Raw genomic sequence first — 115343 nt, 5'->3', positions numbered from 1 at the left:
TAATGGCAATTGATTCTCTGTCTAGAATTTTATCAAAATGGTGTGGTTGGGCAAGGATAGCAAGCGCAAACCCTATATTAAAGGAAGCTGCTTATCCATTTCCAGAATTTACCTTGAAATTTTTAGGAACCATAGTTCAAAACTATAGAATTATTAGGGGTAAAGAAACAGCAGCATTTCAAACGTGGATAGAAAAAATAGAGAATACAGTTACTGATAAACTAGTACCAGTTCTAGAGCAAAATAATCTGTTAGTATCCAAGCAAGTCTATACCGAGCAAGGTATAAATGGTAGTCTTACACTGACAAAAATTTCTAATTTTAACAGTTTAATTGCTATATCACAAGAACACTGTACACCAGTTTATGCCCTAACAGCGGAGCAATTAGGACAGACTGGTATAGTACGCGAAAGAAATCAAAAAAAGCAAAAAGACTTTGAAAAAACTTTTTCTGATTTAGCAGATAAAATTATTTCACTCTCATCCAGTTATGCAATCAGCGCTTGACCAATTTCGCATTAGTATTCAGCGTGTTCGGGATCTGATTGCTGTTCATACTTCCGTTAAGGCTCAAGCTACTGCTGCTCTGGATATTTCAGACATTTTACGAGCTGCACTAGTTCTAACTGTTAGTGCCTTGGATTATTATATCCATGAGGTTGTCACATTGGGTATGCTAGAAATTCATCGAGGACAACGTGCTGAACCAGTATCTTCAGCTAATACCACTCAATCAGCCTTTTCCCGTTTTCAAGTTTCCTTGGGAAGCGCTCGTGAGGATAGAAAAATAGCCATAGATATCGCCTCTTGGATAGAGAGTGACATACAGCAGGTTTATGGAGCTAACTTTTTACAGCAGTCTCATACTATTTCTGGTTTAATTCCAGCTATATCAAATAGTATTTTGAACAGATTAAATAATACTTCATGGTTAGAAGACGAGATTCGAGAACGTCTAAGTTATCAAAGCTTTCAGCAGCCCGATAAAATAGCTGATGCAATTAGACAAATTTCTGATAAAAAATTGTGGGATGAGGTTGCTACCAAAATGAGTAAACCTTCTAAAGATATTAAGCAACAACTTACTTTAATTGTAGATCGCAGAAACAAAATTGCTCACGAAGCAGATATAGATCCCACCCTTAACATAGGTAATCGCTGGTATATCAATGAATCAATGGTTGGTGATACAGTAAATTTTATTGAGCAGCTTGTAGAGAGTATTCATCAAATTTTGTAGCTTTGGGTGGATAAAGGGTACATATTGTTGACTAATTAAGCAAAATAGACAGGCAATCGTTGTAGAGAGATGAGGACTATGATCGCACCATCCCCCAATAACTTCGATAAAATCACTATGGTGCTAGTTAACCTTCCCTAAATCTGATGAAAAGCGATATCTCCGATGGGCTACGCCTACGCTCCCCTTCCCAACCCTCCCTTCAATGTCCTAAACTACTCGCGCCAGCAGGTAATTGGGACTGTGCTAAAGCTGCTGTGGAAAATGGGGCAGATGCGATTTACTTCGGTTTGGATCGGTTTAACGCCAGAATGCGGGCACAAAATTTTACTGAGGCGGACTTACCCCGATTGATGACATTTCTGCACCATCGAGGTGTGAAGGGCTATGTCACCGTAAATACACTAATATTTCCCAAAGAACTAGCAGAGGCGCAGCAATATCTCCGCACAATTATTGCAGCGGGTGTGGATGCGGTGATTGTCCAAGATGTCGGAATTTGTCGTCTCATCCGTCACCTCTCGCCTGATTTTCCCATCCATGCTTCCACCCAAATGACGATCACCAGTGCAGCTGGGGTAGAATTTGCCAAGTCCCTCGGTTGTCAATTAGTGGTGCTGGCGCGTGAATGTTCTCTTCAGGAAATCAATAAAATTCAGCAGCAAATTGCCCAACAGGAAACTTCGCTGCCCTTGGAAGTTTTTGTTCACGGTGCTTTGTGCGTGGCGTATTCCGGTCAGTGTTTGACTAGTGAGGCTTTAGGCGGACGTTCTGCTAACCGAGGTGAATGTGCCCAAGCTTGCCGGATGCCCTACGAGTTAATCGCTGATGGGGAAGTTGTGAATTTAGATAATCGCAAATATTTACTCAGTCCTCAAGACCTAGCAGGGTTAGATGTTCTGCCAGATTTGGTGAAATCAGGAGTAACTTGTCTGAAGATTGAAGGTCGCCTGAAAGCTCCAGAATATGTTGCTAATGTCACCCGTGTTTATCGGCAAGCCCTGGATGGGGTGATGACAGAATTGGAAAGACCTAACCCCCTAACCTCCTTCCCTGGTAGGGAAGGGGGAATAAAGGCTCCCCTCTCCGTTTCGGAGAGGGGCTGGGGAAGAGGTCAGTCAGATCAAGAACACTACAACTTAGAAATGGCATTTTCTCGCGGACTCTACACGGGTTGGTTTGGCGGGATTAATAATCAGGAACTAGTTCACGCCCGTTTTGGCAAAAAACGCGGGGTTTATTTAGGTGAAGTCACCCGCATCCACAACGAACAGGTAACACTCAAACTGGAAGCGCCTGTAAAACCAGGGGATGGAATTGTGTTTGACTGCGGTCATCCAGAGGCGAAGGAAGAAGGCGGTCGGGTTTATGCTGTGATGCCCAAAGGTAAAAAAGCTATACTGACCTTTGGTCGAAATGACTTGAACCTGCGCCGAGTGCATGTAGGCGATCGCATTTGGAAAACCAGTGATCCAGAATTAGATAAGCAACTACGTCAGAGTTTTGCTGGCGAGAATCCCCAATTTCAGCGTCCCATTTCTTTAGAAGTTTATGGAGAAGTTAGTCAGCCACTGATTGCGATCGCTCGTGATCAACTCGCTAATATTGTCCAAGTGGAGTCTACAATTTCACTGGTAGAGGCGCACACCAAACCCTTAGATACAGACCGTCTACAAGAACAATTCGGTCGTTTGGGTAACACACCTTTCTGTTTGGAAAAACTAACTAACCACCTCAGCACTTCCCTTATGCTGCCCGTAAGTGAATTGAACCGGATGCGGCGGGAAATTGTGGTGCAGTTGGAAGAATTGCGAAGTCAACCCAAACGCTGGCAATTACGTTCTGATGTCTCTTTCCAAAACTTACTCCCCTCCTCATCCGCCTCATTCCCTACCCTGCGGGAAGCTAAAGTTACATCTCCTTCACTCATAGTTTTGGTACGAAACCTCAAGCAACTCCAAGCCGCCCTCAAAGCTGGTATTGAAACACTGTACTGTGAATTTGAAGATCCTCGCGCCTACCGAGAAGCGGTGCAGCTGATACATAAACAAAGGCAACAATCCCCACTCCCCACAATTTGGGTTGCACCACCCCGAATTACCAAACCAGGGGAAAACTGGATTTTGCAGCAAGTACGTGCCTGTGAGGCAGATGGCTATCTGGTGCGGAACTATGATCAATTGCAATTCTTTGCAGCAGACCGTTGTATCGGAGATTTTTCGCTCAACGTTGCTAATCCCTTAACAGCAGACTACTTTCAGCAAGGCTTTGGCTTAAAAAGGCTGACAGCATCCTATGACCTGAATATTACCCAACTGCAAGACCTGCTCACAAGTTGTCCACCCCAGTGGTTTGAGGTGACAATCCATCAGCATATGCCGATGTTCCACATGGAGCATTGTGTATTTTGTGCCTTTCTATCGACGGGTACAGACTACACCAATTGTGGACGACCTTGTGAAAAGCAGGAAGTGAAATTAAAAGACCGTGTAGGCAGCGAACACGTCCTCAAAGCAGATGTCGGTTGCCGCAATACTGTATTTAACGGCACTGCTCAAACTGGAGCCGAGTACGTACAGCGTCTTAGAGAATTGGGATTACGTCACTTTCGCATCGAGTTTGTGAGTGAAACCCCAGACCAAGTGACTAAAACAATACATTGCTATCGTCAACTATTGCAAGGTGAGATTACAGGTTCCCAACTGTGGCACGAGTTGAAACTGCAAAATCAGCTAGGTGTAACTCGTGGCCCATTGGGAGTGTCAACATTTAGGTGATAACTGTTATACCTACCATTGCTGGGCAGCTTGTCTAACTATTTCCAGAAACCTCTGCACTGTTCGAGATGTCTCGTTTTTTCGCCAAATCATCGCGTTTGCAACTTTTGGGCTATCTTCTTGAAGATTTTTATAAACTACCCCTGTTCGTTGTAGATTTTGCAAAGATGCTGGCACGATCGCAACGCCCATCTCGGCTGCTACTAAGCTGACAATAGTTTGCATCTGGATAGCTTCTTGGGCAACCTTGGAACTAAAGCCTGCTTGCTGGCAGAGACTGATGATTAAGTCGTAGAGTCCTGGTGCTAATATTCGGGGAAATAAAATAAACGCTTCATTGGCAAGGGATGTCAAACAAATATCAACAAACAAATATCAAATTGACTCGCTAGCAAATGTGCTTCAGGTAGTGCCACCATCAGCGACTCTTGAAAAATCGTTTCACAGCTAAATCTATTTTCTTCAACAGGTGGACGCAATAATCCTACATCCATTCGACCTTCTCGTAACCACTCTAACTGCTGATCTGTAGTCAGTTCATGCAACTCGATGCTCACACCAGGAACGCAACTACGAAAGGTTCGCAGAATAGTTGGCAAAATATTATACGCCGCAGAACTGACAAAGCCGACCACCAACTGTCCAATTTCGCCCCGACTCGTTTGCCGCCCGACTTGGATTGCCTGTTGTAATTGCCTCATAATTTGCTGAACTTCACCCAGAAACACTTGCCCCGCTTCTGTTAACTGCACATTTCGTTTCGTGCGGTGAAACAGTTCAAAACCCAATTCCCTCTCTAGCTGCCGAATTTGTTGACTTAGGGGAGGTTGGGCAATGTGCAATCGCTCCGCCGCTCGTCCAAAGTGCAGTTCCTCTGCCAACGTGACAAAGTAGCGCAAGTGTCGTAGTTCCATCTGTTACCTGAATTCATATCTTTAAAATATTAGTTAAGGTGAAAATATATATTGGACATAATTAAAAATCTTTTTTACTGTGATGATCAGGCAGTCATCAACCTGAAGCACATGGTTGATGACTGGCAAGCCAACAATCTGTACTTTTACAGTTATGCATAATATTTCCATAACCAATAATTGGAATACTGCCCTTTACGAAGATAAACACGCCTTTGTCTGGGAGTATGGTGAGGATTTACTAAAATTCCTCAACCCTCAGCCAGGAGAATCCATTTTGGATCTCGGCTGTGGGACTGGACAACTCACAGAAAAAATTGCCCAAGCTGGTGTCAAAGTCATGGGAGTTGATCATGCACCCGCGATGATCGAAAAGGCAAGACAAAACTATCCCCATATCCGTTTTGATGTTGCTGATGCTAGGAGCTTTCAAGTAGACAAGCCCTTTGATGCCGTGTTTTCCAATGCTGTATTGCATTGGGTGAAACAAGCAGATAGTGCGATCGCCTCTATACATCAATCCTTAAAACCCGGAGGCCGGTTTGTAGCCGAGTTTGGTGGGAAAGGGAATGTAAAGGCGATCGCCACAGCTTTGATAAGCACCTTAGAAGCATTTAATATCCCCGCACAAGCCCTAAATCCTTGGTATTTTCCTAGTATTGGTGAGTACGCCAGCCTATTAGAACAGCAAGGCTTTGATGTCATTCATGCCATGCTTTTTGCTCGTCCAACTCCTTTAGCAGAGGGAGAAGTAGGTATGGCAAACTGGATTCAGATGTTCGCCAGCAGTTTTTTAACAGGACTTTCTAATGACCAACAAATACAAATAATTCGCGCCGTGGAGGAATATCTTAAGCCAACACTGTATCAACAAGGAACTTGGGTAGCAGACTATCGAAGAATTCGCATCGTTGCAATTAAACTTTAGATTGTGCGAATTTTGACTTGTACCTTAATTACGAATTAGTATCAGTTATGCATATACCCAAATTGTGCGATCGCCCTACAGCCCTTCTCCTAAAGGAGACGCTACGCGTAGCTTGCTTCCCCGTAGGGGTACGGGCATCCTACGGCAGGCGTTGGCGCAGCCATCGCCAGACATCGTTTTCATTACTACTAACCATTAGCCTCACCACTTTACTAGTCCCGTCCTCACTAGCGCAAACCCCCCTAATACCGTTGCCTTCTAGTGCGCCTCTAGAACTAGACTTATTGACCAAGCCAAAAGACTATGTGATCACAGCTAACACCATAAACCCAGCGCGATTGACCGTTCCCAGTTTATGGTGGGCACAACAAAACTCTGAGAAAAAGCTATTGGATAATTGGATAGCATATCCAGCTTCTGAAAAAGAACCTGCACGAGTAGACTTGATCGTGAATCAGCAAATTTGGAGTTTACTAGAGGATGTAGAGCGCTACGACTTCGTAAATCGCTTGGGTAGCGCTGCACGGAACTTTGGTTACAATGTCCGCGTATTTAATTATCAAAAAGAACCTTTGGCAACCTACACTTGCAACTTTAGTATAAGTCCAGCTTTATGCAGTATCCAAACGAATGTTAAGAACAAGATAGGGTTACAGCGTTCTTTGTAGTAAATAGTTAGGAGTTAGGAGTTAGGAATTGGGGGAGATGAGGGAGATGCTCAATGCCCAATGCCCAATGCCCAATTCTCAATTAAGCTTTAATTTTGGCGAATAAAGACTCGTATTGTTTTATTGCTGATGGGGGTAAGGGAAGCAAAAATTCACTTTTATCGAAAACTTCGCGTAGGCGTAGCCCGTCGTAGACATCGCTCTGTAAGATGCTCCATAATGGTTCTTGGATATCGTCAGCGATAATATTTGTAGAAATTGGCGAATTACTTTTGGTCAGCACCGAAATTTGTTTAGCTGTGCTTGGTTGCCAACAAAAATCAATCCATTGATCTGATAAAGTACTCTTAATAATACCTGCCGGACGTACCCACAAATCTGCCCAGATTGCTGTTCCTGACTGGGGGATAACTGCGGCAAGTTGCGGATAACGTCCCAGAACTGGCAGTACATCGCTTGACCAACCAACCGCTAGCCAAGTGTCTCCCATAATTAGAGGTTCCAAGTAGTTATTGGAACTGTAGAACTTCACCTGTTGATTTAATCTCTGTAATTCCTTTTCCAAGTCTGGTACTTGGTCAATATTCTCTGTATTGTAAGATTTTCCTAGCTTCTTTAAGACCAGACCAATAACTTCTCGTGGTTGATTAAGTAGAGAAATGTGTTGCTGCATTCCATCTCGCCACAAATCACTCCAATCTTTGGGCGTCCATCCCAATTTTCGCAACTTGTCACGGTTATAAACAATCACCGTGCTACCCCACCTGTAAGGCGCACCCCAGACCTTTCCTTGAGTGTCCAAGTTACCTTGGTCGTTACGCATTACCAGTTTCTTCCACCTTTCATCCAAACCAGACCACTGCTTTAATTGGTTTCCCTGTACCTCTTGGAGTGGTTGAATCAATTTCTGCTCAATAGCTGCTTTTAGCCAGTAATCTCCCAATGTCACTAGGTCTACATCAGCCGTTTTTTGACCTTGCCTAAAGGGTATAAAGCGACTCCATCCCTGCTCATCGGTGGCTTTTGATTTCTGCTGCCAATTTTGTAATTGCTGAAATAAATCCTGTATTTGCTCGACTGGAGCAAACTTTAACTGCACCTGTTGCTGCAAACCTTTGTGGAATTGATTAACTACCTGACCAGGTATAGAACCTTTTAATAACTCTACTTTTAGTTGCATCTGGTTGTTTCCACCACAGCCAAAAAGCAGTTGTGAAAGTACCAATGTACTTGTACTTAGCAAAAAAGACCGTCGATCCATTGATTTTGGATTTGAGATTTTTGATTATACCTAATATTAAGCAGAAATTCACCAGAGACTGACTAGCTGAAAAAGTTGAGTTGGAAAATTATCGGTATTTTTTGTTGTTAATATCGGTAATTTTGAACATTTGACTTAAATTAGCGACTTTTTTGGCAAATAGCTACCTAAAGATTAATTTTTCTCCCTAAATTTCCTCATTAGTATTCATGGTCAAACTTTACTTATATTTAGAAGTAATGATTTAAATGTCACATTTCCACCAAAAATTATCAATACTTAAATAATCCATAAGTATTGTTAAGGTTGTGAGTAAATTGAATAACATAGAGAACATGTACGGATAAAGGTATTAAATGGAGCCATTACAGCAGCAGATCCTGACTTTAAGCGAAAAACTGGATGCCCTCTACCAAGTGATTGAGCAGCTTGACGGTAAAGTCGCTCAAGCTTTCTCAGAATGTTCTTTAGCGAATACACAAGCAAAGGATAATTATCAGGAAAATGGCGCGGCTGGGGGCTACCAGTTGAAAGGACGTATCAGTTTAAATCCAGAAATGGAACACAAGGATGTATTGACAGATGGTATTTATCTAGACATGCATCGTCTAAGGTGGAGACAACATAACACCAGAAATTCAAATACAACGACTGACAGCGCAATTAACAGCAGCATATAATCGCATTGCTGCTTTAGAAGAACAATTACTCAGAGAGAGAATTCATTAAATTTAACCAGAGTTCAACGAATAAAAAAATGGCTGGAGATAGGGAAGGCAAGCCTTTCGGTTCAATGTCGAGTGATGGCTTTTTAAGCAAATATCAAGTATAAGCAACTAATCCAGCTATCAAATTGATAAAAAACTTAAACACACTATTACATATATCTACGTAATAGTGTGATATATCTACTTATAGGCTTTTAGTGAATACCTCACTATGAAACAAAAAAAACAACCCTAAGACTGGTGTCGTTAGAATGTTGTATGGTTCAAAAACCAAGATTTTCTTATTAATCTGCGTTTTTATGATCAGTGTTTTTGGCATCTAGTGATCAAATTGGTTGATGACAAGCCAGACAGCTTTCGCAAAAATTGATTTGCAACTTGCTCCTACTCAACCGCTAGGCTATTACGAGGAAACCTTCGCTTATAACTTCGGTGAGGGCGCAGAGCCTTGCCTTTCATTAATTCGCTACGAATTAATGAAATGCTATATTTAGCCGTTCAAGTTGGGCTTCAATGGCTGCCAAAAGTTGGTGTTGCTGCCAATCTTGGCTAAGATGGGCGGCTATGCAAGCTGCTCCAGCACCCATACCTTCTTTGACAAAGCCTTGCTCATAAGCTCTCAGTTGGGGATAACGAGAATCAGCAAAGCTCAGATGAGTGGCTAATAGGGGAGGGGTTCCTCCACTGTGAGTTAAGCTGCCTTTTCCTAAGCTGAGGGCTAAGTCAACCGTAGCCCCAGTAGGGTCTTCTGCCACCCAGCGGGTTGTGCCTACAACAACTTCTTCTGGTTGCCATGATAAGGCGTAAGCTTGAGCGAACGCACTGATCAGCGCATAAACCGTCAGCATTTGCGTCCCACCAGCAAGCATTACACCACAACTACGACTAGCAGCGATCGCCATCCCAGCTACCACCACCTGCATCGGATCGCCCACAGCGGCGACGAGTTGTAGAGGATTTACAGAAGTTAGAAGTTGGGAGTTAGGAGTTAGGAGTTGGGATAGAAAATTCGTCTCCCCCTGCTCCTTGCTTTCCCTTATCTTCTCCAGCCCAGCTTGCACTAGTGCCCACTTTTGCACGTGGTTACAAACAGGGTGGCTACTATTAACTTTTCCGGCAGCATCTATACCCAAACCAGTTAAGATTGCCAGAGCAGTTGTAGTGCCTCCGACCACACACTCACCGACAATCAAATACCCCTGTTGAATATTGGCAGCAAGGCGTTCTCCCCAAAGTAGCCCTTGTTCAAACAAGTGGTGTACCGTTGTGATTTCCATAGCAGCACCTCCACTTAAACATTTAGCAGGAGCGCCACCCAAATCAATTACTGGCACAGCAGGAGGCTGGGGTAAACCAGCATTAAACAAATGAACTGGTATCTTTAGTGACCCAAAGACAGCGCGAGAAATCAGCACAGGCGAAGCCCCAGCCGCTAGTGGTGGTAGGGGATATTGGGCTTTATGTTCTGGGCCGTAATACAAAAACTCGGCATCGGCACAAGCAGTATATTTTCGATCCTCTGGAGTGCGACCAGCCGCTGAAATTCCTGGAATTAAACCAGTTTCAGTAAATCCTAAAACACAGGCAAATACGGGTAGACAACCACGATACCGTCGCAGCCATTCTTCACCCTGTTCTTTTTGAGTATAAATACTAATCATTTAAAAAGTTAGGAGTTAGCAGTTTAATTCATAACTCCTAACTCATAACTCCTCACTATTTTTCATAATCCATGAGAACTTGCACCCAGTGTGGTGGACGGGGAATGGGGTTGCCCAGGCGGTCAAAAAGCAACCATGCTGCCAGGTGTACCACAAAAAGGTAGATAAAGTTGTTGAGTACAATTAGAGTGATCGCTCCTACTTGAATCAAAAACACACTGGGACTCACTAACAAACTTAGGTTCAAAAATATCCACTCAATGACCTCTGTTACCTGGGTAATCACATAAATCCACAGGTCTTCACCCGACAAAACAGATAGCAACCACAGCCGAAAAAAAACTCCCAAAGTACCCAACAGCGTACCCAAGGTGATGGAAACAATCCAGGGAACACGACGACGATACCACGTCGCCCCCAAAAGCACGCCCATGAACCCGTAGGGCATGACAAACAGCAAACTGCGGGCTGGGCCCATCAGTACCGTCAGCAGTAACCCGGAGGTGAGTGCTGCCATCCATGCCGCGCGTTTGCCCCAACGCAGATAAACTAGAGCGATCGGCACCGGAAAAAATATCCGCAAAACTGGGCCCAAGGGAAAGTAAAAATTAATAAACCAAATCAAGCTAGCGGTACTGGCTAAAAACGCCGTTTCCACCATTCTCAAGGGCGCATCAGCCTTGAGTTGAGGAGGCATTAACTGTTGTTCTTTGTCTAACCAATGATTGTGGGGAGTTGGAGATTCAGGGGATGGATCTTCCTGCGGCTCATCTGGCAGAGAATCTAAAATACTCATATCTGACAAGTTCTTAAACTATCGTTCTTTCCAAGGCTGACAAATCGGGAATACAAATAGTATCTTGATCCCGTTTAATCAAGCCTTTTTTTTCTAGCCTTGTCAACACTCGTGTCACAGTTTCCCGCGCCAGTCCGCTCAAACTACTCAATTCCCGATGAGGTAAATTGGGAATTTCGGTTCCTGTTTGCCCTTTTTTTCCCTGTCCTTCTGCCAAAAATAGCAACGTATCTGCCACCCGTGACTGGCTATCAGATTCCCGCAACCGCAATCGGCGATTTACTTGCCGCAAACGTCGTGCCATTAGTTGTGCCAATCGAACTCCCGCCAAAGGTTCTATCTGAAGCAACTTGACAAAATCCTGAGCAGGCATACTGCCAATCACCGTAGCAGCTAAGGTAATCACATCTGTGGATCGAGGTACTTCATCTAGCGCCGCCATTTCACCAAACAATTCCCCTTTGCCAAGAATATTCAGCGTCACCTCTTTTCCTTCCAGATTGTAGGTGCGAATTTTTACCCATCCGTCCAGAATAAAATACACAGAACCGCCCCAGTCATTTTCTAGCAGAATCACTTGATTGGCTGGGTGAGTGCGGGTGACAAGATGGATGAGGGCTGATTTTACAGCAATTTCTGGCAACCCTTGAAAAAAGGGAGCCGAGGTGATCATCCAGGGATTAGCCTGTGCTTGCAAGCTATATCGGTCTTCCATTACGATATTTTTATTCAAGCTGCTATATACACAACAAACAAGAGCGCCATTTTCAGCCTAAGCCATCAAGGCACAGCTCCCTTTCAAAGAGAAAACTAAACTATGCTACATAAGAAAGCGACAAGAACGTTTTTCTAAACCATCTTTACCTATAAGTTTAAACGGGGTAAAAGTTTTGCAAAAAGTAGTTTATAGCCGGCGGTTGTATTGCTTAGGGGCTAGCTGCACTGCAAACTTGATTAGTTAAGAATATAGGCAAACAACATCAATGATACTAAAGGGAGTAAATTATTGCTCAGGTATTTTAGCGATTTTCAAAAATAGGCAACCAATGAGCTGCAAAACTAAGCCTTATTAACAAACGCTGACTGAAGATTGCCACGACTCCCAGTAATCCATAACATAATGACAGTCACAAGTCCAAGCAGCGGCTTTTGCCACTCAAAACTTCTCCGATGGTCGAGGCTCTTGCTAGCTTGCTTCCCCGCAGGGGTCCGGTGATTGTAAACTAATTGTCACATTACTTGACATAAGTTCTTAAATAAGGTAAAAAAAGTGACTTCCAGTGCAGATGAAATTCAAAAGCTGATCGCAGACATTGACAACTTACTTGTCAGCGGTGGCAAACGCCTGTCTAGATTTCTGTCTGGTCAGGTGCAAGATCCTAAAGAAGTTTTAGAACGAATTCGCGACTTCTTGGTGAGACTACAAGAAAAAGAAGCATTAGAGAGCGGTATCCCAAATCAGTCTTTTGAAGAACCGCGAACGCCTTTGTTAACAAAATTTATTGCTCATGATCATAACCAGTATCCACTACCGCAGCTCGAACCCAGTCAGGAACAGAGTACTGTTGGAGCAAGACAATTAAAAAATGAATTTTCGAGATTGATTCAGCCATTGCGATCGGAATTAGAAGGGCTATTACAAGAGCGAGCCACTCTCATACAGGAAATTCGGCAGCTAGAGCAAAGGCGATTGCAAAACTACTCCTTAGGGCAGCAGTTGACAAACCAGGAGCAGATGATTACCGAGTTTTTACAGGTACTCATGAGTCGTCTTGTGCCAACTTTAGCGCCACTGGTAGCACAGACGGGGGAAAATTCCGCCAGTTCTTCAGGAGTAACTAATCACGCAACATCTGCAACTCAACCTTTATTAGAATCCCCAGACAGTGTGCAGCGCTTAACCCAGCTGGCCAGGGAGTTAGATCAACGCCTATTATCACTAGATGGGACGGTGAATGTAGTCTTTGAGGCACTACAGCGCAACATTAATACCTATTACGAATCCCTGTCGCAAGCACTGGCAAGAATGCATAGCAAGGGGATGCAAGGCGAACAGCTGATGGCCAGCTTTCTCAACAATTTGACCCAGCATTTGCAGCAATCCCCTAGTTCCCAGTCATCTTTCCTGGGGGTAGAATCTGAAACACTACCTTCACCACTACCATTGGCTGACCCAGCCGAGATCACTGCTGGAGTTCCGCCCCAACCTTTGGAGCTTATACAGCCAGAAACTTCATCTTCACTTACAATTAATTCTGAGCAACAGGAGACTACCCTCACAGAGGATCTAGATGCAGCGCTGTTGCAGCTTGGCTTAGATTCGTCTCAATCTGCTGAAACCTCGACCGAATTACCGCAAGATATTTCTACGTTAATTGGTGATGAAGTAGACCAACTTTACGCCAGTTTGTTTGGTACTGGTGATGTTAATAATCCAAACCTCGATGTTGCCACAAATGATTTATCTGCTTCCACAGCCTCCCGATCACCGTTGAATATCGCTGAGGGCCCACCTGTCCCTCAAACCGTGGATTCTGCGGTTGTAACAACAAATATGGGTCTTTCAACCCAAGAGACTTTAGTAGAAACCACAGATTCATCATTAGAGCCACAGGAAGAACTATTTTTTGAAGAGGATACTGACCTAGACTCGCCTCTTAGTAACTCTGTGCTACAAACAGACAGTTTCCCCGTGGAACTCGGCACTCAGCCAGCTAGTGTTGATACAATTAATACCCTAACTGACCTATTGCCTGATATAGGTAGTGGGCAGCAACTACTGGAAGTTGCTCCAGGTAGTGAACAGCAACTGCTGGAAGTATCATCGTCTGTGGATAATGCCACAACTACAGCACCAGTTACTCCAAAAGTAGCAGAAATTGCGTTGGCACCTACCGTACCCCTACGGGAAAGCAAACTACACGTAGCGGACGTACCAGAAGGTATCGCTACATCGGAAGTATTAATTAACGATGATCAGCCAGAACCGTCTTTAGATAGCTACATTACTGCTTCGCCACAAGAAAACTTGCTTTCTATTGAGTCAAACCAGGCTCCAGTTGTACCTGATATTTTTTTAGATGAAGAACAATTGCAGCAATTAGATCGGGATTTGGCTAATTTTGATCAGCAGCTAAATTCTGAGTCGCAGCCAGCTATCAACTTAGATATTCTTCCAGAACTAATTGGTAAAACTCAAGACACAATTCCCACAACTTCCCCTGAGTTGCAAACAGAAAATCTCCAAATAACAGAAAACACCTCAACTGCTGCTTTATCCACTTTGGCAGTTCCCCAGGTAGAAACTGAACAAAAAAAGGAAGTCACAACTTCTGTTCAAGAAAGTTCTCTACCTTCAATTTCCAACTCCATCAACAATCCAGAAGTTGCGCTCAATGTTCTAGAGTCAGTCTGGTATTTAGGAATTGATTTAGGTACAACAGGAATTTCTGCCGCCTTATTAAATCGCTCGACTTTTGTTGTACATCCTATCTACTGGTCAGCAGAAAATCCGCCGGGAACAAGTTCCTTCCAGCAATCGTTTCGTTTACCAACAGAGGTTTATCTGCCTACAGCTTCTGTACCCCACGGTGAAAATGAAAGTATCGAAACACATGAGCAGACAGCACCTGCGGCTGTTGCCCAAGATAAAGTGCCCGATCGCGCGGCTACCACTCCTGTAACACCGAGATCAACAGCAGATCCGACGAGAAATAATCTCTACTCGGCGCAGTTGAAGCCTTATTTACAAGTAGCCATTCCCTACAAAAGTGAACGACAGAAATGGGAACCTGTTTTACAATTAAATGAATTTTCGGCAGGCCCTTTGATTTGGGTTGTGCGATCGCTCTCTAAGCTCCTATTAACCCTCAAATCAGAAAAAACTTGTACCACCCCTAGTTTAATGGCTGCTGCTGTTGGGATCAGCGAACAAAATTTTCCGAAGATTATCAATAATATTGCTGGTGTGATTTGTACTTGTCCATCTAGTTGGTCGGAACAATACCGCTTCAACGTGCGGGAAGCTTTGCTCACCAGCAAACTCATCCAACATCCGCAGCAAGTCTTTTTTGTGGAAGAAGCGATCGCTAGTCTACTCCCGGAACTCGATGCTGCTAACGGTGAGCAAGTAAAATTAAGCGAACCTCAGGGTTCTCATCCGGCAAAAACCAGCGAAGATCCCATTATTGGCAACACCCTGGTGATTAACATTGGGACAACTGCCACAGAAATGTTGCTGGTCGATATACCAGAAACATTGCTGCAATTGACATACAATGATTTCATGCTCCACAGTTTTGCCTATGCTGGCAAGGGAATTGAACAAGATATTATCTGCCAGCTGCTATTGCCACCTAAATCTCGGCAATCACGCACCGATACACAAAGCGATGCCTGCGGCGGGCTACGCCAACGCAAAACTATTACTAGTAATCCTTGGCAATGGCAACCCTCAATTCCCGGTTTAGACCAAATGCGTTGGCAGAGTTTAGGGTTGGAAGAATTAGAACTACCCAGAGTCGGAGAACCAGATATCACCGCTCGGATTCGCCTCCAGCAGCGTCTAGAAAGTTCTCTGCTGGGACAGGCGATATTAGATGCGGCACTAGCCCTAAAGCTGATTTTGCAACACCAAGAGTCTTTTACCCTGGAATTGGCGGATCAGCGGTGGATTTTGCAGCGACGAGACTTAGAAAGCCAGGTATTTATCCCGTTTGTGCGCCGCCTGAACCGAGAACTCAACAAGTTATTGGTAGCTCGTGGTATCCCCACAGAAGCAATTAATCAAGCTATCCTGACTGGTGGGGTGGCTTGTGTCGCAACGGTGAACCGCTGGTTACGGCAAAAACTCCCCAGCGCGAAGATTATTCAAGATTTATATCTCGGCGAAAACGGCGCTCCCAATTGCAGTCGGGTTGCTTATGGTTTGGCGATGCTGCCTTTGCATCCCCAGATATTAGATATACCCAGGCAACAATACACTGATTATTTCTTATTTACGGAATTGCTGCGGCTGCTACCAGACCGATCCTTATCTTTCGGTGAAGTTATCCAGTTATTTGAAGGTCGTGGGATCAATACTCGCACTTGTCAGCAACGCCTGCTAGCTTTTTTGGAAGGTGAACTGCCTTCGGGTTTGATACCTTCAGTTACAGACTCAACTTGGCTCACCCAGAGTTCGCAAGAAAATCCTGACTATCAGGCGATCACCACAGCACCACTTTTTGAAAAACAAGGGAGTCTCACTTATCGTCCCAATTCCCAACAACTGTTGTCTTTGCGTCACTATCTAGATGCGATCAAGGCTAGTAATCAGCAATCACTGGAGGAACCATATAAGGTGAATTTCGGCTTAGAGATTCATAGAAATTACGGAGAAACTGCATCCCCTTGTGGGTGAGGTTGTTGCCATTGAGACTAGTGAATCACGCAGAAAATAAGGATACTACTCAAAATTCCAAGTGCTTAGGTTATGAGCATTTGGAATTTTGCAAAGTACTACTAGTAGACTGTGGCGTCAGTTTGCCCCTACCTTTAACAAGGGGATTTTGCCCACTTACTTATTAATTGAGATGGTAGCTGGATTTACGCTCCACTGTACTAGTATTTCAGCACAGTAATTTTTTGGATGTGTACCATAGTATTATCTTTTTATTTGATGGATAAAATACTGTAGATTTACAAGCTATCACTTTAATTGAAAGATTCTGTAAATTTTGAGTTTTTAGTTTTTCTATTGGTTGAAATCTGTGTATATTAACACTAAGTAGTAGCGGCAAAAGCAGTAAAAATCGTGTCCATGTCTACACTACTGATACGAAAATTCCAGTTATAAAATAAGTTACTCCTTGTGAATAATCTTTATCTTTATTCAGTTAATTGTTTGCAACAGCCTTCACATCCGTCAACTTTAAGCGCCAGAAAACGATTAATTGACATTGTGGGGGCCATAGTGGGGCTGATAATTACATTTATCATAGCAATTCCTGTAGCAATTGCTACTTTTATTCATGAGCCAAGTCCAATATTTTATTCCCAAATTCGCTGTGGTTTGAACGGAAAAACTTTCCGCATCTGGAAATTCCGTTCTATGATCGTCAATGCCGATAAACTCAAGCATTTGGTTGAAAACCAAGCTAAAGGTCACATCTTTAAATCTGTTGACGATCCTCGCATTACTTCTGTGGGTAAATTTTTGCGGCGTACTAGCTTGGACGAATTACCCCAATTTTGGAATGTTTTGTTAGGGGACATGAGTTTAGTTGGTACTCGTCCACCTACTCTCGATGAAGTCAGCCATTACGATCCACACCACTGGAATAGATTGCGAGTCAAACCAGGCATTACCGGAGAATGGCAGGCTAATGGTCGTTCGAGCATTATAGACTTTGAAACCATTGTCAAAATGGATATAGATTATCAACGTAAGTGGTCTGTAACTTATGACCTGAGTCTGATTGTTAAAACTATCTGGGTGGTATTTAAAAAAACTGGTGCTTATTGAATTGGGGCATTGAACATTGGCAGAGAGATTTTTATCCCTTGACGCCGCTACCAGTTTCCGTGGGTACAATGTAACGTTGTAAAAACACAAATAGTAATAATACTGGAGCGATCGCAATCACTGAGCCAGCAGCTACCAACCGCCAGTCAAGGGAAAATGTACTTGCTAGCTTCGCAACTCCCAAAGGGAGAGTGTATAAATTTTCGTCTTGGATGACAATTAAAGGCCACAAAAAGTCACTCCAAGCACCAATGAATACGAAAATAGCTAAAGTTACGAGTGCTGGGCGAACTGCTGGTAACATCACATGCCACCACAAACCTAACTCCGAACTGCCATCCATCCGGGCAGCTTCTTCTATCTCTTTGGGGACACTCATGAAAGCTTGGCGCAACAGAAAAATGCCAAATGCAGAAGCTAAACTCGGAAAAATCATCCCTAAATAAGTATTTATCAAACCCAACTGGACTGTCAAAATATAAAGGGGAATCATTACGATTTGGAAGGGAATCATAATCGTGGAGACGATCGCTACAAAAATCCAGTCTCGCCCTACAAACGACAATCTTGCCAACGGATAGGCAGCTAAAGCGCAAAACAGCAGATTTAAGCCCACAGTCAGCACTGACACCAAAGTACTGTTATACAGGTATTGTCCAAAAGGTAAAGAGTTCCACACACTAATAAAGTTATTTAGTGTCGGTGACGCAGGCAACAACTGTGGCGGCGACTGAAAAATACTTTCCGTAGGGGATTTTAAGGCTGTACTAATTAGCCATAGTAAAGGAAAGAGCATCACCAGTGCGATCGCTCCCAATAGCGCATACATGAGCAGAATTTGCGATCGTGATTTTTTCCAGTTCAGCATTTGATTAATAAGCTAAATTCTCTTTTCTGAAAGATTTTTGCACAGTAAGCACAAAAATCAGCAAAATGATTGCGAATTTTATTTTATAATTCAACAGGATGTAAACACTCACACTACTTGCTGTTTATTTGGAAGAATATTTAATATATAGCAGTGGACAGTAAGCTTAGGACAAACAATCAATTCAGAATGTACGTTTGTTGAAGGCGTCTACCACCGACTTGTCCTAATGGCTTTCTCCACTGCTATATATCTAGCTCCAGTTTTTTGCCAGTCGTTTCAACATTAAACGAATCATCACTGTGTAAATCATAGATTCGCTCATCTCTGGTAAAAGTTCGTAATCCTTCCTCAAACGACGATATTGATTCCACCACCCGAATGTACGATCAACAATCCAGCGCTTAGGTAATACCTGAAATCCTGGCTCATGTCTACCAGACTCAATGCTCGCATAAATATAATCTGATATCTTATGTTACCTCTTACTGTTGGCGATCCGATTCCCTGGTTCATTCTTCCCTCAACTTCAAATCCAGCCTTTCACTTTAATTCGGTTGGCGGATATCGGAGCATTTTGTTTTTTTTCGGAAGTTCCAAAAACAACTATATTCGGAAGATTCTTGATGAGTTATGTAATCGACAGCAGCAGTTAGTTGCGTATCAAGTGCCATTTTTTGGTGTGAGTATAGACCCAGATGACACTTTCCTAGCAGAGTTAATACAGAATAAAACTTATTTCAAATTCCTTTGGGATTTTGAACTGAAAGTCAGTTTACAATACGGTATTTGTCAACCAAGTAATCAGGCAGGGAACGAACTACAATATAGACCAACAATTTTTGTTTTGGATGAAAATTTACGAATTATAAAGGTTTTGCCAATCTTAGCTACTACTCAACCTTGGGAACAAGTATTTGAGTTTATCAATGGCTTACCTGCAATCTCACAAAATATTCCAGCAGCCAGACAAGCACCTGTTTCATTTATACCAAATGTGCTGAGTCAAAGCTTTTGTCAACATTTAATTCATTTGTACGAAGCAGATGGTGGTCAAGATTCTGGCTTCATGCGAGAAATCGATGGCAAAACAATCGCAGTCTATGACTATGAATTTAAAAAACGCCGAGACTATTTAATTTCTGATCCTCAACTATTAAAGCAAATCAATGAAATGATCATACGACGGGTTAAGCCAGAAATTGAGAAGGTATTCCAGTTTAGCATCACTCGTTTTGAACGCCATCTGATATCCTGTTACGAAGCAACTGATAAAAGCTTCTTTAATCGTCATCGTGATAATACTACCAAAGGTACGGCGCACCGACGATTTGCTATGTCGCTGAATCTCAATACTGGAGCTTACCAAGGCGGAGAACTACGATTTCCAGAGTATGGACTCCAGCTTTATAGTCCCAATGTGGGAGAAGCGGTGATTTTTTCTTGCTCTCTACTGCATGAAGCTACTCCTGTCACAAGTGGACGGCGTTTTGTTCTCCTGTCGTTCTTTTACAATGATCAAGATGCCCAGTTACGGGAAGAAAATCGCAAGTACATTGTACTTGATAATACTGATGGTGATTAGAAGTAAAAAAAGTTTGGAAACAGATGCATCTTTTCCTTCAAAACTGTCAGAATTTAGCAGCGAGAATTTGGAGTCAAAATAGTGTAAGAATTGATGTATCTTGATCATCCTGAATCTTTGAATCTTTCCGAGTCAATCCGGTTTCCGTAGAAACAGCTTGTAATGGTTTATCCCAAAGTTCAATAGGTATTTGGGACAAATAGGCAAAATCAAAGACAATTCCGATAGTCGGCTTTGTCTGCCACTGCGGTAAACTGAGCAAGCGATCATAATATCCGCCGCCATACCCCAAACGATATCCTTGATAGTCGCAAGCTACACTGGGGACGAGAATCAAATCAACTTCAGCCGCATCTAAGATTGGAGCGTCGGGGTGGGGTTCAGTAATGCCATAAGCGCCGCTTTGGACAGAATCATTCGGTGCCCAAATATGCCAACATAGGGATTTATTAATGCAGCGAGGAAATCCCCAACGGTATTTGCTGTTTGCAAATAGTGGACTGAGATCAGGTTCTTGGCGAAAGCTGAAATAAGCGAGTATTGTTTTTGCTTGGGTAAACAAAGTAGAGGTTTGTAAATGAGAACAAATGCGATCGCTTTTTTCTCTCCACTCTCCAACGGACATTGATTGACGTGTTTTCAGAAGCTTTCGCCGTAGTTCTGCTTTATTTAGTTGATGATTAACTTTGTCCATGAAAATTTTTAGCGTCAAATAAATAAGCTGGGCATCGCCCAGCTTATACCACCCTACACTCACCAGTACATCGTTATGCAGCGTGTTGACGATACCACTCAATCGTATTCTTTAGCCCTTCTTCAAAGCTCACCTGAGCCGTGAAATTAAAGGCTTGCTTTGCGCGTTCAGTATCTAAACAGCGGCGAGGTTGACCATTAGGCTTATCAGTTTGCCAAACAATTTCACCCTTAAACTCCATCAATTCGCAGATTAAAGTTACTAAATTAAGGATGGAGATTTCATCACCCGTTCCCAAGTTAACTGGTTCTGATTCGTTATAGAATTGAGTGCCCATAACAATCCCCCGCGCTGCATCTTCTGAATACAGAAACTCACGGGTGGGGCTGCCATCACCCCAAACTGGAAGTTGCTTTTCTGCTTTAATTTGAGCTTCGTGAACTTTGCGAACTAACGCTGGAATGACGTGGGAACTTCCGGGGTCAAAGTTATCTTCTGGGCCATATAAATTCACTGGCAGTAGGTAAATCCCATTAAAACCGTACTGCTGGCGGTAAGATTGCAATTGGACTAAAAGTGCTTTTTTAGCAATTCCGTAGGGGGCGTTGGTTTCCTCTGGGTAGCCATTCCAAAGATCATCTTCTTTGAATGGCACTGGGGTAAATTTAGGATAGGCGCAGATTGTGCCAACACAAACGAATTTTTTTACTCCGGCTTGATAGGCAGCGTGAATTAGCTGGGTTCCCATGATCAAGTTATCGTAGAACAACTCGGCGGGTTTTTCGCGGTTCAGACCGATGCCACCGACATGAGCAGCTAGATGAATAATTATGTCTTGCTGGTCAATTGCGCGTTGACTATTTTCCCAGACACGCAGATCGCAGTCGTGCGATCGCACTATTGTAATCTTCTCACGAGCAGCCCCTGCTTTACACAGTTGATCTATCACCTGACGACCTAGAAACCCTGACCCACCAGTGACGAGAATGCGTTGATTTTTTAATTCTAAGGCGGTCATATTTTTATCCTCTGTGGTGCGAATCAGAAGTGCAAAGCGCCCAGTTCTTGACGAACAGTCGCAATATCATGTGGAAATTGCGAACCATTTCCATTGGGTGAAGTGTGACCCAATGCTTGTAAGTCTGCTTCCACCATTAAGGAAACTAATTCTTCAAAGGTTACTGATGGTGTCCAGCCCAACTTCTGCCGTGCTTTGGTAGAATCGCCAATCAATAACTCTACCTCAGATGGACGGAGGTAACGCTCATCAAACTCTACATAATCTTGCCAATTAAGATTTACGTAACTAAATGCCAGTTCCAAAAACTCCCGCACCGAGTGGGTTTCACCAGTAGCAATTACGTAATCCTCTGGCTGATCTTTCTGCACCATCAACCACATTGCTTTGACGTAATCCTTCGCATAGCCCCAATCTCGCTTGGCGTCTAGATTACCCATGTAAATTTTTTTCTGCTTACCAGCAACGATACCAGCCACTGCTCTAGTAATTTTGCGGGTTACAAAGGTTTCACCCCGCCTTGGTGACTCGTGGTTAAAAAGTATGCCATTACAAGCAAACAAACCATAAGACTCACGATAATTTACAGTTTGCCAATGGGCGTAAACTTTCGCACAGGCATAGGGACTGCGGGGATAAAACGGCGTTGTCTCAGTTTGAGGTATTGCTTGTACTAAACCGTACATTTCTGAAGAACCCGCCTGGTAAAATCGCACCTGAATTCCGGTACGCTGTTGGTAGTCCCGAATTGCTTCTAACAGACGCAACGTCCCCATTCCTACAGCATCCACCGTATATTCTGGTGAATCAAAGCTGACTCTGACATGGGATTGAGCGCCGAGGTTGTAAATCTCTACTGGCTTGACTTCTTCTAAAATGCGCCGCAACGTCGTACCATCTGTCAAGTCACCATAGTGAAGAAACAACCGCACTCCCTCTTTGTGGGGGTCTTCGTAAATGTGATCGATGCGGTCTGTGTTGAAGGTAGAAGTCCGGCGAATAATGCCATGAACCTCATAACCTTGTTCCAGCAAAAACTCACTCAGATATGAACCATCTTGACCGGTAATACCAGTAATCAACGCTCGCTTCTGTTGCGTCATCCTCAATTATCCCTTATTGTCTTTGATTAAAAAGTTACAGCCAATCTGATACAAGCTAGCAGCTAATTGCTGAATTGCCTAATGGGAAACCTACGAGTTCTTGTCGTTAGGAGACTTTTTCCGTCAATAAATATACTTAATAAAAAGGAATTTAACACGTCAGATCAACCTTAGATAGATCAAGATTGTTTGATTATGTATATTTTTTCTGCCAGATAGATCAAGATTCTTTAAATATTGTGTATTGTGTACGTTGTTTTTTGTCAAAACTTCATATATCTCTGGTTTTGTGAAGACTGGATAAAATAGGTATTTTTAGATTAGACTCCTTGCAAAAATCCGAATATGAGCAAAACGAACCAAAAATTCCCATTTAAAGAGGTCTGAGCTAAGTATAAAGGAACAAATATAGATAACTAGAAAAAAGATAAACATTCAGTTTTACAAGAATAATTGGTACTTAGGGGCATTAACTGCCCCAGAGAATTGACCCTAAGTAGTTACTCAGTATGCCCCGTTATTTTTGGGCAGAATGACCACATCAACAGTTTTCAAGATGATCCATAAATCAAGCCAGAAATTCCTAAATTTGACATAATGCAGGTCTATTTGGACTCGCCGAGGGTAGGGAATATCATTACGCCCAGACACCTGCCACAAACCAGTAATTCCTGGACGGATTGTTAAAATCTCATCAATGTAACAACCGTATTTTGGCAGTTCTTCTGCTACTAAGGGTCGGGGACCGACTACACTCATGTCCCCTTTTAAAACGTTCCAGAATTGGGGAAATTCGTCTAAGCTAGTAATTCGCAAAAATCGACCAATTTTGGTAATCCGGGGGTCTTGTTTCAGCTTAAAACTGCTCTCAAATTCTTGTCGCAACTGGGGCGATGTTTCCATCATTTGCACGAGGATTTCGTCCGCATTGCTCACCATTGTTCGGAATTTAATACAATTAAACGCTTTGTAATTTTTCCCCACCCGTTCCTGGACATAAAAAATTGGACCTTCTGAACTGAAAGCAATCAGCAAGGCCAAGATTAAGTAGACGGGGAAGAACAAAATTAACACCGACAGCGAAAACACTATATCGAACAGTCGCTTGGCAAACTCTCCGTTTAAACCCAGAAAAGATAAACCTTTGGGTTTAACTCTTGGCGTCCTTGTTTTTTGACCGCGTTTTAAGAAAGTACGCGTAGACGCTCTAGTGTCTTGCCGTACGCCTCGCTTGCCGGAGAGGAGTGAGCTCTGGGCAGTCATCATACTCCTTAATAATCCACACCACACATAGTCCCAATATTAAAGCCAAAATGAGGTGCTTCTGGGGGGAAATTGCCAAAAGCCTAAAAAAATAAGAGATTAACCAAGACCATCATTCCAAAAATGGTCTTTTTTCGTTGCACTTGTTTACAAAATCTAGATAACGATCTGCAAAGATCTGCGGTGAAAACTGCGCGGCGTGCGATCGTATATACTCGGAACTAAACGAACCCTCATACACTTCAAACTTTTCTACTGCCTCCACCAAAGCCGCCTCTGTTTGCGTCCTGAAAAATATACCTGTCCCTGTATCCCCACAAGAGCGAATATCTCGCACTGTTTCTAGAGCACCCCCTGCACCGTAGGCAATCACTGGCGTGCCACAGGCCTGTGCCTCCACTAGGGCAATACCAAAATCTTCACAAGCTGCATACACAAAAGCCTTAGCCCTAGACATATATTTTTTTACCACATTATCGGGTTGCCATCCTAGTATTTGGATATTGGAGTTTGCCATCTCGCGAATCTTTTTCATTTCATCTCCTGTACCAATGATTACTAATGGTCGTTTTAGTTGATTAAAAGCGTTGACAATCAAGGATACTTGCTTATAACTCACTAACCGGGAAACTGTCAGGTAAAAGTCTTCTTTCTCAGACAAGAATGGAAATTCCGCAATATTCACTGGTGGGTAAATGACTGTTGCTTCTCGCCTATAGCAACGCCAAATCCGCCGAGCTGTATGCTGTGAGTTGGCAATGAAGTAATCAACGCGATTGGCACTCAATACATCCCACTGGCGCAAACGATGTAATAAATATCGCGTCACCCACCCAGCCAAACCACTACCCAGTTTGCTGTGGCGCAGATAATCAAAGGTCAAGTCCCAGGCATAGCGCATAGGGCTGTGGCAGTAGCAAATATGCATCTGTTCGGGAGTGGTAAGGATTCCTTTGGCAACAGCGTGGGATGAAGACAGAATTACGTCATAATGCCGCAAATCAAGTTGTTCAATTGCCAAAGGCCACAAAGGCAAGTATTTTTGTATACCGTTGCGGGCATAGGGAAAGTCCTGAAGAAACGTCTTGCCAATCTGACGCTTGTATAAATAACTTTCTCTATTGCTGGATTCAAAATCGATCAGAGCATACAAATGAGCATCAATGTGATTCAAAATTTCTCGGACAACGAGTTCTGAACCACCGGTGGCTTTGGGTGTCAGCCACTCATGAACTAGAGCATATTTCAAGGCCACAGCTAACTTGAATAAATGGAAAATACAAAAGCCAACTTGATCAGGTTAACTGAAAAGTTTCCCCTTGTGATTAATTAACGGGAAGCGCCCCAGATTAGCACATAAGACGCAATCTTTCCCTCAGAGGTTCCAGATGGTTGCTGCAACCTGATAACCTCAGATTGGGGATTGGGCATTAAGCATGGGGCATGGAGTATGGGGCATTGGGCATGGGTTATTCTCCTTGTCCTCCTTGTCTCCCAGTCCCCAGTTCCCAATCCTTTGATGACAACTGATATAGAAAGGGTGAATTTATGCGAATTCTAATTATGGGTGGTACTCGGTTCATTGGTGTCTATTTGACTCAACTACTAGTAGAACAAGGACATGAGGTGGTGCTGTTCAATCGTGGGAATCGGCCAGCACCTTCTTTGCAGGGAGTAGGACAAATTATAGGCGATCGCACGGATGCTACCCAATTAAAAGCAAAATTATCACAAGAAAATTTTGATGTGATTTTTGACAATAATGGGCGGGAACTGACTGATACTCAACCACTGGCAGAGATTTTTCAAGACCGGGTGCAACATTTTGTGTATATGAGTTCTGCGGGGGTGTATCTCAAATCTGACCAACTGCCCCATGTAGAAGGTGATCCAGTAGATCCCAAAAGTCGCCACAAGGGGAAACATGAAACAGAAGCTTATCTGACTCAATTAGGATTGCCCTTCACCTCTATTCGTCCTACTTATATTTACGGCCCTAGTAATTATAATGAGTTGGAGAGCTGGTTTTTTGATAGAATAGTGCGCGATCGCCCGATTCCTATCCCTGGAAATGGGTTGCATATCACGCAGCTAGGTCATGTAAAAGACTTGGCAAAAGCTTTGACTCAGGTTTTGGGCAATCAACAAGCAATAAAACAGATTTATAATATCTCTGGCGATCGCTTTGTCACTTTTGATGGTTTAGCCCGTGTTAGCGCTGTAGCTGCTGGTAAATCACCTAATGCTGTAAAAATCGTCCATTACGACCCGAAAAAGTTTGATTTCGGCAAGCGCAAAGCTTTTCCGATGCGAGTGCAGCATTTCTTTGCTTCGGTAAACAAAGCGCAAACAGAATTAAACTGGCAACCTGAATATGATTTAATTTCTGGGCTGAATGACTCCTTGGAAAATGATTATTTGGCTAATGCAAAAGACAAAGCCGAAGTAGATTTTTCTGTAGATGAGGAGATTTTACAAGCTGTTTAACAACAAGATTCCCGACTTATCTAAAAAGTCGGGAATCTCAGCCTTAGTCAAAACAAAGATAAAATGAACGAGTTGCAATATCCACTCCACAATGTTTTAGAAGCCCGTGCCCGCTTAGGTGAAGGCCCCATCTGGGACTCTACCCAAAACCTCCTTTACTGGGTCGATGTTTATAACCATCGGGTGCATCAGTTTCATCCTGCCACGGGGAAAAACAGCTTTTTTGATGTGGGAGATGTCGTAGGTGCGATCGCAACAGCAGGTGCAGATAGATTAATTATGGCGCTGCGTCATCACCTGGCATTCCTCAACACCCAGACAGGTGTAGTTACCCCAATCCTGGAGATTGAAGCGGATTTACTAAATAATCGCTTTAATGATGGCAAATGCGATTCTCAAGGCCGCTTTTGGTTCGGCTCAATGTGTTCTTTGGAAAAACCCCAAGCTAGCCTCTATCGCTATGACAATGATGGTTCATTGCAGGTGATGGAAACGGAATTGACTCTCTCTAATGGTCTGGGGTGGAGTCCTGACGAAAAGACGTTTTACTTGACAGATTCTCCCCATAAAAAAATATACGTTTACGACTTTAATTCAGTAACAGGAAATATTAGTAATCGCCGTATTTTTGTTGATTTAACTAATGAATCTTTCTACCCGGATGGGTTGACAATAGACAGTGAAGGACATATCTGGTCAGCTATGTGGGATGGATGGTGTGTGATTCGTTTCAACGCCAAGGGTGAAGAGATATTGCGGATAAAGCTACCTGTGCAATTGCCAACTAGCTGTACTTTTGGGGGCGAAGATTTGCAAACACTTTACATTACCACTGCTTCAGTTGGACTCAGCCAAGCAGAGATCGAAAAAAGTTTTTACTCTGGTGATTTGTTTGCTCTCCAAACTGATGTTACTGGATTACCTACTTATGATTTTTAGGAATTATATTAGCAATCTTATAGTGGTTCCAATACTGCTCGGTTAAGGGAAATGGAAGGTGAAATCAAGAAAAATATGTTCGCGTAAATGATGCGCGAACACAATATAGCTTAGATTCAAACGTGCAACTCTAGAGAAACAAGGTCAATAACTGGTGTTTACACATGATGAACGAGGTGAAATTTTTCGAGTGTCTGTCAACCGAAACCAGTCAGGTGAGCTTTTTTATTCACCGATTAATGTGGGGGAGATAGAAAGAGAAGACCTCAGCCTTTGGCAAGAAGCAGAGCGCGTATTGCAACAAATAATAGAATCAGAACGACAACAACAAACAAGACAAAGCAAAGGTATTTCCCTCTAGGTGATGGTACAACATAAGCTGATCGGCTATAATCCTTGACCCCTATCTTTGTGCATGGATATAGTCTACAAAGTAAAACCTCGGACTAAGCCAGAATTTCAACCAAGCGTAAGCTCCTAAACTTAGTAGTGCTGTCACAGTTAGGGGTAAACCCAGCTTAACTTTTAAAGTGTCAGGAAGGAGAGCAACAGCACAAACAGTAATAGCAAAGTATATCAAAAACGCTGCCTGCAAGCGTTGCACACCTTTCAGCGCCCGCCGACAGCTACTACAATGCTGCGTATGCTGTTTGTAGCGATCCAAAACTTGTTCTCGATTGTTATTTATATTCCTGATTTCTGGAACACTTATTCCTACTTGATTCCAGGGTAGCTGTCCTTGACAATATTTATCAAACCAATTCCTATACTCAATCACTAGCTTATCTGCACTTGTAGGTAGTCGATAGGAAGTTTTCCAGCTAGGGGTCGATTGTGTCTGTTGTAGAAAATACTCTTGCTGCTGGAGAAGAACCATATCTCCATCAATAACTTGATTGCGTTCGCTAATATGATCCCACCAACGGGGTCTAAGACGATGGAGTGTTTTGGCAAAGTTACGGGGAAACTGAGCAACAATCCGAGATTTACCAGGAGATACTGGTATACAATAAGTGACAAGTCCAAGCTGCTTTTCAGAGTTACCAAACTTGATTGCATACTCCAAGCGACAAGGTGGTTCAAAAGTGATTGTTGTTTCAAAGCTCCCAACTGTTGCCGCTTCAATCAAATTTGGTGTAGATTGCACAATTTTAATTGGTATAGGTCTTGCTTTTGAGCGATCGCCCTGCACGCCGTGATGAGCAAAAGGAACATGACTGGGATCTGCCACATTTTCCACAAGGGTTTGCCAGTCATATTCTAAATCCCGTACATAAGAAGACCAAACAAAGCCAATAGTAGCATCTATTTGCGGTGATAAAGGTAAGGGTGTATTAGCAGCTTGTTTGCTTGATTTTGCATCTGGCCAAACCCAGAGTAAATCTTGTTCCTGACGAACTGGTAGTGCTACAGCACACAGATTTTCTTTATTCTTACTCACAAGTTCTGGATTTTCTGCTTGGGGAATATGAGTACAAAGTCCTTGCTCATCAAATTGCCAACCATGATAGCTACACATTAAATTCCCCGTTTTGTCATCAATGCGCCCCTCACTTAGGGGTGAAAGGCGGTGAGGACATTGATCTAAAAACACCCGAAAAGTTTGAGATGATTTGGGTTTCCAGATAACTAAACGCAGTCCCAAAAGTGTCACTGAAGTTGGTTGCTCTAAGGCTAAATCTTCGACTGGAGAGAGGGGATACCACTGCTGAAAAAAGTTGAATTCAGGTTCCATTTTACTTACAAGGACTTAAATTAAGATTGGTTCTTCGCTTATTTTTATGGAAAAGATGGTTCAAAATCATTGAAAGCCTTATACTGTAAGGATTTTATTTGAAACAAGAGCATAATTATTTATAACCCTTGTCCCGTAAGGGTTCTGTTATGATCAATCGCTAATAACCATAAAAAAAGCCAAATGTTTTGTATAATTTTTATAACTTATTTACGTGTTATTTCCCAAATTTTTCGATAAATACTGGAACTGCAATTATAAATTAGTATATTTATATCTTGCACATCTCCGTATATACCCAGGCTAAGTAAAAATAAGAGCAATAAAGCTACATTATTTTTACTGGCTTACATCGCTTATTGCAAGCTGAAGAACAGATGTTCTTTTTGTCAGGGGATATTTTATCCTATCGCTATTGTGTTCGCGTAAATGATGCGCGAACATATTTTTCTTGATTTCACCTTCCATTTCCTTAGCTCTTTCTATACTCGCTTTTACTTAAGTTAACACCAATGAGCATTGCTGTGCCTCTACCATATGTTGCATCCAGGGCAATTTGTGCTCTTGTCTATTCTCTCCAGAGTGCCACTTGCTGTTTGAGTTCTCCGATATCTAAATAATCGCTAGCAAAAGCTTTCCGTAAAAGTGGATGAGGAATAAATTGATCATACTTTTTAATTTCCGGTGCTTCTGAAGTACTGACTAAATCTTCTGGACTAATTCTTTGTTCACACAATGAAGCAATTTCACGATAAAGATATTTAAATTTATCCTTGCCTAATTTAATTGTTAAATAATAAGGATTTACTCCGTTAATACTTGTAATTTCCAACGATTCTCGACAGTAGGAATTGAGTAATCTTTCTAAAGTGCGATAAGCAACCGTACCCATCCAAGGAAAAATGCAGCATTTACCTTTTTCCAATTGCAATATATTTTGTTTATCTAATCCAACCTGCTGCACTAATTGGCGAACTTTACGTAAACGTTGCAAAGCATTTTTTTGCAAATAACTATACTCGACATTCTCAAATAAAACTTGCTGCATTCGTTGCAAAACTTTGGTATGAATAGTGCCACCACTACCACGCCAATAAATACTAGCTTTACCCTCGGCTTGTTTAACAAAAATAGCCTTCTTTTTAAAGTCAACTTCTACGACTTCCCAAGTTCTCCCAGCTAAAGCAAATTGATTGCCAACAGCAGGCGGCGTGACGATACTGCCAATTTCCGTTGCACCTTGCTTAACAATATATTCTTGCTGTTCAGCAAAGACAGCATAAAACTGAAATTTTCTCACCACCTTTTCTCCTACCAAACCCAGGATTAATTTACCTTGTTCAGTATGTTGAATATGACCAATATCAATTAAATAGCGGAGCAATAGTTGGAAATCCTCTTTGGAAATAGCAGCAAAGGGCGGCAGACTAAAAATTTGTTTAGCTAGGGCATTAAGTGAAAGTTCCCCCGTTGCTGTTAAAATACTCATTGTCTGGTGATAAAGCAAACTCAAAGGATATTTAATCGGTCTGATTGGTTCAATCCATTGCTCCTCTAAATAAAGTTGAATGATAGCGATAGACTGCAAAAGTTGCCACGGGATTTGCTCTGGTAGAGAAGCTTCTGATAATGGTTTCTCTTCAGCGCAGATAAAGCGCATATCGGCAGCTTCACCTCTTCTACCACTGCGTCCCAATCGCTGTAAAAAACTAGCTACAGACAAGGGTGATTCTAACTGAATAACTCGCTCTAAATGACCGATATCTATGCCTAATTCTAAAGTCAGAGTTGCGGCGGTAACAGCTGGATTGTTAGGTTCACGCATCGCATTCTCAGCTGCTTGCCGCAAGCTAGCAGATATACTCCCATGATGCACATGATATATATCTGGTAGTCCTTGTTCTCTGGCAATTTGTCGCAAAGACGCGATTACAGATTCGGTACGCGTCCGATTATTAGCAAATATCAGGCATTTGCGAGATTTGCTGAGGTTGAAAATATATTGTTCATCAGCTGTCGCCTCTGATTCATCTACTTCATCAGTAATATAAAAATGTTCTACAGCTAGTTTTATTTGGCGTTTTATCCCGTCAATTTGCGGTGTCATGACTGGCTTCTCTGTTCCAGAACGCAACCACTCTTCAGCTGTTGAGTAATCACCAAGAGTCGCCGACAAACCAATACGGCGCGGTTGTTTTTGCGTCAACTTTGCTAAACGTTGTAATTGGCAAATAATTTGACAACCGCGTTCTGAACCCATAAAGGCATGAATTTCATCAATGATCACAAATCTTAAATCACCAAATAAGCGAAGTAGGTCGTTATTTTTGTTGATTAACAAACTTTCTAGAGATTCTGGTGTAATTTGGAGAATCCCTTGAGGATTCTTTAAAAGCTTGTTTTTTCGACTTTGAGAAACATCACCGTGCCAGTGCCAAACTGGAATATCTGCTTCTTTGAGTAAGTCGTTGAGGCGCTCAAATTGATCATTAATTAAAGCTTTGATGGGACTAATATATAATGCGCCTATCGTTGTAGCAGGGTTGGCATGTAATAAAGTCAAAACTGGCAGAAAGGCTGCTTCTGTTTTACCCGTAGCAGTCGCAGCAGTAACTAGCAAGTGAGCATCAGTGTCAAATATAACTTTACAAGCGGCAATTTGAACTGGTCGCAATTCAGTCCACTGGTGATGATAAATATATTCTTGGATAAAAGGTGCAAGTTGGCTAAAGGTATCGCTCATGTTTTTTATGAATAATTAGTAACAGGTAATAAATTGACTACTAAATTATCACTGATTATTTATTGCACAAATAAAGTTGAAGTAATATCATACTAAGCGACGCGAGCATTAAAGAATCGCTCACATAGCTGTAAGAAGTGATGGGCAATTAGATGAATCTCTTAATTAAGTGGTATTTTGGAAAATTTTGTCGATTTTTACTCCTATTGACTCAAGGCAGATTAACATTTATAAATCAAACTTAAGTGATAGGGGCAAGTATATAATCAGGCAAAAACCATGAAGAAGTATAAGGAAATCTTACGTGTCGTCCTTGCTATATCCATCATTGTGGTTGGAGTGACACACTTTCTTGTTCCAGAACCATTTGTCAAAATTGTGCCGCCGCAACTTCCTTATCCTTTAGGATTAGTTTATCTCAGTGGTTTTTATGAAATTTTGGGTGGTATCGGCTTATTAGTCCCGCCTGTAAGTCAAGCTGCTGCTTGGGGACTTATTGCTCTTTTTATTGCCGTTTTCCCTGCCAATATCAACATGGCGGTTAATCATATTAAGCTAGAACATATACCAAATTCACCTTGGGTACATATAATCAGGCTTCCCCTTCAAGCAGTTTTAATTGCTTGGGCTTGGTGGTACACGAAATCTTCTGATTCGGAAAAACAAGCTTCTATCATTCCCAAGTCACTCATTCCCAAAGAACTAAAATTGAAATGAGTGCGTTTTTTATATCTGAATCATGCGCGTTGCAACTTTGTTTGGGATAACACTTTCGTTAGGAATAAGCATTGCAGGAGTAACCGTTCCGGTGACTCAAGCTGTGCAGCTTAGAGATGGCATAGTCTACTTTGTCCAACCGCCGAAACTCGTTAACGCGACAACTACTTACAAAGATGTGAATATTTGGGGCGCAACTTACTATTTCACTATCAACTTGCCAGATAATGCTGGAGAATCCCTCCAGAAAATAACGATCGCCCAAAGGGAGGGAACAGAAAACATCCGCTACGATCTTAATGATACCTACGCCTTTGTCGGAAAAAGCGATCGCAAAGAAACGCGACTTACACTAGGCGCAGTCACCAGTGAACGCAAGACACGAACAGTTACTGTGAACTTTGATCCACCTGTAACTCCAGGACAGACAGTCACAATCGCCCTCCGCCCTGTGAAGAATCCTAGCTTTTCTGGTGTCTATTTACTAGGTGTGACAGCGTTCCCAGTTGGTGAAAATTCTCACGGACAATTTCTCGGCTTTGGACGGTTTCAGTTTTACAGCAATAGGGGAAGCTGGGGGTTTCCATAGGGTGCATTCCGTCAATCCGATGAACAACGCTTTGTGGAATCACGAATGCTTAATCTGATTGAGAACCAATCCGGCAAGTGAGCGATCGCTTGGTAAGATTAACTTTAAAATAAAATCTAGAGCCTATTTAAGGGCAAAGCTGCAATGGCTCTTGAGTTGCATAACTTCGTTTTGAAAGGGGAACGTCTAGTACAGGTAGAAACTCAACCTCATCATATCGCTGGTGTTTTGGCTAAAATTCGGTGGGGGTTAGAAAATTCAGATTGTGACTGGGACGATATTTACTCAGCTTATTATGAGCATGAAGAAGATTGTACAATTACTTTCTATGAAGGTGAAAGTGTAGGAGCAGGTAATCCAGGAATATGGACTTACGTGGTTCATAGCTGTGCCATTAGTGAAGAAGAAGTAAGAAAAAATTCAGATATCAATATTTTGACCCCAGCATTAGAACTACAACAGCTTGCTGCAAATATTCTTTTTCAGCAGTTAGCAGAGTACAGGCAGCAGCTTGGTCTTCCTCCAGCAGGCAGTGAGGAAGATCGCGCAACAATCGCCAAGCTAGAGATTAGTGGCAGAGTATTTTTTGGGATCAATGCTGGCAGTAATCCCAATCGCAGAAAGATTACACTTACAGTAAATCCAATTAGTCGTACACACGCTGAAGCAGATGCCTTACAGCAAGCATTTGATGCAGGACTTAAAGGAGGTCGGGCACGTCTAATCGTTGATCGGGATATTTGCAGAGCATGTGGTCAGAATGGAGGTGTGAAAGGAATGGCTAGACAGCTTAACCTGGAAGAAATAGAAGTTATTAGCCCTAGTGGTCGTCAGATTATTACACTAAAATGAGGTTGATATGTTCATTTCCAAGTTTTCAGTTGAAGATTGGATAGGAAATCAGAACAGAGGAAGTGTAGAACAAGCACAGAATTGGTTAGAAATAGAAGCAGCTATCAAAGAACTAGATGGACATCGTAAGACCCTTGTAACCCTAGAAACTGAGGGTGAAGCTCATATGGCTATTGGTGGCGGTATACAAAAATGTGTGGTGTATGTGACATTTGATAATGAGAATTTTCATTACCTTGTTGATCTATCAAAGTCAAATACAGATGAAACTGTGACAGTTGGGGGGCAAGAAGGTATTTACCCTGCTAAGTCATGCATTGACTTAAATACAACCCTGAAGGCTGCCAAGACATTTGCAGAACTTGGAATAATGGAAGAATCACTTATTTGGAAGCAAGATAGAGTTGTCGAGCCAGTATAGTAGTTTTTTTCTAGATTGAGACCCAGCTTTGCTGCTGCATTATATCGCCATGTTTGACCAGTACGATGCTGTTGTTAAATTTGAGCAGGCAATCCGAAATCAATAAATTTTTATCCCAAAATTATTTGTAAATTTAAAATAAACCCTGGTAAAACATCTTCTCCTGATAATTCTTGTGGAGATGCTAATATTTCTACTGGTTGACCAAGACGAGAGATTTCTACCTGACGCATTTTCGGATTAATTAACCAACCTAATCTAACTCCGTTATCGATATATTCCTGCATTTTGGCTTGCGTATCCTGCAAGCGATCGCTTGGTGACATTAACTCTAAAACGAAATCTGGTGCGATCGGCGGAAACTTTTCTTGTTCTTCAGGTGTGAGTGCATTCCATCTATCTTTTCTTATCCAAGCTACATCAGGAGAACGGTTGGCATCATTGGGAAGTTTAAAGCAGGTGGAAGAATCGAAGCAAATTCCTAGTTGAGTTTGGCGATTCCAAATCACAAAATCAGCATTAACTTCTGAGTTACGATTTCCAGTCTCTCCGCCTGTAGGTTGCATTATTAGTAATTTTCCCTCTGCATTTCGTTCAAATTTGACTTCTGGGTTTTCCCGACAGAGTTGATAAAATTGGTTGTCGGTGAGTTGGATGATCGGGTTTAGGTTAATGGCGATCGCTGTCATAGAAATAATGTTGGGAATGAGATCAAATTTAGCTAAATTGTAAGCGAACTTGTAGGTAGCGTTGGCGTAGCCCACCGTAGGTATCGCTTTTTAATCACAGCTCACTTGATTAAGAACCAATAAACTAAATTAGGACTAAATTTAATAGGGTGTGCCATCGTTACGAATAAGTTTTCTAGACTTACCATCAGGACTGGCTGTTGTCATCAAATTTTCATCAGGGTAAGTAACTTTATCATTCGGAGTACGGTCTCCTACCTCTAAATAAATAGCAACCACCGATGAGCGATTTACTAAATGATGTGCATTTGCCTCACCTGCGGGAAATCCTGCTGCTATTCCCGGTGTGAGAATTTCTGCACCTCTATCTGTGACTAATGTCAGTTCACCCTCCAAAACATAGATAAACTCATCTTGATGAGAATGCCAGTGTCTTATAGAAGAATAGCTTCCAGGCTCTAACTTTACCAGATTTACTCCAAAGTTCTGCAATCCTGCAAAGTTACCTAACTGTTGCCGTATTCTTCCTGCAACCATTGGCTTGAACTCATCAGGGTAATTTGTGCGTATTTCGCTAGGTACTTCTTGGGGATTAATAATCATTGAATTACCAATTGGGAAACAGATTTATTGTGGATTATTGCACAGAATTTAGAACAGGCGATAGATGAGCTTTACACGCTTTACAACCTCTGCTTGGATCTAGGACTTACGCATTCATAGGAAATACTAAATATGGATGATTTGAAAAACCACATCTGTCGTCGGGGCAATTCATGAATTGCCCCGACAGCGTGGGTCTATTTACGATCAAAAAATGCTCAATAAAAGCCTAAAACAACCTATGCATGGTAAATGTATACCATGATTAATTTGTACAGTGCGTAAGTACGAGGTAATCTGCCCATGATTGGTACTGAGGCTCAATTTACGAACCCTACTTTACAATGGGCAATTCGGATTTTGAGTTTGATTGCTACAGTCGCTGTGACAGTGTATATCACCTAGATTGCGCGGAAAGCTTTAGAAGAGGAATTATCGGGTATCACAGCTAGCTGTGGTCTATTCAACTGCAAATTGCTGTAAATTAGCGATTGCTGAAACGTTTATACAGGAAAGCTTCAATAGAATCTGTCAATTCCAGACGGACAAAACAGTTGAAAGGCTGTATTCGTTGTTAAACAACCATTAAAAATAAAAGATTGAGCCGCCTAAATTTATCGGGATTCTTAATTTTGAATACCGCAAAGGCGTTGACTTGAGCATTTTTAATTCTCAAATGAGGTTCCACCAATGTCCAATTCAGATTTAGAGAGAGTCACAGTTCGCCCAATGGATGAGTATAACCAAAAGTTGGTGTCTCACGTCCATCCGCCAAATTGGGTTAATCCTCAACCCGCAGATGTTTACGACTTGGTAGTAATTGGTGCTGGTACGGCGGGATTAGTGGTGGCGGCGGGGGCGGCGGGTCTGGATTTGGGTTTAAAAGTGGCGTTAATTGAAAAGCATCTCATGGGTGGGGATTGCTTAAATGTTGGTTGCGTACCATCTAAAACTATTATTCGGTCGGCTCGCGTGGTTGGCGAAATCTGGGATGCTAAAGACTTGGGAGTTAATATTCCCCAAAATAATATTGATATTGATTTTCCCCAAGTCATGGCAAGGATGCGGCGGGTAAGGGCTAGTATCAGCCATAACGATTCGGCGGAGCGGTTCTCATTCTTGGGTGTCGATGTCTTTTTCGGTAGCGGTCGATTTGCGAGTAAAAATACCGTGGAAGTTGACGACAAAACCCTCCGGTTTAAAAAAGCTGTAATTGCTACTGGCGCGAGAGCCGCACAACTGTCGATTCCGGGAATTGAAAAGGCGGGTTATCTAACTAATGAGACGGTTTTTTCCCTGATTCAACGACCGGAACGTTTAGCGGTGATTGGTGGCGGCCCTGTTGGTTGCGAATTGGCGCAGGCTTTGGGGCGCTTGGGTTCTGAGGTGGTACTTTTCCATAGCGGTTCTCATCTTCTAAATAAAGAAGACGCTGAGGCGGCTGAAATTCTCCAAAAGGTTTTGATTAGCCAAGGAATTCGCCTGGTGTTGAATTCCCAGTTAGAAGAAGTAGTAACAGTTACTGAGGAGAAACGGCTTTACTTTTCCTCCAATGGTCAGCGAGATTCGGTGACCATTGGAGGAAATTTTAGTCGGTACGGGGCGATCGCCGAATGTGGAAGGTCTGAATTTAGAAGCAGTGGGTGTAGAATACGACAAGCGCCAAGGTGTGAAGGTAAATGATTATCTCCAAACGACGAATCCCAGAATTTATGCAGCTGGCAATATCTGCATGAACTGGAAGTTTACCCATGCTGCTGATGCAGCGGCGCGGATTGTGATTAAAAATACGCTGTTTTCTCCCTTTGGCTTAGGACGCTCTAAACTCAGTAATCTGGTGATGCCTTGGGTAACTTATACTGACCCATAAATTGCCCATGTAGGGATGTACGAACACGAGGCGCAGAAATTGGGTATTCAGGTGATGACAATCAAGATACCTTTTAATAGTGTAGACCGAGCGATCGCAGATGGTGAAGAGTCAGGATTTCTCAAAATCCACCATAAAAAGGGGTCTGATGAAATTATCGGTGCAACTATTGTCGCCAGTCACGCGGGTGAGATGATATCACTTGTGACTACGGCAATGGTGAATAAAATCGGTTTGAGTAAGTTAAGCAGTGTAATTCATCCTTATCCCACTCAAGCCGAAGCTATTAAAAAAGCAGCTGATGTTTATCGTCAAACACTCCTAACATCAAATACCAAAAAATTATTGGGATTTCTGACAAAGTTATCTTAAAAATTCCTAATTATGTTATATGAGGGAACTTTGAGAACTCATAATTACATCAAGTTAATCTGTCCGTAATTATGAATTCTCAATTAGGTTGAAATGGGGATTAGTTTATAAAAAGTCTTCTCTAGTCCCCAGATCTATTGCTCTCTAAACAGGTCTCCAGCTATCAATCTCACCTAATGCCAAGTCTACGTAATATAGCTTGCCATCATTTCCAGCCCTAACATCCACAGGCACCACTAAATTAGAAGCAAACTGTGTAGTTGCGATAACTTTGTTCTGACTGTTCAATGTTAAAGCATCGATAGTTCCTTTACTAGGATTGAAGATAAACAAAGCATTGTTAAAACCACCGCCAGTGTAAAAATCACCTACGCCGATCGAAGTAGAACCGCTTGAATGATCATAGGCGTAAATTGGTGGCGTAACGACTGTGCCACTGCTGTAGAAGTCTTTAGCTACATCTAGCTGAGAATAAGCGTATTGTTGGAGGCTGACAAGATTGCCATTTGCATCATACCCACCCTCATAGAATGGCCAGCCAAAGTTTTTGCCTGCTCCACCAGTAACCACCTCTTCCCAAGAGTACCAGCCCACATTACCGATAAAGGGAATATTAGTTTGTTGATTTATGGCGATGCGGAAGGCGTTACGCACACCTAAGTCATAGACTTTAGAACGATTACTATTGGGGTCACCGTTATAGTAAGGATTCGTTGATAAACCTTGACCAGTAATGGCGTCAATGTGCAGGATCTTACCAGAGAGATTATCGAGATCCTGGACGCGAAGTGCTCGGAGATCTGCTCGGTTGTAGGAAGTAGCATCACCAAGGCTTACAAACAGAGTCCCATCGTTACCAAAGCGCACGCTACCAACGGAGTGAGTTGAACTATCAGTGGCGATAAAATCCTGAACGTTTGTGATGTTATTGTTTTTGATCGCGTTAAGATAATCCTGGACATTGGCAAACAGCTGTCCAGTGGTTTTATTTATAATACCTGATGGCCCATAGTTCTTTGTTTCATCAGTCTGATCAACTACTGTGCTGTCAAAATCTGGATGGCTGATGTTGTTCCAAGTATCATTTTTGCCTAATAGTATCACTTCACTGCCAGCGATCGCAGTTTTGTAACCGGTGTTGGGGTCGGCTGTCACCCGAATTAGCCGTCCAGCACGATTACCTCCCTGATCGGGATTGTCTAGGAGGCTATTGGGATTGTTCTTGGCATTGTTTGGATTTGTTTCTGCTGGATCGTAGGTAAATAACAGGTAAACGTAGTTATTGCCGTTCGGACTTTTGCCAAAATCTGGATGTACGGCCATGCCTAACAAACCGCGATCATTCACATCATTTACTTGTGAAGAAATATCGATAAATGGCTGTGCCTCTAAGGTGTTGGTGACAGTGTTAAATACCTTTACTTCTCCATCTTTTTGGGCAATGAACATGAGTTTATGGTCAGCTGACCAGTCAAACTCTGTGGGTTGAGTCAACCCAGAAACCACAGTGTTTTTACTAAAATTCGAGTCATTATCGATGATAGTGATAGTTGCCGCCGGGTTAGTAGGCAGTTGCACCCCAACTGCGTTACTAAACTTTAAAGTAAATGCTTCATCCGGTTCTTGAATGGTGTCATCCTTAATAAGAATAGAAATTGTCTTGCTCGTTTCTCCTTGTGCAAAGGTTAAGATTCCAGATGCAGCCTGGTAGTCAGAGCCAGCTTTAGCAGTTCCATCTATAGTTGTATAATTTATACTAGCAGTCCCCGAAGCTTGACCCCGTGTAACTGTCACCGTAGCATTACCGGCATTTTCATAAACTTGTGGCTGAGTGAAATTCAGACTTTGACTATCATTATCTTGAATCGTAATTCCGAGAGTTCTTTGGGTTCCTAATGTTGCCCCTTGTGGCTGATCAATGAGGAAACTAAAGGTTTCATCTCCTTCTATTACGCTATCGTCAATAATCGGAATTTTCACCTGTTTGCTAGTTTCTCCTGGTGCAAAGGTGAGTTGTCCCTGGATTTCTTCTCCACCATTATTGCCGTAGTCATCTCCTACTTTTGCAGTACCACTTTGAGTGGCATACAGAATTGAAGATGTACCGCTTAGATCACCACTTCGCAGCACAGTTAAGGTAACACTACCATCACCTTCGTTCACAGTCGTATTACCTTGTCCCAAGGTAATAGTGGTTGGAAGGACTGGTGGATTTGGAAGAACTGGTGAATATAGTTGGGACTGAGGAATGATTTCCTTTGCTTGAGAAGTGCTTGACCAAGACAGTTGAGAAACGGCAGAGTAGGCATTCTCGTAGTACTCGAGTTTAATATCGTACTTTTGACCTGCAACCAGTGCGATTGAGCCACTGTCTTCTGTGGCTGAGTGATCGATAAAGTCATTGATGATTTGTTGACCATTCACCGACAGTCGCACACCATCATCACTAGTGGTGTAGAACTTGTAAGTCTCGCTGTACTTGGCTTGTACTTGACCTGTCCAACGCGCTGAGAAGGTATCTGCACCGATGGATGGATCTGGAGAACCAGCGCCCCAGATAAAGTTCACCGTCGGATCTATGCGAGTTACCTTCAGGTTGGTGAAGTCGATGTTGTCGTAGTATTCTCCTTTGAGTCCTGTACCGCTACCAATACTGCTACCACTCCCAGATGCAATATTGACCTGGAAATTGCCGATAGTGCCAGCACTAGCAAAATTGCCGTTAGTGTCGCTGACTTGGTTAGCTTGTAGCGCGATCGTGTAGGAGCCGTTGCTGGCGGCATTCCAACTTCCCCCCACAGGATTAATGCTATAAGTTGCAGTCCGTGGACTACCATTGCTGTTGTTGTCTACACTAACAAATTTTGCCACTTGACTGTACCCATTGGCCCCGGTCACAAGTAGATCGTTGCTATCTAAGGTGTTAACATTAATGGCTATATTGTCGTTGTAGGCAACAGTAAAAGTGTAATTTCCACTACTTGTGGTCAGATTGGCAGCATTTGCTGTAGCGGTGGGTGCAGTGACATCAGTATTAGAAGTCACATTACTATAGAGTTGAGACTGGGGAATGATTTCCTTTGCCTGAGAGGAGCTTGACCAAGAGAGTTGAGAAACGGCAGAGTAGGTATTCTCGTAATATTCAAGTTTGATATCGTACTTCTGACCTGCAACCAGTGCGATTGAGCCACTACATTCTGTGGCTGATTGATTGACAAACTGATTGATGATTTGTTGACCATTCACCGACAGTCGCACACCATCATCACTAGTGGTGTAGAACTTGTAAGTTTCGCTGTACTTGGCTTCTACTTGACCTGTCCAACGCGCTGAGAAGGTATCTGCACCGATGGACGGATCTGGAGAACCAGCGCCCCAGACAAAGTTCACCGTCGGATCTGTGCGAGTTACCTTCAAGTTGGTGAAGTCGATGTTGTCGTAGTATTGTGCTTTGAGTCCATCTCCCTGAGAAAGCACGCTGCCGCTAGACCGAGGAGAAATATTGCTGAGTTGTGTCTGATTATCTAGACCAGATGATAGAGGAGCAATTGTTTGACTTGAAGATGTTGTCAACTGTTGATTCGGTGCATTCATTGAAATATATACCTCACAATAGAGTTAAAACTAATGCCATAATCAATGCTTTAGCATTAGTTTTATGTTTAATGTTTTCAACAAAAAATGCCTAGCAATGCTAGGTTACAACATATTGAACAGCTAATTTTTATTAACGTTTCAATATGTTTATTAATTAATGCTGATACTATTTCACTTAATTGTTTATACAAATTATTTCTTTTATGTATACTTCTTCGATCATCTACTTTACTACTGTGTTGCCTATTTGTATCAACATAAAAATAACAAAGCATAACGTGATATATCGTCCTATATCTTATCTGAAAGCAGACATATAGAAAAATGTGTATCAAAAGAAATACTAGAGATTAATTGAAGGGCATATTAGTCCTTATTAATCTTTGTTTTCTTTCAACAAATTCCTGAGTTTTTGATGCATATAAATTCAGTCTAGTGAATTTAGTCAAAAATTATAAATCACCATTATTGAGAGCTTCTAATCTCATTGATATGCAGGTGCATCAATTTTGAGTGAAGAAACGCTCAATCAATGCGGATAGATACTTAAGTAGTTAAAGGTGATAACTTTACATATTTTCATTTAAGTATTGTTCTTGGATTAATTAACTATACATTTGACACTAGATCATGGTATTATGTCTATGTTTTTTGTGAAATTTTGTTTAAATATTCACATTAATATATCCTTTCTAAAAGAATAACAAAGTCTTGATGAACCTTAAATAAAAATTGCCAACTTATTGGATGATCGCATGTTTTTTATCCGTATATATATTGATTATATAAAAGTTCTATAAAGAAGGCTTTTTCTATTTAAAGATTTGAAAAAGCACTATTTATCTATGCTGGATCTCAACTGTTAATTCATATCTCTCTTACAAGAACCAGTACAGATATAGTACTAACCTAAAGTTAGTGGAGGGAAAACTTTTGTAAAAGCCTCACCAGTCATGCATTTAAGCTAGGGAAGAGAATCTGCTGGAATTAAGAGATTACCGTGCTTTTCGAGTAATTCTTTTGTCGGTGGACTATTCAGCGAATCGCTAGGCGACAGCTTCTCGTTTTCTACCTTGGGCTGCGCCTACGAGACGCCCAAGGGAGGCTGAACACAAGGAATTATTAGCGTCCGAAACCCTTACTCTTTCGTTAATTTACAAAAGGTTTCAATTTACTCAAAGTCGGAAAAATTACAAGTTTGACATTGCACATTCCCAGTTTCGCTTAGACTAGGGGCAGCAACCTTGTTCAAACTGGCTGAGGAAAGTGGACTTTGCCTGAGACAAACAATTTAAACTCTAGCATCCAGAATGTCTCAGGCAGGGAATTACGAGATTTAGTGCGGACTCAGCTGCAAATTTTCCTAGAAGCAGGAGAATTGCAGGGAGCAAAAACTATTTTCGGATTGCAGATAATCGGCCAGAAGGCAATGTCTGACGACAAGCCGAAGAAGCGTCTATGCCGGGGCATTATTGGGAGGAATGTTAAGTAAGCTGTTACTGTCTGGGTTTATTTTCTCCAAGGAGAATTAAGCTAAACCACATCTAGTTTGTATAATTTGAAATTGTACATTTCTTGTGGGGTGGGCGACACGAGCGCCCAATATATGCTTTGGTTTTTGTGGAACAGCTTAGAAATAGCGATCGCTATAAGCACTAGTCTGGTAGCTATTTATATTTTAGTTTCTATCTCAGGTTCAGCACTACCGTTTCTATTTCGCTACCTCCGTTTAAATCCGGCATTAATGTCAGCACCATTAATTACCACAGGAGTTGATGTAGTAGGTGTTTTGATTTACTTCAATTTGGCGCGGGGAATTTTAAAGTTATGAAAAGAGTCATTAGTCATTGGTTATTAGTCATTGATCATTAGTGAAGAAAAAAGTACAAATGACAAAGGACAAATGACTAATTTTTACAATTCTGATTCCGTGTCTGGAGCAACAATTTCGCCAGTACCCAATTGCAGTATCATGTCCTGGTCAGTAATCAATTCGCTGAGTTCTTTTACTTGCAAATTCATGTCTTTACAAGCTTGTCTGAGTTCTCGGGCAAATTTGTTGAGGTCTTGACCATAGCCACATTGATAAGCAGCAGTTTCAATTCCTTCCTTGGCATTTGCTCTAGCACAATCTACTAGTTCCGTGCCATACAGTGGTGTAGGAGATGCCATAGACGTAGTTATTATTTATGAAATGTTTGCTGCTAGATAGATTATCAATATTTCAACATAAACTCATCCCTCCAATGGAAGACAATTAGGGTAGAGTTAGAAGTTTTTAGTTCTAAATTTTGAACTCAAAACTCTGCAAATTTGGGATTTTAGATTTTGCGGAAAGTCTGAGCGCCGACTGACGGCCTTCAGAACTTTCTCAGACAGATTTTAGATTTTTCCTTTAATCCAAAATCCCAAATCTAAAATTGAATGACTCCTAACTATTTTACTTAGCCATTGACAACATCTCCACCATTGACATGTAACACTTGTCCAGACATATAAGAACTATCATCAGAGGCTAAAAATACGTAGCTAGGGGCAACTTCTTCTGGTTGTCCGGCTCGTTGCATTGGTACTTGTTTACCAAAAGTTTCAACTTTATCGCCGACAAAAGTTGAGACAATTAAAGGTGTCCAAATTGGCCCTGGGGCGACAGCATTAACGCGAATTCCTTTTGAGATCAAATTTTGTGATAAGGAGCGAGTAAAGGCAATAATCGCACCTTTTGTGGAGGAATAATCTAGTAGATGTGAGCTACCTTTATAAGCTGTTACCGATGTGGTATTGATGATAGAACTGCCTGTTTGTAAATGCTTGAGTGCAGCTTTAGTCATGAAAAACATCGAGAATATATTAGTGCGGAAAGTGCGCTCTAGTTGTTCTTTGGTGATTTCCTCGATACTGTCTTTAGGATGTTGTTCGGCAGCATTGTTGATCAGAATATCGAGTTTGCCGAACTCACCAACTGTTTGTTGTATAGCTTGCTGACAAAAAGTTTCATCGCCAATATCGCCTGCAATGGTTACTGCACGACGCCCTTGTTTTTCTACCAAATGTTTTGTTTCTTTGGCATCGTCGTGTTCATTGAGGTAAAGGATCGCCACATCTGCACCTTCTTTAGCAAATGCGATCGCTACAGCACGACCAATACCACTATCTGCACCCGTAATCAATGCTACTTTATCTTGTAACTTGCCACTACCCCGATACTGGGCATCATCTGCTTTGGGTTTTGGTGTCATTTCTGATTCAACACCTGGTACTTCTTGTTGCTGTGGCAGTTGTAATTTTTTTTCTTTTTGCTCTTTTGATTTAGCCATAGGTTTTGTCTTGGTAATTGAATATTGAATTGGGCATTGGGCATTGTTAAATAAGCACCCTCTGCCTCCTGCTGATTCCAAAAGTAAACCTTGGATCGAAAATTCAACCCAAGGTTTATTTTTCGCTTTGGCTCCCACTAGCCATTTGCAATTTTAGTCCTTTATACCCCGGATGTCTGCCAAACATACTTCTTGCTGGTAACTGTACGCGGCTGACATTATTTATCTTCACACTTGACACACACTATTCACCTGACCACCAAAAATAAGTACACAACTCTCATCTGATGAAAGATTTCTCCTTTTCATCTGCTTTCAAGTTAACTATTATGTTGCTGTAATTTATCGCTCCCTAGAGGTAAAGTAAGCTGAAATTTGCTCAACCTTAAGACTGAATAGAAATTAAATAAATAAGAATTACTGAATTAGTTTATTATCATCTCTTCTGGCTTAAGAATCGTGCCATTTTCGAGAAATGAAAATATAGATTTCTACTTTCTCCCTTTGTGGTTGCAAAAATACCTACTATCATACCATCTACTGTCGTTAATATTAATTTAGGTTGATATTTGCATAGCTGCCTTCTTGCAGACTAAATTTTTTGCCAAAGTACCTGAATCCTGACGTCGCGGCTATACCTCCAGACGAATCGTCCAAAAGCGTGCGTGGTGCGCTACATTGAGATCATTAAAGGGCAGGGGTTATGGCAACATTAAATATTTCTGAGTTAGAGCAGGTTGAAAAGTTTCGCCACTTACAATTAACCTTGCGCGATCGCTGGAAAACGATCGAGCTATTTGACAATAGTGAAGCGGATATTTTAATTATTCCCTCCCTGAGTATCGACCAGCGCGAACTTCAAAAGATCGAAGGCTGCGAACATTATGAAGAAAGATTACTATTTTCCTTAATTCGGTTGCAAAATCCCCGGACTCGGCTGGTTTATGTAACATCAGTACCGCTGCATCCTAGTATCATTGATTATTATCTGCAACTGTTGCCAGGAATTCCCTTTTCTCATGCTCGGAATCGTTTGTTGCTACTTTCTACTTACGATTCCTCCCTTAAGCCTCTGAGCCAAAAGATTTTAGAACGCCCCCGCCTGCTAGAGCGGATTCAGCAAGCTTTGAGGCTAGACAAATCATTTATGATTTGCTACAACTCTTCGCAGTGGGAAGGCGAATTGTCTGTAAAATTGGGTGTACCACTATATGCTGCTGCACCAGATTTACAGATTTGGGGGACAAAAAGTGGCAGTCGGCAAATCTTTGCCGAAAGCGGAATACCATATCCAGATGGCACCGAAAAAGTTTGGAATCACACAGATTTGGCAGAAGCTACCAGTGATTTGTGGGAACGCCAACCGACATTAAAACGGGTAGTGGTAAAACTCAACGAAGGCATTTCTGGAGAAGGGAATGCGCTGCTAGACTTTAGACCAATTGAGAATGTAGCACCCGATAAAGGGACTCATGCCCAAAGGGTAGCAGCAATTAGCGATCGCTTCTCAACAATGCGCTTTCAAGCAAAACAAGAGACTTGGGACAATTTTTCTGGAAGACTTCCGGAATTAGGGGGAATCGCCGAAGCATTTGTGGAAGGGGAAATTAAGCGCTCGCCCAGCGTCCAAGGAAGGATTACACCCAATGGCGAAGTGGAAATCCTTTCAACCCACGACCAAATTCTCGGAGGCCCAGACGGTCAAATTTATCTTGGTTGTCGCTTTCCCGCTGATGAAAGCTATCGATTGCAATTACAGCAATTGGGACTGCAAGTTGGCAAAAAGCTAGCAGAGAAAGGTACTTTAGAGCGATTTGGATTAGATTTTATCGCCGTTGACAAGGGTAATAAAGAGTGGGATATTCAGGCGATCGAAATTAACCTGCGTAAAGGCGGCACAACTCATCCATTCATGACCCTGAAATTATTAACAAATGGTCGTTATGACCTTTCCACAGGTTTATTTTATAGTCAGCAAGGTCGTCCAAAATACTACATTGCCACCGATAATCTGCAAAAAGAGCGCTATCAGGGATTATTACCCAATGATTTGATGGATATCATCGCTGAACACAGATTGCACTTTGACAGCGGTAGTGAAACAGGCACAGTGTTTCATCTTATGGGTTGCCTTTCACAGTTTGGCAAGTTGGGATTAACCAGCATCGGTGATTCCCCGCAACAAGCACAAGACATTTATAACAAAGTTGTCAAAGTTCTTGATGAAGAAACCCGCAGCAAAAATCAGGATTTATCGGACTTATCAGATTATTCCTTTCCTGTGGTTTGGGATGAACATAGTTAAGGAATGTCGTTTGCAACACATGAATCGCCTGTAGGGGCGTACAGATGTAAATTGGTGTCAACTTAAGCGTAAACCCCTTTAAAACCTCGTTTCCAGTCGGAGACTTCTTCTCGAGACAATCTCTAAAAGCTTGTTCTAGACAGGCTTTTGCTTTAAGTTGACACCTATAACAGATGTACGCCCCTATTTATCTAATTTTTTACCGGATGTGGAAAAAGAAGAATGAAATCAAGGGTGAATGTTTCGTGACCACATCTTGTTGAGTTACTATCTGAGCTTCAGGAAAGAGGTATCTGGCTGATTTTCAATGTGTAGGCTGGTGATTTTTTCACCGCAGACATATCCGGTAGCGTGACAAATAAATTCTGTCCGCGCTGTTGCCACTCAAGTTTACCTTTTACCCCTAGCATTGTAATCTTTGCATTTTTCGGCAGAATTAGCCCTGGGATTGTCAGCATCTGACTCTTGAGAGTATCAAGCAAGACAGCATACAAATTACCTTTGTTTGTGGTGTAGCGGACTCGGATGCCTTGAGTGGATACATCTTCTGAGCGTATCCAATAGCGCGAACCAAAGATGGCTTCACCATTTACATCTAGCCACTTGCCTAAGCCTAGCAACCGTTCAGTTTGCAGTTTGGAGATTGAACCATCGGCATTTGGGCCAATGTTGAGCAGTAAGTTGCCGTTTTTACTAACAATGTCAACAAATGAGTCAACCAGTTCATCTACTGAAATCATGTTCAAGTCGGTATCATTCTGGTTATAACCAAACGAGTAACCTAAACCCCTTGTGCTTTCCCATTTCTTTGGTTCGATTTGTTTGAGTTGACTGTATTCAGGTGTGGAGAAGTCGAAGTGTAAACCGAATTTCCCATTTAAATCAAAGCGGTCATTAACAACACCGTTAGGTACGTGATTGTAAAAGTAAGCCATAATCTCGTTTGCCTGACCAACAGGGTAGCCAAGGTCATTCCATAAGATAGACGGCTGATAGCGGTCAATGAGTTCGCGCCAGTGAGCGTTAGCATATTCAGCGTAAGCTTTATCTTGGATAATGGCTGCGACCAAGGTGTTAAAGTCTGTCACCGTTGTATCTTGTTTAGACCAATCAATACCGCCAGAGTAGTACAGACCCATACGCATACCTTGTTTACGAACGGCTTGTGTCAGTTCGCCCACAATATCCCGCGCCGCCACTCGTCCTGACTGGTTTGTGGTTTTGCTAGGCCATAACAGGAAGCCATCATGATGTTTGGTCGTCAGCACAACGTACCGCGCACCTACTTGAGAAAACAGTTTTGCCCATTGGGATGGATTCCACCTTGTGATGGCTGCGTTAAAGGTGGGGATGAAGTCGTCATAGGTGAAATTTTTACCGTAGGTCGCACGGTGATACTTATAGGTGTCACTGCCCTCAAGTTTCATGGAGTTGTAGTACCATTCAGCATAAGGATTGTGCTGGAACCAATATTCCCAACCGCGTTCTGCAACTACCTTGTTCTGTTCACCAGTCAGTGGTGCCCAACCAGGTACGGAGTACACGCCCCAGTGAATGAAAATGCCAAGTTTAGCATCTTTGAACCACTCTGGAACTTCATGCTTTGATAGCGACTCATTTGTTGGTTTATATATCTGTTGTGCAAAGGCAGTAGAGGCTGTCAGATTCAAAAAGCTACTTAGGAATCCTGTAATAATTAGTATAAATAGTAAAGGTCTAAACATCAGAATGCTCCTGACTGAGGGATATATAATTTTACAACTGTATCTAGTCAGCAGCAATTAAGCGCTTAAAAGTATCACCAAGGAGAATGCATTGCAAACCATATTTAGAACTGTCCGTTCGCTCATTTTCAGATGACAAGAGGAATTAATGTCTTGAGGGAAAAGGAATAGGGCGACTGTAGCAACTCAATCGCACTACTAGCAGCAATTCCCGGTAGTCTGGAGGACATCTTCGAGACGGGTGCAAAGGATGACAAGTGAACTATTAACCCAAGTTGCTAGTTATTTGAGAAAGCGATGTCTACGACGGGCTACGCCTATGCAAAAGCAATAAAATCCCTTCCAGTTAGAAAAAACTCCAGGGAGTATGCTAAATGAAACAATTACCGTCTATGCTATCCCCGCTTGGATGGCAAACGTTAACAGGTGAGTGGCTGATTCAGTGGAACTATAATCAGCAAACTAAAAGATACGAGTATAAACCTGGCAAGGAACCAAACTTTAAAACCTTCCCCTCAGGATATCTGCCAACTGTGGAAAGAGGATATAACTTTGATGTTTCTCTTGATGCGGCACTCATGAGGTGCGGTATTTAAGTTAGCACAACTTGAAGCGTTTCTTGCAAATCTAAGTGTAACTGTGAATGAGCATTGCCGCTATTAATGGCAATTTCTACCCAGCCGTGACTGCCAACTAAAGCTATTATCTCTCCCACGTTGACATCACTGTAAGTTTCACAGCCTGGTATACTCAAAAGGGCGGCTTGCACACACCAAGTTTTGCCTTGTACGTAACTGCCTGGAATGTTACTCACTAAATTGCCAAAATTGTCAATATATTGAATGCAACCCACTATGCCAGTGGTTGTCTGCTTGCACTCGCCGATATCCAGCTTTACCAAAGTTGCTGGATCAATTTCTTGTCCTAGCTGTTTGAGGGAGACACCACTAGCAAGACTAGCTGCCACTGGTGCAAAGATATCTCTACCGTGAAAAGTCTTGCTTGGTTGAGGAGTTCGCCAATAGTTAAGATTTGTGAGTTCGACGGCTGCGATCGCAGGACTTTGACTAAGTACCCCACTGAAGATACCATTATCTGGGCCTACCAGAAACCCTTGAGCAAATTCTACTGCGATCGCTCGTCGCTTGCTTCCCACACCCGGATCTACTACTGCCACATGCACTGTCCCAACTGGGAAATAGGGATAAGCATTCATCAGGCAAAACCTGGCTGCTTTGATGTCTTGCGGCGGAATTTGGTGCGTTAAGTCTACCACCGTCAATCTGGGGTTGATTTGGGCGATGACTCCCTTGATTATGCCTACATAAACATCGCGATCGCTAAAATCGCTCAGTAAAGTTACGAGTGGTTGTTGATCTATCTGGTTCTTAGACATGTTTATGCTAAAATCTACATTAAGACAGAACTTTCTGTAACAACAGCTACAAAATTTATGTTATGTTAAGGATATAAGACATAAAACAAAAAATTAAAGAGGGTAATCACTATGAATCAAAGTAGACTACAAAGGGCCAGGAAAGCACAAGAAGCTCACAGAGAGAATATTCAAAGAAATCTAGAGCATCGCTTGCAAGTAGCCAGAGCAAAAGGCGACGAACAACTGATTCGTCAACTGGAAGCTGAGAGCAGGTATTCCAGCTAAATCAAGTTTTCATTGTTCATAGTTTGTTGTGTAACCCGCTACGGCGGGTTTTTTTTAGGGTGTTTCCTGGCAATTTCGCTCTTAGAGCGTTTTTCAATTAATTGAATTACCCCACTCCCCATGCTCACACTTCTGGCTCAACACCCAAGGCTCGTAACTGTGCTGCCAAGCGTTCAGCCCGTTGCAGGGCAGTTTCTTTGGCTTCTGGCTCAAGTTCTGCTCGTAAGCGTTCTTGTTCGGCTCGTTCTGCACCAGTAGCAATCACACATTACCTCCAGCGTCACACCACCGCAACCAAACATCTCGCTTACCTTCATATACGCCTTCCCAAAGACATAAACCTAACTCAACTTCAGTCAGCCATTGCTCGCTCGTAGCTATATATTGTCGCCCTCGCAACTCGTACATCTGTAAAACTTCGCTACCAAGTTGCCGACTTGGGTCAAAAATAATGTAGTACATTATCCGCATCCTGGCGTACTCTAATAATTTTCGCCCGATTTCATTGCCTTCTCGATTTGAAACAATTTCAATTACTACCTCTGGCGGTTTACCAAAATCCCAAAAGAAATAAGAGCGATGCCTTTTTTCCCACCAGTTTTCAGCTACTTGTACATCCAGGCTCAAAAATACATCAGGTACAATTGGCGGTTGCTTGTTACTGGGAAACAAGCCCACATTGGCAGCGACTAGAAACCCTTGGGCATTACTTGCCCCGTTCCAAGAACTATAAAGTGTTTCTGTCAGCAGCCGTTGTTGTTTTTCAGATGGCAGATTATCCAAGGGTTCATCGTCCTCTGTCACCAGATGACTAACATCTGGTAACAAATCTTCTGGTAATAAGCCAGCATCTGTCAAGGTGATAGATTCACTCATAAGGAATTCTGGGGGTAGCGGCTTAATTCTATTGTGGCAGCAGCATCAATTCTCTTCACCCTAGCAGTAGATTTTCTACACCTACTGTTGTCGTCGTAGTTGCTACCTGGATAATCCTACTGTATTGCAACCGCCACTGTAGTGCATTAGAAATTGTCAGGTAGCCAATTTCTGGTGGTTGCTGCAAAATTCTTTCTGCAAGTATTTCACGCCCAATTTCATCTAATGGAAAGTTGCGTTCTTTTAAAAATGCTATTACATCTTCTTTGTTGCCATTCCGGCGTAAGATTTCTCTTAGCCCGTAAGTTGTTTGATAATCTCCAGTTCTTTCTCTTGATACAAAGACGACATTCTGGAATTTTAAATTAGCAGTGCGAGAGCTATGATCATCAATCTTTTGATATGCCAATATCAGCAGATGATAGCCCAATCCATACACCTTTTGACTGGCATTCCGAAAGGGGCAAGAAGATTGTGGCTGAGGAATTGATGTCACTTTTAAATCAACTTCTAATCCGGGAAAATCAATCCCTAAAGCAGCACTACCAAGGATATATTCATACTGTGTAGACAAATATTGATTAAAAGTAAACTCAACATATGTTCCTACTGCTTTACCATCTGTAACCCCATATAGATTAGGAATCGGTGTTGCACTAAGTACAACACAAAAATCTCGTGCAGCAGTTTTGAGGGAAGATAAGGTTAGCACTTCCATTTTTTAAATAGCCAAAGTTAATTGTTGCCAACCAGATTTACTCAATTCAAAGTTTATTTGACCAATTCTTTTGCATACCCACTCTACACAAGCTGGTACAATTGCATTCCCAAATAATGCGTATTGATCGTAAGTTCTGGCAACTTGACACCAATCATCAGGAAAACCCAGAAGTCGGGCATATTCAATATTAGTTAAACGTCGAAATTTATTATCTACTTGGTAGCGTTCATAATGTCTTGATGTTGAGGCAGTCAATGTTGATGCAATGCCATTAGTTCCGAATATGGTATAACCAAGTCTCGCGCCTCCATCTTGATTGTATAAAATTTCAACTCCATTACAATAACGATTTACAGGCTTACTTTGCTTAATCCGCTCCAACGTATCGGCAGTAAAATCAAACTGTGTGTCCACCATTGACTCATCCTGAAGAATATCCTGAAGCCTCTTTCTCGGCTTGATGTTCGACAATGATGAAATATTTTGAGTGAACATTTTATTTTTATAGGCAATTCCCCAATTATCATTTTTACTTTTCATCGTCATAATTGGCAACATATATTTTACCAATGGAGCTTCGATATTGGGCAGTAAAATATTGTCTTCTTTAGTTAAAAAAACTGAGAGATTTTCTAAACTATTAGGTATTATATCTGTTGAGTTTAACTTTGTGCCAAAGATAAAAATTCTATCTCTATTTTGAGGGATACCAAAACTCATGGGGTTAATTATTCGCCATTCGAGAAAATAATCTAATTCAGAAAGTGCATTTAAAATTAATCTAAAATGATAGCCGTTTTCCATTGTCAAAAGTCTTTTGACATTTTCTAGAAAAAAGTATTTTGGCTGCTTCTGGTCTAATATTTCTATAATGCGCTCAAATAGTGTTCCCCTAACTCTATCTCTCACACCAAGTTTTTTACCAGCAGGACTAAAAGGTTGGCAAGGGAAGCCAGCAGTTAAAATATCGTGATTGGGAATGTCTAAGATGGAGATTTCGTTGATATCGCCTAAAACAATAGAGTCTTTGCCAAAATTACTTTTATAAACTTTACAGCAAAGTTCGTTAATATCATTCGCCCATATTGTTTGAATATTAGCATTTGCCATACCCAGGCGAAAGCCACCGATACCAGCAAAAAGCTCTAAAGCTTTGAGTTTGTTTGTTGTCATGCCACTACTGCAACCGCAAAGCATAATGGTAAAACTCTTCATTCTTAATGTAATTTCGCGCTTCATAGAGTTTTTGCGCGGTTATGTTAGAAATTTGAGTAGATAAAATTACTCGAACGGCTGCACTATTTTTTGCGTATTCTTCCGCAACACTTATCAATAATTTTGCAATTCCCCTGCGGCGATACGACTCTTCGACATACAAATCGTTCAATATCCATACTCGTTTCATCGACACTGAAGAAAAGCTGGGATAAAGCTGAGTAAATCCAACTAATTCCCCATTGTCATTAGCTGCAAACAGTACCGAGTCATTATTCTTGAAACGTTCTTTGAGAAACTCCTTGGCAGCTTCAAGGTTTGATACCTGATTGTAAAAAATACGATACCGATCAAATAGTACTGAAACACTTTCAAGATGATTAATATTAGCCAAAAAAATTTCCATTAAGTGTCCTCTTCACTTCAATATAGTTTACACGCAATACTACTTGGCTAAGTGAAATGGGAGGTTAAATTAATAAAAATATGTTCGCATTTTTTTAACGAAAACAGTAAGCTTTGATAATTAAACTTACTTTTTATTTTTCAGACTGTCGTACAAGTAAACCCAGTTTTGTCGAAGATAATCAATGCATGATTGCAAGTAATTGGTGGGCAATGCCCACCAACTTAGACAATTCCCTAATTCACTAAGACTTTGGTTTATAAGTTGAAGCAACATGCAATTCTTTCAACTGTTTAGCATCTACACTCGAAGGTGCATCTGTTAACAAACAACGCGCTTGTTGTGTCTTCGGAAAAGCAATGACATCCCGAATTGATTCTTCTCCAGCTAGCAACATCACCAAACGATCTAAACCGTAGGCGATGCCACCATGCGGCGGTGTACCATATTCAAATGCTTCTAAGAGAAAGCCAAATTTACTTTGTGCTTCTTCAGCAGATAAACCGATCGCTTCAAATACTTGCTGTTGAATTTCTCGCTGATAAATCCGCAGACTTCCGCCGCCAACTTCCACGCCGTTGAGTACCAAGTCGTAAGCTTGAGCGCGTGCAGTTTTTAAGTCGCTCAAATCATCAGGATGCGGTGCTGTAAATGGGTGGTGTAGTGCTTCTAAACGTTTTTCGTCAGCATTCCACTCGAACATCGGGAAATCTGTAATCCACAGCAAGTTAATTTTTTCTGGATCAATTAACTCAAATTCCCTAGCGATCGCTTGCCGTAATCTATCTAATGTTTTATTAACTGTAGCAGCATCACCAGCCCCAAACAACAGCAAATGTCCAGCTTTTGCACCTGTACGGCGTAAAATTTCTTGTTTTTGTTCAACGCTGAGGTTGTCTTTAATCGCCCCAATGGTGTCAATTTCGCCATCATCCCTGACGCGGATATAAGCTAAACCTTTCGCACCAGCTTCGCTGGCTTCTTTAAATAAGTCGCCGCCTGGTTTAATGCGGACATTAGAAATTACATCGTTACCGTTGGGAATGGGCAGAATTTTGACTATACCACCATTGGTAACAGTATCCCGAAAAACTTTGAAACTAGAGTTTTTCACAATATCTGAGACGTCAACTAATTCCAAACCATAGCGGGTATCTGGTTTATCACTACCGTAGCGTTCCATCCCTTCGGCGTAAGTGAGACGGGGGAAAGGGCGCTGTAACTCAATTCCTTTAACTGTTTTGAAGATATGGCAAACTAACTTCTCGTTTAGTTCGATAATTTCTTCTTGGGACATGAAGCTCATTTCCATGTCCAACTGGGTAAATTCCGGTTGTCTGTCGGCGCGTAAATCTTCATCACGAAAGCAACGGGCAATCTGATAATATCTATCTAAGCCGGATACCATCAGCAATTGTTTAAATAGCTGGGGTGATTGCGGCAAAGCATACCACTCACCAGGATTGACGCGACTGGGTAGAACATAATCCCGCGCCCCTTCTGGGGTAGAACGGGTAAGTATTGGGGTTTCGACTTCGATAAAACCTTCCAAATCTTCCAGATAACGACGCATCGCTTTGACAATTTGATGACGCAGTTGCAAATTTTGCGCCATCCGTTCGCGTCGCAAATCCAAATAACGATATTTCAGCCGCAAGTCTTCGCGCACTGTCTCGGTGTCAGCTACGGAAACTTGAAAAGGTAACTGTTTGCGGACAGCATTGAGGAGTTGAATTTTATCGGCGTAGATTTCTACCTCGCCTGTTGGGATGCGGGGATTCAGCGATTCTTCGGGACGGTGCGTTACCCTACCAGTGATTTCGACAACATATTCATTTCGCAGGGCGTTCGCCTGTTCGTATGAGTCTGGGGTGCGTTGCGGATCGCTGACGATTTGGACAATTCCAGAGCGATCGCGTAAATCTAAAAATATCACACCACCGTGATCGCGGCGACGGTCTACCCATCCGTAAAAGGTAACTGTTTCTCCAATATGTTCTTTTCGGAGTTCGCCGCAATAGTGAGTTCGCATAAGTGTTAATTATTGTTTCCTGGGCTAAATTGGCAAGAAAATGTCAAAGCTTTCCCATTATCTAGCATCAATAGTAATTGTAGTAGTTCTAGGTGAAGAAAAAATGGAATAATCTCACACTATATATAGAGGAGTCGATGACACCAGAAGGGTAAGTTTTACCTATTTTTACAATAGTTCCCGGAATTCATCACGCCTGATCTAACAGTTACGGAGTATCTGTGCTCACAAACCAGAACCAATTGTTTCACCAGAATGCACTATAACAACAATTTGACGACCATCACTGTGTATCAGAAAATGGTGACTCCCCCGGATTCTTGCTACCTCAAAACCTGCTTTTTTTAAGCTGTAATTAATTCCCGTCCAGTCAAACTCAGTATACTCATACTTGAACAGAAATCCTCTGCACACCAATAAACTCTAATGCTTCGTGTTTTCTTGTTCAACCTCTAAACAAACGTCCTTTGCGGTAGCCTGCGGCAAGCGGTTTGCGTCTACGTTTTTTCATTATTTTGCGTAAGTCCTGTTACAGTTCCAAAGTTCAAACTTTTTAACAGCATACACAAACTGAGTGTTAGTGAGAAATCTGGGCAAGGTAGACCGCTCCCATAAGTTGTGGAACCACTCCTATAAGTCGTGGAACCGCTCCCATAAGTTGTGAAACCGCTCCCATAAGTTATGGAACCGCTCCCATAAGTTGTGAAACCGCTCCCATAAGTCGTGGAACCGCTCCCATAAGTTGTGAAACAGCTACTGTCACAAGTTAGACCGCTACAGTTGCAATATTGATAACTACAGCTTAAGTATGGTGACACCAACTTCAATATTGCTGATGACATCTTAAGCATTCAATTGCGCCTCGCGCAGTGCCAAAGGCGATCGCCAACATTTTTCTCAACTTGACAATTTTGTATTATATTTGTAGTATAAAAGTATTGAACTACACAATCTAACTTACCAATCAGTTTACCTACTGCATCGCTGGTAAGCGAATACAAGCTGTAAATATTAGACAAAAAGCTAAAAATACCAAGAGCAAAAGTTTTTTAAAATACTTAAAAAATGGTTTTATATTACAGCCACGATTTATATCTTGGGAGGTTCAACCGCCTGAGTAAAAGCTGATTTAAAACCTATTTTAACTTAGTTAACATTGCTAAAGTGAGTTAACGTTTACTTAGGCAAATGCCTCTATTAATTATATCTATTTAATAGATAGTAGTTCCTGCACAAGTATAAAAGTAAATAATTTAGCACACATGAACACAATTTAGATTTTAGAAAAAATCTATTCTTTTCAAAAGAGGTAAGCTATGAGTATTTTTAAAGTTGAAGTTGTCAAAATCAATAGCATTAATCCTCATCCCAATGCTGATAGGCTAGATATTGCCTCTATTGAAGGTATGGGGTATCAAGTAATTATAGGCAAAGGTAGTTTTCAACCTGGGGATTTAGCTTTTTACTTTCCTATTGATAGTGTTATTCCAGAAAAGTTTTTAGATCAGTTTGGGATTCGTAACTACTACTCAAAAAAACTGTATGCTGTCAAACTTCGCGGAATTTTTTCTGAGGGTTTGCTTATCCCCGTTGGTAATAACTTTATCGGAAATGTCGGAGACGACTACACAGAGTATTTTGGTGTAACAAAATACGAGTATCTCATTCCACAAGGGATGAGCGGGGAAGCAGAAAGTGTTATTGGACATTACAAATTTCCCAGTCCAGAAAACCTGAAACGTTACAAAAACATACTAATTGAAGGTGAAGAAGTTGTTGTAACAGAAAAGTTGCATGGAACTAACTTTACTGTCTTAGTTGATGCTGATGGCACAACTAAAATTGGCAGCCATAATTACTTCTGGAAAAACAGCGAAGTAAACAAAACATTAGTTTATATTCGTGCTTACAACGAAAACGAAGCTTTCCAGAAACTTCCGCCAGGAACTCAAATTTTTGGGGAAATCTACGGCGTACAAGATATCAAATATGGCTTGAATAATGGCAAGATTGGAATTGCTATATTTGCTGTGCGTCGCGGCAGTCATTTTCTCAATTACAGCGATTTTGTGGCTTTTTGCGAGGAATTTGCTTTGCCGAGAGTACCTGTGCTTTATATCGGTGCTTACACTTGGGAAGCGGTGTCTCAGTTCAATAATGCCAATAGTGTAGTCAGTCCCAATTGCATCATGGAAGGCGTTGTTGTGCAACCAGTCATTGAGAAAACGCATCCAGAAATAGGTAGAGTAGTCTTGAAGTTGATTAGCGATCGCTATCTGCTCCGTAAGGATGGAACTGAACTCCATTAGGTTCAATTCAGTTAAGGTGGCGACACCTTAACTAGCTTCCGAAACCGACATAAAGTAGAACGGGTAAGTAGCTAATTGCCAAAATTAGTGGTTTTCTAAACTTTTAATTTAATTTGCGCTTTAATGGGACGCGCAAGGACGGTAAGCACAGAAGGCGCAGAGAAGGTAAAATTATAAATAAAAATATTAAGAATCTTAAAGAAACTAATCAATGTCCAGCATACCTCTTGACAAAAGTAACTCTCATGTCGTCGTTATCGGTGCCGGAATAGGTGGACTGACTGCTGGAGCATTATTAGCTCATAGAGGTTACAGCGTCTTAATTTTGGATCAGGCCCTCGTACCAGGAGGCTGTGCTTCGACGTTTAAACGGCAGGGATTTACCTTTGATGTGGGTGCAACTCAGGTGGCGGGGTTGGAACCAGGGGGAATTCACCACCGCATTTTCTCAGAATTGTCAATAGATTTACCCGCAGCAACCCCTTGTGACCCTGCTTGTGCGGTGTATTTACCTGGGGAAAGCACACCGATTAATGTCTGGCGCGACCAAAAGAAATGGCAAGAGGAACGACAAAAACAGTTTCCCGGTAGCGAACCGTTCTGGCAATTGATGGCAACTTTATTTAATGCCAGTTGGGAATTTCAAGGACGCGATCCGGTGCTACCACCACGTAATTTATGGGATTTGTGGCAGCTAACGCAAGCCGTGCGTCCCAGTACATTAATTACCGTACCCTTCACCTTGTTTACGGTAGGAGATGCTTTACGGTTATGTGGACTGGGAAATAACCAACGACTGAGGACTTTTTTAGATTTGCAACTGAAGTTGTATTCCCAGGTGGATGCAGAACAGACAGCATTACTTTATGCTGCCACAGCGTTGAGTGTATCCCAACTGCCACAAGGATTGTTTCACCTCCAGGGAAGTATGCAAGTACTAAGCGATCGCCTGGTACAATCCTTAAAAAGAGATGGCGGCAAATTGTTGATGCGCCACACTGGAGAACAAATCAAAGTAGAGAATGGCAAAGCTACTGCTGTAGTCATTAGAAATCAGAAAACTGGCGAAGTCTGGACAGAAGCAGCCGACCACATAGTTAGCAATGTCACCGTGCAAAATTTGGTGCAGTTATTGGGAGAAGAAGCCCCATCTGGTTATCAAAACCGGGTGGAAAAACTGCCCCAAGCATCGAGCGCGTTTGTGATTTATTTGGGTGTAGATGCCAGCGCGATTCCGCCTGGATGCCCTCCCCATCTCCAATTTATGTATGATGCTGATGGTCCCATTGGCGAGAATAATTCCCTATTTGTTTCCGTCAGTCATTCTGGAGACGGCCGCGCTCCAGATGGGAAAGCCACAATTATCGCTTCTTCATTTGTCGATCCTGCACAGTGGTGGCAGACTGAAGATTATCAAGGACTAAAAGAAAAGTTTACCCTCCAAGCGATCGCTCGTCTTGCCCAATACTTCTATCTCAAACCAGAAACGATTATTCATCAAGAAGCCGCAACACCCCGCACCTTTGCTCATTTCACAGCCCGCGATCGCGGTATAGTTGGCGGTATTGGTCAAAGAATACCTACCTTTGGCCCCTTTGGGTTTGCTAATCGGACACCAATCTCGCATCTGTGGTTAGTTGGTGACTCTACCCATCCCGGCGAAGGTACTGCTGGGGTGAGTTATTCGGCGCTAACGGTAGTCAGGCAAATTGAGGCACAAAACTGATCAACTACCACTAATGGAAAAGTCCTCCTTCCTTGGCAGGCAAGTCATACTTGTAACTGATGACAAATGGGACAGAAAACTGCTGAAATAAGGTTAGTATTGCTAATCTGGAGTAATGACAGACAGCGTTTTAATTCTTGGTGGACGAGGGCGGATTGGTAGCACTGTTGCTCAGGATCTAGCTACCCATACGCAGGCACAAATTACGATTACTGGACGTTCTGCGGAGTTTGGGAAGGCTGTTAGCTTGTCTTCGGGAGGACAAGTGCAGTTTTTGGTATTGGACTTGGCAGAAGTTGACAAGCTGCGAGATGCGATCGCAAACTCTAACTTAGTCATCCATTGTGCTGGCCCATTTCACTATCGAGATACTAATGTTCTCGAAACCTGTATTGCTCTAGGCGTTAACTATGTAGATGTCAGCGACCATCGTTCCTATACCAGCAAAGCTCTCAAGTATAATGAACAAGCAGCTGCTGCTGGTGTGACAGCAATTATTAATACTGGCATTTTTCCTGGTATTTCTAACAGCATGGTACGTCAAGGTGTTGAACAATTTGATCAAGCAGAAAAGATTCATTTAAGTTATTTGGTTTCGGGTTCTGGTGGTGCTGGCATTACAGTGATGCGGACAACTTTTCTGGGGTTGCAGTATCCTTTTGAGACTTGGATAGATGGAAAATGGCAGGTAGTCGAACCTTATAGTGAAAGAGAAGTAGTTGAGTTTCCACCTCCCTATGGAAGCAGCGGAGTTTACTGGTTTGATATGCCAGAAACCTTTACACTGCCCAAAGCTTTCCCATCAGTAAAAACTGTAATTACCAAGTTTGGCTCTGTTCCCGATTTTTACAATCACCTAACTTGGATTGCGGCACACGTTTTTCCCAAGTGGTTAATGCAGCGTCGTTACATGATTGAATTTCTGTCTCATGTCAGCCATTCGATGACAGATGTCACTAATAATTTTAGTGGAATTGGAGTAGCAGTTCGTTCAGAAGTTACAGGGCAAAAAAATGGTGAAACCGCCGTTTATTGTTCAACTGTAGTGCATGAAAATACAGCGGTGGCTTCTGGTTGCGGCACAGGTAGTATTGCCCAATTAGTGCTAGAAGGTAAACTCAAGAAACCAGGTGTTTTTGCTGTGGAAGAAGCACTACCAACAAATTTATTTGAAGAGACAATGCAAAGCCGAGGAATTAAAATTAATCAAAGTTGGTTATAGCTTAATACGCTTGGGTTAAGCACACCGGGTGAAAATTTCATCTGATGTTCACCAAATATCAGATACAGATACATAGGTAGGGCGTACAGCGGTCATTGGTGTCAACTTAAGCAAAACATCCTTTAAAATCTCGTTTCCAGCCTCTGGCTGGAAATGCTCTTTAATTGCGGTGTCGCTAGTCTTAAGGCGGAGGCTCTTATTAGGCATTCCCAATGGGAGACTCTTAACGAGGCAATCTCTGAAAAGTCTTATCTAGACAGACTTTTACGTTAAGTTGACACCTATGTACAACGGTACGCCCCTACAGCCGATTCATGTGTTGCAAAAGTCACTGTTGAAATTGCAGATCATATTTTGTTGAAGCAAGTGCGATCGCTTTTTCGAGGTCGGCGGGATTAATGACTCCCAAAAGATTGCCTTCTTCCTCATTCAATGGTAAATTGACAGGCTGTCCTACCTCTGCAAAAAACTGCTCACCCCCTGCTGGTGTCACCCACATCAGGATTTTGGCAGGCTTTAACCCGATATTTTTATAACCGTGGTACTGACCCCTAGTAAAATGCATGAAAGTTCCGGCAGTTGCAACAATAGTCTGCTCGTCATGCTGGTACTCAACCTCTCCCTCAAGAACATAGTGTGCTTCGTCCGCTTGCTCGTGAATGTGGGGTGGTGCAATACTTTGCGGTTGCATTAAAACCTCTGCTAACCCATATCTTCCGCCTGTATCTTTCCCTTCAGCCAGAAGAGTATACAAGTCACCTAAAACTAAAAATGTAGAACCTTTACCTGATTGAACTAATGAGGTTTTTAAATTGACTGTCATTGTAGTTATTCTCCTTTGTTAATTGTCAGGAAATTAACTAATTAAATGTTGTTGAGATAAACATTTGATTTAAACCCGACATTTATTTAGTAACAATATCTGAGAATCTTATCTGAAAAAGTGATTGATTTTGGATAAGAATGTCTTAGTTATAAGTATTGCCGTGTTCAGAAGTTTTGTTTAACTCTGAATTGATAATAGACTTTTTCTCTTTTAGATCCAGCCTGAAAAAGACATATATAGTCAGTAATTTATTTAAAAGATCTAGGACTTACGCACTGTACAAATTTATTATCTTGTGCATTGACGAAAATACGTCGTTTCAGACTTTGACCAATTATGCTTTGATAAATAGCGATCGCCTAAAAATGGTCGAAAAATCAAGGCTTAATGCCTGAAATCCATACAACACATTTGGGATTTCCTGTCAATGCGTAAGTCCTAAGATCTATTATCTGTCAGAAAAAGTAATAAAAAGTAAAATTACTAATGGCAAAAGCCACATCCTCTAGATTTAACCGATAATACCTAACGCGCTTGCCCTCTTCAAGCGATCATCGTGACTCAGTATACAGACCAAGTTGTGAAAGATACTGCCCCACAATCCAGATGGGAGACTCATCAAGGGGAATGGTTAGATTCAGGATACCTTTAATATGGGGTGCATTGCGTTTAGAAAACCCTGCCAAAACCTGAATCATCTCCTCCTTTCCTGTAACTTCCACTCCTGTTTACCACTGCTCTAAGAGGATGTCTGAGAAGTTAAAAATGTCATGCTGGAAGCGATCACGTAGTGAAGCATCTCATCAACCCACGGTAAACGGTAAATTGCGATTCTTTGCTCCACTTCGTTAGGCTCAGAATGACAAATTATACATTTGGTACACTTTTCAGACATCCTCTAAGCCCCAGCCAATAATACATGTACCAGAATGTGGAATTTTGTCAATCATATCAGTCCACTTGAGTGAACTTTAGCTATGAGGTGCTGAAATTTATTTCTGGAGAGGATCTCAGTAAGCACGACAATTTGACTATTACAAAAATGTAGGTAGTGCTAAAACCTAAAAGGTTCAGATAGCATTAACTGAACTATAGGTAAAAATTAATATACCCTGCGATAGAAGGAAGAACTGTACTTAAACACTTAGGATGCCTGTGAGCCTTAATATTGAATATATTTATACATGACCAAGGCTCATAAAATAAAAAGAGGAGATTTTTTCATGCAAAAAATTCTATTAACTTTAAAGCAAGCGTTACATTCCAGCTTTTTGGTTCTTGCCTTGATGATTTCCATCAGCTTGTCAGGTTCGTTTATTTTCATTCAACAAGCTAGTTATGCAACTACTCTTGAAGAATTGAAGTTAATACCTCCAGAGTATAAACCAAATTCTGGAGAAAAAATTAATCGCGCTAACGAATATGACCCAGGTGTTGGCGTTCAAGAGGAACAACGAGAAGAAGCTTATGAAGAAGCAGTAAAAGATGCAGGAAGCCTTACTACTATGGAGGAGGCTTACGAAAGGAATTTGAAGGCTGAGAGAGAACAAAATCCTCCAGAAAGTTTCGGTGAAAAAGCAAAAGAAGTTATTGAAAAGGTGACAGGTAAATAGGAAATATAGATCTAACCACTAACTCTTTCCCGACAAGGGATGCAAAGTAAGATTCAAAGCCTCTCTCCTTTTAGGAGAGAGGTATGGAGTAAGGTAAAAACTGTACTAGACCCAAGCAGTAAGATGGTCACTGTTCACAACGTAGAAGGGTAAGTAGTGCCCACTATACAAAAATTGCTTTTACTCAAATTCATCTATTGTGGCGGGAGGAGTAGTCTTTTTATGATTAGCAAGATTGCGCTCATACCACTTCATTAATGGAGTTGAACTAATGCCATGTATAATCACAGAAGCGATAATAGTAGTGTAAGTTATCCAAGCAATTTGTTCGCCTGCTTCACCTTTTAAGCCATGACCAAACGCATAGGCAAGATAGTATAAAGAACCAACACCGCGAATACCAAACCAGCCAAATAACAACCGAGTTCCTGGGTGCATGGTTCGACGGTGTGATTCAAGAGGACGTTTACCTATTGTGCTAATCCAAACTCCTACAGGTCTGATTATCAAGAATAACAAAATTATCACTATCAAAGATTGCCCACCATAATTGAGCATTGGTTTTAATAATAATATTGAACCTAATAGTAAAATGGTCCCAACTTCCAGCAGCTTTTCAATTTGCTCAACAAATTCCAATTGTGCTAGCGGCTTTTCCGGATTTCTGTAACTACGTTGGATAACTAACCCAGCAATAAATACTGCCAGAAATCCATAACCATTAACCATTTCTGTTAAAGAATAAGTTAGTAGAATTGTGCTGATAGCAATAAAATCTTCCATTAATTCATCGGTAGCACGGCGTTTTTGAATTTTTTTCTCAATCCAAACTATAGATTTGGCAACAACAATCCCCATAATAATGCCAACTGCGATCGCCCAAATTAAATCAACTGCAATCCACTGTTTAAACCAGTTGCCCCAATTATCATTTTCTAATGCATGAATGCCAAAATAAACGAAGGGAAAAGCTAAAGCATCATTTAAACCACCTTCAGAAGTTAAACCAAATCTCAATTCATCTTGGTCATTTGTATCGGTCAGTTGTACTTCTGATGCTAATACTGGATCTGTGGGTGCAAGAATTGCTCCTAATAAAATCGCTTCTCCCCAATTCATCCCTAAAAACAATTTACCCACAACAGCCAGAGCAAAAATTGAAATTGGCATCAGAAATACAATCAATCGCACCGTAATATCCCAAACCCCTAACTTTAGAGGACGAATAATTCTTAAGCCGCAGCCAAACACAGAAATAATTACTACAAGTTCTGTTATTTTCTCCAGCAGTTCAGCGTTGAAAACTTCATTTTGACGTAATTGAACAAGTTTTAAGCCGTAAGGCCCTAGAAATATACCAACTAGTAGGTATATAAGGGCAAAAGAAAGAGGTAAGCGAGCAATCCAACCTGACCCTAATGTGACCATTAGCAAAAGTAGACCGATCACAAATAGGTCAATAATATAGGTATCGAACATATAGCGATTTATATAAAAATTAGGTGTTGCTTTATAAGCTTAGTTGCAATAGCTTTGTATTAGAAATTACCTATGGACAGATTTTCTGGGATTAGGGATTGGGGATTCAAACAGGCTACGAAATTGGAGAAGAAAGGAATAGATGAATTTGGCGTTGGCTTTGCCTGCTTTCAGCATCACACTTTGATTATTCGCGTCTGGATTTAAAACAATGGGTTGTAGCACGGGAATATCGTTAATGCACAGCTGTGCGCTCCTACGAATGGTCTATATTCTCTACTTTCTCACTCAGAATCGCCCCTATTTAGTACAAATATACTATAATATAGATAGCGTCCACAAAGCCTAGCCAAATGCATAACGGTTTTGTGAAAACCTTCTGGAAGATGGATTCAAGGGTTAGTTCGATGATGAAGCATTACATTCTCAACCTCAATCCGACTGCCAAGCATGAATGGGATCGGTGTATTTTACGTGACCCGCTGACTGCAAAACGCCCAGACATTGCCAAATTAATTGCTGAAGCGGTTGGTGCTGATACAGGCAGTTATTTGGTGAGCGTGAATATCGAAGTTCAAGTTTTGCAGCAAGCGGCGGTACCTCAAGCAGAACAACTCTCGCTTTCATTTCCAGAGGTGAGTGTGCCCTCACAGCCACAACTGCGGGAAGCGGCTTGAGCTATAGTGCAGAGTTTAATAGAGAATAATTAGCCTGTATAAGCAGGCTTACTTCGTGTAGCCGCAGACTTCAGTCTGACGGCTAACGAAATCATGGGTAAATAGAGCACGCGGTAGGGGCGCTTGCGCCCCTACGACAGATGTGGTTCAAATACTTGAATTCTGCTGTAATCTTAGAACGCAAAATTAATGGCGTTGTTCAAAGCAGCGGCAGACACATTGCTGACGGTAATCAAGTTGACAGCATGACCTTTTCCAGATGAACCATCTGGATCAATTAAAACGATCGCACTAGTTCCCTTAGTCTCGAAGCGCAAATAGCCGCCACTGATCGCACTGGCAAAATTCAGGTTGGCTAAACCAGAATTTTGGAAAAGTTGCCGTAGGACAATCTTGTCAGTACTTTTTTTAAAGTCAGCGATCGTATCACCCGCATCCTGGATATTTGTATAAACGAACGAGTCTGCGCCTGCACCACCTGTGATGGTATCTTTCCCGTGGTAGCCAGTGATAATATCATCGCCAGCAGTACCATTGAGAGTATTGCTTCCACAGTAGACATTGAGATTACTCCGATTTTTTCTCATTCTTAGGGGAATTAAAAGATGCGGCTAAAAACTCGCACTTGTAGCGGTTCGAGTATTTTAGGAACCACTAAAAACCAGTACACTGCCGGAAACAGCGCTGTGTCAGGTGTGCAAGAAATCAGTCACAGGATTTTGTGAGGTACGTTGCCCAAAATGGAATTGAGTTTTGCGACTACTCAACCAAAACTATTGATTCTCAAAGCCAAATCTCTAGGGAATTACCCTCTCAAACTGTGGAGAGTTATGAAAATATACTTAAACTAAAAACAGTTTTTTAGCAAATATTATATACAAATACGAGATGATAATTGAAAATTTATTGAGAGTTCATTTTAACTTCATTTTTGCTGGGATACAGTAAAGTTACTGTAAGTTTTTGGTGGATAGCGATCGCTATATCTGCACCTCAGACATAGCCTTTTATCCCCTAATTCAGTACATTTATACTATAATAGATATATAGCGTCCACCAAGCTTGGTTAAGTGTAAAACTGCTCTGTGACAGCCTTTTGGAAAATGCATTCCAGGGTTGGTCTTATACTTAAACACTACATTCTTGACATGAGAGGAAAATTATTAAATGATGCAACTGAGTCATTATCCAGCTGCGATCGCACAAGCTGCCCAACGGGCTAATGAAATAGACTCTCAGTTGATGGCAGTGCAGCACCAAGTTAACCGATTTGAAGGCAATGCAGACCGCACCGCCGCCTTTGAGATGGATTTGAAAAATGATGCTCAACGCAAGGCTCGTCGTTTTGAGGTGCTGCTTGTGAATCAGGAATATCAAAAGTCAATAGACACCCAAATTCGATTAACTCTCGATAAAGCAAATGCGATCGCTCATTTTGAATATCTGCGTAATCAGTTTAGTGTAGCTAAGTTGGAAGCAAGATTAGCGTTGCTTGCCGCCGTAGGCATCGCCCAACAACTCTCTGATTTTGAATCTCGTGAATTAGTTGGTTTATAGTCACACCCATAAACCTCAGATTCAAGTCTGGGGTTATCCAAATAAAATCGGTGATTGTAGATTAGCCAGGTAATGATAATCTGTGGGACAGCAGTTGGGCAATTTGCTGATTAATAATTGCAACATCAAAACGTCGGCTAGCCGTACTCCTGGCATTATTGGCTATAGTTGCAGTTATTTCCGTCTCTTGAAGACAGGTGATAATTACTTGTGCAAGTTCCTGGGGTTCTCCTGGTGTCACTAGAAAACCATTAAGTCCGTGTTCTACTAATTCCATTACACCCCCAGCTTTTGCTGCAACTACAGGTTTTCCAGATAGCATCGCCTCTACAATCACTCTACCAAAAGGTTCTGGGGAAGTAGAGGTATGTGCCACCAAGTCACAAGCTGCCATGAACTGGGGAATATCTGAACGAAATCCTAAGAATTTGACGCGGTTTTCTAGTTCCAGTTCAACAACTTGTTGGTGTAACTTTTGGACGTAATCTTGTTCGCCAAACAGTGCATCACCCACTAAAATTGCTGTCACCTCTTGCGGACATTTGGCAAGCGCATCAATTAAAATATGTTGCCCTTTCCAAGGAGCAAGACGGCTAAAGTGTCCAACTACGAATTTTCCTGACAATCCTAATTGTTGCTGTAATTTATTAATGTCAGACTCATCAGGTTTATAAATTTTTGGATCAAAGCCGTTATAGACAACTTCGATGATGTCTGGGCGTCCTCCTGCTTGCAAAAACGCTGTTTTACTAGCTTGGGAATTAGCAATTATTAATGATGCAAAACGATTAGCTAAGTTAACAGCAATACGAAGATTAGTTTGGCTAAAATGTTCTGTGGAAAGAATATCATGTAAATGATAAACTAGAGGGCGACGACTAAAAAAACTTGCTAATGCCCCTACAACTAATGCTTTTTGGGTATTAGCATAGATTAAATCGTATTCACGCGCTTTTTTAACTACCTTAGTAATCAAAGGTGCAAGTTGTCCTAGACTCTTTAATCCTTGTACCAAACTGCTTTCTTTACGAACTTCGATTGCCTGAGTTGCGAGAACTTCTACTGGGATATGATTTTGCTGTAGTAAATCTTTAAATGGGCCATCTGCAAATAAACCTACCAAAGCGCAAGCACCATATGGTTTAGCAATATCTATTAAACATAATTCGGCACCACCTGGTTTACCGCTTTGGTCTAAGAAAAGAATTCTCATAAAACCTCTAGTTTATCTAACTTGACTCACGTAGCACCTTTAACATCTATAGCAATCCTAAATAAGTCGTGAAAATCTCCGATTCCTCTCTCTGTGCTGCGCCAGTTGCTTCAAGTCGGGGAACCCGCCCAACGCACTGGCTTCTCTGCGCCTCTGCGGTTAATTTATTTTTACAAATGATTTAGGACTGCTATATTACAATCACTTGTTTAAGCTAATAAAATATTCCGTACTTGTTGGGCAATTTGATTCCAGTCGTAGTTTGTAGTGGCATACTGGCGACAAGCTGATCGTGAAGGTATGGGGATATTTCCCAAAAGCACTTGTTCTAATTTTTCAGCAATAGCTGAGGCTTCTGTTGAAGTAGTAATTAAATCGGGTGAAAATTCTGCTAAAATTTCTGGCATTCCCCCAACTGGAGTACATAAAACAGGAGTACCACAGGCTAGAGACTCGATTATTACTAATCCAAATCCTTCAAAAGATTGACTAGGCATAATAGTCAATTCAGCAGCTTGGTAAGCTATAGGTAATTGCTCATCAGGCAGAAAACCTAAAAATTTAACGTTGTCGTCTAGTCCTAATTCTGTAGCCTGTTGTTGTAGTGCAGCTTGGATGTGACCACGACCTGCGATCGCTAACCAAACATCTGGTATTCTGGGCTTAATTATAGCCAGTGCTTGCAATAATTTATCAACTCCGGTTCGATGTACTAAGCGACGGGATGTAAATATTATCCGGCGATTACTTGGCCAGCCTAGCTTTGTACAAGCCTCTTGGGGTGATAAATTTGGCTGAAACCAGTTAATATCAACTCCACCAGGGATAACATTAATTTTGTTCCACGGTACTTGATATTTATCATGTAAAATTTTACCAAATGCTTTGCTCAAAACAATGAAGCGATCGCAGCGATTATAAGTGTTTTGTTCGATTAGCCAGTGTTTGATCAAAAGACTGAGATTTTTATTAACTACCTCTTGCTGACTCTCAGAAGCCCAAGGGCCATGAAAGTTAAAAGTAACTGGTACTCCCTTTGGTAAAATATCTAAAATAGGAAAGCTGTATAATGCAAAGTGCAAATTAATAGCATCTGGTTTCCTTGTTCTTGTTTTTTGGAAGTTAGTGCGAATTGACCATAATCTTTCCCAAATAGCACTATCGGGAGAACCCAAATTAGTTAGCTTAATCGGCGAATTTAGTTCAGTCTCTGGTAGACCGACTCCACATAATTCAACTTGGTCTTGATTTGCTGCTAATTTATGAGTTAGTTCATAAATATACCTTTCTAATCCTCCGGGACTTTTGGGAAACCAGCCTAGTCCAAGAGTGAGAATAGATGCAGATACTGAACCAAAGCTTCTTTCTTTATTACCTTCCATCGATGTGTCTCCTATAAATGTATTAAAACAGTAGGGGCAATTCATGAATTGCCCCTACTGCGTGTTGTATCCCAGCCTGAATTACTAGAATTTACGAATACACATTACGAATAAGAGTTTTTTTTGTAGAACACCAATTTATAAACTATTTATATGTCCACGTCAACAAGGAATTAAAATCTGTGTTTTTATTAACCAGATAACACCGACTATGACAAATATGATACTTACCAATCAAGGAAGCTGAATGCTAGATTGTGAAAGGGATAAACCGCTCTACATCAATAAAGTTTTAAAAAACTTTGTATTAACTATTACTATACTTTTAAAAATTAAGTGACTATTAATACATCAGATATTCTTTTTTCAGATATTAGCTGAAGTTTTAAAGAATCATGTTCTTTTTATAAAGTTTATGTAAATAGTAATTTTTTAATCTATATTCTTTGTTATTGATATTTACTCAGATGTCGTGTTCCTAAATAACTTGTATCTTATCAATTTGAAAATAGTTATATTTTGTGCGGATTTTAGAAATAGTGATTGTATATAAATAATTAAAAGCTGAAAATTTATATGAAAAATAAATTACTGACGCAGTTAGTAAAACTTCGTCACTACCTCAATCAGCACATCAAAAAATTATCTAAGATTAGATATTTACAAAGAAGTAAAACTTTCAACTTTTTACTTAGTCTGACTGCTGGAGTAATTGTTACTACCATTGGAATTACAACAGACTGGGCGATAACTGGAACACCCACACTCACGTACAAAACATCGTGGATAGGTAATACTTTTGGCAGTGGAAATCTACGGGTACAAAACAATATTGAGGCAATGTATGTTGCCCCTGATGGCACAGTTTATACAAACAGTCATTGGGATGAGGCGGGAATGGAGGCTGCCATATATAAAGATGGTAAAGTTATTGGGGCTATTGGGGATACTCACGGCTGGAGTCGTGGAGGTGGCAAAGCTGTAACAGCAAATAGTAAATATATTTACATTGCCATGACTCAGGGTTCGAGGGGCAAAACAGATGAAGATTACCCACCTGAAGGAACAACTTGGCATTGCGTGAGACGTTATGACTTGTCAGGAAAACCTGCGCCGTTTCCTAATGGGCGTGGCTGGGATAAAAGTATGTTTATTACCAGCACTAAAAATGAAATCACTGGATTAGCAACTGTGGAAAGCGAGTTGTATGTGAGTGATTTTGCTGCTAATCAAATTCGTGTCTATGATCCTGATACGATGAAGGAACTCCGCAGCTTTACCGTTGCCAATCCGGGAGCAATAACTATTGATCCACAAAAAAATCTCTGGATTATTCAAAGCAAAAATGGTAGTAATCCTGCCAAGATTGTACATTATTCCCAAACTGGAAAGCAATTGCCCCAACAGATTGCAGATATTGTTGAACCAACAGCGATCGCAGTTGATCATCAAGGTAAGCTGTTAGTGGCAGAGAATGGGCCGCGTCAGCAAATGTTGATTTATGATATCAAAGATCAGCCCGTGCAGGTGGGTAGTTTTGGCTCTAAAGGCGGTATCTATGCAGGAGTTGCTGGTGAAGTTCGAGATTTGAAACTTTACGGACTTACCGGAGTCGGTACAGATACTTCAGGGAATATCTATATAAATAGTGATGGTTTCAACAAATCAGGAACAGATTTGCGGAAATTTTCGCCATCGGGAAAACTAATGTGGCGATCGCTGGGATTGATATTCGTCGATAATGCAGATGCCGATCCTAAAACTGATGGTGTAGATTTATTCACCAAACAAGAACACTATCTGATGAACTACAGTAAGCCTGCTGGTAAGCAATGGACTTACAAAGCCTACACTTTAAATGGTTTCAAATATCCTCAAGATCCCCGGCTGCATACATCGCCAGATGGAACCTTTGTTCGCCGCATCCAAGGAAAGCCATTTTTGTACCTCACAGATATGTATAACAGCTTTCTGCAAATATATCGTTTTAATCCAGCCACAGATGGCAAAATTGCGATCCCAGCCGGAATGTTTGTCGGTACTAATAGCGGAGATAAACCATTTCTCACCGGTAATTGGCCACCGCATCAACCAGAAAAAGGGGAATGGATCTGGCGCGATCGCAACGGTAATGGCAAATTTGAAAAGAACGAATATGATACCAGCAAAGATTATCCCTATATCGGCGGATGGTGGGTAGACAGCAAAGGAGATGTTTGGAAAGCTTTGCGAACCCAAGATGGCATTCGCCACTATCCTTTACAGGGAATAGATGATAAAGGCAACCCCATCTACAAGTATAGTTTGATGCAGAAGCAAACTACTCCCAGCATGTTTAACGACTTGCGGCGGATCGAATATTTCCCGGAAGCAGATACTATGTATTTGTCAGGCTTCACAGTAGATCACCCTGCATTCGGTGACGATACTGGAGTTGTTGGTTCTGAGATTGCCCGTTTTGACAATTGGCGTCAAGGTAATCGTACTCCCAAATGGCGGATTGTAATTCCCTACGACACCACTGGCAAACATGAAGTGTCTACGGCTGCAATGAGTGTGGCGGGAGATCATGTATTCGCTGTGACAGTTAAAACCGCAGAGGTATATGTCTATAATGCCAAGACGGGAGTGCAAGTACAACAGTTAAAACCAGGCCCAGAAGTTGGTAGCGAAAGTGGCTGGATTGATATCCCCTACGGTATCCGCGCTTTTCGGCGTTCCAATGGTGAGTATCTGGTATTTGTGGAAGAAAATTGGAAAGGAAAAGTGATTATGTATCGGCTGGCGGGGTGAGCATTTATATTATGTCTGCTTGATTAGTTATTAAACCCCTTAGCGTTAGTTTTACCCCACCCTAACCCTCCCCGATGGATTGGGGAGGGAACTAGAAATCTTGTTTTCCCCCGCGAAGATTGGGGAGGGAATTAGATTTCTTGTTTTCCCCCGCGAAGATTGGGGAGGGAATTAGATTTCTTATTTCCCCCCTTCACAAGGGGGGATTAAGGGGGGTAATTCGACTTGTCTGTACACCGTAGTCCTGTGGCGAGGGGTTCTTTTATTATGGGTAATTTGGCGGACATGATATTACAGTAATGAGGAGAAAATTAGAGCAAGCCTTTTTATGTGCCTCAAATGTTGGGGGATGGGGAAGGTTAGAAAGAAAATTTATGCCGTCTGCAATGGGACGGGCACAATACGCATAATCTAAATTATCTAGAGTGAAGCCATAACGCACCCTACTTAAGATTTACTCTGTTAACGAGTCTTTGATACTCGTAAACGAGTCTTTGAACTCCGTTAACGAGTCTTTTATACTCGTGAACAAGTCTTTGAACTCCGTTAACGAGTCTTTTATACTCGTGAACGAATCTTTGAACTCCGTGAATGAGTCTTTGATACTTGTGAATGAGTCTTTGAACTCCGTCAACAAGTCTTTGATACTCGTAAACGAGTCTTTGAACTCCGTCAACGAGTCTTTGATACTCGTGAATGAGTCTTTGAACTCCGTCAACGAGTCTTTGATACTCGTGAACGAGTCTTTGATACTCGTGAATGAGTCTTTGAACTCCGTCAACGAGTCTTTGATACTCGTGAATGAGTCTTTGAACTCCATTAATAAAAAATATCTAACCATTCCTGAATTTACAGGGGTGAGCGTGTAGTAAAATTTGCTCACCTCTGTAAAGTGCAACATGCCTAAAGACTACTCCGGTCAAAATCTTCGAGGACACAACTTCAAAGGACAACACCTTGCAGGTGAAAACTTTAGCTATGCCGACATCCGAGGGGCAAACTTCACCAACGCTAATTTAACAGGTGCAAACTTCAGCCATGCTAAGGCTGGACTACAACGCCATTGGGTAATTTTCCTAGTCCTTGTCCCGTGGCTGTTCTCGGGACTGTCAGGACTTTTATGGTTTGCCAATGGTTATTTGGCGTCACTAATATTTGATTCCAAACTAGACAAACAGATTGGCGGCTGGACTGTCCTAATCGTATTAATTGTCTTTTTCTTCTTCACAATTCGCCAAGGAGTAGTAGCTGGTTTAGGAGCCTTGATCTTCGCCTTCGCCTTCGCCGTCGCCGTCGCCGGAGCCGGAGCCGTCGCCGTCGCCGTCGCCGTCGCCAGAGCCGGAGCCTTCGCCAGAGCCGGAGCCTTCATCGGAGCCTTCGCCTTCGCCGTCGCCGTCGCCAGAGCCGGAGCCTTCGCCGTCGCCTTCATCGTCGCCGTCGCCAGAGCCGGAGCCGGAGCCAGAGCCGTCGGCTTCGCCGTCACCTTCGCCGGAACGTTACTGAACATTTACATCGCTTGGCAAGCGATGAAAGGAAACGAAAAATATTCCCTAGTTCGTAATATAGCGATCGCCTTTGCTGCAACAGGAGGTACAAGTTTTCGTGGCGCTAATTTAACCAATGCTGATTTCACCCAAGCCACACTCAAAAGTACAGATTTCCAAAACACTATTCTTATCTGTAGCCGTTGGTATCAAGCTAAAATGCTTGACCGTGTTCGTCCTGGCTCAACTTATCTGCAAAACTCACAAGTACGTCAACTGCTGGTTACAGGACAAGGACAGGATAAAAACTTTAACCGTGAAAACCTGCGGGGTATCAACTTACAATCAGCAAACTTAGCAGATGCCAGCTTTATAGGCGCTGACCTTAGTGAAGCGAACTTGCAAGATGCCGATTTGTCAAGAGCAAAGCTGAAGCAAACGCAACTAGATGCAACTGATTTAACTGGTGCAAATCTCACAGGCGCGTACATCGAAGATTGGGGCATTACAAATACAACTAAATTGCATGGGGTGAGGTGTGAATATATCTTCATGCGCTTACCCACCAAAGAAGACCCCGATCCTCTCCGCAAACCTGATAATAAACAAGAGGTATTTGCAGACGGGGATTTTGCCGACTTTATCAAACCAATTTTTGATACTCTCGACCTTTACCATAATCAACGCGTTGACCCCCGTGCTGGTGCCATAGCCTTCAAAAACCTTGCCGAAAACCATCCCGAAGCCGAGTTAGAAATCGCAGCAATGGAGAAACGCGGCGATGATAAAATCTTGATCAGAGCCAAAACCGCCGCAGGTAGCGATAAATCTCAACTGAGTGCAGAATATTTTGATGACTATAATCAACTCAAAGCTTTATCCCAGAGTCAGCAACTATTGCTGGAAGAAAGAAGCGATCAGATTCGTGATTTAAAAAATATGATCACAACTGCACTCCAGCAGCCAAATTTTTATACACAAGGAAGTACCATCATGCCTCAAGATAATTCAACCAACATCAGTGCTGGCAGAGATATCAGTGGAGTCATCAACCTGGGTAAGATTAGCGGTGATGTTACCAATACAATTAGGCAATTGCCTGAATCGCCGCAAACTGATAAACCAGGAATTAAAGAACTGTTGACGCAGTTGCAAGAAGCAATTTCACAATCGGCAGATTTGCCAGAAACAGACAAAGCTGATGCATTAATACAGATACAAGCTTTAGCAGAAGCAGGTAAAAGTCCCCAAGAATCCACCAAGCAAAAAACGGCAAAAACTGCAATCACCATGTTGAAAGGGATATTTACAGGCTTACCTGCTGTTGCTTCCCTAGTTGAAGCGGGTAATAAATTATTACCTGCGATCGCAAAACTATTCGGTTTGGGATCGCAGGTAATAATTTAACGTGAGTTCAACAAACCTCTCCCTGTCTTAAACTAAAGTTCAAGTCTGTCCCTCTCCGACTCGGAGAGGAACGGTTTTGCGTAGTAAAACCAGGGAGAGGTTTTTTGATTGAGCTACTTTCGTCATTCTCAGGTAGTTTTGGAATGTAGAGTTTAGTTTTTCCAAAATGTCTTTAACTGAAGAAATCCTTTCCCAATTACCGGGCGATGTTTTAGGAGGATTGCGCCAAGGCGATCGCATCCTCACATCTGTGCGAGAAAACACCGCACCTATCCCAACGTTAGTAAAAGAAAGTCAACAGCCTTTAGGCGTCGTAGACTTCGATGTAGTTATTTGCGGTGGCACTTTAGGGATTTTAATTGGTTGCGCCTTGGCGGTGAAGGGACTGCGGGTGGCGTTGATGGAAGGGGGAATTTTGCAGGGGAGGGATCAAGAGTGGAATATCTCTCGTAAAGAATTAGATGTGTTTGTGGAATTGAACTTGCTAACTGAGGAGGAATTAGAAACTGCGATCGCACCCGTAAAAAAGCTATTTAAATGCGATATTTGGTTTTAATTTCAGTGCGATACCTTCGGTCGCCGCAGGCATCGCCCTTGTTATGAGCAAGCTCATAAACTGCCAAGAAACAGTTCCTTGAACTGTAAAAGGCTGTCCGTAGCCAACATGACCGCCAAAATACGTATTTTCAAAATACTCTACGTCAAATAAGTTTTTGAAGTTGAGTCCAATTCTAAATCTATCTCTGTTGTAGAAAATAGCGGCATCAGTCCGAAGATAACTCGGTACATCGTAAGTATTTGGCAAATCTCCAGCGCGATCGCCCACAAAAAACAAACCTAAACCAAAGCTTAAACCCTGTAAATTACCTTTTTGAATTTCGTAGGTTGTCCATACATTGAAAGCATGGTTTGCGGTATTGGGTAAACGACTTCCAACTTCAAAAGTAGTATCCTCGGTAAACCAAATCCTGTGCCAGAATCTCTAGTCTCGATATAGTCTGCATTTAAATTCAGTTTAGTTCTTTCACCAATCGCCACACTGATCACAGGTGATATACTCAAGTTTTCACTACTGTAGGAATCGATAAAACTACCAGAATTTCTATAGGCTGTATTGAGGCGATACAATACGGTTTTCGAGTCATTTAACGGACCAGAGAGATCGAGCGCACCTCTGTAGAAACTATAGCTGCCAACAGTTGCATCAACAGCATAAAAAGGTTCACTTAAGGGACGTTTAGTGACAATGTTGATGCTTCCCCCCGGATTACCCAAGCCAAATAGCACGGATGCTGGACCTTTGAGAACTTCGACTCGCTCAACATTGGCAAGTTCAACCAAATCTCCAACGCCAGGATCGGGTAAACCATCCCTGAGCGAATTATTATTCGCTAGGTCAAATCCGCGAATTCTATAGTAAACACCTGGACCACTGGTAAATTCTTGAGTTACACCAGCAACATTCCTGAGTGCATCATCTAAGCGAGTAACCTGTTGGTCGCGCAACACTTGTTGTCGTACGACTTGAATCGATTGAGGAATGTCACGCAGCGGGGTATCGGTTCTTGTCCCAGTTGAGGAGTTGGGTACGCGATACCCATCTTGCTCCCCCGTCACCACCAACTCAAAAGCGGTTGTGCCAAATACCTGACGAAATCCATGTTTGAGCAGATAATCGTTAAAATCACTTGATTTGATTTTGGCGATACCTGCGGTAAGCTACACTAACGCCTTAAGATTTGTGGAGTTCGATTTGGGGCGATCGCTAAGGATAAAATTAAGATCCCAATCAAATATCAGCAAGTATCAGAAAAAACTGAATGGCTAAAGACCGCTTTCACGATGCAGTTAGAGTAGCTCTAGAAAAACAAAGATGGACAATTACTGCCGATCCCTACGAAATCAGCGTTGGAGATGTAGACTTTGAGATAGATTTAGCAGCAGAGATGTTAGCTGCTGAACGAGCGGGCGAAAAAATTGCAGTTGAAATTAAAAGTTTTATCGGGCGCTCAAGTGTATCAGAATTCCACACAGCCCTTGGACAATTTATCAATTATCAATTTGCTCTCGAAGAATTTGAACCGGAACGCAAACTTTATCTTGCGGTGCCTGAGTCAATTTATAACTCATTTTTTCAGCGTCGTTTTATACGGTCAGTGATTGCACGAACTCAAATTCGTCTACTGGTTTACGATGAGAAACAGGAGGAAATTAAGCAATGGCTGTAGACCAGTATCGTCTAATTATCCAACAGTTAATTCTAGAACGGGCAAAAAGAGGTTTATCCCAACAGGGAATGGAAACACAAGCCATTCTAGATACGGAACGTGACCACTACCTCTTACTACATACGGGCTGGCGCGGTAATCGTCGGACACATGGGTGCAGCTTGCATCTCGATATCAAAGACGGCAAAATCTGGATTCAGCATGATGGAACCGAGGTTGGCATTGCGACACAACTCCTGGAACTGGGTGTGCCAAAAGAAGATATTGTTTTGGCGTTTCACTCTCCTTATATGCGCCAATTTACAGAATTTGCGAGCAATTGAGTTTTGAAGATACGCGATACCTACAGTAAGCTACGCTAACGCACTCGGATATTATTATTACTTGAATCTCGAATGTGATGTAAAGGCTTTTTTATCGCTAGACGGATTTTTTTTGCTGCATTTGATATTGCTTGGGACAAAAACCGAATTTTTTCCTAAAGGCGGTGGTAAAGTAACTGTGACTGACGAATCCCACAATGTTAGCGATTTCTGACACTTTCATATCTCCAGTTTCTAGGAGTTGACGCGCTTGTTCTAAGCGATAGTGATGTAAATAACTAAAAGCTGTTGTGCCAAATACCTGACGAAACCCCTGTTTGAGAAGATAATCGTTTAAACCCACTGCCCTTGACAATTCCATAAACGAAGGCGGATTATTCAATCGTTTCAGTAGAATATTTCTGGCATGGTAAACTCTTTCCACTACATCCGGCTTCAAAGGGTGCAGGTGGTTATTAACACCCTTGATTTCCATCTCCTGTGCAACCAACATTCCCATCAACTCTAAAACTTTGCCTTCCAAATACAGCCGCTTGGCGATTCCCTGATAAGGACACTTTAAAATTTGCCGTGCAACAGTCTGCATAGCAGGTGTTGCAGTTCCACAACGGCAGTAATATGTTTGATAAGATTGCCGAATCCACGGTTGCAACGCCTGGGGTAATTGTCCTTGTTGATTGGCAGCAAAAGAATATAGTGATTCCGGCTGCATGTAAATAATCACCTCCAAAAAGGAGTTTTTATCCGAACAATCACTCGTTTGCTTGGGATCTAGTCCACTCCCCAGGAAACTGTATTCGCCTCCACCAACAGTTCTGTATTCATCCCCATGTTCTCCAGAAAAATGAAAGTGATACTCTAACGACTCATGTTCCTGTTCAGGCTGTAGAATAATCATGCGATCGCGCATTTGCAAATTCCCAATAATCAATTCCAACCCTTGGCGCAACTGAATTCTCCGCCAATAACCTTGTCCCAGCCGTCGCGGGTATTTGTACACCACATCCATCACATCATCGGGATCTGGGTGTTTGTCAGGTTCCACCGTTTCCTGAAATAGTTCATCAAAGGCTTGCTGGGAAAGGGTGATTGTCATAGCGATATTGAGATAAAAACTTAGCTCTTAATAATAAATTATCCCATTAAAATTTGTGGATTTGATTTTGGCGATCGCGCTTCCGGTTGCCGTAGGCATCGCTGCTGGGTTACGAGTCTGCCAGGAATTGCTCTCGTCTCAGTTTTGCTATCTTACTATTAACTATAAACAAATAAATTAAATAGAATGCTTCATGCGTCGAGACTCAATTTTTTACAACCTGTTTCAACAATCCCCCAGTCTTTTATTTGAACTATTGATAAATCCCCCAACAAATATAGATTGGTTTACCTTTCCCTGTTCTCGAAGAATTGAGCGATGCATTGTTTGATTTTACTACCTTGGCTGATTTGCAATCTTGGTTAGAAGGGCGAATAAATTAAACCATCTCTTGCTGCTTTTGACTTAGATGCATCGCAATTCCTTTCTCGTAGTAAGCTGCTTCATTAATAAAAATAGGATAAACAGTAGACTCTCCCTCATAGAAAATATCTTTTCCTTCAAAAGTCAGAAACATTGGATCGCCTGGATTCAGAGGTTCATAATCTCTAAACTGAAGCTGGGGGTGAATCATGGCTTGAATCTCTTGGCAATCGCTTCTAGGATAATCGATAGTCCCAATATATTGATAGAGTGTAAGCGTGCTGTTTATCTGCGGAATATTACCTTGGTTGCACCCTTCAAAATAGTCTAAAATTGCATAAATAAGCTGTTCTGTTTGCTGAAACAATTCGGCATTTAAAATATTCTGAGCCACAGCACCAACTTCTATAACAAAACCCAATTCGCACAAAGAACGGAGAAAACCACCTTCTTTAGATTGTTGATTAACAAAAACCTTTACCATCGGATTGATAGAACTTAAATAAGCGCCTAACCGAAGTAAGAAAGGATGCATATCACAAAAAATCAGACTTAACCCCATGTTGGCAGTTGTGCTATGCAAATCAACAATTACATCTACAAAGGGTTGATTTTGCGGTTGCAGTATCTGTTGGATTGCTTTCGCCCGCGTATCTTCATAACTTGAGAGTTGCTGATTTTGTAAACCTTGATTGGTGAAGCAACGATTTAAATCCTTATCAATGTACCGTTTGCCTTCTTCAATAGCTTTGAGATTGCCAAGGAATGCCAGAGTTTCAAAACTTGCTCTGTTGATTAAATTTGGGTACTGCTGAAACTTTTTGACTAAATGTACTCCTGTTAACTCATTACCGTGGTTTCCTCCAACGATCGCAACTCGTTCAATCTGACTCATAACAACCTCGCAATAGAAGCTTTTAGGGTAAGCATTATTATGCCCATCCTCCTGTGGTCTATTTATATAAAACCCGTTATAAGAATCACAATAAATAAAATGCTACTATATGTCCAATATTTAGTTAGCAACTAAAGTATATATATTTAATATAGTAGCTACAATGATAGAACTTCGACATCTGCGCTACTTTATCGCTGTAGCTGAAGAATTAAACTTTAGTCGTGCAGCTGAACGCTTGCATATTGCTCAACCACCTTTAAGTCAACAAATTCAGGCGCTAGAAGCAGAACTAGGGCTACAACTATTTGAACGCAAAAAACGCCCACTACAGTTAACTGCTGCTGGGCAAGTCTTTTTAACAGAAGCACGTTTAGTGTTTCCTCAGTTGGAACGAGCAATTACCTCCGCACAAAAAGTTAGCCGAGGTGAAATTGGACGCTTAGTGGTGGGGACTAATAGCTCCGTTGCTAACAGCGTTCTTCCAGATATTCTGCAAATTTTTCATCCTCTGTTTCCAGAGGTGATACTGGTGTTGCGTGAAGTAAGTTCTTTCCAGCAGGTAAAGCAATTGCGCGATCGCTACATCGATATTGCTTTTGAACGGTTGCCCAATGCTAATTTAAATGATATCGCTTTAAATTTTCTGCCAATTTTGCAAGAGCCTTTAGTCGTTGCTTTACCAGAAAAGCACCCTTTAGCAGCCCAATCCCAAATTCCACTCATTGCACTGGCAGACGAACCTTTTGTATTACCGCCAACCGATTTAGTACCATCATACAGTCAAATTATTAGCCTTTGTCAGCAGGTGGGTTTTTCCCCAAAAGTGGTACAAGAAGCAACTTGGATGGTGACTGTACTCAGCTCGGTTGCAGGTGGAGTCGGGGTAACATTGCTTCCTGCTAATGCCCAAAACCTACAGCGAAAGGGAGTTGTCTACAGACCAATTCAGGGAGAAAACTTAACTCTAGAACTAGCTGTGGTTTGGCGACGCGATGATTCATCTGTAGTTTTGCGCGAGTTTTTAGAGATCACAAAGACTGTAGCGCGAAACCAAAAATTCAACTAACTTTTGCTGACTAAATTTTGTAATAGAGTGACGCGATGTCTACGACGGGCTACGCCTACGCTCCATGTTCGAGCCAAAATGTGATAACTGTTAAGCTGTTGGTTTTAGTACAAAAGGGGAGGAAATTTATGGAGCATGACTTTCAAGCGATGCCTCCGGTGGTCACTGAGCGGCTGGTGAGCGCAGTCGAACCATACCGAAGTGCGGGCTACGCCTACGCTGAACTTTACAAAAACGCCCTCCTCAAGGACGTACTCCCATTTTGGGAAAAATATTCTCTCGATTGGCAGCTAGGCGGCTATTTCACCTGCCTTGATCGCGAAGGCAAAATTTATGATACAGACAAATTCATCTGGCTGCAAAACCGCCAGGTGTGGACTTTTTCTATGCTTTACAACCAGCTAGAAAAACGCGAAAACTGGTTGAAAATTGCTAGCAATGGCGCTAATTTTCTCGCCCAACATGGCAGAGATAGTGATGGTAACTGGTACTTTGCCCTCACCAGTGAAGGTAAACCACTAGTTCAACCTTACAACATCTTTTCTGATTGCTTTGCGGCAATGGCATTTAGTAAATATGCACTCGCTGGCGGCGAAGAATGGGCAAAGGATGTGGCAATGCAAGCTTATAACAACGTATTACGCCGCAAGGACAACCCGAAGGGCAAATATAATAAAACCTATCCCGGCACACGCCCGATGAAATCATTGGCTGTACCGATGATTTTAGCCAACCTGACTCTAGAAATGGAATGGTTGCTGCCAAAGGAAACACTAGAGAATGTTCTAGCTGAGACTGTCCGGGAAGTGATGACCGACTTTCTTGACCAACAACGGGGGTTAATGTATGAAAACGTTGCCCCTGACGGTTCCCACATTGATAGTTTTGAGGGACGGCTGATTAACCCAGGCCACGGTATCGAAGCTATGTGGTTCATCATGGATATCGCACGTCGCCAAAACGACACCAAAACTATTAACCAAGCCGTTGATATGGTGCTAAATATCCTGAATTTTGCTTGGGATAGCGAGTACGGCGGATTGTATTACTTTATGGATGCAGATGGTCATCCCCCACAACAATTGGAATGGGATCAAAAGCTGTGGTGGGTTCACCTAGAATCTTTGGTTGCATTAGCGATGGGTTATCGCCTAACAGGGCGTGAGGTATGTTGGGAATGGTATCAAAAGATGCACGATTACGCCTGGTTACACTTTGCTGATTCAGAATACGGTGAGTGGTTTGGCTATCTCAATCGGCGTGGGGAAGTATTGTTGAACCTTAAAGGTGGCAAATGGAAAGGATGTTTTCACGTACCGCGTGCGTTGTACCTATGCTGGCAGCAGTTTGAGGCGATCGCTACTCCTTTGCAATAGATTTCCTACAAAAATTCATGTTCATAACCACAACTTAAGCTGTGGTAACGACAGCTTCAGCATTGATAACAACAGCTTCAGTTGTAGTAATAACAGCTTTAAGTTTACTTATTAATGCTTCAGTTGTAGTAACAACAGCTTAAGTTATTGCGATGCCTGCGGCGGTAAACAACGCAGTCAGTTTAATCTTCAGGAAAAACGCATCTTATTTTTTATGGTCAAACAATTATTTGATGGCGTAGACTATACAATCGATCCACTTTGGATAGTCAAGTATTACTTTAATGCAATAGCGGGTATCTCTTTCCCTTATGCAATCAATACTCTTCTTGAAGGTACTGGTTATGGTAATGAATATAATATGTGTGAATTTCCTTGCGAAGATGAGGATGATATATTTGAAGGAGTTCGCTTTTGCTTTCTGGATAAAGATGAAATAATAGTTTCTCAAGAGATATTCAAAAAATATCTCAAAATAGCGGCTGAAAGGTACATTGAACTTAATCCAGAAAGGGCAGATGAGGTTCAAAATATACTCAAAAAATTATCTGAATAGCACTGGCAAGTTAAGTGATTAGACGAGGTTTTTTACTGCGTTAATGAGGTTTTAACTGCCAAGGTTGACGCTTCGCTTATACCAATTCTCTGTAAACTTGCACTAAATAATTATCTTTCTCTTCCTTGGCGTTCTTGGCGTTCTTCTCTACGAGACGCTGCGCGAAGGCGGTTCGTTTAAAAAAATTAAGTGCATCTTCATAGAGAATTGGTATTACTCACTTTCACCTTAAGTTGACACCAATGAGCAATGCTATGCCCCTACTGCGTGGTCTATTTACCTGAAAATTGCTGTAATCTCTGTTAATGTACAAGTAAAAGTAGAATCAGTGTCAGTAGAAAGATGTCTAATGAATGTTGTGACACCTAAGCGATCAACCAAGTTGTCTTTGTATGCAGAAGCCGGAATTTATTATTACTGGATTGTGAATTTGCCAGATAGTCAACTTGAGCGTCATAGCCAGCCATATCAAAATGCTCAAAATAAGTTTAACTATCTCATCAAGCGAGCTTCCAACCCACTCGACTAGCTTTAATAAAGGACTCATCTTTTGCAAGATGCTAGTTTTGGCATATTTAGTTAATGATAATATCACAAACTAAATTCTGCTGCGCCATCCTCATCCACATCTGCATCTTTACCTATAGCAGTAGGCTTAAATTTAGAACCATGAATTAATTCACCAAATGCAATTCCTGGATTTTGGTGAAGAATATTCAGCACACTCATAAAATCTCGCACAATTTCCCCTGGTGTCAGTAATGCTTCTGCACCCAAGCGATTAATAATTTCTTTCACAAACTCCTTCAACTCCCGATTTGTAAAAGTCTGTTCATACCCAAAATTGAGTGCATGAATCTCAGCTAAACGTTGCAGAAGCGTTAATATTTCTGCTTCACTCAACGGATTTAGCCGAATCACTGGGCCTAAATGTTCCTGAACATTAGCTTGTGCAACAAAACGACTTTCTTTTGTGCGTCTTTGCCAAGCTTGGTCTGCAAAAAGTCCCCGCTTGGGATCTTCTAAAAATTTAGTTGTTCCACCAATAACAATACCAAGATGTTCTGCTTTACATTGCATGGTGTCGTTAAACATTGCGAGGAGTCGATTATAATTCTTTTCCCGCGTGACTGTAGTAGATATTTGATATAAATGTACGGCTTCATCAACTAAAATTAACAGTCCTTTATAGCCAATTTCAGCTACAAATTTAGCAAACAGTTTTATATAGTCATACCAACTATCATCATCAATAATGACACGCACTCCTAAGGCTGCTTTCGCCTCAACTTTAGTAGTAAATTCTCCACGGAACCAGCGCATCGCCGCATTTTTTAAATTATCATCATCCAATCGGTAGCCACGCCAATAAGCGATAATCACGCTACCAAAATCAAAACCGTGAACTAAGTCTTCAATATACTGAACTACTTCCCTAATTTTTGATTCAACTTGATCATCAAAACCATCGTCATTCGGACGCATTTGAGTTTCTTTAACCACTTCTTGTTGAATTTTATTAATCCATCCCTCTAAAATAGAAACTAAAGCACCACCATCAGGACGAGTTTTTGTAGCTAGGTGGCTCATTAATTCTCGATAGGTAGCTACACCTTCATTGTTGCTTCCTGCTAATCGACGTTCAGGGGATAAATCAGCATCAGCTACTACAAAACCTTGCTCCATAGCCCGGTTGCGAATTAGTTGCAGTAAAAAACTTTTCCCGGAACCGTAGTTACCAATTATGAAGCGAAATGCTCCTACACCTTCTGCAATATCATCGAGATTTTGTAATAGGCTTTTTAGTTCTTTTTCTCGACCTACTGCTATATATTCAACTCCCACTCTTGGTACTACCCCTGCACCAAGGGAATTGATTAAAGCAGTGGAGATTTTTTTCGAGATTTTGAGCTTTGCCATGTATTACACTTCACTTTATTCTAAACGCAGAAGCACTCAGTAAGTAAGGCACATATTCACCTTACTACTAATCTGACGACAGCAATAATAATTTAATTTGACGAAGCATATTTAGCCATGAGGTCTTCATACATTGCAATCATTTTTTTTACATGCATCATATGCTCCTGATAAACTTCTGGACTTTCCGAATCTGTATTAATTATTAATTCACCAATAGTATCATTTGCCCGTTCATTTATAGAATCAATTAAGAGATTCGGCATAGTGATGTTTGCTTCGGCAATTTTTTTAATAGCAACCTTGGGATTATCTTGTTCAACTATAGCTTTTAATACTTGTAGTTCTGATACTGGTACATTTTCTAAAAGATTAGTCCATTCTTCGGGTAGATTCTCTGAGGTATCAACATCCGAATTCTCAATGATTGCTATAGTTTCAATTATTTCCGAAAAAGGAAATAATTCAATATTATCTTCTTGGGAATTATCAGACAAAAGTTCTGGATTGAATGTTTCTATTTGTTGGAGTAATTCCCATACTTGATTTTGTAATGAATCGCGTTCTTCTTGTAATAATGAAATTTGCCCTTGCAACTGCTGTAATTCAGCTTTTTGTTCTGCTAGTTGGGTTTGTGAAGAATTCAGGATAGCTTGGATATTTTCTGTTTCGGTTTTTGTTGCTATAAGCAATTGATTTTTTTGGTTTGTCTCAACTTCTAGCTCTTGAATCGCAATTCGCAGTTCGTATAGTTTTTCTTCTAATTGGGGTTTTAGTCGGCCTAAAAGAGTTAAATTGCTTTCAACTTCTTGTTTCTCCTGCTGGAGTTCGGAAATTTGACTTTGCAAATGGGTGATTTCACTGCGAGAGAGATTACAATTTGACTCTAGACGGCGCTTCTCTGCTGTGAGTACAGAAAAAGCATTGTTCAATTCTGCTTGATTTTTCTGCAAGTTATTAATTTCAGTTTGCAGGTTACTGATTTCGGTTTCTAACTGCTTTTTATGTCCGGAAAATCTTCTTAGTTCTCGATGTAGACTATCCCTTTGGTTACGGCTTTCTGTTACTTGATTTTGCAGTTGTTGTGACTCAGCATATAATAAATTATGATGTTCTTCGATTTGAGTGATTTCTTTGACAACACGAGCCTTCAATCCCTCCATATCTTTAATTCGCCTGCGGAGAGAACCTAAAATAAACATTTCATAATTTCTGCGTCGCTTATCTACGAATAATGCTGCTGTATAGATAGTAATTGCAGTAATTATACCTGTGATCAAGGCTTTATTAAAATCCCAGTTTGGAACAAGGCTAAGGCCAAAACTCACACTAAAGGCAACTATGCCTAAGATAAATCGATTGCTGATCATTACTGATTGCATATTGCTGGTTTTTAACGTAGTTAAATTATCAGAATAAGTAGTTCTCATCGTAATTCGTAATTATTAATTCGTAATTAGAACACACAGAAAACAATACTTTATAAAAAAGGATTCTGATCTGTTGTTCTGTTTGGTGAAACAAGACATTTTTCGCAAATTTTCTCTCATAAAGTTACTGAAATCTCTAGTTTTAGTTACTGATGCATAACATTGCTCTGTAAGTAACAAATAAGTGCAATGATCAATGAATGAATTTTAACTAGTTTTGGGGGTTTAAGTCCCCCGTAACTAATAAGCGACAAGTTTTGTGGTGGGGTCTAAATCTCCGTTATAAAACTTAATTACGAATTACGTAGCTTGCTTATCGCCGTTCGCGTAGCGTCTCGTAGAGAAGGCGAGTATTACGAATTGGAAATTATTTTAATGCTAGGTGTTAGATGTATTGTTATTGGCATGAAAAAGTGTTAAATCTGCTTTTAAAAAATCAACAAACTGCCGTGCTGTACGTCCAGAACGACCATTATGGCGAGTTGCCCACTGTAATGCTTGAAATTCCAAATCTTCTTGGGTAATATTAATTTCAGCTTGTGCGGCTAGATGTTGTACAATATTTAAATAAGTTTTCTGATTGGCTGGTTCAAAGGTCAAGGTTAAACCAAAGCGATCGCTAAACGAAAGCTTCTCCTGCATCGTATCCCAGGCATGAATTTCCTCGTTATCCTTAGGTGCAGATCTATCCACAAAAAACTCCCGAATTAAGTGGCGGCGATTGGAAGTAGCGTAAACGACTACATTTTGAGGCCGCGCCGTTAAATTACCTTCTAAAACTACCTTCAGGGCTTTAAAGGCATCATCATCTTCTTCAAAAGAAAGATCATCGACAAAGATGATAAATTTTTGTGACACTCCCCGTAAATGTTCCACAATTTCTGGTAAGTCTTTTAAATCAGATTTTGACACTTCCAACAAGCGGAGCCTGCGATTGCTATATTCATTCAACAAAGATTTCACCAAAGAAGATTTGCCAGAACCGCGACTACCGTAAAGTAATACGTGCAATGCCATCTCTCCTGATAATAAAAACTCTGTATTTTTTAGCAAAGCATCTCTTTGAGACTCGTAACCTACAAGCGCACTCAGCTTAACTGGATCAGAATACCGAATACCGATAAACTGCCCAGCTTGCCAGCGTAAAGCGCGATATTCTGCAAATAAACCAGAGCCATATTGCCGATAATAAGTCGCTAATCCTTCTACAGCATCACCCCAATTATCTAACTCTTGTAGATATGTAGTGAACTTTGTCTCTACTCCTACCAATTCTTGATCTTTATACCACACTACTGGCGAAATCGGCATGTGAGCTACGCTTTGTATCCACTCACTCAAAGAAGCGCTGCTACATTCATAGAGGCTTTGCAATATTTGTAAATCATGCTGAACTGCTGCTACTAAAGCTGGGGGCAAATCTTGAAATTCTCGTACTTCAGCCACCTTTGTAAAAGGATTCTTAGAGAAGAGAAGTTGACTAATTAAATAGTCTTCCCAGTTTTGATTTCTAGCAGCCAAAGCGTAGAAGTAACTGCCGTAGGCTTGGAGACAACCCCGTGCATCGGCGTCAGTGTAACGTATAGCTTGCAACAGTTCCAGAAATGCCATCCCTACTTCGCCTTGCAGAACAGACTGGTAGAGTAAAAGTGAGGCTGCTTGGCGCTGGAGATATTGAACCTTTGTATATGAAGAAGTGTTTGTCATTGGCATCGTTTGATTGTCCATCAATAAACTGTGTGGTATAGCTAAATAGCTATGGTAAATTGTCTGCTGACCCTGGCAGTAAAGTCAAAGTATACATAGGTTTTAACAATGAATTTAAGTATAATTGCTGCTTTTGCCTACGGCATCTTAGCGATTGTTGGTGGCATTATTGGCTACATTCAGGCTAAAAGTAAGGTTTCACTCCTAAGCGGTAGCATTAGCGGTTTATTACTAATACTTGCCGCTTACTTTCAACTCCAAGGACAAACCTGGGGTTCGATTGTAGCAGTGTTAGTTACTGCTGTTTTAGTAGTCGTATTTGGATTTCGACTGGCGAAAACACGTAAGTTTATGCCTGCGGGATTAATGACAATTTTGGGTATCTTGGCATTGGCGGGGATGGTGAATCAAATTGTGGCTTTAAGGTAGCATCAGTCTCCAAGCAATAACCCCCTCCTGTTTTTTGTCACTTATTAAGGTGTTCTTTCAGAGTGAAAGAGGTGATGATTTGCAGCAGTGATAAGCCAATCAGCATTTAAGCTGCATAATAGACCTCTTGCAAAAATAAATTATGGTACAATAAGGGGTTATAAAAATTTGCTTTCTATCTCTATCAGACATCCCAATGAAGTAACAAAAGTTCTCTGTATAGGTTCTGATATGGATTTTTTATAAAACCGTTAATCATACCACAAAACTTTTTTGCAAGAGGTCTAATATAAATGCAGAACCTCAAATTTTTACTAGTTCTTTGACTGTTGATAGTTCTTCAAAATATTTATTAAAGCTTAATTTAAAATATTTTTTTGAATAGCATTTTATATTTTCCAGATAACGTGCTTTCATACTTGCTAGATAAAGTTTTTCAAACGGCGCAGCACCTAACACATCACCAGATTTTTCATAGCTTACGTCTTGAACATAGGCTATACGTTTATTATGTTGAGTGTGAACATATGAATAGTCTGAATAAATATCTTTGTTGTGAAATATTGCATGAGCTTCTACATAATGAAGTGCTGCATAAAAACACATAATAACAGCCCAATCATAATATTCTGATTGGGCTGCAATTTTTGCGGCTTCTTCATTTAGTTCAGCCTGTTTAAAATGAAGACTAGAAGACTTTGGCATATTTTACAGTAGATGCTTGACATTTTCAAAATTCAAGTGCTGGATTACTAAGAATCTTCTACTATTTTTGTGAAAAAATACCATTTCTCTCCAGTAATATCTCTTAAATCAGAACAAGTTTTCAAAACTAAATTTTGGGCAATAGTCCAAATTTCATCTAAATTATTAGATTCAATTTCATATTCAAATTGAATATCATCTTCATCAAAATTTTCGTGTTCAGATAAAGAAAATAATTTAATTTGAAAAGTAACTGAATGTACATCTTGAAATATTGGCTTAACAATTTCTATACCCTCTAGCTCAGATAATTTTCGTACTAATTCTTCAATTTTGGAGAGTCCAAATAAATTTGGTTGTGTCTGAAGATAAAGAAATTGTGCTAATTCTTGTGTAGTCTGTATGTAATGAATAGGAGTAAATAGCTCTACTTTTTGTGGAGTTAAGGCGATAGGATATGGTTGAGGTATTGCTACTGAATTTTTAATTTGGGTCATTTTTGCTACTTCCTCATAATCCACAAGTCGTTACCAGAATAGACATAAGCTAGACTTATCTGTGCGGATATTTGTTTGCTTAACTATCTTGTGTGTAGATTTAATTTAAGCTATTTTTTCCATAAAATGTGTTTTTTATGATTAAATATTTCTGAATATAGCTTAAAAATATTTAACAATGGCTGTATTGCTTATAAGTTAAGGGTTTGACGTGTTTATATTCTATGATAAAAAAGGTTTTATCGCGGTCATTGTCTAAGCCATCACTGAAAATTAGCTGTATCTCTGACTGTGTTAAAACTTTGGCGCGTCCATGCCGATTTATTTTCATTATCAGACTGTAGACCCTGTGAGCCACACCCTACAATCTTTTGACCTCGGATTAGTGAGAATTGTTTGGCAGAATTGCAAGCAGTTGGAAATAACCCCAAAACCTTTATCTTTGGTTATATAGCAACGGACAGGAAGCTTAGGACAAAAATAAATTCACAATGTACGCTTGTTGAAAGCATCTACCGCCAACTTGTCCTAACGGCTTTGTCCACTGCTATATCAGTAAAAACATACTTCTCACCCAGTATTGACATCTAAAAATTCGTAGTGTGGGTTAGAGCTATAAGAATTGTCACGGCGATTAACAATGCATCCCGACGCATTGGCATTGCAGGGTATTGCCAAATTTAATTCGCTACGAATTAATGAAATGCTGTACTTAGCGCAAAATCTGGTCAATCATCCGGTTAGCCTGGGAACCATAACCGCCCCCAAATAAATTGAAGTGATTCAAAATGTGATACAGGTTATAGAGCGTTTTTCTCTGCTCATAGCCTAGATCTAAAGGAAAAACTTCGTTATAACCTTTGTAAAAGGCTGCGGGAAACCCACCAAACAATTCTGTCATGGCAATATCAACTTCGCGATCGCCAAAATAAGTTGCTGGATCAAAAATCACGGGTTCTCCTGAGGCTGTACACCCAGCATTTCCGCCCCAGAAATCGCCATGTACTAAAGAAGGTTGCACCTGATGAGCCGCCAATAGTTCAGGGATAGCTGCTAGTAATTTTTCTTGTTGGGGGAAATTTCCTCCCCGTCGCCTTGCCAACTGAAATTGATAACCGAGGCGATGTTTAATATAAAATTCTACCCAGTCTGCTGTCCAAGTATTGATTTGGGGCGTTGAACCAATAGTATTGTTAATTTTCCAACCAAAACCTTTACTACTGCTAGCTTTATGCATCGCCGCCAACTTGCGCCCCATCTCTTCCCACGAATTGCTGTTACCGCTACCAAGTTCTAACCATTCCAGCACGATATAGCTAGAATTCTCAGCTACACCCCAGCGAATAGGTTTTGGAACGCAAATACTAGCTGTTGCTAGCATTTCTTCTAAACCCAATGCTTCAGCCTCAAACATCGCAACTTCGGATGCTTGGTTAAGCTTCACAAAGTAGGTTATCTCAGCATTGGAAACAGCATAACCTTGGTTGATGCACCCGCCACCAACCGATCGCCGTTGCTGACTCTGAAATTTTTCGCCAGTCACTTGGCTAATATGAGCATCGATTTGAGTCCACATCATGCAATTTTGGATTTTAGATTTTGGATTTTGGATTAGTAACTGGGCATTGGTAATTGTCAGTTATTTTTTATCATCATCCCCAATGATGCCAGTTGCATCTCCCCTTGGGAGATGGCTCCCCAATGCCCATTTCTAATTTACGGTTTGAGGATAACTACACCATAAGCATTTGGGGAAAGATACTCTTTGGCAGCTTGCATCAAGTCAGTTGCATCTTGGCTCTGAATGATAGCTGGGTAGTTAAAGGCGGGTTCCAAATCTCCCACCAAAGACTGATAGTAACCATACAATCCAGCGCGATCGCTTGGTGTTTCATTGCCAAAAACAAATCTGTTAGCTACTCGTCGCTGCACACGGGCAATTTCTGATTCTGTGACTAACTCGGTTTGGACTTTACGAATGTGTTGAGCGATCGCATCTTCTACTTCTGCTAAATTTTCTACTGCACATTTAGCTGAAATATAAAATGTCCCTTGCAGATGATTGCTCATGTTGCTCACAGAGATTGAAGAAAGTAATCCCCGTTCTTCTCGTAAATCCCTCACCAGTCTTGATGTTCGTCCGTGTCCCAAAATTCCTGCTAAAACATCCAGTCCATAGGTGCGATCTAACTGCGTCATTCCTGGAACCCGCCAAAGCATCACTAGCCTTGCTTGCTGGAGACTTTCATCTATAAATTCTTGACGGACAATTTCTGTAAATGGTAACTCAGGATTTAGTGTTGTATACTGACCACTTACCGCTCTAGGGTGACCGTTATTAGCTTTTGTAAATCCTTCAGCAACGGTTGCAATTAATTCTTCCACAGGCAAATTGCCCACAGCTACAGCAGTAATTGACTGGGGTTGATACCAACTAGCATGAAAATCCCGCATCTGCTGGGGTTTAAGTTCGGCAATCACCGATTCTGGCCCTAATACCGCACGGCGATAAGGTAGCTCAGTAAACGCTATCTCCATTGCCCGTCGAAATGTCCGCCGCTGGGGATTATCCTCTGAACGCCTAATTTCTTCTAAAACTACTAATCGCTCACGTTCAAAAGCATCATCAGGAATACTAGCGTTGGATACTACATCTATTTGTAGTGGAGCAAGCTCGGCAAAATCTTTGGGCGCAGTGGTTATATAGTAATGAGTATAATCTTGGCTAGTAGCGGCATTGGTAACAGCACCCCGTTCTTCAATTCGCCGTTCAAACTCGCCGCTAGCGAGTCGTTCTGTTCCTTTAAAAATCATATGCTCTAAAAAGTGAGCCATGCCGTTAATGGCATCAGATTCTACCGCTGAACCAACTTTAATCCATACGTTGAGGTTTACAGCTTCAACTGGCATCTGCTCCGCTATGATTGTCAAACCATTGGGCAACTGATGCAGGGTTGGGGTATTAAGACGAGGAAATTTCCGCAGGGTTGAAGTCATTGCTACTTGTGTCAGGAGCTATGTTACTTCTTTATCTTATCCGTCACCGAAAATCATTGAGCGCAAGCCCCTGCTTTCAAGCAGCGATCGCTAGTTTACCCAGTGCGCCAAAGTTGCTTGAAGAGTGGAGCAACCGATTGCCGCTAGATTTGAAATTTTCTGATTTTAAAGTTGATCCGCCTGCAATTCAATCGCTGGCTAATAGCAATATATTGTAAAGGCACACAGATGTCATGCGTGTCAATTTAGTAGAGTTTTGCATAAAAGCGTAGCGTTTTATAATCCAGGGGAATGCATTAGCATTGTCAGCCGACGCATTGGCATTGTCAGGTATTGCCTTTCTTGAATTCGCTACGAATTAATCAAATGCTGTACTAAGAAATCATCAAGTGTCTCGCTTGGATTTTGAAGCAATTGTACGTGGCGACTATATTGTAAATATCAGACATTCAGTTAGCGCAAAATGAAGGCATAGGAGAACAGTCTGCATTTATTTATCATCCTGCAACTTCCATTTTGGCACTTCAGTCTAATAGAAATGGTGTCTCACCAGGGGATTTTGCAAAATATTTTGAAATATTTGCAGGTACTAATGCTTCAATTAGTTTCGATCCCGTTATTCAAATGAGTGTGCTACAAAGGCTTGCAAAACCAAAATAAATAACAACTTTTGAGGTTAGAATCGCTAGTCTATCAAATACCACTATTAGTTACCCCCCCTTGTCAGAATTAATGAACCCCCATATAAATCATTTTACCATTTACAGTACGAAAGTACTACAAAGAATGGCGATTAGATTATTTTCAAAAAATTGCTATATATATATTTAAGGTGTCATTTAAGTATAAATTTTATCCCCTCTCTTCATGTTCTTAAGAATAAAATCAATGAAGGCTTATTAAAAAAAATTTACTTAATATTAAAATCTATAATAAAACCCAATCAATATTTGTATTGACTATAATATACTATATAGAGTAAGCTGGGAGGTTTTTTTAAAAAAAGCTTATTCATTATGGTAAAAATGTAATGTGTATAGATTTCAGTGCAGCAAAGTACAGTACCATTGCTGCGTAGTATTTGTGTTCCAAGTATTTTTGGTAGGAGTGGGATAATTTATGTACTTTAAGATTCCTGATCAGTATAAGTCTGGAATTGAATTTATTTTAAACACTGATGATGATACTATTGATGTAATTATATCAGCTTTACGTGATTTTCCTCCGACCGCTGAAAACGTTATATATAAAATTTCTGAAAGAATAGTTCAAACACAAAAAGTTGATGCCCCCACTGCTGTAAAATTTGTTGACACTCTAGTATCTTTAAGGCAATTAAACAAAGAAGAAAAATTGTCTAATGAGGCTATTGTGACTTTAATCACTGAGTCTGTAGAAAAAGATACTGAATTTGTAGTCACAACAGAGCCAAGAGAACGTTTTAGAAAGAGGTTATCCAGCCTACTACAAGCTTTAGAAAGTATTGCTTTCTCCTTAGATATTTCGGATAAAGCTTCTAATTTACTGATTGAACATGAGCGAATATTTTCAGACTCAAGGATTTTTACTGACATAAGACCTGTATTTGACTCAGAAACTGAGAGAAAAGTAGAAGCTGCTATCTTAATTCACACACTTAAAATTGAGTATAGAGATATAGAGGGAACTAAAGAATTTTATATAGCCCTTGACTCAAATGATTTAGATAATTTGTATGAGCAAATAACTATTGCAATAGACAACAGAGATGCTCTTGAATCTATTTTAAGAAAAGCAGAAATAGAATGTATAAATCCTGCACTTGAAGTTTCAGTGTTAGAAAATCTAGAAAATGACGATGAATAACAACATTGATTTAAGCGTATAAATATCACAAATTTCCAATCAAGAATCAGGGGATAAATATGTTGATATTAGAAAAAGCGAAAGAGAAAACAAACTATTGGATTAAAAAACTAAATGCTAAAAAATTAGGTAAATATTCACATTTTCCTAAGTCTAGACGACTTCGTGTGTCTCCTGTACCAATTCAAGAAAATTATAGTAGTTTAAATTTACTCAAAGATAACAACTGCGATATTTATTTGAGCAATCAAATTAAAACTGAAGTAAGCAAAGTATCGTTATTGAGAACTAAAAACTGGAAGGAAGAGGCTTTTCCTTGGAGAGAAGAAAAAGTGCTGTATGTTTCTTCTCAACAATCCTTACTCCCAAAAAGTAAACCTCGGAAAGCGAAGCAAATAACAAACCGTCCGTCAAATTATCTATTAAGGCAAGCAGAAATAAAAGACACTTTTATGAAACTTGCTAATCAATGGCGTAGCGAAACCAAGCATATGTCATTAATGAGTGATATGATTTTACACACTGCATATCAACAAATAATAGGCATGGGGACAAATGCAGTACCTTTAATTCTTGAAGAACTAACCAGAGAGCCGGAACACTGGTTTTGGGCATTAAGATCCATCACTGGAGCAAATCCAATTAAGCCAGAAGATAGAGGTAGAGTCAAAAAAATGGCAGAGGCTTGGTTGGATTGGGGCAGACAGCATGGATACAAATGCTGAACTTGAAGACGATTGGCCAAACTTAGCCAAGACTACATACGAAATCACAAGCAAATTCACATCTGAATACAATTGTATTGCTTGGGCAATTAACAATGAAGATGACCGTTGGTGGTCTCCTGCTCCTGAAGAGGATTATTACTGGCCTGATGGTGCCCCTAGAGAGCAAACACTAGAAGCATTTATTATTGCATTCCAAATTTGCGGTTACCAGGTATGCACTAATGCGGAAATTGAAGCTGGATTTGAAAAGATTGCTATATATGTAAAAGAAGACGGTAAGCCACAGCACGTAGCTAAACAGCTGGATGATGGTATGTGGACTAGTAAACTTGGACTTTATGAAGATATAAAACACGAACTCGACGGATTAGTTGGTGAACTGTACGGAAATGTGCAGCAGTTCATGAAACGTGCTTTATAGAATTTTGGCGAGATTATTTTGTTTAAAACTTTCCCTTAGTGATTTGACACGATTATCTTTATTGATATATCTACAAAGCAAAATGGTTACTGTATAGAGTTTTGTTGTTAATAGCTATAGATAATGTTCGCTGGGTGTATGGGATGCTCGCTACCTACGGCTTGCGAAATCATGAAGTGTTCCGCTTGGATTTTGGAGCGATTGCTCGTGGCGACTACATCATCAATATCAACGAAAATTCCAAAACCGGATCGCGTTCTGTTTGGCCTTGCTACCCAGAATGGTTTGAGGAATTTCAATTAGAAAATGTGGTTTTACCAAAAGTTGACCTAAACCAATCAAATGCCGCTCTAGGTCACGTCGTCACCAGCTGGTTTAATCGTCATTCAATTCCATTCGCTCCCTATAACTTACGCCACGCCTGGGCAATAAGGACTTTGGTACTGGGCTTAGATATTTCCCTAGCAGCCCAGCAAATGGGACATTCTGCCAAGGTACATTCGGAACTTTACCATCGCTGGATCAGCCGCCAGTATCACCAAAGAGCCTTTGAGGTGATGGCGAGTAAAAGCGAACGCCCCCAGGCTCCCCAGATTTTAGGTCATCAAAAAGTTGTAAAATCTTTTGACTAAACCTTGCCTAAGCAATATCTATGCGTTTTGCTCAAAAGCCCTATTGTTGCGTTGTAAAGTATGCCAGGAACCGGACTTGAACCGGTGACACGAGGATTTTCAGTCCTCTGCTCTACCAACTGAGCTATCCCGGCTGGGGCTTTTGTGAGCCACGATTAATAAATGTAGCAAACATCAAAAAATATAGCAAGGCCTTGGAGAAAAATATTCATGCAGCTTTCAACCTCAACTTGAACCAGATGAAAACGGCTACAAATAGCAGAAACTGGATAAGAACAATACTTGGGCCAGAAGCAAGGTTGAAAATACCTGACACAATGATGCCAGCAATGCTGCTGATGGAACCAACTATCACTGACATGACTAGAAAACCGCTAAAGTGGTGACTCATCAGTTTGGCGGTTGAGGCGGGAATAACCAAAAAGGCGTTCACCAGTAAAACGCCGACAGCTTTAATTGCTACAGCAACGGCGAGTGAAAGCAAGACCACAAACACGTAGCGGTACAACTGGACGGGAATACTTTGAACTTGCGCGACATCGGGGTTAAGGGTCAATAAAATTTGCTGCCGTAGGGTTGATAGTAAAAATATGCTACCTCTTACAAGTACTAGCAGTGTCAAAATCAAATCTGTGACATTGATCGCCAGAATATCGCCGAACAGCACTGCCATCAAGTTGCCACGATATCCTTTAATCAGGCTAGTGAGAATCACACCGATCGCTAATGCTCCAGATAGCACTATGCTAAGGACGCTATCGCTAGCTAAGTCGGTTTTATCGATGAAGTAGAGGACAATAACGCCAAAAACCAAGGTAAAAGGTAACAGCATCCAAGTAGGATTTATTTGTAGCAGCACACCTAACGCTACACCTACTAATGCTGCATGACCAACCGCATGGCTGAAAAAAGATAACTGGCGCAAGGTGACAAAACTACCCAACATACCGCCAAGTATTCCCATCAATACAGCACCTGCGATCGCCCGCTGCATAAAGGGGAATTGTAACAAGCTTACCAAGTCGTTACTATTGGCGATCGCAAGCCTTGCTATCTGACAATCATTGAAGAAATTCATACTTATGGGCATTAATGTTTAATGTTGGTGCTGGTAGCGACTGAAACCTGGGCCATAGGTTGCTAACAGGTTTTGCGGTGAAAGGGCAATTTCCGGCTTACCAGTACAAACAATGCTTTGGTTAAGACAAAGCACGCGATCGCAATGGCGATTTACCATATCAATATCATGAGAAACTTGCAATACCGTCCAACCTTCCTGCCGCTTTAATTCATTTAGCAAAGCATAAAAATCTGCTGCACCTTGCACATCAACACCAGCAAAGGCTTCATCTAGTACCAAGAGTTTCCGAGGCATTACCAAACAATAAGCCAATAAAACCCGCTTGAGTTGACCACCGCTAAGAGTACCAATAGCTTGATGCTGTAAATGATAAGCATCGGTTCGCCGTAAAGCTTCTACTACTGCTGCCGATTTTTCTCGGTCTTGTCTCCACAACTTTGAGAAAAATAAATCTCCCCTTTTCCCTTCCTTAGCCCATCCCAGTCCCACCAATTCGCTGACAGAAATCGGAAAGCTACGGTCAAAAATGAAGTTTTGCGGCATATAGCCTAACATATGACGTAAACGCCCCAGCCTTGCAATTGGACGCTCCAAGATTTCAATCGTACCAGCACTTCGAGGTATCAAATCTAAAACCGCCTTTACCAGGGTACTTTTACCAGCACCATTGGGGCCAACTATGGCTGTATCTGTTCCTGGCAACAATTCAAAGGAAACATCTCGAACAGCTAGATAGCTGCCTTGATAGACAGTTAATCCTTCTACTTTCAAAATAGCAATGTCATTAGTCATTAGTCATTAGTCATTTGCAAAAGACAAATCTATTTACACGCCATTTCTAGAGTTTGCAAGTTAGCTTTCATCGTCTTAAAATAATGTTGCGGATCTGTTTTGCCAGTTTCCAGAGAATCCAGAGGACGCAAAGTTAACTTCAAGTCTTTGGAGAGGCTGATCAGCAGTTTGTTATCTACTCCTGGTTCGCTAAATAAAGCTTTAACTTTGTACTTTTTCACGGCATTGACTGCATTTTGCACATCCGTTGGTGAAAGTTGGTCTTCGGGAATTTGTACCACAGCAACTTGCTTGAGATTATAGCGTTTAGCTAAATATGGAAAGGCATCATGAAAGGTAATAAAGGTGCAACTAGGAGTTTTCTGCAAAGTCTGCTGAAATTCACTGTTTAAACTTTCTAATTCTTTAATATAAGCCGCAGCATTGGCCTCATAAGTAGCTTTGTTCGCGGGGTCAGTAGCAATTAATCCATCCCGAATATTTGTTACCTGCTGTTTTGCCAAAACTGGATCTAACCAAACGTGAGGATTACCTTGGGCGTGTTCATGATCCTGGTCTTTTTCCTCTTTGGCCGTTTTCACAACAGGTGAAATTTCATTTAAGGGTTTGATACCTTTACTAGCATCAATTTCAGTCAATTTGGGATTTTGGGCATTTTTGACAGTAGCTTCGAGAAATTCCTCCAAACCTAAACCATTTTTGACTAACACATTGGCAGTAGCGATCGCTTTGACATTTTCTGGTGTCGCTTGATATTCATGTACCTCCGTACCAGGTGGCACTAGAATTTCTACATCTGCGACATTAAGAGCCACTGCCTTAGTAAACAAATATATCGGCAAAAATGTTGTTACTACTTTAGTTTTTCCCGACTGTGCCGGTGGGGTAGAGGCAGCTTCTTGTGCTTGCGGTGACTGTTCGGAAGTTGTTCCCTGATTCCTATTCGATTGACTACAGCCAGTAGCCATTGACAACATCAGCACAGCAATTATGGGCAAGATGCCGCTTGTTTGTCTGCTTGTTCTAAATCCTCTGCAATTCACAATCACCGTGTTTTCTCCTCAAAACAGATGCTTGCTCTGCTTGTGTCACAATTCCTATTGACGATGAAACCTATTCTCCATTTTATACTATAATAATTCTCATTCTCATTTAATCCACATAATATCATTCTAGGTTTCTTGTGTAATGAGTAACAACAAAACTTTTTCAGACAGTACAGCCCTCTGCAATTTAGTTTTCCCTGAATAATTAGGATTTCTTGACTTTTATTGTTAAAAAATTTGCTTAATTCTGATAAAATTACTGATAAATATTCTCATGAATACACGTTTAAAAAAACGTGGTTTGGGTGTGAATTGGAGATAAGTGTGAGGAGAAAAATGCAAAAATTCTGTAAATATCTGCTAGTTAGTCCAGCAATCTGCGGTGTAATGCTATTTGTGAATACTGCTACATTTGCAGGTGAAATATCCAACACGTCTGAAATCAATCAACCGCAAGTTTTAGCTAATCCAGACACAAGAGCTACGAACATAGCGCCAGATCAGACAATGGCGCAAGTTACCTCCGTGTCTCAATTTTCCGACGTACAACCCACTGACTGGGCATTCCAAGCATTGCAGTCCTTGGTTGAGCGCTATGGCTGTATTGCAGGATACCCAAATAGCACTTATCGCGGTAATCGGGCATTAACGCGATATGAGTTTGCTGCTGGTTTGAATGCTTGTCTTGATCGCGTTAATGAACTTATTGCTACAGCCACTGGCGATTTAGTTAACAAACAAGATTTAGCCACATTACAAAAGCTGCAAGAAGATTTTTCACCAGAACTAGCGACACTCCGAGGTCGTGTGGATGCAGTAGAAGCACGCAATGCTGAATTGGAGGCAAATCGGTTCTCAACCACAACCAAACTAAATGGGGAAGTGGTAATAGCGATCGCAGATGTTATCAGTGGAAATACAGTTAACGGTCAAAAAGTCAACCAAAATACTGTCCTTGCAGACCGGGTGCGTCTGAACCTCGACACCAGTTTCACTGGTAAAGATTTACTCAGAACACGACTTCAGGCAACAAATCTAGACCCCTTCTCTCAGACTGCCACCTTTACACCAGAAGGTGACTTCCGATTTGCTGGTGGTAACAACAGTAATGGAGTTGTGATAGACGCACTGTTGTATCAGTTCCCTCTCGGTAATAAAACAGACATCATCCTGGAAGCAAATGCAGGTGCAATTGATGATTTCACTAACACAGTCAACCCCTACCTTGATGGGGACGGCGGTAGCGGTGCCCTTTCCCATTTTGGGACTCGCAACCCAATTTATTATCTAGTCAATGGTACTGGTATAGGAGTCAAACACGAGTTTAGTGATCAGCTGGAACTAAGCTTCGGGTATTTAGCAAATGATGCTGCTAACCCTCAGCTAGGCTCTGGACTGTTCAACGGTGCTTATGGTGCTATGGGGCAGTTAACTGTTAAGCCTATCAACCAAATTACCCTTGGTTTGACATACATTAACGCCTACAAAAATACTTTTTTTGCCAATGGTAGTGGTGGTAGCAATAACGCTAATGACAACATATTACAGAATGCTTCTAGTAACTCCTACGGTATAGAAGCATCCTTCCAACCTAGCTCAAAATTTGTGATTGGCGGTTGGGCTGGCTTAACCAAAGCTCGCGTCCTTTCAGTTGGTGATGCTGACATCTGGAACTATGCCGTCACACTGGCTTTCCCGGATCTTGGTAAAACAGGTAACATTGCAGGCATTATTGTGGGTATGGAACCTAAAGTTACCAGTGTGAGCAATTCTCTCAGCAATGCAGGTATCAACAAAGATCCAGATACTTCATATCACATTGAAGGTTTCTATCAATATAAGCTCAGTGACAATATCAGCATTACCCCAGGAGTTATCTGGTTGACAGCGCCAGATCATAACAACGACAACGATGATATCGTCATTGGTACAGTCAGAACCACATTTACTTTCTAATTTTCCCAATCTTAGCTAAAAACGCAAATTAGTTTTTTGCGTCTTTGCTTTTTGGAATGATATCAAAATAAAAACCCAGCAAAAAATGCTGGGTTTTATATCTTAAAAGGAGACCGACATTATGAGTTTTTCAAACAATGTAAATAGATGATTTTAAACTAACTTTGATTTCCGTTTCACAAATGAACCAGCACTCATAACACCGAACGCTAGCAAGCCTAATGTTGCAGTAGGTTCAGGGACACTAGCTAGTCTGTAGCTATGGTTATCAGTTTCAAATGCAATACCAGATGAGCTTAAAACTACTTTATCAAAAGTCTGTCCCGGATCTGCTAGGAAATTAACGAAAACATTGTCCTGAGGACTAGTCTGATTACCGCTAGCAGTAGTTCCAGGAACTTGGCTGCCAGTAAAGGTATTCAACAGAGTACTGCCGTTAAAAAATGCGATCGAATTATACGTGTCAACTGAACCCCAGTGCAAGCCAAAGTAATCAAGTGCTTGAGCAAAATTAATCGTCACAGAACCAGTGCTGCCTGCAACGTTGGAGCCTATGGGAGAAATAGTTAAATAGTTGCTTTCATCACCAAATGGTGCAGCATATTGACCACCTACGCTTCCTTGAACTACCGTGGGAGTACCAGAAGCAGAAGAGTATTTAGCAAATCCACTGGTCGGTGCGCTGCCACTTTCAAAAGTAACTGTATTGACTCCAGGAACAGTAGAGAATATCCCAGCTGGAGTAGGAGTTGTGCCTCCTGTAGTCAGAGTAATAGCGTTAGCTGGGTTAGCACTCATGAAAACAACTGCTGTTCCAACTAAGGCTAATGATAGTTTTTGCAGAGTAGACATTGATTTATTTCCTTAAGCATTTGATACCCATACTTTGGCATATTGTCCTGGTATTTGTGTAGTAGATAGGAATCATTTTTATCAAAACTATTTATTTATCCAATAAATCTGAAGATGGCAAAAAGCTATTTAAAATAGGGATTTAAACACAATTACCTCATAATACACCTACATATATATACGTGGTTAAATATTAAAATTAGATAATTATTGAACATGGTATCTGCAACTCTGCCGTCACACTGGCTTTCCCGGATCTTGGTAAAAAAGGTAATATTGCAGCATTATTGTGGGTATGGAACCTAAAGTTACCAGTGTGAGCAATTCTCTCAGCAATGCAGGTATCAACAAAGATCCAGACACTTCATATCATATTGAAGGTTTCTATCAATATAATCTGAGTGAGAATATCAGCATTACCCCAGGAGTTATCTGGCTAACAGCACCAGATCATAACAATCAAAACGATGATATCGTCATTGGTACAGTCAGAACCACATTCAGTTTCTAATTTTCCCAATCTTTGCTGAAGACGCAAATAATTACAGCAGTTTTCATGTATTTGAACCACATCTGTCGTAGGGGCACAGCATTGCTGTGCCCGTAGAGCGTGGTCTATTTACCTGAAAATAGCTGTAATTTGCGTCTTCGCTTTTTGGGATGATATCAAAATAAAAACCCAGCATTTTTTGCTGGGTTTTATATCTTAAAATGAGAAGGATATTGTTAGTTTTTCAGACGGTGTAAATAGATGATCTTAAACTAACTTTGATTTCCGTTTCACAAATGAACCAGCACTCATAACACCGAACGCTAGCAAGCCCAATGTTGCAGTAGGTTCAGGAACACTAGCTAGTCTGTAGCTATGGTTATCAGTTTCAAATGCAAGACCAGTTGACCTCAAAACTACTTTATCAAAAGTCTCTCCTATACTACTATTTGCTAACAAATTAACATAAACATTATTTGCACTACCACTCTGTTCACCATTGGCTGGAGCGCCTGGAACATCTGCGCCACTAAATGTTGCTAGTTTATTACCTCCACTATAGACATCCACAAAGTTATATGTGTCTATTGACCCCCAGTACAAGCCAAAATAATCAACAGCCTTAGCAAAGGTAATAGTTTCATCACCAGTGTTTCCTGGAATGTTCTGACCGTTAGCTTGGACACCTTGTGGCGCAACCGTTAAGTATTTGGTGGTATCACCGAAGGGGGTAGCATATTGACCACTTACACTCCCTTCGACAATTCCATTGGTTGCAGAATAAGTAACAAATCCGTTTGGATCAGTTGCTGTCCCGGAATTGAAGTTGATCGTTGTAGCTCCTTGAATATTAGTATATTGACCTTCTCCTGGAACAGGTGTGGAACCTCCTTTAGTCAGGCTAACAGCGCCAGCTGGGTTAGCACCCATCAAAACAACTGCTGTTCCAACTAAGGCTAATGATAGTTTTTGCAGAGTAGACATTAATTTATTTCCTTAAGCATTTGATACCCATACCTTGGCATACCGTCCTGGTACTTGTGTAGTAGGTAGGAATCATTTTTATCAAAACAATTTATTTAGTCAAGAAATCTGAAGATGGCAAAAAGCTATTTAAAATAAGGATTTAAACATATTTATCTCATAACTTATCTAAACATATATACGCAGCTAAATATTAAAACTAGATAATTATTGAACATGGCATCTGCAACTCTGCCGTCACACTGGCTTTCCCGGATCTTAGTAAAAAAGGTAACATTGCAGGCATTATCGTGGGTATGGAACCTAAAGTTACTAGTATCAGCAGTTTTCTCAGCAATGCAGGTATTAACAAAGATCCAGACACTTCATATCACATTGAAGGTTTCTATCAATATAATCTGAGTGACAATATCAGCATTACCCCAGGAGTTATCTGGCTAACAGCGCCAGATCATAACAATCAAAACGATGATATCGTCATTAATACAGTGAGAACCACATTCACTTTCTAATTTTAAAATTCCTAAAGAAGATGCAAATTTATCTTTTACGTCTTTTGTTTTTTGTGTGATTTCAAAAATAAAACCCAGCAAAAATGTTGGGCTTGATATTTCAAAACAATATACAAATTCCAGGGCTATTTCATTCTCATTTAGCCCGCGACCAAAAGGAGAGATAACAGTCTTACACTTTTTTAGTATGGTTCTAAATGGGGGAAATTCCTGAAGCAGCTATGTTTGCACACCAAATGCCTCTGAATCTACACCCCAATTTACCCAGCGAATTGCCTCACGCGCTGATTTCATCTCAGGTGGAACACGCAAGGCGTGAATGAATCCTGTACTAGGGCAAGTCATTTTTAATAAATAAATAGGCTCGATATCCACATTATTATCAATTTTTAATAGTGTATATTCTTGCCAGTTATCTAATTCAATAGCTTGTAGTTCTTGGCAAATTCGGGCGTAACCAATACCTTGAATTAACACTCGGCGTAATTCGGCGTTTCCCTCTGATAAAAGCCATTGAGATTGCCATTGCTGCGGGTGGATTTAACCGTATTTTTCAGGCAAGGTTACACCGTGGTAGGAGTAGAGGCTAAACCCATCAATAAATTCAATAGCGGGTTCGCCTTCAGCGTGGAGGCAATTTTGATTGTCGAAGCGCAGGTGAAGGGGGCGATCGCAGACAATTGCTACTTTTTCAAAAGCAAAAATCCAGCCACATTCTGTAATTAATGATTGATAGTACTGGAATTTTTTGACATCATAATCAAAATTTAATGCTCTAAAACAAAAATCTAATACACTAGTTCCTATAGCCTTTTTATCCGGTTGCCAGCATTTGCAATAAACATTCTATATACGAAATTCTAAACGTTTTTTTAGAGAAGCCCGTAATCGCTTTCCAATTCGGTTATTTAATTTTATCCAAATTTGATTTCGTAACTTTTCATTGATTTTGATAAGGAGTCCGGGCTTTAGATGTCTATAGAAGAGTATACCTTCATTATCCCAACGTTTACTATCCAATTCCAGGTAAAAGCTACTGTATATATTAATATCTGGTATTTCCTGAAATATTGGCGACTCTATTAATTCATTAAAAAAGTCTATTTGCTTAACTATCGGTTCTGGCAGAGGTTGAAATACTTGCTGCCACTTTGGTATTCGGCTTACAAATGATGTTTTTCTGCTTACAGATGAGTGATTTAATCTACTAATAGTTGATCGTTCAATTTTCTGCCTTAATTGGTCAATTTGATAGTCAGTTTGCTCCAGAAATATTTTACAGAAAGCAGCACACGGACTATCACAAAAAATAATCTCAGGTTCTTCAAAGCCAAAAGCAGCATAGGCAACTTTTACCGCTTCCGCAGCTTTATCTTTATCAATTCGCTCAGTTGAAAGCGCCATTTTCTGCCACTTCTCTCGATAAACTGGAATTAAAGCTTCTTGCTCAAACGTTAACTTTTCAATCAACGACATATCGCCAACCTTCAGGCTCGTATTCCCGCTGAATTTTTACCATCCAATCACCTTGGGGAATAGAAATAGCTTTATGCTCCTCATGAGCTAGCAATGCCGACTCTGAAAACACACGTAAAGAGAGTGTGCTATCTTTTTCGTATAATTCTGCGTTTCCCTCAGTAATGCAATGTTTATGCCCCGTAACTTCGCCTTCTGCCAAAGTTAAGTGAGGTATTTTTTGTCCTTCAATTTGCTGCACAGGCACTAAGATTACATCACCTTGACGAATCGGTTGCATGGTTTTGCTTTCCTGACATGGGTACAAACCCCACTTCGCTTTTGCTCTCAAGTTTGGTTTAATTTTGGCACAAGCTTTATGAAAGTGGGCATTGGGCATTAAGAAAACTTTTCTCTAGTCCCCAGTTCCCAGTCCCATCATTGACAAAAGATATTGTCGTATTACACTTCTTGCGGGGTATTTTGAAAACTGTAGTCGCCAATTATGCGTTAGATAAGTTAAAGATTGAAATAGCTGGAAATTCACACCCAGCGTTACCCTCCCCTATCCTCTGGGAAAGACTGGGCCCTAAGTTCAGTGCATTTTCTCCCAAACAGGCAGTTTATGTGAGGATTAAATCACCGCCCTAAGCGTGACCTTTTATCTTGACAATTTGTAAAAATTACCTCAATTTGACTGTTTAGCTTAGCAGCTATTCTTTTTTTGAAATTTCCATGTCAACTCTCGTCATCGTCGAATCTCCAACCAAAGCTCGTACCATTCGCAACTACCTGCCATCAGGCTATCGGGTGGAGGCGTCTATGGGTCATGTGCGTGACCTCCCCCAGTCGGCTAGTGAAATTCCCGCTGCCGTCAAGGGGGAAACATGGGCGCAGCTAGGGGTAAATGTGGACGCCGACTTTGAACCGGTATATGTTGTCCCGAAAGACAAAAAGAAAATTGTCACCCTGCTCAAAGAAGCCCTCAAAGATGTAGATGAACTGATTCTGGCAACGGACGAAGACCGGGAAGGTGAAAGCATTAGTTGGCATTTATACCAATTGCTCAAGCCGAAAGTTCCGACTAAGCGGATGGTGTTTCACGAAATTACCCAAGACGCAATTAAAAAAGCGTTGAAAAACTGCCGCAATATCGATGAGCAGTTGGTTCGCGCCCAAGAAACACGGCGGATTTTAGATCGGCTGGTGGGCTATACCCTGTCTCCCTTGCTATGGAAAAAAATCGCCTGGGGATTATCTGCTGGGCGAGTGCAATCTGTAGCCGTGCGACTTTTAGTCACTAGGGAACGCCAACGCCGCGCTTTCCATGAGGGTACATACTGGGATTTGAAAGCCAGTTTGTCAAAGCAAAAAACCCCATTTGGTGCCCAGTTGGTAACATTGGGAGGAACCAAAATCGCTAACGGCAGCGATTTTGACGCAGCGACCGGACAAATTATCGCAGGTCGCAATGTCTTGTTGCTCAACGAAGAACAAGCGGTAGCCCTCAAGGAACGTCTGACTGGGAAAACCTGGAGTGTTAACGACATCGAGGAACGCCCAGTGACGCGCAAACCGTCGCCACCGTTCACCACCTCGACGTTGCAACAAGAATCTAACCGGAAACTGCGCCTCTCAGCCCGTGACACGATGCGGGTTGCCCAGAATTTGTACGAACAAGGGTATATTACCTATATGCGGACAGATTCGGTGCATTTGTCAGATCAAGCGATCGCAGCTGCTCGTAGTTGTGTAGAAAAGCTCTACGGTCAACAATACCTCAGTCCCCAACCTCGGCAATACACCACCAAATCCAAAGGCGCACAAGAGGCGCACGAAGCAATTCGTCCAGCAGGTAGCAGCTTCCGCACCCCCCAAGAAACTGGTTTGGGTGGTCGGGAACTTGCCGTTTACGATTTGATTTGGAAGCGGACTGTCGCCTGTCAAATGGCTGATTCTCGCCAAACTCAAATTACCGTGCAATTACAAGTCGAGGACGCTGGGTTCCGTTCTTCTGGCAAACGGATTGAATTTCCAGGATACTTACGTGCCTACGTCGAAGGTTCAGACGACCCAGAAGCAGCACTGGAAGACCAGGAAGTAATTTTGCCGAATCTGAAAGTCGGAGATCATCCGAATTGTACGGAACTAGAAGCAGTTGGGCACGAAACCCAACCACCAGCTAGATACACCGAAGCTACTTTGGTAAAAACCTTGGAAAGCGAAGGTATCGGTCGTCCCAGTACCTACGCCAGCATCATTGGCACGATCATCGACAAGGGTTATGCCCATTTGGTGAGTAACGCTCTCATTCCTACCTTCACCGCTTTCGCCGTCACCGACTTGCTGGAAAAACATTTTCCGGACATCGTTGATCCCAGTTTTACCTCGAAGATGGAACAAACCCTTGATGACATTGCCACAGGTGAAGCGAAATGGCTACCCTACTTGCAGCAATTCTATCTGGGAGAAAAAGGGCTGGAAACCCTAATAAAAGAACGGGAAAGTCAAATTGATGCCACCAAAGCTAGGACTGTAGAACTGGAGAATCTAGATGCCAAAGTCCGCATTGGTAAATATGGCCCCTACATTGAAGTCGAAAATGGTGAGGGGGTTATCACCGCCTCAATTCCCAAAGACCTGACACCAGCAGACCTCGACCCCAAACAGGTAGAAGTATTGCTGCGACAAAAAACCACAGGCCCTGACCAGGTAGGTCGGCATCCCGAAACTGGCGAACCGATTTATGTGAAAATTGGTGCTTATGGGCCCTATGTCCAATTGGGTGACAAAACCGACGAAAACCCCAAACCGAAACAAGCTTCCCTACTCAAAGGCGTCACCCCGGAAACCGTTACCCTGGAAATGGCTGTTGGTCTGTTGGCATTACCCCGGACATTGGGAGTTCATCCAGTCACTGGCGGCAAAATCCAAGCAAGCTTGGGGCGCTTTGGCCCTTATGTCGTTCATGACCAGGGTAAGGAGGGGAAAGACTACCGTTCCCTAAAAGTTGCTGATAATGTATTGACAATTAGTCTAGAGCGTGCATTGGAATTGTTATCCGAGCCAAAAAAGGGACGCAGTTCCACCAACAGCAAGTCCAAGGCAGCTTTACGCGAATTGGGTCCACATCCAGAGGACGGGGAAACAATTAACATCTACGATGGCCCCTATGGTCCTTACATCAAGCATGGCAAAACTAATGTGAGTATCCCAGAAGGTCAATCGGTAGAAGATTTAACCCTGGCTGCGGCGCTGAACTTGTTGGCAGCTAAGGCATCGACCGGGAAATCGACTCGCAAAACGAGTAAATCAACGACTTCCAAATCTAAATCAACTGCTAAGTCATCAACGACCGCTGCGAAAAAAAAGGGCGCAGAAAGTTGACAGCAAGTCAAGAGTCTAAAGTCCGATCCTGAACTCTTGAACGCCAGTTGTACAAGTCGGAAAACCCACCCATGCGACTGGCTCCCCTTGACCCTTGATATCCATCCTTGATAGGATGCAGTTCGGTAGGTTCAAGTGTGATACTGTAAAAAGTAAGGGAAAACACAACGCCAAATTTTAGAAGTGGCTTATGTCCCAAATAGGGGATTGTGTCTGTGCCCGGTTGAAAGCCAGAGGTGCGAAAATATGCCATTTTCTGCGTACCTGTTAATCAAAAATTGAGGTAGTATCTCAGGAGCGGTCAGTTCATGGACTATATAGAAAAGGTGCTCGAAAAGCTTAAGGAATTAGCACGTAGGCTAATTGAGAGCCTGTTAGGGCCAGAGGCTGAGCCGGAACCGGAACTGATTCCGATTCCTGTCAACGATCACTCGCGTCGTCGCCACTAGCCTGAAAGTGCTGAACTCAACGTTGCAACCCTTAAGCATTCTGGCACTGCATGGGCCAAACTTAAATTTGCTAGGACAGCGAGAACCAGGAATTTATGGTTCGTTGACACTAGCTGAAATTAACCGCCTGTTAGAAGAAGAGGGATTCAAATTACAGGCGAAAGTTTTTCCTTTGCAGTCAAATCATGAAGGAATTTTGGTAGATACTATTCATGGCGCATTAGGAGTATATCAGGGAATTTTGATTAATGCAGGGGCATATACTCACACAAGTGTGGCATTGCGAGATGCGATCGCTGCTGTTAACTTGCCCACAGTAGAAGTACATCTGAGTAACATTTACCGCCGGGAAGATTTTCGCCATCATTCGTACATTGCCCCAGTAGCGCTCGGACAAATAAGTGGTTTTGGCGGACAAAGTTACTTGTTGGGCTTACAAGCATTAGTAAATCATTTAAGAAGCATATAAGCATGAAAAACGAATTGATTTTAGAGTTTAGATTTTGGATTAAATTCTTCAATCCAAAATCCAAGTTGCGTTTCCAGCGCAACTTTGGTGTGATCTAAAATCCAAAATTGTATGCGTTACTCCCCTATAAGTCGGTTTAAAGGTACTTTACTCGGAGCATTCCTGGGGGAAAGTTTAGCCTCTGGTGGTGAAATACAGTTTCAGAGTTACCCAGATTTGGGCAGAATGGCGGTTTTGGGTACCCAGAGTTTGATTGCGTTGGGTAAATTAGATTTAGATGATTGGATAAGACATCAGCAACAAGAATCTCTTCATTTAGCAGCAACTGATGACATCTCAATAAAAATAATTATTGCCACACTACCAGTAGCACTTTTTTTTCACGAAAATCCAATTAAGCTCCGACAAAACTTGCTGCATGTGCTAAAAATCTGGGAGGATGACCCAGTAGTACGGGATGGAACATTAGCAGTAGGATATGCGATATCTCTTGCTCTAACTGAAAAACTCGACCCCCTAACCCTCATCCCGCAAACAATTTCTTTTCTCGGAGAAACACCGACATCAATACCAAAAAATTTATTAAGAGTTCAGAATTTATTAGAGCAAGGGGCTGGATTGTCAAGGGCGCAAGCTGAGTTTGCTAGGGAAGAAAAACTCAGTAACACTATTGCTATGGCATTTTATTGCTTTTTGAGTACCTTGGAAGACTTTCGCCTTGCCGTTTTGCGGGCTACTCACAATGGCAATTCTAAAGTGCAAGATGCTGTGCCTATAAACTCAGTGGCTACAGGTGCAATTACTGGTGCTTTATCAGGAGCATATAATGGTACAGGTGGAATTCCCGTAAATTGGCAAGTCTTGTTTTTGCAGAAGAATTCTCCAGCATGGGGACTAACTAGCTTTTCCCAAATGTTAAAATTAACCGATGCATTTGTGGCGGTGTGGTCAGGAGTGTATGAGCTTGCACCAAATCCAAGGGAGTTAACAGAGGAGGGATGTGAGGTGGCTTTGCTTTCAGTTTACGCAGCTCCTCGCGTTATTCGATCGCGTTAATCCTATTTTCACCGAACAACGGTGCGGGTGCCAAACGCTAAAGACTACACAATCTAGCCAAAAACTAAAAAACTTACTAGTACATCTGGGCAAAAATCCAGCTACCATCTCAAACAAAACAAGTTGCTGTGAGCAACTGGTTAAAGGTAAGTAAGTGGGCAAGAATAAATCAAACTATATTACGCAATGTAAAATTAATTAAATTAGCTATTAGTAAGGGCTTCAGCCTTTAAAATAGGTCTGGAGCTGCTTAATATAAACCTTTTATTATTCACGCCCACTTACTTAGGCAAACTAACGCCATAGTGTACTAGTCTCATATACTAGAATTTTTCAGCAAACCCTCGGACTGATTCTGTCGGTAGCTATTGTGGCAAATTGGCAACAAAAAAGCCCCCGCCATTGTAGTTACAGCAGATGCAGATTAAACTTCCCTGATGATTGTCTTTTTTTGAGCTATCAAAGTCGGCAATTGCAGGCAGAGATAATGAAAATGCAGCAATTTTTGCAGTTCTTGACCCAGCAATTGACTCACTGGCGGCGACAGTACAAAGGACTACGCCGTAAGGGAAAGTTAATCAGAAGTCCCAAAGGCAAAAGCCATAGAAGGGAACTTCTAAGGACTATGTTCAAGAATGTATTCCTGTTTTTATCAAAAACCAATGACAAAAGCGTAGGCGTAGCCAGCCGTAGGCATCGCCAAAAACAAGAAAGAGCGCTCAAGTCAAAGGCAAAATCGGTCAAAACTAAGAGTAATATTTATGCAGTCGGTTTAGATTGGGCACATGAACAGCGTTCCTCGGTGATTTTGGCGATCGCTATAGTGTCCCTCACAGGTATTATTGGACATAAATTATACAACAAAACCCAAATCCAAGTAGGAAATCCCGCGCCCCAGACCATTAGAGCGCCTTACACAGCTAGCATTGAAGATCAGAAAAGAACAGAAGCCGAGCGCAAAGCCGTCAGTAAAAGCTCCTTACAAATGTTGATGGTTGATGCGCGAATGAACGAACAAATCAACAAAAATTTGCAACAACTTCTGGATCATGGCAACGAAATTCGCAACGTTGCTGGAGCTTTTCCTTTTTTTGATCCTGTAGTTTTGTCCATCTCTACCCAGCGTTACCTCCGTTCTTGTCCTGACTCGGAATGGCAAGCACTGCTATTGGCTATAGAAAATAGTAAAAATCAGCAGAAGAAAGGAACACGACAAACCGCCGCTTCATCTGGTTCATCATCTATAGCTGCACCTAATCAGGAACGCCAGCCGCGCATAACACCAGCCAAATCTGATTCCCAGAGTTCACAGGTAAGGCCACAGAAGACAGAGCCAGTTGATTTTTCTCAAAACACTGACTTTACTAAAGCAGAAGCAGAACTAAAATCTTACCGTGTCACAACTTCTGAGAAAAACTTGTCCTTACTAATTGCCGAAATTTCCCAAGTACGCCAAAGATACACCCAAGCCACTGCCAAACTTTTAAAGTTGAAAACTGTTAGCCCAGAAGCAATATACGAGGAATCCCTGCTTTTGGATTTGTCAAATGTGGAGTGGGAAAAAACACAAATGGGAATCCATCAGAGTACACAGCGGATTCTCACCCAAGGCATCCCACAGGGACTGCCAAAAAATATCTTACAGGATGCGGTGAGTTTACAATTGCAGACCTTTGTACCAGAAAACGCCGAAACTTTGGCAAAGAACCTGTTGTTAGCTGTACTCAAGCCGAATCTGCAAAAAGATGAAGAACAAACCAGACAAAACGCTCAAAAGGCTGCTGCTGGTGTGCCACCCGTGATAGTGAAAATACGGCATGGTGAGGTAATTGTCAAAAAAGGAGCGCAGATTACTGCATGGAACTTTGAGGTGCTGGAGCATTATCACCTGATTCGCCGGGAGGTGAAATGGCAGGGGTTGGTGAAGTTAGGAGGCCTTATTGCGATCGCCATTAGCATTTTTGTCTGGGTAGAACGACATGTCAATTACGAATTGCGACAACGCGATCGCCTATTGGTGCTATTGCTGACTCTGAGTGTGCCAGGAGTGATCACGATCGGATTGCCTTATACCACCTGGAGTGCCCTTGGCTTATTGTTGGGAAGCTTCTACGGTCCCACCTTGGGGTTGACAGTAGTCGGACTGCTGTTGCCGATATTAGGCATTAGCTTTGATATGAGCAAGGCTGCGCTTTTAGCTGGTGTAGGGGGAGGAATATTAGGTAGTTATATAGCACAACGATTGCGATCGCGTGAAGAATTGGCATTATTGGGTGTTGCGATCGCCTTAACGCAGGGCGGCATTTATCTGGTTGTTAAAATCTTAATTGGTCAAGCATTTGGTTCAACCTGGTATATCGTCCTCCGAGAAGCCGGATTGTTTGCTTTATCCGGTTTAGGCTGGAGTATTGTAGCCTTAGGCTTGAGTCCTTATCTAGAAAAAGTTTTTGATTTAGTCACGCCAATCCGCTTGGCAGAACTGGCAAACCCTAACCGTCCCTTATTGAAACGACTCGCTACTGAAACTCCTGGAACTTTTCAACATACGCTGTTTGTGGCTACCCTTGCCGAAGCTGCTGCCAAAGAACTAGGATGCAACGTTGAATTAGTCAGGGCTGGAACATTATATCACGATATTGGTAAAATGCACGACCCCCTTGGCTTTATTGAAAATCAAATGGGGGGGCCGAATAAACACGATACAGAGATTAAAGACCCTTGGAAGAGTGCAGAAATTATCAAAAAACACGTAACTCAAGGGTTAGTAATGGCGCGTAAACACCTTTTACCTACAGCGATTCAAGCTTTTATTCCAGAGCATCAGGGAACCATGCTGATTGCCTATTTCCATCATCAAGCCCAGCAAATGGCTCAGTCAGATCCAAGTTTAACAGTAGACGACGCAGATTTTCGCTACGATGGTCCAATTCCCCAATCACGGGAAACCGGAATTGTGATGTTAGCAGATTCTTGCGAAGCGGCGCTGCGATCGCTGCAAGCATCAGCGTCAGCAAAGCATGTGGGAGAAAAGCGATCGCTCAAAGATGTCTCCAGCGAACAAGCTTTAGCAATGCTCAATAATATTCTGCGTGCCAAATGGCAAGACAATCAACTCGTTGATTCAGGACTAACACGAGAAGAAATGTCAAAAATTGCCCAGATATTTGTGGATGTTTGGCAGCAATTTCATCACAAACGGATTGCTTATCCGAAGTTAAAGGCTAGTAGTGCTGCGCGTAATTCGTAATGCGATGTCTACGACGGGCTACTCCTACGCACTTAAAACCCGAAGAAATTATTAGGAGTTAAACAAAAATGGCTACTTTAACTATTCGTTTACCAGACGAAAAACACAACAGATTAAAAGAACTTGCTCAAGCCAAAGGCATAAGTGTAAATAAGCTGATTGAAGAACTTTCCACCATAGCTCTAGCAGAATTTGATGCCAGTACAAGATTTAAAGCAATGGCTGCAACTGGGAACCCAGAAGAAGGCTTAAGGATACTGGCTAAACTTGATGCTCTGACAGAATAAAAATAAGGCAGAATTACTATTTCTAGCAAGTTCAGCCATCCATTTTTTGGTTCCAAATATTCCATTCATCAAAGCAGGAATACTCAAATCTACATCTAGGGTTTTCCAGTGTAATCCTTCACCAGAAAATGTTACCTCTACTTCTGCTAAATCCTTGATCGAAGCACCCGCCAGTCCTTGTCCTACCTCTGAAGGGAACCCAAACATACATTTGTTAGCACAGTTGTTTAGGCATGGAATTTGCCCAGATGGAAATGAAAATCGTGCTTTCCACACTGCTTCGCCATTACGACTGGACAGTAAAACCGGATTATTCTGCGATCGCTCCAGTTTGTCAGCCTTGTAAAATTAAAGATACTCTACAAGCATATATTGAGCCTTTAGTGATAAAGCATCCCTTAGAGCTGATTCGTAAACAAAAGCTTAAGATGCCATTCGCCTGACCATAAGACGAATCAATGAGCCATAAATCATTGCTTCACTTAACTCGC

General features: G+C 41.5%; 105 protein-coding genes, 1 tRNA gene and 11 pseudogenes (1 of these 117 running past the window's edge). 60 read left to right on the top strand and 57 right to left on the bottom strand.

The window, feature by feature from the left end; genetic code table 11:
* From V7K85_RS07280 to V7K85_RS07270, 3 genes are all read left to right on the top strand, one after another.
* Positions 1–509 carry the end of a ParA family protein gene (locus tag V7K85_RS07280; protein ID WP_334812232.1) on the top strand. It extends 553 nt beyond the left edge of the window, so 509 of the gene's 1062 nt are visible here — the last part of the coding sequence; its start codon lies beyond the left edge, outside the window; it ends in the stop codon at positions 507–509.
* Complete coding sequence (locus V7K85_RS07275) at positions 493–1242, top strand: HEPN domain-containing protein (protein ID WP_334812229.1); 750 nt, start codon at positions 493–495, stop codon at positions 1240–1242. Before V7K85_RS07280 ends, V7K85_RS07275 begins: the two co-directional genes overlap by 17 nt.
* Positions 1243–1388: 146 nt before the next feature.
* Positions 1389–4019, top strand: a complete 2631-nt coding sequence (locus V7K85_RS07270) for a U32 family peptidase (protein WP_334812227.1) — start codon at positions 1389–1391, stop codon at positions 4017–4019.
* Between the two features lie 12 nt (positions 4020–4031).
* Here V7K85_RS07270 and V7K85_RS07265 read toward each other — a convergent pair.
* Positions 4032–4933, bottom strand: a pseudogene (locus V7K85_RS07265) (LysR family transcriptional regulator).
* Between the two features lie 154 nt (positions 4934–5087).
* Here V7K85_RS07265 and V7K85_RS07260 point away from each other — a divergent pair.
* Together V7K85_RS07260 and V7K85_RS07255 are read left to right on the top strand one after the other, a co-directional pair.
* Entirely contained in the window at positions 5088–5861 is a 774-nt protein-coding gene (locus V7K85_RS07260) for a class I SAM-dependent methyltransferase (protein WP_334812224.1), read from the top strand.
* A gap of 47 nt (positions 5862–5908) precedes the next feature.
* A complete protein-coding gene (locus V7K85_RS07255; protein ID WP_334812222.1) occupies positions 5909–6529 on the top strand; it encodes a hypothetical protein in 621 nt (206 codons plus the stop codon).
* 82 nt (positions 6530–6611) lie between these two features.
* Here the strand turns inward: V7K85_RS07255 and V7K85_RS07250 are convergent, their stop codons facing one another.
* On the bottom strand, positions 6612–7790 hold the full coding sequence (locus V7K85_RS07250) for an extracellular solute-binding protein (RefSeq protein WP_334812220.1): 1179 nt from the start codon (positions 7788–7790) through the stop codon (positions 6612–6614).
* Between the two features lie 356 nt (positions 7791–8146).
* Here V7K85_RS07250 and V7K85_RS07245 point away from each other — a divergent pair.
* Positions 8147–8519, top strand: a pseudogene (locus tag V7K85_RS07245) (hypothetical protein).
* Between the two features lie 472 nt (positions 8520–8991).
* Here V7K85_RS07245 and cobT read toward each other — a convergent pair.
* The 3 genes from cobT to V7K85_RS07230 are packed head-to-tail and all read right to left on the bottom strand — an operon-like array spanning position 8992 to position 11690.
* Positions 8992–10179, bottom strand: coding sequence for a nicotinate mononucleotide-dependent phosphoribosyltransferase CobT (gene cobT / locus V7K85_RS07240; RefSeq protein WP_334812217.1), 1188 nt, complete (start codon positions 10177–10179; stop codon positions 8992–8994).
* Between the two features lie 55 nt (positions 10180–10234).
* The gene (locus V7K85_RS07235; protein ID WP_334812215.1) at positions 10235–10975 is read right to left on the bottom strand and encodes a DUF2232 domain-containing protein; all 741 of its coding nucleotides are present in this window, start codon (positions 10973–10975) and stop codon (positions 10235–10237) included.
* 13 nt (positions 10976–10988) lie between these two features.
* Positions 10989–11690, bottom strand: coding sequence for a Crp/Fnr family transcriptional regulator (locus tag V7K85_RS07230; RefSeq protein WP_334812354.1), 702 nt, complete (start codon positions 11688–11690; stop codon positions 10989–10991).
* Positions 11691–12245: 555 nt separating this feature from the next.
* Between V7K85_RS07230 and V7K85_RS07225 the strand changes: the two genes are divergently transcribed.
* On the top strand, positions 12246–16376 hold the full coding sequence (locus V7K85_RS07225) for a hypothetical protein (RefSeq protein ID WP_334812212.1): 4131 nt from the start codon (positions 12246–12248) through the stop codon (positions 16374–16376).
* A 483-nt stretch (positions 16377–16859) separates the two neighbouring features.
* On the top strand, positions 16860–17480 hold the full coding sequence (locus V7K85_RS07220; RefSeq protein ID WP_442940550.1) for a sugar transferase: 621 nt from the start codon (positions 16860–16862) through the stop codon (positions 17478–17480).
* 31 nt (positions 17481–17511) lie between these two features.
* On the opposite strand, the gene V7K85_RS07215 is transcribed toward V7K85_RS07220, so the two are convergent.
* Complete coding sequence (locus V7K85_RS07215; RefSeq protein ID WP_334812208.1) at positions 17512–18348, bottom strand: carbohydrate ABC transporter permease; 837 nt, start codon at positions 18346–18348, stop codon at positions 17512–17514.
* 253 nt (positions 18349–18601) lie between these two features.
* Positions 18602–18772, bottom strand: a pseudogene (locus V7K85_RS07210) (transposase); the annotation flags it as partial.
* A gap of 51 nt (positions 18773–18823) precedes the next feature.
* Between V7K85_RS07210 and V7K85_RS07205 the strand changes: the two are divergent.
* Entirely contained in the window at positions 18824–19933 is a 1110-nt protein-coding gene (locus V7K85_RS07205; RefSeq protein ID WP_334812206.1) for a 2OG-Fe(II) oxygenase, read from the top strand.
* Positions 19934–20006: 73 nt separating this feature from the next.
* On the opposite strand, the gene V7K85_RS07200 is transcribed toward V7K85_RS07205, so the two are convergent.
* The 5 genes from V7K85_RS07200 to V7K85_RS07180 form a co-directional block, all read right to left on the bottom strand.
* A complete protein-coding gene (locus V7K85_RS07200) occupies positions 20007–20627 on the bottom strand; it encodes a 5-formyltetrahydrofolate cyclo-ligase (RefSeq protein ID WP_334812204.1) in 621 nt (206 codons plus the stop codon).
* Positions 20628–20700: 73 nt separating this feature from the next.
* Entirely contained in the window at positions 20701–21645 is a 945-nt protein-coding gene (locus tag V7K85_RS07195) for a GDP-L-fucose synthase family protein (protein ID WP_334812203.1), read from the bottom strand.
* Between the two features lie 23 nt (positions 21646–21668).
* Positions 21669–22748: a GDP-mannose 4,6-dehydratase gene (gene gmd / locus V7K85_RS07190; protein ID WP_334812202.1), complete on the bottom strand. Its 1080-nt coding sequence runs from the start codon at positions 22746–22748 to the stop codon at positions 21669–21671.
* Between the two features lie 504 nt (positions 22749–23252).
* Complete coding sequence (locus V7K85_RS07185; RefSeq protein WP_334812352.1) at positions 23253–24011, bottom strand: sugar transferase; 759 nt, start codon at positions 24009–24011, stop codon at positions 23253–23255.
* 112 nt (positions 24012–24123) lie between these two features.
* Complete coding sequence (locus V7K85_RS07180) at positions 24124–25266, bottom strand: glycosyltransferase (RefSeq protein WP_334812200.1); 1143 nt, start codon at positions 25264–25266, stop codon at positions 24124–24126.
* Positions 25267–25559: 293 nt separating this feature from the next.
* Here V7K85_RS07180 and V7K85_RS07175 point away from each other — a divergent pair, with 293 nt between their 5' ends.
* The 3 genes from V7K85_RS07175 to V7K85_RS07165 all read left to right on the top strand — a co-directional run bounded on the left by V7K85_RS07175 (position 25560) and on the right by V7K85_RS07165 (position 27798).
* Complete coding sequence (locus tag V7K85_RS07175) at positions 25560–26498, top strand: NAD-dependent epimerase/dehydratase family protein (protein ID WP_334812197.1); 939 nt, start codon at positions 25560–25562, stop codon at positions 26496–26498.
* Between the two features lie 63 nt (positions 26499–26561).
* On the top strand, positions 26562–27437 hold the full coding sequence (locus tag V7K85_RS07170) for an SMP-30/gluconolactonase/LRE family protein (protein WP_334812195.1): 876 nt from the start codon (positions 26562–26564) through the stop codon (positions 27435–27437).
* Positions 27438–27591: 154 nt separating this feature from the next.
* The gene (locus V7K85_RS07165; RefSeq protein ID WP_334812193.1) at positions 27592–27798 is read left to right on the top strand and encodes a hypothetical protein; all 207 of its coding nucleotides are present in this window, start codon (positions 27592–27594) and stop codon (positions 27796–27798) included.
* Between the two features lie 42 nt (positions 27799–27840).
* Here V7K85_RS07165 and V7K85_RS07160 read toward each other — a convergent pair whose 3' ends face one another.
* Both V7K85_RS07160 and V7K85_RS07155 read right to left on the bottom strand, forming a co-directional pair.
* The gene (locus V7K85_RS07160) at positions 27841–29172 is read right to left on the bottom strand and encodes an aromatic ring-hydroxylating dioxygenase subunit alpha (RefSeq protein ID WP_334812192.1); all 1332 of its coding nucleotides are present in this window, start codon (positions 29170–29172) and stop codon (positions 27841–27843) included.
* Between the two features lie 568 nt (positions 29173–29740).
* Positions 29741–31915, bottom strand: a complete 2175-nt coding sequence (locus tag V7K85_RS07155) for a DEAD/DEAH box helicase (RefSeq protein ID WP_334812189.1) — start codon at positions 31913–31915, stop codon at positions 29741–29743.
* Positions 31916–32194: 279 nt separating this feature from the next.
* On the opposite strand from V7K85_RS07155, the gene V7K85_RS07150 reads away from it, so the two are divergent.
* From V7K85_RS07150 to V7K85_RS07135, 4 genes are all read left to right on the top strand, one after another.
* On the top strand, positions 32195–32632 hold the full coding sequence (locus V7K85_RS07150; RefSeq protein ID WP_334812187.1) for a DoxX family protein: 438 nt from the start codon (positions 32195–32197) through the stop codon (positions 32630–32632).
* Positions 32633–32654: 22 nt separating this feature from the next.
* Positions 32655–33221 carry a DUF2808 domain-containing protein gene (locus tag V7K85_RS07145; protein WP_334812184.1) on the top strand — a complete coding sequence of 189 codons (567 nt, stop codon included), beginning with the start codon at positions 32655–32657 and terminating at the stop codon, positions 33219–33221.
* A gap of 144 nt (positions 33222–33365) precedes the next feature.
* The gene (locus V7K85_RS07140) at positions 33366–34073 is read left to right on the top strand and encodes a deaminase (protein WP_334812182.1); all 708 of its coding nucleotides are present in this window, start codon (positions 33366–33368) and stop codon (positions 34071–34073) included.
* 7 nt (positions 34074–34080) lie between these two features.
* Positions 34081–34494, top strand: a complete 414-nt coding sequence (locus tag V7K85_RS07135; RefSeq protein ID WP_334812179.1) for an Imm1 family immunity protein — start codon at positions 34081–34083, stop codon at positions 34492–34494.
* A gap of 110 nt (positions 34495–34604) precedes the next feature.
* Here V7K85_RS07135 and V7K85_RS07130 read toward each other — a convergent pair whose 3' ends face one another.
* Entirely contained in the window at positions 34605–35183 is a 579-nt protein-coding gene (locus V7K85_RS07130) for a Uma2 family endonuclease (protein ID WP_334812349.1), read from the bottom strand.
* A gap of 141 nt (positions 35184–35324) precedes the next feature.
* Positions 35325–35786 carry a cupin domain-containing protein gene (locus tag V7K85_RS07125; RefSeq protein WP_334812177.1) on the bottom strand — a complete coding sequence of 154 codons (462 nt, stop codon included), beginning with the start codon at positions 35784–35786 and terminating at the stop codon, positions 35325–35327.
* A gap of 291 nt (positions 35787–36077) precedes the next feature.
* Between V7K85_RS07125 and V7K85_RS36405 the strand changes: the two are divergent.
* Both V7K85_RS36405 and V7K85_RS07120 read left to right on the top strand, forming a co-directional pair.
* A pseudogene (locus V7K85_RS36405) lies at positions 36078–36191 on the top strand (TVP38/TMEM64 family protein); the annotation flags it as partial.
* 285 nt (positions 36192–36476) lie between these two features.
* Positions 36477–38028 (top strand): annotated as a pseudogene (locus tag V7K85_RS07120) (mercuric reductase).
* Positions 38029–38172: 144 nt separating this feature from the next.
* Here the strand turns inward: V7K85_RS07120 and V7K85_RS07115 are convergent.
* Positions 38173–41622: a PA14 domain-containing protein gene (locus V7K85_RS07115; protein ID WP_334812175.1), complete on the bottom strand. Its 3450-nt coding sequence runs from the start codon at positions 41620–41622 to the stop codon at positions 38173–38175.
* A 1276-nt stretch (positions 41623–42898) separates the two neighbouring features.
* On the opposite strand from V7K85_RS07115, the gene V7K85_RS07110 reads away from it, so the two are divergent.
* Complete coding sequence (locus V7K85_RS07110; protein WP_334812368.1) at positions 42899–43117, top strand: hypothetical protein; 219 nt, start codon at positions 42899–42901, stop codon at positions 43115–43117.
* Positions 43118–43207: 90 nt separating this feature from the next.
* On the top strand, positions 43208–43456 hold the full coding sequence (locus V7K85_RS07105) for a magnesium transporter (RefSeq protein WP_334812173.1): 249 nt from the start codon (positions 43208–43210) through the stop codon (positions 43454–43456).
* An 83-nt stretch (positions 43457–43539) separates the two neighbouring features.
* Here V7K85_RS07105 and V7K85_RS07100 read toward each other — a convergent pair whose 3' ends face one another.
* Positions 43540–43797 carry a hypothetical protein gene (locus V7K85_RS07100; RefSeq protein ID WP_334812171.1) on the bottom strand — a complete coding sequence of 86 codons (258 nt, stop codon included), beginning with the start codon at positions 43795–43797 and terminating at the stop codon, positions 43540–43542.
* A gap of 272 nt (positions 43798–44069) precedes the next feature.
* On the bottom strand, positions 44070–44942 hold the full coding sequence (locus V7K85_RS07095; protein ID WP_334812169.1) for an SDR family oxidoreductase: 873 nt from the start codon (positions 44940–44942) through the stop codon (positions 44070–44072).
* Positions 44943–45645: 703 nt separating this feature from the next.
* Between V7K85_RS07095 and V7K85_RS07090 the strand changes: the two genes are divergently transcribed.
* A complete protein-coding gene (locus V7K85_RS07090) occupies positions 45646–47247 on the top strand; it encodes a peptide ligase PGM1-related protein (protein WP_334812166.1) in 1602 nt (533 codons plus the stop codon).
* Between the two features lie 278 nt (positions 47248–47525).
* Here V7K85_RS07090 and V7K85_RS07085 read toward each other — a convergent pair whose 3' ends face one another.
* Positions 47526–48971 carry an alpha-L-fucosidase gene (locus tag V7K85_RS07085; RefSeq protein WP_334812164.1) on the bottom strand — a complete coding sequence of 482 codons (1446 nt, stop codon included), beginning with the start codon at positions 48969–48971 and terminating at the stop codon, positions 47526–47528.
* A 374-nt stretch (positions 48972–49345) separates the two neighbouring features.
* On the opposite strand from V7K85_RS07085, the gene V7K85_RS07080 reads away from it, so the two are divergent.
* Positions 49346–49567: a hypothetical protein gene (locus V7K85_RS07080; RefSeq protein WP_334812162.1), complete on the top strand. Its 222-nt coding sequence runs from the start codon at positions 49346–49348 to the stop codon at positions 49565–49567.
* Here V7K85_RS07080 and V7K85_RS07075 read toward each other — a convergent pair.
* On the bottom strand, positions 49564–50367 hold the full coding sequence (locus V7K85_RS07075) for an SAM hydrolase/SAM-dependent halogenase family protein (RefSeq protein ID WP_334812160.1): 804 nt from the start codon (positions 50365–50367) through the stop codon (positions 49564–49566). The two genes, V7K85_RS07080 and V7K85_RS07075, sit on opposite strands and share 4 nt — an antisense overlap.
* Positions 50368–50478: 111 nt before the next feature.
* Between V7K85_RS07075 and pirA the strand changes: the two genes are divergently transcribed.
* A complete protein-coding gene (gene pirA, locus V7K85_RS07070; protein ID WP_334812158.1) occupies positions 50479–50634 on the top strand; it encodes an arginine synthesis PII-interacting regulator PirA in 156 nt (51 codons plus the stop codon).
* A 124-nt stretch (positions 50635–50758) separates the two neighbouring features.
* Here the strand turns inward: pirA and V7K85_RS07065 are convergent, their stop codons facing one another.
* From V7K85_RS07065 to V7K85_RS07035, 7 genes are all read right to left on the bottom strand, one after another.
* A complete protein-coding gene (locus V7K85_RS07065) occupies positions 50759–50899 on the bottom strand; it encodes a hypothetical protein (protein ID WP_334812156.1) in 141 nt (46 codons plus the stop codon).
* Entirely contained in the window at positions 50896–51510 is a 615-nt protein-coding gene (locus tag V7K85_RS07060; protein WP_334812154.1) for a Uma2 family endonuclease, read from the bottom strand. The genes V7K85_RS07065 and V7K85_RS07060 overlap by 4 nt, the downstream gene beginning before the upstream one ends.
* A gap of 55 nt (positions 51511–51565) precedes the next feature.
* Positions 51566–52228, bottom strand: coding sequence for a restriction endonuclease (locus V7K85_RS07055; protein WP_334812152.1), 663 nt, complete (start codon positions 52226–52228; stop codon positions 51566–51568).
* A 3-nt stretch (positions 52229–52231) separates the two neighbouring features.
* Entirely contained in the window at positions 52232–53404 is a 1173-nt protein-coding gene (locus V7K85_RS07050) for a DNA cytosine methyltransferase (protein ID WP_334812150.1), read from the bottom strand.
* A gap of 4 nt (positions 53405–53408) precedes the next feature.
* Complete coding sequence (locus tag V7K85_RS07045; RefSeq protein ID WP_334812148.1) at positions 53409–53852, bottom strand: GNAT family N-acetyltransferase; 444 nt, start codon at positions 53850–53852, stop codon at positions 53409–53411.
* A 244-nt stretch (positions 53853–54096) separates the two neighbouring features.
* Entirely contained in the window at positions 54097–55884 is a 1788-nt protein-coding gene (gene aspS, locus V7K85_RS07040) for an aspartate--tRNA ligase (RefSeq protein WP_334812146.1), read from the bottom strand.
* A gap of 225 nt (positions 55885–56109) precedes the next feature.
* Positions 56110–56298 (bottom strand): type II toxin-antitoxin system HicA family toxin, encoded by a 189-nt coding sequence (locus V7K85_RS07035; RefSeq protein WP_334812144.1) that lies wholly within the window; start codon positions 56296–56298, stop codon positions 56110–56112.
* Positions 56299–57200: 902 nt separating this feature from the next.
* On the opposite strand from V7K85_RS07035, the gene V7K85_RS07030 reads away from it, so the two are divergent.
* The 3 genes from V7K85_RS07030 (at position 57201) to V7K85_RS07020 (ending at position 61141) form a co-directional block, all read left to right on the top strand.
* Positions 57201–58193: an RNA ligase (ATP) gene (locus tag V7K85_RS07030; protein ID WP_334812142.1), complete on the top strand. Its 993-nt coding sequence runs from the start codon at positions 57201–57203 to the stop codon at positions 58191–58193.
* Positions 58194–58404: 211 nt separating this feature from the next.
* Positions 58405–59919 (top strand): C-3',4' desaturase CrtD, encoded by a 1515-nt coding sequence (gene crtD, locus V7K85_RS07025; protein ID WP_334812140.1) that lies wholly within the window; start codon positions 58405–58407, stop codon positions 59917–59919.
* 115 nt (positions 59920–60034) lie between these two features.
* Complete coding sequence (locus V7K85_RS07020) at positions 60035–61141, top strand: saccharopine dehydrogenase family protein (protein WP_334812138.1); 1107 nt, start codon at positions 60035–60037, stop codon at positions 61139–61141.
* Positions 61142–61189: 48 nt separating this feature from the next.
* Here the strand turns inward: V7K85_RS07020 and V7K85_RS07015 are convergent, their stop codons facing one another.
* From V7K85_RS07015 to V7K85_RS07005, 3 genes are all read right to left on the bottom strand, one after another.
* A complete protein-coding gene (locus V7K85_RS07015) occupies positions 61190–61348 on the bottom strand; it encodes a hypothetical protein (protein WP_334812136.1) in 159 nt (52 codons plus the stop codon).
* A 121-nt stretch (positions 61349–61469) separates the two neighbouring features.
* Positions 61470–61964, bottom strand: coding sequence for a cupin domain-containing protein (locus V7K85_RS07010; RefSeq protein WP_334812134.1), 495 nt, complete (start codon positions 61962–61964; stop codon positions 61470–61472).
* Between the two features lie 554 nt (positions 61965–62518).
* Positions 62519–62665, bottom strand: a complete 147-nt coding sequence (locus tag V7K85_RS07005) for a hypothetical protein (protein ID WP_334812132.1) — start codon at positions 62663–62665, stop codon at positions 62519–62521.
* Positions 62666–63190: 525 nt separating this feature from the next.
* On the opposite strand from V7K85_RS07005, the gene V7K85_RS07000 reads away from it, so the two are divergent.
* The gene (locus tag V7K85_RS07000; protein WP_334812130.1) at positions 63191–63580 is read left to right on the top strand and encodes a hypothetical protein; all 390 of its coding nucleotides are present in this window, start codon (positions 63191–63193) and stop codon (positions 63578–63580) included.
* A 180-nt stretch (positions 63581–63760) separates the two neighbouring features.
* On the opposite strand, the gene V7K85_RS06995 is transcribed toward V7K85_RS07000, so the two are convergent.
* Entirely contained in the window at positions 63761–65059 is a 1299-nt protein-coding gene (locus V7K85_RS06995) for a cation:proton antiporter (RefSeq protein WP_334812128.1), read from the bottom strand.
* A 72-nt stretch (positions 65060–65131) separates the two neighbouring features.
* Between V7K85_RS06995 and V7K85_RS06990 the strand changes: the two genes are divergently transcribed.
* Positions 65132–65266 carry a hypothetical protein gene (locus V7K85_RS06990; RefSeq protein ID WP_334812127.1) on the top strand — a complete coding sequence of 45 codons (135 nt, stop codon included), beginning with the start codon at positions 65132–65134 and terminating at the stop codon, positions 65264–65266.
* A gap of 200 nt (positions 65267–65466) precedes the next feature.
* Entirely contained in the window at positions 65467–65736 is a 270-nt protein-coding gene (locus V7K85_RS06985) for a hypothetical protein (RefSeq protein WP_069069307.1), read from the top strand.
* A gap of 173 nt (positions 65737–65909) precedes the next feature.
* Here the strand turns inward: V7K85_RS06985 and V7K85_RS06980 are convergent, their stop codons facing one another.
* Positions 65910–66323 (bottom strand): M10 family metallopeptidase C-terminal domain-containing protein, encoded by a 414-nt coding sequence (locus tag V7K85_RS06980; RefSeq protein WP_334812125.1) that lies wholly within the window; start codon positions 66321–66323, stop codon positions 65910–65912.
* A 580-nt stretch (positions 66324–66903) separates the two neighbouring features.
* Here V7K85_RS06980 and V7K85_RS06975 point away from each other — a divergent pair.
* Entirely contained in the window at positions 66904–67293 is a 390-nt protein-coding gene (locus V7K85_RS06975; protein WP_334812123.1) for a hypothetical protein, read from the top strand.
* Positions 67294–67354: 61 nt separating this feature from the next.
* Here the strand turns inward: V7K85_RS06975 and V7K85_RS06970 are convergent, their stop codons facing one another.
* Positions 67355–68506, bottom strand: a complete 1152-nt coding sequence (locus V7K85_RS06970) for a glycosyltransferase family 4 protein (protein WP_334812121.1) — start codon at positions 68504–68506, stop codon at positions 67355–67357.
* 209 nt (positions 68507–68715) lie between these two features.
* Positions 68716–69888: a glycosyltransferase family 4 protein gene (locus V7K85_RS06965; protein ID WP_334812119.1), complete on the bottom strand. Its 1173-nt coding sequence runs from the start codon at positions 69886–69888 to the stop codon at positions 68716–68718.
* A 576-nt stretch (positions 69889–70464) separates the two neighbouring features.
* On the opposite strand from V7K85_RS06965, the gene V7K85_RS06960 reads away from it, so the two are divergent.
* From V7K85_RS06960 to V7K85_RS06945, 4 genes and pseudogenes are all read left to right on the top strand, one after another.
* Complete coding sequence (locus V7K85_RS06960; protein ID WP_334812117.1) at positions 70465–72681, top strand: hypothetical protein; 2217 nt, start codon at positions 70465–70467, stop codon at positions 72679–72681.
* 566 nt (positions 72682–73247) lie between these two features.
* On the top strand, positions 73248–73550 hold the full coding sequence (locus V7K85_RS06955; protein ID WP_334812115.1) for a hypothetical protein: 303 nt from the start codon (positions 73248–73250) through the stop codon (positions 73548–73550).
* A 30-nt stretch (positions 73551–73580) separates the two neighbouring features.
* Positions 73581–75572, top strand: a complete 1992-nt coding sequence (locus V7K85_RS06950) for a pentapeptide repeat-containing protein (RefSeq protein ID WP_334812112.1) — start codon at positions 73581–73583, stop codon at positions 75570–75572.
* 166 nt (positions 75573–75738) lie between these two features.
* A pseudogene (locus V7K85_RS06945) lies at positions 75739–76089 on the top strand (FAD-binding oxidoreductase); the annotation flags it as partial.
* Between the two features lie 12 nt (positions 76090–76101).
* Here the strand turns inward: V7K85_RS06945 and V7K85_RS06940 are convergent.
* Together V7K85_RS06940 and V7K85_RS06935 are read right to left on the bottom strand one after the other, a co-directional pair.
* Complete coding sequence (locus tag V7K85_RS06940; protein WP_334812347.1) at positions 76102–76539, bottom strand: TonB-dependent receptor domain-containing protein; 438 nt, start codon at positions 76537–76539, stop codon at positions 76102–76104.
* Positions 76422–77189, bottom strand: coding sequence for a TonB-dependent siderophore receptor (locus tag V7K85_RS06935; protein WP_334812110.1), 768 nt, complete (start codon positions 77187–77189; stop codon positions 76422–76424). Before V7K85_RS06935 ends, V7K85_RS06940 begins: the two co-directional genes overlap by 118 nt.
* Before the next feature lie 203 nt (positions 77190–77392).
* On the opposite strand from V7K85_RS06935, the gene V7K85_RS06930 reads away from it, so the two are divergent.
* Together V7K85_RS06930 and V7K85_RS06925 are read left to right on the top strand one after the other, a co-directional pair.
* Positions 77393–77800 (top strand): XisH family protein, encoded by a 408-nt coding sequence (locus V7K85_RS06930; RefSeq protein WP_334812108.1) that lies wholly within the window; start codon positions 77393–77395, stop codon positions 77798–77800.
* Positions 77791–78123, top strand: a complete 333-nt coding sequence (locus V7K85_RS06925) for a XisI protein (protein ID WP_334812107.1) — start codon at positions 77791–77793, stop codon at positions 78121–78123. Before V7K85_RS06930 ends, V7K85_RS06925 begins: the two co-directional genes overlap by 10 nt.
* Positions 78124–78220: 97 nt before the next feature.
* On the opposite strand, the gene V7K85_RS06920 is transcribed toward V7K85_RS06925, so the two are convergent.
* Positions 78221–79219 (bottom strand): helix-turn-helix transcriptional regulator, encoded by a 999-nt coding sequence (locus tag V7K85_RS06920; protein WP_334812105.1) that lies wholly within the window; start codon positions 79217–79219, stop codon positions 78221–78223.
* Between the two features lie 55 nt (positions 79220–79274).
* Here V7K85_RS06920 and V7K85_RS06915 point away from each other — a divergent pair, with 55 nt between their 5' ends.
* From V7K85_RS06915 to V7K85_RS06905, 3 genes and pseudogenes are all read left to right on the top strand, one after another.
* Positions 79275–79400, top strand: a complete 126-nt coding sequence (locus tag V7K85_RS06915) for a hypothetical protein (RefSeq protein WP_334812103.1) — start codon at positions 79275–79277, stop codon at positions 79398–79400.
* Between the two features lie 12 nt (positions 79401–79412).
* Positions 79413–79514, top strand: a pseudogene (locus tag V7K85_RS06910) (DUF2887 domain-containing protein); the annotation flags it as partial.
* A gap of 16 nt (positions 79515–79530) precedes the next feature.
* Positions 79531–79602, top strand: coding sequence for a hypothetical protein (locus V7K85_RS06905; protein WP_334812345.1), 72 nt, complete (start codon positions 79531–79533; stop codon positions 79600–79602).
* Here the strand turns inward: V7K85_RS06905 and V7K85_RS06900 are convergent.
* Positions 79599–80477 (bottom strand): aspartoacylase, encoded by an 879-nt coding sequence (locus V7K85_RS06900; RefSeq protein WP_334812101.1) that lies wholly within the window; start codon positions 80475–80477, stop codon positions 79599–79601. The genes V7K85_RS06905 and V7K85_RS06900 overlap by 4 nt on opposite strands.
* A 163-nt stretch (positions 80478–80640) precedes the next feature.
* Here V7K85_RS06900 and V7K85_RS06895 point away from each other — a divergent pair, with 163 nt between their 5' ends.
* From V7K85_RS06895 to V7K85_RS06880, 4 genes are all read left to right on the top strand, one after another.
* The gene (locus V7K85_RS06895) at positions 80641–81546 is read left to right on the top strand and encodes a LysR substrate-binding domain-containing protein (protein WP_334812099.1); all 906 of its coding nucleotides are present in this window, start codon (positions 80641–80643) and stop codon (positions 81544–81546) included.
* A gap of 128 nt (positions 81547–81674) precedes the next feature.
* Complete coding sequence (locus tag V7K85_RS06890) at positions 81675–82922, top strand: AGE family epimerase/isomerase (protein ID WP_334812097.1); 1248 nt, start codon at positions 81675–81677, stop codon at positions 82920–82922.
* 214 nt (positions 82923–83136) lie between these two features.
* Positions 83137–83478, top strand: a complete 342-nt coding sequence (gene cdiI / locus V7K85_RS06885; RefSeq protein WP_334812095.1) for a ribonuclease toxin immunity protein CdiI — start codon at positions 83137–83139, stop codon at positions 83476–83478.
* Positions 83479–83827: 349 nt separating this feature from the next.
* Positions 83828–84007, top strand: a complete 180-nt coding sequence (locus V7K85_RS06880) for a hypothetical protein (RefSeq protein WP_442940549.1) — start codon at positions 83828–83830, stop codon at positions 84005–84007.
* A 62-nt stretch (positions 84008–84069) separates the two neighbouring features.
* Here the strand turns inward: V7K85_RS06880 and V7K85_RS06875 are convergent, their stop codons facing one another.
* The 3 genes from V7K85_RS06875 to V7K85_RS06865 form a co-directional block, all read right to left on the bottom strand.
* The gene (locus tag V7K85_RS06875) at positions 84070–85398 is read right to left on the bottom strand and encodes an ATP-binding protein (protein WP_334812093.1); all 1329 of its coding nucleotides are present in this window, start codon (positions 85396–85398) and stop codon (positions 84070–84072) included.
* Between the two features lie 92 nt (positions 85399–85490).
* A complete protein-coding gene (locus V7K85_RS06870) occupies positions 85491–86780 on the bottom strand; it encodes a tellurite resistance TerB C-terminal domain-containing protein (RefSeq protein WP_334812091.1) in 1290 nt (429 codons plus the stop codon).
* Positions 86781–87206: 426 nt separating this feature from the next.
* A complete protein-coding gene (locus V7K85_RS06865) occupies positions 87207–88556 on the bottom strand; it encodes an ATP-binding protein (protein WP_334812089.1) in 1350 nt (449 codons plus the stop codon).
* Between the two features lie 87 nt (positions 88557–88643).
* On the opposite strand from V7K85_RS06865, the gene V7K85_RS06860 reads away from it, so the two are divergent.
* Positions 88644–88964, top strand: a complete 321-nt coding sequence (locus V7K85_RS06860; protein WP_334812087.1) for a TMEM14 family protein — start codon at positions 88644–88646, stop codon at positions 88962–88964.
* A gap of 303 nt (positions 88965–89267) precedes the next feature.
* Here the strand turns inward: V7K85_RS06860 and V7K85_RS06855 are convergent, their stop codons facing one another.
* From V7K85_RS06855 to V7K85_RS06835, 4 genes are all read right to left on the bottom strand, one after another.
* Positions 89268–89669, bottom strand: a complete 402-nt coding sequence (locus V7K85_RS06855) for a hypothetical protein (RefSeq protein ID WP_334812085.1) — start codon at positions 89667–89669, stop codon at positions 89268–89270.
* Between the two features lie 47 nt (positions 89670–89716).
* Complete coding sequence (locus V7K85_RS06850; RefSeq protein ID WP_334812083.1) at positions 89717–90190, bottom strand: hypothetical protein; 474 nt, start codon at positions 90188–90190, stop codon at positions 89717–89719.
* Positions 90191–90878: 688 nt separating this feature from the next.
* Positions 90879–91742 (bottom strand): fructosamine kinase family protein, encoded by an 864-nt coding sequence (locus V7K85_RS06840; RefSeq protein WP_334812344.1) that lies wholly within the window; start codon positions 91740–91742, stop codon positions 90879–90881.
* A gap of 140 nt (positions 91743–91882) precedes the next feature.
* Positions 91883–93163, bottom strand: coding sequence for a M16 family metallopeptidase (locus V7K85_RS06835; protein WP_334812081.1), 1281 nt, complete (start codon positions 93161–93163; stop codon positions 91883–91885).
* 56 nt (positions 93164–93219) lie between these two features.
* On the opposite strand from V7K85_RS06835, the gene V7K85_RS06830 reads away from it, so the two are divergent.
* From V7K85_RS06830 to V7K85_RS06810, 6 genes are all read left to right on the top strand, one after another.
* On the top strand, positions 93220–93381 hold the full coding sequence (locus tag V7K85_RS06830) for a hypothetical protein (RefSeq protein WP_334812079.1): 162 nt from the start codon (positions 93220–93222) through the stop codon (positions 93379–93381).
* A gap of 220 nt (positions 93382–93601) precedes the next feature.
* Positions 93602–93823: a DUF6731 family protein gene (locus tag V7K85_RS36400; RefSeq protein WP_442940553.1), complete on the top strand. Its 222-nt coding sequence runs from the start codon at positions 93602–93604 to the stop codon at positions 93821–93823.
* Positions 93824–94282: 459 nt separating this feature from the next.
* Positions 94283–95008, top strand: a complete 726-nt coding sequence (locus tag V7K85_RS06825) for a hypothetical protein (RefSeq protein ID WP_334812078.1) — start codon at positions 94283–94285, stop codon at positions 95006–95008.
* A gap of 59 nt (positions 95009–95067) precedes the next feature.
* The gene (locus V7K85_RS06820) at positions 95068–95733 is read left to right on the top strand and encodes a hypothetical protein (protein WP_334812075.1); all 666 of its coding nucleotides are present in this window, start codon (positions 95068–95070) and stop codon (positions 95731–95733) included.
* Entirely contained in the window at positions 95717–96157 is a 441-nt protein-coding gene (locus tag V7K85_RS06815; RefSeq protein WP_334812073.1) for a DUF7689 domain-containing protein, read from the top strand. Before V7K85_RS06820 ends, V7K85_RS06815 begins: the two co-directional genes overlap by 17 nt.
* 101 nt (positions 96158–96258) lie before the next feature.
* Entirely contained in the window at positions 96259–96789 is a 531-nt protein-coding gene (locus V7K85_RS06810; protein WP_334812070.1) for a hypothetical protein, read from the top strand.
* 61 nt (positions 96790–96850) lie between these two features.
* On the opposite strand, the gene V7K85_RS06805 is transcribed toward V7K85_RS06810, so the two are convergent.
* The 4 genes from V7K85_RS06805 to V7K85_RS06790 form a co-directional block, all read right to left on the bottom strand.
* Positions 96851–96923 (bottom strand) — tRNA-Phe (locus tag V7K85_RS06805).
* Positions 96924–96997: 74 nt separating this feature from the next.
* Entirely contained in the window at positions 96998–97867 is an 870-nt protein-coding gene (locus V7K85_RS06800) for a metal ABC transporter permease (protein WP_334812342.1), read from the bottom strand.
* Positions 97868–97885: 18 nt separating this feature from the next.
* Positions 97886–98662: a metal ABC transporter ATP-binding protein gene (locus V7K85_RS06795; protein ID WP_334812067.1), complete on the bottom strand. Its 777-nt coding sequence runs from the start codon at positions 98660–98662 to the stop codon at positions 97886–97888.
* A 29-nt stretch (positions 98663–98691) separates the two neighbouring features.
* The gene (locus tag V7K85_RS06790; RefSeq protein WP_334812340.1) at positions 98692–99639 is read right to left on the bottom strand and encodes a metal ABC transporter substrate-binding protein; all 948 of its coding nucleotides are present in this window, start codon (positions 99637–99639) and stop codon (positions 98692–98694) included.
* Between the two features lie 405 nt (positions 99640–100044).
* On the opposite strand from V7K85_RS06790, the gene V7K85_RS06785 reads away from it, so the two are divergent.
* Positions 100045–101664 (top strand): iron uptake porin, encoded by a 1620-nt coding sequence (locus V7K85_RS06785; protein ID WP_334812064.1) that lies wholly within the window; start codon positions 100045–100047, stop codon positions 101662–101664.
* A 153-nt stretch (positions 101665–101817) separates the two neighbouring features.
* Here V7K85_RS06785 and V7K85_RS06780 read toward each other — a convergent pair whose 3' ends face one another.
* Complete coding sequence (locus tag V7K85_RS06780; RefSeq protein WP_334812063.1) at positions 101818–102516, bottom strand: Npun_F0296 family exosortase-dependent surface protein; 699 nt, start codon at positions 102514–102516, stop codon at positions 101818–101820.
* Between the two features lie 221 nt (positions 102517–102737).
* Here V7K85_RS06780 and V7K85_RS06775 point away from each other — a divergent pair.
* A pseudogene (locus tag V7K85_RS06775) lies at positions 102738–103027 on the top strand (iron uptake porin); the annotation flags it as partial.
* 246 nt (positions 103028–103273) lie between these two features.
* Here the strand turns inward: V7K85_RS06775 and V7K85_RS06770 are convergent.
* The gene (locus tag V7K85_RS06770) at positions 103274–103990 is read right to left on the bottom strand and encodes an Npun_F0296 family exosortase-dependent surface protein (RefSeq protein ID WP_334812061.1); all 717 of its coding nucleotides are present in this window, start codon (positions 103988–103990) and stop codon (positions 103274–103276) included.
* A gap of 221 nt (positions 103991–104211) precedes the next feature.
* On the opposite strand from V7K85_RS06770, the pseudogene V7K85_RS06765 reads away from it, so the two are divergent.
* Positions 104212–104502, top strand: a pseudogene (locus V7K85_RS06765) (iron uptake porin); the annotation flags it as partial.
* A gap of 219 nt (positions 104503–104721) precedes the next feature.
* Here the strand turns inward: V7K85_RS06765 and V7K85_RS06760 are convergent.
* The 3 genes and pseudogenes from V7K85_RS06760 to V7K85_RS06750 form a co-directional block, all read right to left on the bottom strand.
* Positions 104722–105300 (bottom strand): annotated as a pseudogene (locus V7K85_RS06760) (DUF6745 domain-containing protein); the annotation flags it as partial.
* A 48-nt stretch (positions 105301–105348) separates the two neighbouring features.
* On the bottom strand, positions 105349–105978 hold the full coding sequence (locus tag V7K85_RS06755; protein WP_334812059.1) for a hypothetical protein: 630 nt from the start codon (positions 105976–105978) through the stop codon (positions 105349–105351).
* A complete protein-coding gene (locus tag V7K85_RS06750; protein ID WP_334812057.1) occupies positions 105965–106357 on the bottom strand; it encodes a hypothetical protein in 393 nt (130 codons plus the stop codon). Before V7K85_RS06750 ends, V7K85_RS06755 begins: the two co-directional genes overlap by 14 nt.
* A 335-nt stretch (positions 106358–106692) precedes the next feature.
* On the opposite strand from V7K85_RS06750, the gene topA reads away from it, so the two are divergent.
* On the top strand, positions 106693–109344 hold the full coding sequence (topA, locus tag V7K85_RS06745; RefSeq protein WP_334812055.1) for a type I DNA topoisomerase: 2652 nt from the start codon (positions 106693–106695) through the stop codon (positions 109342–109344).
* A gap of 7 nt (positions 109345–109351) precedes the next feature.
* Here the strand turns inward: topA and V7K85_RS06740 are convergent, their stop codons facing one another.
* Positions 109352–109597 (bottom strand): hypothetical protein, encoded by a 246-nt coding sequence (locus V7K85_RS06740; RefSeq protein WP_334812053.1) that lies wholly within the window; start codon positions 109595–109597, stop codon positions 109352–109354.
* A gap of 73 nt (positions 109598–109670) precedes the next feature.
* Here V7K85_RS06740 and V7K85_RS06735 point away from each other — a divergent pair, with 73 nt between their 5' ends.
* The 5 genes from V7K85_RS06735 to V7K85_RS06715 all read left to right on the top strand — a co-directional run bounded on the left by V7K85_RS06735 (position 109671) and on the right by V7K85_RS06715 (position 114852).
* A complete protein-coding gene (locus tag V7K85_RS06735; protein ID WP_334812365.1) occupies positions 109671–109793 on the top strand; it encodes a hypothetical protein in 123 nt (40 codons plus the stop codon).
* 22 nt (positions 109794–109815) lie between these two features.
* Positions 109816–110262 carry a type II 3-dehydroquinate dehydratase gene (aroQ, locus tag V7K85_RS06730; protein WP_334812338.1) on the top strand — a complete coding sequence of 149 codons (447 nt, stop codon included), beginning with the start codon at positions 109816–109818 and terminating at the stop codon, positions 110260–110262.
* Between the two features lie 111 nt (positions 110263–110373).
* Complete coding sequence (locus tag V7K85_RS06725; RefSeq protein WP_334812051.1) at positions 110374–111318, top strand: ADP-ribosylglycohydrolase family protein; 945 nt, start codon at positions 110374–110376, stop codon at positions 111316–111318.
* 487 nt (positions 111319–111805) lie between these two features.
* Positions 111806–114565: an HD family phosphohydrolase gene (locus tag V7K85_RS06720; protein ID WP_334812049.1), complete on the top strand. Its 2760-nt coding sequence runs from the start codon at positions 111806–111808 to the stop codon at positions 114563–114565.
* A 68-nt stretch (positions 114566–114633) separates the two neighbouring features.
* Positions 114634–114852, top strand: coding sequence for a toxin-antitoxin system HicB family antitoxin (locus V7K85_RS06715; RefSeq protein ID WP_334801597.1), 219 nt, complete (start codon positions 114634–114636; stop codon positions 114850–114852).
* Here V7K85_RS06715 and V7K85_RS06710 read toward each other — a convergent pair.
* The gene (locus V7K85_RS06710; protein ID WP_334812048.1) at positions 114814–115059 is read right to left on the bottom strand and encodes a DUF2442 domain-containing protein; all 246 of its coding nucleotides are present in this window, start codon (positions 115057–115059) and stop codon (positions 114814–114816) included. The two genes, V7K85_RS06715 and V7K85_RS06710, sit on opposite strands and share 39 nt — an antisense overlap.
* Positions 115060–115082: 23 nt before the next feature.
* On the opposite strand from V7K85_RS06710, the pseudogene V7K85_RS06705 reads away from it, so the two are divergent.
* Positions 115083–115295: pseudogene (locus V7K85_RS06705) on the top strand (cytochrome P450); the annotation flags it as partial.
* Positions 115296–115343 lie beyond the last annotated feature (48 nt).

It is taken from the genome of Nostoc sp. (assembly GCF_036917615.1).
In the GTDB taxonomy this organism is placed as follows: domain Bacteria; phylum Cyanobacteriota; class Cyanobacteriia; order Cyanobacteriales; family Nostocaceae; genus Nostoc.
Note: the sequence above shows the minus strand (reverse complement) of the source record. Positions and strands in the feature narration are given on the sequence as shown.

Coding starts and splice junctions, on each gene's coding strand:
- V7K85_RS07275 (WP_334812229.1), top strand. CDS start 493: ATGCAATCAGCGCTTGACCAATTTCGCATTAGTATTCAGCGTGTTCGG.
- V7K85_RS07270 (WP_334812227.1), top strand. CDS start 1,389: ATGAAAAGCGATATCTCCGATGGGCTACGCCTACGCTCCCCTTCCCAA.
- V7K85_RS07260 (WP_334812224.1), top strand. CDS start 5,088: ATGCATAATATTTCCATAACCAATAATTGGAATACTGCCCTTTACGAA.
- V7K85_RS07255 (WP_334812222.1), top strand. CDS start 5,909: ATGCATATACCCAAATTGTGCGATCGCCCTACAGCCCTTCTCCTAAAG.
- V7K85_RS07250 (WP_334812220.1), bottom strand. CDS start 7,790: ATGGATCGACGGTCTTTTTTGCTAAGTACAAGTACATTGGTACTTTCA.
- cobT (WP_334812217.1), bottom strand. CDS start 10,179: ATGATTAGTATTTATACTCAAAAAGAACAGGGTGAAGAATGGCTGCGA.
- V7K85_RS07235 (WP_334812215.1), bottom strand. CDS start 10,975: ATGAGTATTTTAGATTCTCTGCCAGATGAGCCGCAGGAAGATCCATCC.
- V7K85_RS07230 (WP_334812354.1), bottom strand. CDS start 11,690: ATGGAAGACCGATATAGCTTGCAAGCACAGGCTAATCCCTGGATGATC.
- V7K85_RS07215 (WP_334812208.1), bottom strand. CDS start 18,348: ATGCTGAACTGGAAAAAATCACGATCGCAAATTCTGCTCATGTATGCG.
- V7K85_RS07205 (WP_334812206.1), top strand. CDS start 18,824: ATGTTACCTCTTACTGTTGGCGATCCGATTCCCTGGTTCATTCTTCCC.
- V7K85_RS07200 (WP_334812204.1), bottom strand. CDS start 20,627: ATGGACAAAGTTAATCATCAACTAAATAAAGCAGAACTACGGCGAAAG.
- V7K85_RS07195 (WP_334812203.1), bottom strand. CDS start 21,645: ATGACCGCCTTAGAATTAAAAAATCAACGCATTCTCGTCACTGGTGGG.
- gmd (WP_334812202.1), bottom strand. CDS start 22,748: ATGACGCAACAGAAGCGAGCGTTGATTACTGGTATTACCGGTCAAGAT.
- V7K85_RS07185 (WP_334812352.1), bottom strand. CDS start 24,011: ATGACTGCCCAGAGCTCACTCCTCTCCGGCAAGCGAGGCGTACGGCAA.
- V7K85_RS07175 (WP_334812197.1), top strand. CDS start 25,560: ATGCGAATTCTAATTATGGGTGGTACTCGGTTCATTGGTGTCTATTTG.
- V7K85_RS07170 (WP_334812195.1), top strand. CDS start 26,562: ATGAACGAGTTGCAATATCCACTCCACAATGTTTTAGAAGCCCGTGCC.
- V7K85_RS07160 (WP_334812192.1), bottom strand. CDS start 29,172: ATGGAACCTGAATTCAACTTTTTTCAGCAGTGGTATCCCCTCTCTCCA.
- V7K85_RS07155 (WP_334812189.1), bottom strand. CDS start 31,915: ATGAGCGATACCTTTAGCCAACTTGCACCTTTTATCCAAGAATATATT.
- V7K85_RS07150 (WP_334812187.1), top strand. CDS start 32,195: ATGAAGAAGTATAAGGAAATCTTACGTGTCGTCCTTGCTATATCCATC.
- V7K85_RS07145 (WP_334812184.1), top strand. CDS start 32,655: ATGCGCGTTGCAACTTTGTTTGGGATAACACTTTCGTTAGGAATAAGC.
- V7K85_RS07140 (WP_334812182.1), top strand. CDS start 33,366: ATGGCTCTTGAGTTGCATAACTTCGTTTTGAAAGGGGAACGTCTAGTA.
- V7K85_RS07135 (WP_334812179.1), top strand. CDS start 34,081: ATGTTCATTTCCAAGTTTTCAGTTGAAGATTGGATAGGAAATCAGAAC.
- V7K85_RS07130 (WP_334812349.1), bottom strand. CDS start 35,183: ATGACAGCGATCGCCATTAACCTAAACCCGATCATCCAACTCACCGAC.
- V7K85_RS07125 (WP_334812177.1), bottom strand. CDS start 35,786: ATGATTATTAATCCCCAAGAAGTACCTAGCGAAATACGCACAAATTAC.
- V7K85_RS07115 (WP_334812175.1), bottom strand. CDS start 41,622: ATGAATGCACCGAATCAACAGTTGACAACATCTTCAAGTCAAACAATT.
- V7K85_RS07100 (WP_334812171.1), bottom strand. CDS start 43,797: ATGGCATCTCCTACACCACTGTATGGCACGGAACTAGTAGATTGTGCT.
- V7K85_RS07095 (WP_334812169.1), bottom strand. CDS start 44,942: ATGGCTAAATCAAAAGAGCAAAAAGAAAAAAAATTACAACTGCCACAG.
- V7K85_RS07090 (WP_334812166.1), top strand. CDS start 45,646: ATGGCAACATTAAATATTTCTGAGTTAGAGCAGGTTGAAAAGTTTCGC.
- V7K85_RS07085 (WP_334812164.1), bottom strand. CDS start 48,971: ATGTTTAGACCTTTACTATTTATACTAATTATTACAGGATTCCTAAGT.
- V7K85_RS07080 (WP_334812162.1), top strand. CDS start 49,346: ATGAAACAATTACCGTCTATGCTATCCCCGCTTGGATGGCAAACGTTA.
- V7K85_RS07075 (WP_334812160.1), bottom strand. CDS start 50,367: ATGTCTAAGAACCAGATAGATCAACAACCACTCGTAACTTTACTGAGC.
- pirA (WP_334812158.1), top strand. CDS start 50,479: ATGAATCAAAGTAGACTACAAAGGGCCAGGAAAGCACAAGAAGCTCAC.
- V7K85_RS07060 (WP_334812154.1), bottom strand. CDS start 51,510: ATGAGTGAATCTATCACCTTGACAGATGCTGGCTTATTACCAGAAGAT.
- V7K85_RS07055 (WP_334812152.1), bottom strand. CDS start 52,228: ATGGAAGTGCTAACCTTATCTTCCCTCAAAACTGCTGCACGAGATTTT.
- V7K85_RS07050 (WP_334812150.1), bottom strand. CDS start 53,404: ATGACAACAAACAAACTCAAAGCTTTAGAGCTTTTTGCTGGTATCGGT.
- V7K85_RS07045 (WP_334812148.1), bottom strand. CDS start 53,852: ATGGAAATTTTTTTGGCTAATATTAATCATCTTGAAAGTGTTTCAGTA.
- aspS (WP_334812146.1), bottom strand. CDS start 55,884: ATGCGAACTCACTATTGCGGCGAACTCCGAAAAGAACATATTGGAGAA.
- V7K85_RS07030 (WP_334812142.1), top strand. CDS start 57,201: ATGAGTATTTTTAAAGTTGAAGTTGTCAAAATCAATAGCATTAATCCT.
- crtD (WP_334812140.1), top strand. CDS start 58,405: ATGTCCAGCATACCTCTTGACAAAAGTAACTCTCATGTCGTCGTTATC.
- V7K85_RS07020 (WP_334812138.1), top strand. CDS start 60,035: ATGACAGACAGCGTTTTAATTCTTGGTGGACGAGGGCGGATTGGTAGC.
- V7K85_RS07015 (WP_334812136.1), bottom strand. CDS start 61,348: ATGCCTAATAAGAGCCTCCGCCTTAAGACTAGCGACACCGCAATTAAA.
- V7K85_RS07010 (WP_334812134.1), bottom strand. CDS start 61,964: ATGACAGTCAATTTAAAAACCTCATTAGTTCAATCAGGTAAAGGTTCT.
- V7K85_RS07005 (WP_334812132.1), bottom strand. CDS start 62,665: ATGATTCAGGTTTTGGCAGGGTTTTCTAAACGCAATGCACCCCATATT.
- V7K85_RS07000 (WP_334812130.1), top strand. CDS start 63,191: ATGCAAAAAATTCTATTAACTTTAAAGCAAGCGTTACATTCCAGCTTT.
- V7K85_RS06995 (WP_334812128.1), bottom strand. CDS start 65,059: ATGTTCGATACCTATATTATTGACCTATTTGTGATCGGTCTACTTTTG.
- V7K85_RS06990 (WP_334812127.1), top strand. CDS start 65,132: ATGGACAGATTTTCTGGGATTAGGGATTGGGGATTCAAACAGGCTACG.
- V7K85_RS06985 (WP_069069307.1), top strand. CDS start 65,467: ATGATGAAGCATTACATTCTCAACCTCAATCCGACTGCCAAGCATGAA.
- V7K85_RS06980 (WP_334812125.1), bottom strand. CDS start 66,323: ATGAGAAAAAATCGGAGTAATCTCAATGTCTACTGTGGAAGCAATACT.
- V7K85_RS06975 (WP_334812123.1), top strand. CDS start 66,904: ATGATGCAACTGAGTCATTATCCAGCTGCGATCGCACAAGCTGCCCAA.
- V7K85_RS06970 (WP_334812121.1), bottom strand. CDS start 68,506: ATGAGAATTCTTTTCTTAGACCAAAGCGGTAAACCAGGTGGTGCCGAA.
- V7K85_RS06965 (WP_334812119.1), bottom strand. CDS start 69,888: ATGGAAGGTAATAAAGAAAGAAGCTTTGGTTCAGTATCTGCATCTATT.
- V7K85_RS06960 (WP_334812117.1), top strand. CDS start 70,465: ATGAAAAATAAATTACTGACGCAGTTAGTAAAACTTCGTCACTACCTC.
- V7K85_RS06950 (WP_334812112.1), top strand. CDS start 73,581: ATGCCTAAAGACTACTCCGGTCAAAATCTTCGAGGACACAACTTCAAA.
- V7K85_RS06930 (WP_334812108.1), top strand. CDS start 77,393: ATGGCTAAAGACCGCTTTCACGATGCAGTTAGAGTAGCTCTAGAAAAA.
- V7K85_RS06925 (WP_334812107.1), top strand. CDS start 77,791: ATGGCTGTAGACCAGTATCGTCTAATTATCCAACAGTTAATTCTAGAA.
- V7K85_RS06920 (WP_334812105.1), bottom strand. CDS start 79,219: ATGACAATCACCCTTTCCCAGCAAGCCTTTGATGAACTATTTCAGGAA.
- V7K85_RS06900 (WP_334812101.1), bottom strand. CDS start 80,477: ATGAGTCAGATTGAACGAGTTGCGATCGTTGGAGGAAACCACGGTAAT.
- V7K85_RS06895 (WP_334812099.1), top strand. CDS start 80,641: ATGATAGAACTTCGACATCTGCGCTACTTTATCGCTGTAGCTGAAGAA.
- V7K85_RS06890 (WP_334812097.1), top strand. CDS start 81,675: ATGGAGCATGACTTTCAAGCGATGCCTCCGGTGGTCACTGAGCGGCTG.
- cdiI (WP_334812095.1), top strand. CDS start 83,137: ATGGTCAAACAATTATTTGATGGCGTAGACTATACAATCGATCCACTT.
- V7K85_RS06880 (WP_442940549.1), top strand. CDS start 83,828: ATGAATGTTGTGACACCTAAGCGATCAACCAAGTTGTCTTTGTATGCA.
- V7K85_RS06875 (WP_334812093.1), bottom strand. CDS start 85,398: ATGGCAAAGCTCAAAATCTCGAAAAAAATCTCCACTGCTTTAATCAAT.
- V7K85_RS06870 (WP_334812091.1), bottom strand. CDS start 86,780: ATGCAATCAGTAATGATCAGCAATCGATTTATCTTAGGCATAGTTGCC.
- V7K85_RS06865 (WP_334812089.1), bottom strand. CDS start 88,556: ATGGACAATCAAACGATGCCAATGACAAACACTTCTTCATATACAAAG.
- V7K85_RS06860 (WP_334812087.1), top strand. CDS start 88,644: ATGAATTTAAGTATAATTGCTGCTTTTGCCTACGGCATCTTAGCGATT.
- V7K85_RS06855 (WP_334812085.1), bottom strand. CDS start 89,669: ATGCCAAAGTCTTCTAGTCTTCATTTTAAACAGGCTGAACTAAATGAA.
- V7K85_RS06840 (WP_334812344.1), bottom strand. CDS start 91,742: ATGTGGACTCAAATCGATGCTCATATTAGCCAAGTGACTGGCGAAAAA.
- V7K85_RS06835 (WP_334812081.1), bottom strand. CDS start 93,163: ATGACTTCAACCCTGCGGAAATTTCCTCGTCTTAATACCCCAACCCTG.
- V7K85_RS06825 (WP_334812078.1), top strand. CDS start 94,283: ATGTACTTTAAGATTCCTGATCAGTATAAGTCTGGAATTGAATTTATT.
- V7K85_RS06820 (WP_334812075.1), top strand. CDS start 95,068: ATGTTGATATTAGAAAAAGCGAAAGAGAAAACAAACTATTGGATTAAA.
- V7K85_RS06815 (WP_334812073.1), top strand. CDS start 95,717: ATGGATACAAATGCTGAACTTGAAGACGATTGGCCAAACTTAGCCAAG.
- V7K85_RS06800 (WP_334812342.1), bottom strand. CDS start 97,867: ATGAATTTCTTCAATGATTGTCAGATAGCAAGGCTTGCGATCGCCAAT.
- V7K85_RS06795 (WP_334812067.1), bottom strand. CDS start 98,662: ATGACTAATGACATTGCTATTTTGAAAGTAGAAGGATTAACTGTCTAT.
- V7K85_RS06790 (WP_334812340.1), bottom strand. CDS start 99,639: ATGTTGTCAATGGCTACTGGCTGTAGTCAATCGAATAGGAATCAGGGA.
- V7K85_RS06785 (WP_334812064.1), top strand. CDS start 100,045: ATGCAAAAATTCTGTAAATATCTGCTAGTTAGTCCAGCAATCTGCGGT.
- V7K85_RS06780 (WP_334812063.1), bottom strand. CDS start 102,516: ATGTCTACTCTGCAAAAACTATCATTAGCCTTAGTTGGAACAGCAGTT.
- V7K85_RS06770 (WP_334812061.1), bottom strand. CDS start 103,990: ATGTCTACTCTGCAAAAACTATCATTAGCCTTAGTTGGAACAGCAGTT.
- V7K85_RS06755 (WP_334812059.1), bottom strand. CDS start 105,978: ATGTCGTTGATTGAAAAGTTAACGTTTGAGCAAGAAGCTTTAATTCCA.
- V7K85_RS06750 (WP_334812057.1), bottom strand. CDS start 106,357: ATGCCCAATGCCCACTTTCATAAAGCTTGTGCCAAAATTAAACCAAAC.
- topA (WP_334812055.1), top strand. CDS start 106,693: ATGTCAACTCTCGTCATCGTCGAATCTCCAACCAAAGCTCGTACCATT.
- V7K85_RS06740 (WP_334812053.1), bottom strand. CDS start 109,597: ATGGCATATTTTCGCACCTCTGGCTTTCAACCGGGCACAGACACAATC.
- V7K85_RS06725 (WP_334812051.1), top strand. CDS start 110,374: ATGCGTTACTCCCCTATAAGTCGGTTTAAAGGTACTTTACTCGGAGCA.
- V7K85_RS06720 (WP_334812049.1), top strand. CDS start 111,806: ATGAAAATGCAGCAATTTTTGCAGTTCTTGACCCAGCAATTGACTCAC.
- V7K85_RS06715 (WP_334801597.1), top strand. CDS start 114,634: ATGGCTACTTTAACTATTCGTTTACCAGACGAAAAACACAACAGATTA.
- V7K85_RS06710 (WP_334812048.1), bottom strand. CDS start 115,059: ATGTTTGGGTTCCCTTCAGAGGTAGGACAAGGACTGGCGGGTGCTTCG.